The 115343-nt window shown below is 60.3% G+C and carries 106 protein-coding genes, 3 tRNA genes and 2 pseudogenes (2 of these 111 running past the window's edge); 73 read left to right on the plus strand and 38 right to left on the minus strand.

Annotation, left to right across the window (positions count from 1 at the left end; genetic code table 11):
• The 12 genes from pheA to ACG33_RS07150 all read left to right on the plus strand — a co-directional run.
• Window positions 1–674, plus strand: partial view of a prephenate dehydratase gene (pheA, locus tag ACG33_RS07095; protein ID WP_083536533.1) — the 3' portion only. 571 nt of this gene lie to the left of the window's left edge; 674 of the gene's 1245 nt are visible here — the last part of the coding sequence; the start codon falls outside the window, past its left edge; it ends in the stop codon at window positions 672–674.
• Window positions 671–1801, plus strand: a complete 1131-nt coding sequence (gene hisC / locus ACG33_RS07100) for a histidinol-phosphate transaminase (RefSeq protein ID WP_066919890.1) — start codon at window positions 671–673, stop codon at window positions 1799–1801. Before pheA ends, hisC (ACG33_RS07100) begins: the two co-directional genes overlap by 4 nt.
• Window positions 1802–1804: 3 nt before the next feature.
• On the plus strand, window positions 1805–3133 hold the full coding sequence (gene aroA / locus ACG33_RS07105; protein WP_066919891.1) for a 3-phosphoshikimate 1-carboxyvinyltransferase: 1329 nt from the start codon (window positions 1805–1807) through the stop codon (window positions 3131–3133).
• Between the two features lie 23 nt (window positions 3134–3156).
• On the plus strand, window positions 3157–3837 hold the full coding sequence (gene cmk, locus ACG33_RS07110; RefSeq protein ID WP_066919893.1) for a (d)CMP kinase: 681 nt from the start codon (window positions 3157–3159) through the stop codon (window positions 3835–3837).
• A 107-nt stretch (window positions 3838–3944) separates the two neighbouring features.
• The gene (rpsA, locus tag ACG33_RS07115; RefSeq protein WP_066919895.1) at window positions 3945–5669 is read left to right on the plus strand and encodes a 30S ribosomal protein S1; all 1725 of its coding nucleotides are present in this window, start codon (window positions 3945–3947) and stop codon (window positions 5667–5669) included.
• A 108-nt stretch (window positions 5670–5777) separates the two neighbouring features.
• Window positions 5778–6080 (plus strand): integration host factor subunit beta, encoded by a 303-nt coding sequence (locus ACG33_RS07120; protein ID WP_066919897.1) that lies wholly within the window; start codon window positions 5778–5780, stop codon window positions 6078–6080.
• Window positions 6081–6236: 156 nt separating this feature from the next.
• Window positions 6237–6524 carry a lipopolysaccharide assembly protein LapA domain-containing protein gene (locus ACG33_RS07125; protein WP_066919899.1) on the plus strand — a complete coding sequence of 96 codons (288 nt, stop codon included), beginning with the start codon at window positions 6237–6239 and terminating at the stop codon, window positions 6522–6524.
• Window positions 6511–7761 (plus strand): tetratricopeptide repeat protein, encoded by a 1251-nt coding sequence (locus ACG33_RS07130; RefSeq protein ID WP_066919901.1) that lies wholly within the window; start codon window positions 6511–6513, stop codon window positions 7759–7761. The genes ACG33_RS07125 and ACG33_RS07130 overlap by 14 nt, the downstream gene beginning before the upstream one ends.
• Window positions 7762–7925: 164 nt before the next feature.
• On the plus strand, window positions 7926–8114 hold the full coding sequence (locus ACG33_RS16485) for a hypothetical protein (protein WP_066919903.1): 189 nt from the start codon (window positions 7926–7928) through the stop codon (window positions 8112–8114).
• 54 nt (window positions 8115–8168) lie between these two features.
• Window positions 8169–9059 carry a UTP--glucose-1-phosphate uridylyltransferase GalU gene (gene galU / locus ACG33_RS07140; RefSeq protein WP_066922989.1) on the plus strand — a complete coding sequence of 297 codons (891 nt, stop codon included), beginning with the start codon at window positions 8169–8171 and terminating at the stop codon, window positions 9057–9059.
• Window positions 9060–9355: 296 nt separating this feature from the next.
• Window positions 9356–10789, plus strand: coding sequence for a cytochrome B6 (locus ACG33_RS07145; RefSeq protein WP_066919905.1), 1434 nt, complete (start codon window positions 9356–9358; stop codon window positions 10787–10789).
• Between the two features lie 143 nt (window positions 10790–10932).
• Complete coding sequence (locus ACG33_RS07150; RefSeq protein WP_066919907.1) at window positions 10933–11136, plus strand: dodecin family protein; 204 nt, start codon at window positions 10933–10935, stop codon at window positions 11134–11136.
• A 101-nt stretch (window positions 11137–11237) separates the two neighbouring features.
• Here ACG33_RS07150 and ACG33_RS07155 read toward each other — a convergent pair whose 3' ends face one another.
• A complete protein-coding gene (locus ACG33_RS07155; RefSeq protein ID WP_066919909.1) occupies window positions 11238–11954 on the minus strand; it encodes a dienelactone hydrolase family protein in 717 nt (238 codons plus the stop codon).
• Between the two features lie 73 nt (window positions 11955–12027).
• On the minus strand, window positions 12028–12156 hold the full coding sequence (locus ACG33_RS16895; protein ID WP_257721748.1) for a hypothetical protein: 129 nt from the start codon (window positions 12154–12156) through the stop codon (window positions 12028–12030).
• An 81-nt stretch (window positions 12157–12237) separates the two neighbouring features.
• Between ACG33_RS16895 and ACG33_RS07160 the strand changes: the two genes are divergently transcribed.
• From ACG33_RS07160 to ACG33_RS07180, 5 genes are all read left to right on the plus strand, one after another.
• Window positions 12238–13020, plus strand: a complete 783-nt coding sequence (locus ACG33_RS07160) for a ZIP family metal transporter (RefSeq protein WP_237392704.1) — start codon at window positions 12238–12240, stop codon at window positions 13018–13020.
• Window positions 13021–13154: 134 nt separating this feature from the next.
• Entirely contained in the window at window positions 13155–13610 is a 456-nt protein-coding gene (locus ACG33_RS07165; protein ID WP_066919914.1) for a MarR family winged helix-turn-helix transcriptional regulator, read from the plus strand.
• Between the two features lie 160 nt (window positions 13611–13770).
• Window positions 13771–14835 carry an HlyD family secretion protein gene (locus ACG33_RS07170; protein ID WP_066919915.1) on the plus strand — a complete coding sequence of 355 codons (1065 nt, stop codon included), beginning with the start codon at window positions 13771–13773 and terminating at the stop codon, window positions 14833–14835.
• On the plus strand, window positions 14822–16390 hold the full coding sequence (locus ACG33_RS07175) for a DHA2 family efflux MFS transporter permease subunit (protein WP_066919917.1): 1569 nt from the start codon (window positions 14822–14824) through the stop codon (window positions 16388–16390). Before ACG33_RS07170 ends, ACG33_RS07175 begins: the two co-directional genes overlap by 14 nt.
• 170 nt (window positions 16391–16560) lie before the next feature.
• Window positions 16561–16950: a hypothetical protein gene (locus ACG33_RS07180; RefSeq protein ID WP_157071694.1), complete on the plus strand. Its 390-nt coding sequence runs from the start codon at window positions 16561–16563 to the stop codon at window positions 16948–16950.
• Window positions 16951–17292: 342 nt separating this feature from the next.
• Here the strand turns inward: ACG33_RS07180 and ACG33_RS07190 are convergent, their stop codons facing one another.
• The 3 genes from ACG33_RS07190 to ACG33_RS07200 all read right to left on the minus strand — a co-directional run bounded on the left by ACG33_RS07190 (window position 17293) and on the right by ACG33_RS07200 (window position 19681).
• Window positions 17293–17763, minus strand: a complete 471-nt coding sequence (locus ACG33_RS07190) for a hypothetical protein (protein WP_168160038.1) — start codon at window positions 17761–17763, stop codon at window positions 17293–17295.
• Between the two features lie 429 nt (window positions 17764–18192).
• Window positions 18193–18267 (minus strand) — tRNA-Asn (locus ACG33_RS07195).
• Between the two features lie 220 nt (window positions 18268–18487).
• Window positions 18488–19681 (minus strand): pyridoxal phosphate-dependent aminotransferase, encoded by a 1194-nt coding sequence (locus tag ACG33_RS07200; protein WP_066919925.1) that lies wholly within the window; start codon window positions 19679–19681, stop codon window positions 18488–18490.
• Window positions 19682–19980: 299 nt separating this feature from the next.
• On the opposite strand from ACG33_RS07200, the gene uvrB reads away from it, so the two are divergent.
• From uvrB to ACG33_RS07255, 11 genes are all read left to right on the plus strand, one after another.
• Window positions 19981–22017, plus strand: a complete 2037-nt coding sequence (gene uvrB, locus ACG33_RS07205) for an excinuclease ABC subunit UvrB (RefSeq protein ID WP_066922992.1) — start codon at window positions 19981–19983, stop codon at window positions 22015–22017.
• A gap of 317 nt (window positions 22018–22334) precedes the next feature.
• Window positions 22335–23273: a class I SAM-dependent methyltransferase gene (locus ACG33_RS07210; RefSeq protein WP_066919927.1), complete on the plus strand. Its 939-nt coding sequence runs from the start codon at window positions 22335–22337 to the stop codon at window positions 23271–23273.
• A gap of 196 nt (window positions 23274–23469) precedes the next feature.
• Window positions 23470–23544: transfer RNA gene (locus tag ACG33_RS07215), tRNA-Val, on the plus strand.
• A gap of 142 nt (window positions 23545–23686) precedes the next feature.
• Window positions 23687–25615, plus strand: a complete 1929-nt coding sequence (gene thrS, locus ACG33_RS07220) for a threonine--tRNA ligase (protein WP_066919929.1) — start codon at window positions 23687–23689, stop codon at window positions 25613–25615.
• 3 nt (window positions 25616–25618) lie between these two features.
• On the plus strand, window positions 25619–26143 hold the full coding sequence (gene infC / locus ACG33_RS07225) for a translation initiation factor IF-3 (RefSeq protein ID WP_210399254.1): 525 nt from the start codon (window positions 25619–25621) through the stop codon (window positions 26141–26143).
• A 330-nt stretch (window positions 26144–26473) separates the two neighbouring features.
• Window positions 26474–26668, plus strand: a complete 195-nt coding sequence (gene rpmI / locus ACG33_RS07230; protein WP_066919933.1) for a 50S ribosomal protein L35 — start codon at window positions 26474–26476, stop codon at window positions 26666–26668.
• 11 nt (window positions 26669–26679) lie between these two features.
• Window positions 26680–27069, plus strand: coding sequence for a 50S ribosomal protein L20 (rplT, locus tag ACG33_RS07235; protein ID WP_066919935.1), 390 nt, complete (start codon window positions 26680–26682; stop codon window positions 27067–27069).
• A 151-nt stretch (window positions 27070–27220) separates the two neighbouring features.
• Window positions 27221–28246, plus strand: a complete 1026-nt coding sequence (pheS, locus tag ACG33_RS07240; RefSeq protein WP_066922995.1) for a phenylalanine--tRNA ligase subunit alpha — start codon at window positions 27221–27223, stop codon at window positions 28244–28246.
• Between the two features lie 13 nt (window positions 28247–28259).
• The gene (gene pheT, locus ACG33_RS07245) at window positions 28260–30689 is read left to right on the plus strand and encodes a phenylalanine--tRNA ligase subunit beta (RefSeq protein WP_066919937.1); all 2430 of its coding nucleotides are present in this window, start codon (window positions 28260–28262) and stop codon (window positions 30687–30689) included.
• 1 nt (window position 30690) lies between these two features.
• Window positions 30691–30990 carry an integration host factor subunit alpha gene (ihfA, locus tag ACG33_RS07250; RefSeq protein WP_066919939.1) on the plus strand — a complete coding sequence of 100 codons (300 nt, stop codon included), beginning with the start codon at window positions 30691–30693 and terminating at the stop codon, window positions 30988–30990.
• On the plus strand, window positions 30971–31327 hold the full coding sequence (locus ACG33_RS07255) for a MerR family transcriptional regulator (RefSeq protein ID WP_066919941.1): 357 nt from the start codon (window positions 30971–30973) through the stop codon (window positions 31325–31327). Before ihfA ends, ACG33_RS07255 begins: the two co-directional genes overlap by 20 nt.
• Window positions 31328–31361: 34 nt before the next feature.
• Here the strand turns inward: ACG33_RS07255 and ACG33_RS07260 are convergent, their stop codons facing one another.
• A complete protein-coding gene (locus ACG33_RS07260; protein ID WP_066919943.1) occupies window positions 31362–31859 on the minus strand; it encodes a nuclear transport factor 2 family protein in 498 nt (165 codons plus the stop codon).
• A 146-nt stretch (window positions 31860–32005) separates the two neighbouring features.
• Here ACG33_RS07260 and ACG33_RS07265 point away from each other — a divergent pair.
• The 3 genes from ACG33_RS07265 (at window position 32006) to ACG33_RS07275 (ending at window position 32800) form a co-directional block, all read left to right on the plus strand.
• A tRNA-Pro gene (locus tag ACG33_RS07265) sits at window positions 32006–32082 on the plus strand.
• A gap of 323 nt (window positions 32083–32405) precedes the next feature.
• Window positions 32406–32594 (plus strand): hypothetical protein, encoded by a 189-nt coding sequence (locus ACG33_RS07270; protein WP_066919945.1) that lies wholly within the window; start codon window positions 32406–32408, stop codon window positions 32592–32594.
• The gene (locus ACG33_RS07275; RefSeq protein ID WP_066919947.1) at window positions 32591–32800 is read left to right on the plus strand and encodes a hypothetical protein; all 210 of its coding nucleotides are present in this window, start codon (window positions 32591–32593) and stop codon (window positions 32798–32800) included. Before ACG33_RS07270 ends, ACG33_RS07275 begins: the two co-directional genes overlap by 4 nt.
• A 12-nt stretch (window positions 32801–32812) precedes the next feature.
• On the opposite strand, the pseudogene ACG33_RS07280 reads toward ACG33_RS07275, so the two are convergent.
• The 7 genes and pseudogenes from ACG33_RS07280 to ACG33_RS07310 form a co-directional block, all read right to left on the minus strand.
• Window positions 32813–33229: pseudogene (locus ACG33_RS07280) on the minus strand (phage integrase N-terminal domain-containing protein); the annotation flags it as partial.
• 865 nt (window positions 33230–34094) lie between these two features.
• The gene (locus tag ACG33_RS07285) at window positions 34095–34922 is read right to left on the minus strand and encodes a hypothetical protein (protein ID WP_066919949.1); all 828 of its coding nucleotides are present in this window, start codon (window positions 34920–34922) and stop codon (window positions 34095–34097) included.
• A 12-nt stretch (window positions 34923–34934) separates the two neighbouring features.
• The gene (locus ACG33_RS07290) at window positions 34935–35519 is read right to left on the minus strand and encodes a hypothetical protein (protein WP_157071695.1); all 585 of its coding nucleotides are present in this window, start codon (window positions 35517–35519) and stop codon (window positions 34935–34937) included.
• A 131-nt stretch (window positions 35520–35650) separates the two neighbouring features.
• The gene (locus ACG33_RS07295; protein ID WP_083536538.1) at window positions 35651–36427 is read right to left on the minus strand and encodes a TIGR04255 family protein; all 777 of its coding nucleotides are present in this window, start codon (window positions 36425–36427) and stop codon (window positions 35651–35653) included.
• A gap of 535 nt (window positions 36428–36962) precedes the next feature.
• Window positions 36963–37307: a tyrosine-type recombinase/integrase gene (locus ACG33_RS07300; RefSeq protein WP_066919955.1), complete on the minus strand. Its 345-nt coding sequence runs from the start codon at window positions 37305–37307 to the stop codon at window positions 36963–36965.
• Between the two features lie 203 nt (window positions 37308–37510).
• The gene (locus ACG33_RS07305; RefSeq protein WP_066919956.1) at window positions 37511–37825 is read right to left on the minus strand and encodes an addiction module antidote protein; all 315 of its coding nucleotides are present in this window, start codon (window positions 37823–37825) and stop codon (window positions 37511–37513) included.
• A gap of 3 nt (window positions 37826–37828) precedes the next feature.
• Window positions 37829–38125 (minus strand): type II toxin-antitoxin system RelE/ParE family toxin, encoded by a 297-nt coding sequence (locus ACG33_RS07310; protein WP_066922998.1) that lies wholly within the window; start codon window positions 38123–38125, stop codon window positions 37829–37831.
• Between the two features lie 337 nt (window positions 38126–38462).
• On the opposite strand from ACG33_RS07310, the gene ACG33_RS07315 reads away from it, so the two are divergent.
• Both ACG33_RS07315 and ACG33_RS07320 read left to right on the plus strand, forming a co-directional pair.
• Window positions 38463–38786 (plus strand): type II toxin-antitoxin system RelE/ParE family toxin, encoded by a 324-nt coding sequence (locus ACG33_RS07315; RefSeq protein WP_066919957.1) that lies wholly within the window; start codon window positions 38463–38465, stop codon window positions 38784–38786.
• On the plus strand, window positions 38767–39084 hold the full coding sequence (locus ACG33_RS07320; RefSeq protein ID WP_237392705.1) for a helix-turn-helix domain-containing protein: 318 nt from the start codon (window positions 38767–38769) through the stop codon (window positions 39082–39084). Before ACG33_RS07315 ends, ACG33_RS07320 begins: the two co-directional genes overlap by 20 nt.
• Window positions 39085–39153: 69 nt before the next feature.
• Here the strand turns inward: ACG33_RS07320 and ACG33_RS07325 are convergent, their stop codons facing one another.
• The gene (locus ACG33_RS07325) at window positions 39154–39660 is read right to left on the minus strand and encodes a hypothetical protein (protein ID WP_157071696.1); all 507 of its coding nucleotides are present in this window, start codon (window positions 39658–39660) and stop codon (window positions 39154–39156) included.
• Between the two features lie 563 nt (window positions 39661–40223).
• On the opposite strand from ACG33_RS07325, the gene ACG33_RS15680 reads away from it, so the two are divergent.
• Together ACG33_RS15680 and ACG33_RS15685 are read left to right on the plus strand one after the other, a co-directional pair.
• Window positions 40224–40487 (plus strand): type II toxin-antitoxin system ParD family antitoxin, encoded by a 264-nt coding sequence (locus ACG33_RS15680; RefSeq protein WP_083537206.1) that lies wholly within the window; start codon window positions 40224–40226, stop codon window positions 40485–40487.
• A 63-nt stretch (window positions 40488–40550) separates the two neighbouring features.
• Window positions 40551–40781, plus strand: a complete 231-nt coding sequence (locus tag ACG33_RS15685) for a type II toxin-antitoxin system RelE/ParE family toxin (RefSeq protein WP_407696494.1) — start codon at window positions 40551–40553, stop codon at window positions 40779–40781.
• 689 nt (window positions 40782–41470) lie between these two features.
• Here ACG33_RS15685 and ACG33_RS07340 read toward each other — a convergent pair.
• Window positions 41471–42559 carry an MraY family glycosyltransferase gene (locus ACG33_RS07340; protein ID WP_066919979.1) on the minus strand — a complete coding sequence of 363 codons (1089 nt, stop codon included), beginning with the start codon at window positions 42557–42559 and terminating at the stop codon, window positions 41471–41473.
• A 493-nt stretch (window positions 42560–43052) separates the two neighbouring features.
• On the opposite strand from ACG33_RS07340, the gene ACG33_RS07345 reads away from it, so the two are divergent.
• The 5 genes from ACG33_RS07345 to ACG33_RS07365 all read left to right on the plus strand — a co-directional run bounded on the left by ACG33_RS07345 (window position 43053) and on the right by ACG33_RS07365 (window position 49947).
• Complete coding sequence (locus ACG33_RS07345) at window positions 43053–43496, plus strand: arsenate reductase/protein-tyrosine-phosphatase family protein (RefSeq protein ID WP_066919981.1); 444 nt, start codon at window positions 43053–43055, stop codon at window positions 43494–43496.
• Between the two features lie 19 nt (window positions 43497–43515).
• Window positions 43516–45756, plus strand: a complete 2241-nt coding sequence (locus tag ACG33_RS07350) for a bi-domain-containing oxidoreductase (RefSeq protein ID WP_083537209.1) — start codon at window positions 43516–43518, stop codon at window positions 45754–45756.
• Window positions 45757–45925: 169 nt separating this feature from the next.
• On the plus strand, window positions 45926–47404 hold the full coding sequence (locus ACG33_RS07355) for a heparinase II/III family protein (protein WP_066919987.1): 1479 nt from the start codon (window positions 45926–45928) through the stop codon (window positions 47402–47404).
• 90 nt (window positions 47405–47494) lie between these two features.
• Window positions 47495–48838, plus strand: coding sequence for a glycosyltransferase family 4 protein (locus ACG33_RS07360; RefSeq protein WP_083537211.1), 1344 nt, complete (start codon window positions 47495–47497; stop codon window positions 48836–48838).
• Window positions 48838–49947 (plus strand): isomerizing glutamine--fructose-6-phosphate transaminase, encoded by a 1110-nt coding sequence (locus ACG33_RS07365; RefSeq protein ID WP_066919992.1) that lies wholly within the window; start codon window positions 48838–48840, stop codon window positions 49945–49947. Before ACG33_RS07360 ends, ACG33_RS07365 begins: the two co-directional genes overlap by 1 nt.
• Before the next feature lie 101 nt (window positions 49948–50048).
• Here the strand turns inward: ACG33_RS07365 and ACG33_RS07370 are convergent, their stop codons facing one another.
• The 3 genes from ACG33_RS07370 to ACG33_RS07380 all read right to left on the minus strand — a co-directional run bounded on the left by ACG33_RS07370 (window position 50049) and on the right by ACG33_RS07380 (window position 54095).
• Window positions 50049–50747 carry a fimbrial biogenesis chaperone gene (locus ACG33_RS07370; RefSeq protein WP_066919994.1) on the minus strand — a complete coding sequence of 233 codons (699 nt, stop codon included), beginning with the start codon at window positions 50745–50747 and terminating at the stop codon, window positions 50049–50051.
• Window positions 50748–50749: 2 nt separating this feature from the next.
• Window positions 50750–53239: a TcfC E-set like domain-containing protein gene (locus ACG33_RS07375; RefSeq protein ID WP_066919996.1), complete on the minus strand. Its 2490-nt coding sequence runs from the start codon at window positions 53237–53239 to the stop codon at window positions 50750–50752.
• 166 nt (window positions 53240–53405) lie between these two features.
• Window positions 53406–54095 (minus strand): hypothetical protein, encoded by a 690-nt coding sequence (locus ACG33_RS07380; RefSeq protein ID WP_210399212.1) that lies wholly within the window; start codon window positions 54093–54095, stop codon window positions 53406–53408.
• A gap of 561 nt (window positions 54096–54656) precedes the next feature.
• Between ACG33_RS07380 and ACG33_RS07385 the strand changes: the two genes are divergently transcribed.
• From ACG33_RS07385 to ACG33_RS07450, 13 genes are all read left to right on the plus strand, one after another.
• A complete protein-coding gene (locus ACG33_RS07385; RefSeq protein WP_237392706.1) occupies window positions 54657–55679 on the plus strand; it encodes a polysaccharide export protein in 1023 nt (340 codons plus the stop codon).
• A gap of 34 nt (window positions 55680–55713) precedes the next feature.
• Window positions 55714–57945 carry a polysaccharide biosynthesis tyrosine autokinase gene (locus ACG33_RS07390; RefSeq protein ID WP_066919999.1) on the plus strand — a complete coding sequence of 744 codons (2232 nt, stop codon included), beginning with the start codon at window positions 55714–55716 and terminating at the stop codon, window positions 57943–57945.
• A 19-nt stretch (window positions 57946–57964) separates the two neighbouring features.
• On the plus strand, window positions 57965–59101 hold the full coding sequence (wecB, locus tag ACG33_RS07395) for a non-hydrolyzing UDP-N-acetylglucosamine 2-epimerase (RefSeq protein ID WP_066923001.1): 1137 nt from the start codon (window positions 57965–57967) through the stop codon (window positions 59099–59101).
• An 18-nt stretch (window positions 59102–59119) separates the two neighbouring features.
• Entirely contained in the window at window positions 59120–60463 is a 1344-nt protein-coding gene (locus ACG33_RS07400; protein ID WP_066920001.1) for an oligosaccharide flippase family protein, read from the plus strand.
• A gap of 20 nt (window positions 60464–60483) precedes the next feature.
• Window positions 60484–61581, plus strand: coding sequence for a glycosyltransferase (locus tag ACG33_RS07405; RefSeq protein WP_237392719.1), 1098 nt, complete (start codon window positions 60484–60486; stop codon window positions 61579–61581).
• 71 nt (window positions 61582–61652) lie between these two features.
• On the plus strand, window positions 61653–62669 hold the full coding sequence (locus ACG33_RS07410) for a glycosyltransferase (RefSeq protein ID WP_237392720.1): 1017 nt from the start codon (window positions 61653–61655) through the stop codon (window positions 62667–62669).
• A 37-nt stretch (window positions 62670–62706) separates the two neighbouring features.
• The gene (locus ACG33_RS07415) at window positions 62707–63819 is read left to right on the plus strand and encodes a glycosyltransferase family 4 protein (RefSeq protein ID WP_066920009.1); all 1113 of its coding nucleotides are present in this window, start codon (window positions 62707–62709) and stop codon (window positions 63817–63819) included.
• On the plus strand, window positions 63816–65036 hold the full coding sequence (locus ACG33_RS07420) for a glycosyltransferase (protein WP_066920012.1): 1221 nt from the start codon (window positions 63816–63818) through the stop codon (window positions 65034–65036). The genes ACG33_RS07415 and ACG33_RS07420 overlap by 4 nt, the downstream gene beginning before the upstream one ends.
• Window positions 65033–66379 (plus strand): O-antigen ligase family protein, encoded by a 1347-nt coding sequence (locus ACG33_RS07425; protein WP_157071697.1) that lies wholly within the window; start codon window positions 65033–65035, stop codon window positions 66377–66379. Before ACG33_RS07420 ends, ACG33_RS07425 begins: the two co-directional genes overlap by 4 nt.
• Window positions 66380–66731: 352 nt before the next feature.
• Window positions 66732–66995 (plus strand): hypothetical protein, encoded by a 264-nt coding sequence (locus ACG33_RS07435; protein WP_210399213.1) that lies wholly within the window; start codon window positions 66732–66734, stop codon window positions 66993–66995.
• Window positions 66992–68131 (plus strand): glycosyltransferase, encoded by a 1140-nt coding sequence (locus ACG33_RS07440; RefSeq protein WP_083536549.1) that lies wholly within the window; start codon window positions 66992–66994, stop codon window positions 68129–68131. The genes ACG33_RS07435 and ACG33_RS07440 overlap by 4 nt, the downstream gene beginning before the upstream one ends.
• Complete coding sequence (locus ACG33_RS07445; RefSeq protein WP_066920018.1) at window positions 68128–69336, plus strand: glycosyltransferase family 4 protein; 1209 nt, start codon at window positions 68128–68130, stop codon at window positions 69334–69336. Before ACG33_RS07440 ends, ACG33_RS07445 begins: the two co-directional genes overlap by 4 nt.
• A gap of 410 nt (window positions 69337–69746) precedes the next feature.
• A complete protein-coding gene (locus ACG33_RS07450) occupies window positions 69747–71204 on the plus strand; it encodes a hypothetical protein (protein WP_157071698.1) in 1458 nt (485 codons plus the stop codon).
• Window positions 71205–71245: 41 nt separating this feature from the next.
• Here the strand turns inward: ACG33_RS07450 and ACG33_RS07455 are convergent, their stop codons facing one another.
• Both ACG33_RS07455 and ACG33_RS07460 read right to left on the minus strand, forming a co-directional pair.
• On the minus strand, window positions 71246–71710 hold the full coding sequence (locus ACG33_RS07455; protein WP_066920020.1) for a hypothetical protein: 465 nt from the start codon (window positions 71708–71710) through the stop codon (window positions 71246–71248).
• Window positions 71711–71721: 11 nt separating this feature from the next.
• The gene (locus ACG33_RS07460) at window positions 71722–72561 is read right to left on the minus strand and encodes a GMC oxidoreductase (protein WP_066920023.1); all 840 of its coding nucleotides are present in this window, start codon (window positions 72559–72561) and stop codon (window positions 71722–71724) included.
• A gap of 388 nt (window positions 72562–72949) precedes the next feature.
• Here ACG33_RS07460 and istA point away from each other — a divergent pair, with 388 nt between their 5' ends.
• Window positions 72950–74488 (plus strand): IS21 family transposase, encoded by a 1539-nt coding sequence (gene istA / locus ACG33_RS07465; RefSeq protein WP_066920024.1) that lies wholly within the window; start codon window positions 72950–72952, stop codon window positions 74486–74488.
• A complete protein-coding gene (istB, locus tag ACG33_RS07470; RefSeq protein WP_066920027.1) occupies window positions 74485–75243 on the plus strand; it encodes an IS21-like element helper ATPase IstB in 759 nt (252 codons plus the stop codon). The genes istA and istB overlap by 4 nt, the downstream gene beginning before the upstream one ends.
• Here the strand turns inward: istB and ACG33_RS07475 are convergent.
• The 6 genes from ACG33_RS07475 to ACG33_RS07500 all read right to left on the minus strand — a co-directional run bounded on the left by ACG33_RS07475 (window position 75203) and on the right by ACG33_RS07500 (window position 82923).
• A complete protein-coding gene (locus tag ACG33_RS07475) occupies window positions 75203–75919 on the minus strand; it encodes a GMC family oxidoreductase (RefSeq protein WP_066920029.1) in 717 nt (238 codons plus the stop codon). The two genes, istB and ACG33_RS07475, sit on opposite strands and share 41 nt — an antisense overlap.
• Before the next feature lie 27 nt (window positions 75920–75946).
• Entirely contained in the window at window positions 75947–76420 is a 474-nt protein-coding gene (locus ACG33_RS07480; RefSeq protein ID WP_066923004.1) for a GtrA family protein, read from the minus strand.
• A 5-nt stretch (window positions 76421–76425) separates the two neighbouring features.
• The gene (locus tag ACG33_RS07485) at window positions 76426–77166 is read right to left on the minus strand and encodes an SDR family oxidoreductase (protein WP_066920031.1); all 741 of its coding nucleotides are present in this window, start codon (window positions 77164–77166) and stop codon (window positions 76426–76428) included.
• Complete coding sequence (locus ACG33_RS07490; RefSeq protein WP_066920032.1) at window positions 77163–78482, minus strand: FAD-binding oxidoreductase; 1320 nt, start codon at window positions 78480–78482, stop codon at window positions 77163–77165. The genes ACG33_RS07485 and ACG33_RS07490 overlap by 4 nt, the downstream gene beginning before the upstream one ends.
• Window positions 78479–79939: a UbiA family prenyltransferase gene (locus ACG33_RS07495; protein ID WP_066920033.1), complete on the minus strand. Its 1461-nt coding sequence runs from the start codon at window positions 79937–79939 to the stop codon at window positions 78479–78481. Before ACG33_RS07495 ends, ACG33_RS07490 begins: the two co-directional genes overlap by 4 nt.
• Before the next feature lie 122 nt (window positions 79940–80061).
• Window positions 80062–82923 (minus strand): response regulator, encoded by a 2862-nt coding sequence (locus ACG33_RS07500; protein WP_083536552.1) that lies wholly within the window; start codon window positions 82921–82923, stop codon window positions 80062–80064.
• A gap of 288 nt (window positions 82924–83211) precedes the next feature.
• On the opposite strand from ACG33_RS07500, the gene ACG33_RS07505 reads away from it, so the two are divergent.
• The 10 genes from ACG33_RS07505 to ACG33_RS07550 all read left to right on the plus strand — a co-directional run bounded on the left by ACG33_RS07505 (window position 83212) and on the right by ACG33_RS07550 (window position 94472).
• Window positions 83212–84129 (plus strand): response regulator, encoded by a 918-nt coding sequence (locus ACG33_RS07505; RefSeq protein WP_066920050.1) that lies wholly within the window; start codon window positions 83212–83214, stop codon window positions 84127–84129.
• A 160-nt stretch (window positions 84130–84289) separates the two neighbouring features.
• The gene (locus ACG33_RS07510) at window positions 84290–84742 is read left to right on the plus strand and encodes a response regulator (protein WP_210399214.1); all 453 of its coding nucleotides are present in this window, start codon (window positions 84290–84292) and stop codon (window positions 84740–84742) included.
• A gap of 343 nt (window positions 84743–85085) precedes the next feature.
• Window positions 85086–85946: a hypothetical protein gene (locus ACG33_RS07515; protein ID WP_066920054.1), complete on the plus strand. Its 861-nt coding sequence runs from the start codon at window positions 85086–85088 to the stop codon at window positions 85944–85946.
• A 263-nt stretch (window positions 85947–86209) separates the two neighbouring features.
• Entirely contained in the window at window positions 86210–87172 is a 963-nt protein-coding gene (locus ACG33_RS07520) for a response regulator (RefSeq protein WP_066920061.1), read from the plus strand.
• Between the two features lie 120 nt (window positions 87173–87292).
• Window positions 87293–87556: a hypothetical protein gene (locus ACG33_RS07525; RefSeq protein WP_157071701.1), complete on the plus strand. Its 264-nt coding sequence runs from the start codon at window positions 87293–87295 to the stop codon at window positions 87554–87556.
• A gap of 383 nt (window positions 87557–87939) precedes the next feature.
• Window positions 87940–88644, plus strand: coding sequence for a tyrosine-type recombinase/integrase (locus ACG33_RS07530; RefSeq protein WP_066920066.1), 705 nt, complete (start codon window positions 87940–87942; stop codon window positions 88642–88644).
• A gap of 129 nt (window positions 88645–88773) precedes the next feature.
• Window positions 88774–89889 (plus strand): non-hydrolyzing UDP-N-acetylglucosamine 2-epimerase, encoded by a 1116-nt coding sequence (gene wecB, locus ACG33_RS07535; protein ID WP_066920068.1) that lies wholly within the window; start codon window positions 88774–88776, stop codon window positions 89887–89889.
• Window positions 89890–90159: 270 nt separating this feature from the next.
• On the plus strand, window positions 90160–90969 hold the full coding sequence (locus ACG33_RS07540) for an EAL domain-containing protein (RefSeq protein ID WP_210399215.1): 810 nt from the start codon (window positions 90160–90162) through the stop codon (window positions 90967–90969).
• 262 nt (window positions 90970–91231) lie between these two features.
• Window positions 91232–93211 carry a hypothetical protein gene (locus tag ACG33_RS07545; protein WP_066920071.1) on the plus strand — a complete coding sequence of 660 codons (1980 nt, stop codon included), beginning with the start codon at window positions 91232–91234 and terminating at the stop codon, window positions 93209–93211.
• Window positions 93212–93500: 289 nt separating this feature from the next.
• Window positions 93501–94472 carry a cytochrome-c peroxidase gene (locus ACG33_RS07550; RefSeq protein WP_066923008.1) on the plus strand — a complete coding sequence of 324 codons (972 nt, stop codon included), beginning with the start codon at window positions 93501–93503 and terminating at the stop codon, window positions 94470–94472.
• A 146-nt stretch (window positions 94473–94618) separates the two neighbouring features.
• Here the strand turns inward: ACG33_RS07550 and ACG33_RS16900 are convergent, their stop codons facing one another.
• Together ACG33_RS16900 and ACG33_RS07555 are read right to left on the minus strand one after the other, a co-directional pair.
• Window positions 94619–94741 carry a hypothetical protein gene (locus ACG33_RS16900; protein WP_257721749.1) on the minus strand — a complete coding sequence of 41 codons (123 nt, stop codon included), beginning with the start codon at window positions 94739–94741 and terminating at the stop codon, window positions 94619–94621.
• A gap of 31 nt (window positions 94742–94772) precedes the next feature.
• Complete coding sequence (locus tag ACG33_RS07555; RefSeq protein WP_066920072.1) at window positions 94773–96101, minus strand: nitrite reductase; 1329 nt, start codon at window positions 96099–96101, stop codon at window positions 94773–94775.
• 314 nt (window positions 96102–96415) lie between these two features.
• Between ACG33_RS07555 and groL the strand changes: the two are divergent.
• Window positions 96416–98030, plus strand: a pseudogene (gene groL / locus ACG33_RS07560) (chaperonin GroEL).
• Between the two features lie 69 nt (window positions 98031–98099).
• Here the strand turns inward: groL and ACG33_RS07565 are convergent.
• Entirely contained in the window at window positions 98100–98717 is a 618-nt protein-coding gene (locus ACG33_RS07565) for a GntR family transcriptional regulator (protein WP_210399216.1), read from the minus strand.
• Window positions 98718–98898: 181 nt separating this feature from the next.
• On the opposite strand from ACG33_RS07565, the gene ACG33_RS07570 reads away from it, so the two are divergent.
• From ACG33_RS07570 to ACG33_RS07580, 3 genes are read left to right on the plus strand one after another with little or no spacing between them, the layout of a single operon-like run.
• A complete protein-coding gene (locus ACG33_RS07570; RefSeq protein WP_066920074.1) occupies window positions 98899–99645 on the plus strand; it encodes an SDR family NAD(P)-dependent oxidoreductase in 747 nt (248 codons plus the stop codon).
• 53 nt (window positions 99646–99698) lie between these two features.
• Complete coding sequence (locus ACG33_RS07575) at window positions 99699–100883, plus strand: acyl-CoA dehydrogenase family protein (RefSeq protein ID WP_066920075.1); 1185 nt, start codon at window positions 99699–99701, stop codon at window positions 100881–100883.
• Between the two features lie 5 nt (window positions 100884–100888).
• Entirely contained in the window at window positions 100889–101947 is a 1059-nt protein-coding gene (locus ACG33_RS07580; protein WP_066920076.1) for a phosphotransferase, read from the plus strand.
• Window positions 101948–102059: 112 nt separating this feature from the next.
• Here ACG33_RS07580 and ACG33_RS07585 read toward each other — a convergent pair whose 3' ends face one another.
• Complete coding sequence (locus ACG33_RS07585) at window positions 102060–102443, minus strand: VOC family protein (RefSeq protein WP_066920078.1); 384 nt, start codon at window positions 102441–102443, stop codon at window positions 102060–102062.
• A 272-nt stretch (window positions 102444–102715) separates the two neighbouring features.
• Here ACG33_RS07585 and ACG33_RS07590 point away from each other — a divergent pair, with 272 nt between their 5' ends.
• From ACG33_RS07590 to ACG33_RS07605, 4 genes are all read left to right on the plus strand, one after another.
• A complete protein-coding gene (locus ACG33_RS07590) occupies window positions 102716–104746 on the plus strand; it encodes a diguanylate cyclase (protein WP_157071703.1) in 2031 nt (676 codons plus the stop codon).
• Window positions 104747–104805: 59 nt separating this feature from the next.
• Window positions 104806–105636, plus strand: a complete 831-nt coding sequence (locus ACG33_RS07595; protein ID WP_066920082.1) for an SAM hydrolase/SAM-dependent halogenase family protein — start codon at window positions 104806–104808, stop codon at window positions 105634–105636.
• A gap of 261 nt (window positions 105637–105897) precedes the next feature.
• Window positions 105898–106116, plus strand: a complete 219-nt coding sequence (locus ACG33_RS07600; protein WP_066920088.1) for a hypothetical protein — start codon at window positions 105898–105900, stop codon at window positions 106114–106116.
• A 243-nt stretch (window positions 106117–106359) separates the two neighbouring features.
• Window positions 106360–108918, plus strand: coding sequence for a bifunctional aspartate kinase/diaminopimelate decarboxylase (locus ACG33_RS07605; RefSeq protein WP_210399218.1), 2559 nt, complete (start codon window positions 106360–106362; stop codon window positions 108916–108918).
• Here ACG33_RS07605 and ACG33_RS07610 read toward each other — a convergent pair.
• The 8 genes from ACG33_RS07610 to hisD all read right to left on the minus strand — a co-directional run.
• Complete coding sequence (locus ACG33_RS07610; protein WP_066920089.1) at window positions 108915–109889, minus strand: PA2778 family cysteine peptidase; 975 nt, start codon at window positions 109887–109889, stop codon at window positions 108915–108917. The two genes, ACG33_RS07605 and ACG33_RS07610, sit on opposite strands and share 4 nt — an antisense overlap.
• Before the next feature lie 54 nt (window positions 109890–109943).
• Window positions 109944–110327 (minus strand): PA2779 family protein, encoded by a 384-nt coding sequence (locus ACG33_RS07615; RefSeq protein WP_066920090.1) that lies wholly within the window; start codon window positions 110325–110327, stop codon window positions 109944–109946.
• A gap of 193 nt (window positions 110328–110520) precedes the next feature.
• Entirely contained in the window at window positions 110521–111150 is a 630-nt protein-coding gene (gene hisIE, locus ACG33_RS07620; RefSeq protein WP_083536565.1) for a bifunctional phosphoribosyl-AMP cyclohydrolase/phosphoribosyl-ATP diphosphatase HisIE, read from the minus strand.
• Between the two features lie 41 nt (window positions 111151–111191).
• Window positions 111192–111959, minus strand: coding sequence for an imidazole glycerol phosphate synthase subunit HisF (gene hisF / locus ACG33_RS07625; RefSeq protein ID WP_066920092.1), 768 nt, complete (start codon window positions 111957–111959; stop codon window positions 111192–111194).
• Window positions 111923–112681: a 1-(5-phosphoribosyl)-5-[(5-phosphoribosylamino)methylideneamino]imidazole-4-carboxamide isomerase gene (gene hisA, locus ACG33_RS07630; protein ID WP_066920093.1), complete on the minus strand. Its 759-nt coding sequence runs from the start codon at window positions 112679–112681 to the stop codon at window positions 111923–111925. Before hisA ends, hisF begins: the two co-directional genes overlap by 37 nt.
• A gap of 137 nt (window positions 112682–112818) precedes the next feature.
• Complete coding sequence (hisH, locus tag ACG33_RS07635) at window positions 112819–113421, minus strand: imidazole glycerol phosphate synthase subunit HisH (protein WP_066920094.1); 603 nt, start codon at window positions 113419–113421, stop codon at window positions 112819–112821.
• A complete protein-coding gene (gene hisC, locus ACG33_RS16055; RefSeq protein ID WP_157071705.1) occupies window positions 113418–115145 on the minus strand; it encodes a histidinol-phosphate transaminase in 1728 nt (575 codons plus the stop codon). Before hisC (ACG33_RS16055) ends, hisH begins: the two co-directional genes overlap by 4 nt.
• A gap of 17 nt (window positions 115146–115162) precedes the next feature.
• A protein-coding gene (hisD, locus tag ACG33_RS07645) for a histidinol dehydrogenase (protein ID WP_210399219.1) crosses the window boundary here: on the minus strand, window positions 115163–115343 show its 3' end. Its footprint extends 1211 nt past the window's final position; the window shows 181 of its 1392 coding nt (coding positions 1212–1392); the start codon falls outside the window, past its right edge — the gene reads right to left on this strand; it ends in the stop codon at window positions 115163–115165.

The raw sequence follows: 115343 nt of genomic DNA on the forward strand, positions 1-115343 counted from the left end.
TGGTGCCGATCGAGAATTCGACTGAAGGCACGGTCAATCATACCCTGGACATGTTTCCTTCCTCGCCGCTGAAAATTTGCGGCGAAGTCGAATTACGCATCCAGCAGCACTTGATGGGACGCATGTCGGGCCTGGAGAACATCGCACGCGTCTGCTCGCATCAACAGTCCCTGGCGCAGTGTCGTCAATGGCTCGACGAATACTTGCCGAATGCCGAACGGATGCCGGTCGCCAGCAACGCGGAGGCCGCGCGGCGGGCGCGTGACGAGGACGGCACGGCGGCGATCGCGGGGCAGGCAGCCGCGGAAGTCTATGGGTTGAATATCCTCGTACCCGATATCGAAGATAGCCCGGACAATACCACGCGCTTTCTGGTCATCGGTCGTAAACTGTTCAGCGCCAGCGGCAACGACAAGACGACCTTGCTGGTATCGGCCGGCGATACCCAGGCACCCGGTGCTCTGCATCAGTTGCTCGGCCCGCTGGCGCGCCACGACATCACGATGACCCGGATCGAATCGCGTCCCTCGCGCCGCCGCAAATGGGATTACGTATTCTTCATCGACGTGGCGGGACACGCCGATGAACCGCCTCTGAAACAGGCCCTGGAGGAATTGCGCAAGCAGGCCTCCTTGTTTCGGATCCTGGGCTCCTATCCCTGCGCCGTGCTATGAGCAGGGTTCTGGCCGGCAATCCGGCCGAGTTCGCCGCACCCGCCGTTGTTACCCTGGCACCCTATGTACCAGGGAAGCCGATCGAGGAACTCGAACGCGAATACGGCATCCGCGGCAGTATCAAACTGGCCTCCAACGAAAATCCGCTGGGACCGGGGCTGCGCGCCCTGGAAGCGATCGCGGCGGCGGCCGGTGATATCGGCCTGTATCCGGACGGCAGCGGCTTTGCGCTGAAGCGGGCGCTGGCAGCCAAGCATGACTGGCCGATGGACGGCATCACGCTCGGCAACGGTTCGAACGATGTGTTGGTCATGATCGCCGAGGCCTTCCTGACGCAGCAGAGCGAGGCGGTATTTTCGCAGTACGGCTTCGCTGTCTATCCGATCGCCGTCCAGGCCAGCGGCGCGACGGCCCGCGTTGCGCCGGCCCGGCCGCCGGATGCCCCGATGGCGCTCGGCCATGACCTGGATGCCATGGCCGGGCTGGTCGGCGAACGCACCCGTGTCGTCTTTATCGCCAACCCGAACAATCCGACCGGTACCTGGCTGGAAGCTGCCGCACTCGAGCGATTCATTGGTTCCGTGCCCCCTTCGACGCTGGTGGTGATCGATGAGGCGTACATTGAATATGCACAGGATGAGGCCTTTCCGGACGCGAGCCGCTGGCTGGCCGCCTATCCCCACCTGGTGGTGACGCGAACCTTCTCGAAGGCCTATGGACTGGCCGGGCTGCGCATCGGCTATGCGCTGTCTCATCCGGCGGTGGCCGGTATGCTCAATCGAGTACGCCAGGCGTTCAATGTGAATTCGCTCGCCCTGGCCGCAGCCCGCGCGGCCCTGGAAGACGGTGAACATCTGGCGCGCTCGGTCGCCGTGAACCGCAGCGGCATGAAACAAGTATGTGCCGGTTTCAAAGCGCTGGGTGTGCGCCATATTCCCTCGGTTGGCAATTTTGTGTTGATCGACTGCGGCCGGCCGGCGCAGGCGGTGTATGAATCCATGTTGCGCCAGGGCGTCATCGTACGGCCTGTCGGCAACTATCAACTGCCGAATCATCTTCGGATCACGATCGGAACGCAGCCGCAGAACGAGCGTATGCTGGCTGCCTTGCAACAGGCTTTGCACTGACCGATGCCGCATTACATCACCCAGCCCGCCGGCCGCGCCGGCGGCGATTTTCGCATCCCGGGCGATAAATCCATCTCGCACCGGGCGCTCATGCTCGGCAGTATCGCCGAAGGTACGACCGAGGTGCGTGGCTTCCTGGAAAGCGAGGATTGTCTCGCCACGATGAAAGCCATGCGCACCATGGGAGTACGCATCGAGCAGTTCGCGCCCGGGGCGCTGCGGGTGTACGGGGTCGGCCTGCGGGGGCTGAGGCAGCCCGGCCGGGCATTGGATCTGGGGAACTCCGGCACCGCGATGCGGCTGATGACCGGTCTGCTGTCGGGGCAGACCTTCGACAGCGAGTTGATCGGCGATGCTTCGTTGATGAAGCGGCCGATGGAACGGGTTGCGGCGCCGCTGCGACTGATGGGAGCACGCATCGACACCGATCAAGGCCGGCCTCCCGTACGAATCGGCGGAGCTGCCGCATTGCAGGGCATCCGCTACACGCTGCCGGTCGCCAGTGCACAGGTCAAATCGGCAATACTGCTGGCGGGACTGTATGCCCAAGGGGCGACCATGCTCATCGAGCCGGGGATCACGCGCGATCATACCGAACGCATGCTGCAAAGTTTCGGCTGCCCGGTGCAGGCGGCGCATGGCGAGGTGCACATGACGCCGGTGGAGCGGCTGGTGGCGCGTTCTCTGGAAGTGCCGGGTGATTTTTCCTCCGCGGCTTTCTTCATGGTGGCCGGCTCGATCGCGGCCGGAAACGGATTGACGCTGCGCGGCGTCGGTGTGAATCCGACGCGTACCGGATTGCTGGATATTCTCGCGCTCATGGGCGCGGATCTGCGCCTCATCAATCATCGTTCCGCCGGGGCCGAGCCGGTGGCCGACATCGAGGTGCGGCCTTCGCGCCTCCAGGGCATCCATGTTCCCGAACACCTGGTGCCGCTGGCCATCGACGAATTTCCCGCCTTGTTCATCGCTGCCGCCTGTGCACAGGGCGAGACGCGGGTGACCGGCGCCGAGGAGTTGCGCGTCAAGGAAAGCGATCGGATCGCGGTGATGGCCGAGGGATTGACGGCGCTGGGAGTGAGCTGCGAAGTGTTGCCCGACGGCATCCGAATTCAGGGCCGGCCGGCCGAGGCCCCCGCCGGCGAGGCGGTATTCGCGGGTGGCACGATCGACAGTCACGGCGACCATCGCATCGCCATGGCATTCGCGGTGGCAAGCTTGCGGGCGAATGCTGCGATCCGTATCGACGATGTCGCCAATGTGGCCACTTCCTTTCCCGATTTTCCCGCTATCGCAACGGCCGCCGGATTGCATCTGCGGGCTGTGCCCTGAAGACGCCGCCCGGAAATTTTCAGGTGGCCGGCGCGCCGATCATCACCGTCGACGGTCCCAGCGGCTCCGGCAAGGGAACGATCTCCCGGCGACTCGCTCGGCAGTTGGGCTGGCGGTGGCTGGACAGCGGCGCATTGTATCGGCTGGTGGCCTACGCCGGACGACAGCGGGGTCTTGCGATCAGCGACGCTGCCGGGCATGCCTATCTGGCTCTGCACCTGGATGTGCGTTTCGACGAGGGGAGCGACGGGGTGGAGCGGATCTGGTTGGACGGCGTGGAGGTCAGTGTTGCCATCCGCGGCGAGGATATCGGTAAAGGCGCCTCCGTAGTGGCCGCCATGCCGGAAGTACGAGCCGCCTTGCTGGAGCGCCAGCGGGCATTCGCCGGCGCGCCGGGTCTGGTGGCCGATGGGCGGGACATGGGCAGCGTCGTTTTTCCCGCCGCCGAACTCAAGATCTATCTGACCGCCAGCGCCCGGGAGCGGGCGTTACGGCGTCATAAGCAGTTGAAACAAAAGGGGCTCAGTGCTAACCTCGCCGCCCTTTCACTGGAGATTGCCGAGCGTGATCGACGCGATATGGACCGGCCGATCGCTCCGCTGAAACCCGCCGACGACGCCGTTGTCGTCGACTCCACCTCGATGACGATCGACGCGGTCGTCGAACGGGTGCTGCAGCTGGCGGCTGCACGGCGTTTGTTTTAGACGAAGATTCTTTATGGTACCGCGCCGGATGTGCGGTTCGATTCATCAGACCCTTGCGGGACGGGACGATCGCAGGGGACAGCGGGCGACAGGCCCCGGAAACACCCATGACCGAAAGTGCAGCAACTGAAAGTGTAGCGACCGAGAGTTTTACGACTGAAAGCTTCGCACAGATGTTCGAAGAGAGCCCGGCTTCACAGAAAATAAAGCCGGGTGCGATCCTGATGGGCCGCATCGTGTCCATCGGGCCCGATGTGGTACTCGTCAATGCCGGCCTGAAAAGCGAGGCCGTGATCCCGGTCGAGCAGTTCAAGAACGAACATGGCGAAGTGGAAGTCGCTGTCGGCGATGATGTGGAAGTGGCGCTGGACAGCGTGGAGGATGGCTCGGGCGAGACCCGGCTATCGCGCGAGAAGGCGAAGCGGGCGCGCACCTGGTCACGCCTGGAAGAGGCGTTCGAGCAGCAGGAAGTCGTCAAAGGCATCATCAACGGCCGCGTCAAGGGCGGCTTCACGGTCGAGATCGACTTCGTCCGCGCATTCCTGCCGGGTTCGCTCGTCGACGTGCGTCCGGTGCGCGATCCTTCCTATCTGGAAGGCAAGACCTTGGAATTCAAGGTCATCAAGCTCGATCAGAAACGCAATAACGTCGTGGTGTCGCGCCGTGCCGTCGTCGAGCAGGAGTACAGCGTCGAGCGGACCGAACTGTTGGAAAAGCTCCAGGAAGGCGTGGTCATCAAGGGCACGGTCAAGAACCTCACGGATTACGGCGCATTCGTCGATCTGGGCGGTATCGACGGCCTGCTGCACATCACCGACATGGCCTGGAAGCGTGTCAAGCATCCTTCGGAAGTCGTCACGGTCGGCGATGAAATCGATGTGCGTATTCTCAAGTTCGATCGGGAGCGCCAGCGTGTCAGCCTGGGGATAAAGCAGTTGGGCAATGATCCGTGGCAGCAGATCGGCCGCCGCTACCCCACCGGTACGCGTCTGTTCGGCAAAGTGACGAATATCGCCGACTACGGCTGCTTCGTGGAGATCGAAGAGGGCGTGGAAGGCCTGGTACACGTATCGGAAATGGACTGGACCAACAAGAACGTCAATCCGTCCAAGGTCGTGCACATCGGTCAGGAAGTGGAAGTCATGGTGCTCGATATCGATGAGGAGCGCCGGCGTATTTCCCTGGGCATCAAGCAGTGCCAGTCGAATCCCTGGAAGGAGTTCTGCGACGACTTCAATCGCGGCGACAAGGTCAGCGGCCAGATCAAGTCCATCACCGATTTCGGCATCTTCATCGGCCTGTCCGGCGGCATCGACGGTCTGGTGCATCTGTCCGACATCTCCTGGGACGTTCCCGGCGAAGAGGCCGTGCGCAATTACCAGAAGGGCCAGCAGCTGGAAGCCATGGTGCTGTCGATCGATCCCGAGCGCGAACGCATTTCGCTCGGCATCAAGCAGCTGGCGAAAGATCCGTTCTCGACCTGGATCGCCGAACATCCCAAGAACACGATTGTCACCGGCACCGTGCGCGAAGTGGATGCGAAGGGTGCAATCATCGATCTAGGCGGCGGTGTGGAAGGACACCTGCGCGCCTCGGAACTGTCGCGCGATCGCGTCGAGGATGCGCGTGCCGTGCTTAAGATCGGCGAGGAAGTGGAGGCGAAATTCACCAACGTGGATCGCAAGAGCCGTACCATCGCCCTGTCGATCAAGGCCAAGGAAATGCACGAAGAGGCCGAGGCGGTGCAGAACTATCGCACCGGCGAGTCTTCTACGGGCACCAGCCTGGGTGATCTGCTGAAGGAGCAAATCGGAGGCCAGGACGCTTCCTGATCGCGGTACCGACGTGGCGGCGGAGTGATCTCCGCCGCCACGTTCACTATATGCCTGCGACAATACAGTCGGATTGGCGCCGGCGCTAGAACAACAACGGGCCCGAGCATGACCAAATCGGAACTCATCGAGCTCATCGCAGCCAAACAGAAGCATCTTCCCGCCAAGGATGTCGAACTGGCGGTGAAGCAGGTTCTGGAAATCATGAGCGATGCGCTGGCTCAGGGCGGACGCATCGAAATCCGCGGCTTCGGCAGCTTCTCGCTGCATTTCCGGCCGCCGCGCCAGGGGCGTAATCCCAAGACGGGTGAGACCGTGGCTCTATCGGGCAAATATGTGCCTCATTTCAAGCCGGGCAAGGATCTGCGCGAGCGCGTCAACGCCGGCGCGGACATGCCCATCCGCGACTGATCGTTCGCAACCCGGACGAGAGCCTGCTGCCTGGAAAATCGCGGCTGGAAACCTGCCGATCGGAACTCGCCGACCAACAGCCCGCAACCCAAGACTCGCTGGCCCAAAAACCGATTGGCCTGCCCTTCATGAATAATCTCGGCTAGAGTCATCATCATGAGCCGAGTCCTTTTTTTGTCCTTGGTCGTCGTCCTGGCCCTGGCGGCGCTGCTGATCACTGCCATGAATCCCGTGCATGTGGATCTGGAACTGGCCTTCATCCGTATTACGGCACCGCTGGGGCTGGTGCTGGTCGTCGCGCTGGCCGTCGGGTTGCTGGCCGGGTTGGCGTCGCGCGCCTATTGGATCGCCGCGTTGCTCCAGGAGCGCGGTCGCCTGCGTCGCGCGCTGCGCCGGGCCGAATCCAGTTCATCGTCCAACAAGACGGCCGATGATGCCGGCTGAATCCTGGCTGGTGGCGCCTCCGCTGGTATTGATCGGCGGCTCGTTCATCGCAGCAGCGGCCGGCTGGCTGCTGGGGCGGCGTTCGACACTGCGCAGTGCCTCGTTCCGCAATGCACACAATGCCATGGATGCCGGCGAGCCGCAGTCTCGCCCGGCAGCTCGCAGCCTATCGGAAGAGTATTTCCGGGGATTGAGATTTCTGCTCGACGAGGAGCCGGACAAGGCGCTGGCGGTGTTCCTGCACATGGTCGATGTGGATAACGATACCGTGGAGACTCACTTCGCGCTGGGCAGTCTGTACCGCCGCCGCGGGCAGATGGATCGCGCGATCCGTGTGCATGAGAACATCATGGCGAGACCGGCGCTGAGCGAGGAACATCGGTTGCATGCGATGTTCGCGCTTGCCGAAGATTATTTCAGCGCGGGACTATTCGATCGGGCGGAACAGCTGTTTCTACAGTTGTCCGACGGCGGCAGATGGCATATTTCAGCGTTGCGCTATCTATTGCGTATCTATGAACAGCAGCGTGACTGGGAACATGCCATCGAAGTGCATGGCCGGTTGACCAGGGTGGCGACCCCGGAGCATCCGACCGCCATTGCGCATTACTATTGCGAACTGGCGGAACAGACGCGTGAGGTAGGGGATTTCGATGCGGCGCGCGCCTACCTGCACCGGGCGCGCGAGGCGCAGCGCAATTTTCCGCGCAGCGCCCTGATACGCGCTGATATCGCCCTGGACATGCATGAACCGCTGCTTGCCGCCACCCTGTGCCAGCGGGTGGTGGAACTGCATCCCCGGCTGCTGGCGCTGGCGCTGCCGCGGGTTGTGCGTGCAATACGCGATGGCGGCGTGGACGGCCTGGAACAACAAGTGCAGCAGCGGATCCGTTCAGAGCCGGCGGCGCGCGCCGAACTGGCATATGCAGCGATCGTGGCGGGCCTGGAGGATGAGGCCGTGGTACGCGACTGCCTACCGGATCTGTTGCGCGAAGATCCCAGCCTGGGCGAAATCGTGCATGCGCTGGCGGGTGAACCTGGACTACTCGATTCTGCACAACGCGGCGCACTCGCCACGGCGCTGGGCCGCATTCTACGGCGCACCCAGCGGTATCGCTGCGTCGAATGCGGTTTCGCGAGCAGTTCGCATTTCTGGCAATGCCCCGGCTGCCGTAGCTGGGATGCATTCGCGCCGGTCGTGCTGCTGGATCTCATGCCTGGCATGCAGCGCCGCTAAACACCGGCAGACAACCTGCTCGCCGGACAGTCCGGAGAGAGGGGGATGCCGGCGCATTTTGATCCCGAATGCGTAGAAATACGTCCTTCTGCGGCGATCACCGATGCCACATACTTCGATCCGTTCATACGGATCAGGGATGCCGCATCGGGGAGGGAGCCTCCATGTCATTCAGCCGGCCGACGCCGCTCGTACGCCGCCGCATTCGCATGTTGATCGCCTGCTTGATCGCTCAGGCGGCCGACCCCGCCTTGCCACCGGCCCGTCGCGATACGCCCATATCTTCGCCACCGCCCGGACGCCGCGCACGCCGGCGCCTGGGCGGTAACGGACGTGGCACACGAAATACCTGACTTTCTTGCGATATCATCGCGGCTTGCTGATGGCGGAGGTGCATAGTGAGTCGGATAGGACGGATCAGAACGGCAGTATTTCCGGTGGCCGGCCGCGGCACGCGATTTTTGCCCGCCACCAAGGCGAGTCCCAAAGAAATGCTGCCGATCGTCGACAAGCCGTTGATCCAATATGCAGCGGAAGAGGCGCTCATGGCGGGTGCAACCAAGCTGGTGTTCATCACCGGCAGTTCGAAACGAGCGATCGAGGACCATTTCGACAGCGATCACGAATTGGAGGAGGCGCTGCAGGAGCAGGGCAAGTCTGATCTGCTTAAATCGCTCAAGGAGATCGTGCCTTCCTGGGCCAGTTGCATCTATATCCGGCAGCCCTCGCCGCTGGGACTGGGGCATGCCGTCTGGTGCGCCAAGCCGGTGGTGGGGGACGAGCCGTTTTTCGTGCATCTGGCGGACGATCTCATCGATGCCGGAACACCGTGCCTGCAGCAGATGGCCGCCGTGCACGGCGAGCGCGACGGCAGCGTGTTGGGCGTGGAAACCGTGCCTCATACCGAAACGAACAAATACGGCATCGTCGCGGCCCAGGAATGCGGCAGCCGGCTCAGCAGAGTGACCCAAATCGTCGAAAAACCCGCGCCTGAGCGCGCGCCATCGAATTTGGCGGTAGTCGGACGCTATGTGCTGTCGCCCTCCATTTTCCGGAAGCTCGAAACCATCGGTCGCGGCGCCGGGGGGGAGATTCAGTTGACGGATGCGATTGCCGCGCTGCTGGACGAGGAAGCCGTGTACGCCTATGAATTCGAAGGCAGGCGTTATGACTGCGGCAGCAAGCTGGGCTACCTGCAGGCCACCGTGGAGTACGGCTTGAAACATGAAAGCCTGGGCGGGGAATTCGGCGAATATCTCGTGGCCCTGGCTGACCGGTTGGATTCCCGCGCGCGCTGAGCATGCATCGATATTGAATATGGCGCGGCGCGTCCCCCGCGCGCCGGCCTGTTGATCCATCCAAAGGGCGATCCCCAACGGGCGATCCGCCAAACGACGCCGGCGCGTCCTGTTCCTGTACGCAAATGCACGAATGCGGCATGAACTCGTTGTGAGGCATGCTACCACCGCTCCGGCGTACTCTGAGGGGGCGGGGAGGTGCGTGTTTTTCGATAGTCTCGTTGACAACACATTTTGACAACACAGTCAATGCTGTCGGTGGACCTCGTTCACTGCATAACGAAGGGGGTACGGGAATGACACGCTCAATATGGGTAATAGGAGGCTTGTGCCTGCTCGCCATGCCGGCGATCCAGGCGCAGCAGTCCGATACGGCCGCCAGACTGAGTCAGGAACTGAAAACGGCGAATATCGCACAACGCGCCGACTCCAGTTACATGCCGGTGGCGAACGACGCCGAACTCGCGGAACTCGCCAAGAAGCTTCGAGCCGAGAAACCGGCTGCCGCTGCCCGCCACCAGGCGTTGCTGGAAAGCCGCTATGACCTTTCGAACCGACCCGCACAAGGTGTCACGATGACACGTGGCAAACCGGTACAGGCAGGTGTACGGGTCAAGCTTCCCCCGGGAATGACCTGGGAGAAATTATCCGAAATGACTCCAGAGGAGATTCATCAACAGGATCTCTTTCCGGCAGGCTTTTTACCCTTGCCGCATCCCATTCATGCCGAAGGCGGCATGGTGTTTCCTAAATTCATGATCGATGAGATCAAACGACAGGAAGCCCGCGATCTGAGCCGCTTCGATCTCGATTTCGATCTGCCCGATCACTTTCTACCGGAATTTCCTGCCGCAATATTTTTGACCACGCGCCCGGATCTCGGTGACGTTTCGCAAGGCCGGTTGGTCACGAATCGTAATTTCTATGAACTCTTCGGCGGTATTCTGAATCCGAAGCAGCTCGAGGGCTTGCGACTGCTGGTCATGCCGTTTCCGCAGCAACAGTTCAATCAAACCAGCGACCGGCGCAGCGAGCATGCCCATCAAGGTGTCGCCTGTTTCGATTGTCATGCCAATGGTCATACCAACGCCGCCACGCATCTGGTCGGTGATATCCGGCCACAGCAGTTCCGGCATCGTATCGCCACGCCGACCTTGCGCGGAGTGAACATCCAGCGCCTGTTCGGCTCCCAGCGGGCACTGAAGACGATCGAAGACTTTACGGAGTTCGAGCAGCGCGCTGCGTATTTCGATGGCGATACGGTGATAGCGGTCAAGAAGGGCGTCAACGTGTTGGAGCGCGGCAGCCAGGTGCACGATATGGCTGAGTTTCAGGAACTGCTGGATTTTCCGCCGGCACCAAAGCTGAATCTCCTCGGAAGGTTGGATCCGGCCAAGGCTTCTGCGCAGGAACGGCGCGGCGAGGAGGTTTTTTTCGGCAAGGGACAATGCTCCGCCTGTCACATGGCGCCGTTCTATACGGACAATCTGATGCATAACCTGCAGACGGAGCGCTTTTACCGGGCGCGCATGATCAACGGTAGAGCCGCTGCAGCCGATGGTCCAATCAAGACCTTTCCGTTGCGCGGCATCAAGGATTCGGCGCCCTATCTGCATGATGACCGGCTGCTTACGCTCGATGACACCGTGGAGTTTTTCAATCTCATCCTGGGTACGAGGCTGACCCAAAGCGAGAAACAGGACCTGGTCGCATTCCTTTATACGCTCTGACGATCGCTGTCATCGGAATCATCGAGGTCCTTCATTGATGATCGGGATGTCCGGGGTGATCAGCGCCCCGGACATCCATTCAGACCCGCCGGCCCATACCGCCCTGTGGAAACGATACGCCGCAGGAGCACGAGGAGAATGTAATGACCGTCGCACGCATCACCGAGATCAGCAGCATCAGTCCCAAGAGCTTCGAGGATGCCATCGTTCAGGGCATCGACCGCGCGAATAAGACCTTGAAAAGCTTGAAGGGCGCCTGGGTGAAGGATCAGGAGGTCACAATCGAGAACGGCAGGGTGAGCGGTTATAAGGTTGTGTTGAAGGTGACGTTCGTCCTGACAGATTGACGATATCCTGGTGGAGGAAAATCCCCGGGATACTCGCGACCGCCGGAGTTCGGACCGATCGATCCGAGAATAATCGTTCCGTGACGATCGGTCCGGCCGGCTTACCGGAGCACCTCCTCCAGGAATTGCAATAATGCTTTCCAGGAGCGGCGATCGGCGCGGTCGCTGTAGAGCATGCCCATCTCCCGGTTGTTCGCTGCCGGATTGGTGAAGGAATGAACGGTGTGGCCATAGGCGTGCAATTGCCAGTCGACGCCGGCCCGGGTGAATTCCTGAGCGATGGCCAGCACATCCTGCGGTGGCGCCAGCGGATCGTCATAGCCGTGCAGAATCAAGATCTTCGATAAGATCTTCGCAGCCGTTAGTCCGGTGGGCTTGAGCAGTCCATGAAAGCTCACCACACCGCGCAGTTCCGCACCGCTGCGCGCCAGATCCAGCACGCACAGCCCCCCGAAGCAGAAACCCATGGCGGCCACCCGGCGCGGATCCACTTGCGGCAACGCCTTGAGGGCTGCGAGTGCGGCATTGATACGCTGCGACAACAGCGCCCGATCCTGCATGAACGGTTCCATAAGCGACTGGTTTTCCTCGGGAGAACTGCCGCGTCGGCCGTTGCCGTACATGTCCAGCGCGAAGCTGGCGTAACCATGGTAGGCCAGCCGGCGTGCCTTGCGTTCGACGAATTCGTCCCGGCCTCCCCAGGCGTGACTGATCAGTACTGCCGGTAACGGTTGGTGGCGCGACTCGTCATAACAAAAGAAGCCTTCCAGGCCGGCGTCGCCGTCTCGATATTCGATGAGTCGTTCACGTATCGTCATGCCCTGATCCTCAGGATCTGAGAAGCCATGATGCGATCATGCCGGGAGCGGCCGGACAGTGCCAGTCCGGTCCTCACGCAAATGCCGTCGCCTTGCTTTGCATCCGCTGATGCCAGATAGCGCCGCCGATGAGATACTGAACGTTTGACTGAAGCCGATGCGGCTCAGGCTGCGCGGCATGAAAGACTTCATCCTGATTCATCGCACATGCTGCGAAAATCAGTATGGATCCGCAGTCCCGACTCATACGGCATGACGGGACGGTAAAGGAGAAAAATCGAACGTGCAGTCTTCCACGATCTTCTGGATGGGGTTTGGCGCGAGTCTGGCCGCGGGCATGGGCACGGCGCTGGGAGCGATCGGAGTGCTCTTGTTCAAGCGTCCCACGGCACGCATGAGTGACGGACTGCTCAGCGCCGCGGCGGGTGTCATGCTTGCGGCAACCTTCTTTTCCCTGCTGCAGCCAGCGATCGAGTATGGTGAAGCGCAGTACGACAGTCGTCTGATCGCGGTCGGCCTGGTGGTCGCCGGAGTGATCGGTGGTGCGCTGGGCCTGTTCCTGATTCATCGTTTCGTGCCGCACGAGCATTTCATCATCGGCAGACAGGGACCGGATAACAAGGCGATGGAACGGATCTGGTTGTTCGTACTGGCCATCACTTTACATAATTTTCCCGAAGGCATGGCGGTGGGCGTGGGCTTCGCCGGCGGAGACCTCGGCAAGGGTCTGTCTTTGGCCATCGGTATCGGCCTGCAGAACATTCCGGAAGGCCTTGCGGTTGCCGCAGCCCTGTCGGCGATCGGTTACGCCAGGTCACAGGCTTTCTGGGTTGCCTGCCTTACCGGACTGGTCGAACCGGTCGGCGGCGCATTCGGCGCATCGGCCACCTGGCTGGCCGCCGCGGCGATGCCCTGGATCCTAGGTATGGCGGCCGGTGCGATGTTGTTCGTCATCAGCGACGAGATCATTCCAGAGACGCATCGCGGCGGGCATCAGGAACTGGCGACCTTTTCGTTGCTGGGAGGCTTCTGCGTCATGATGGTGCTCGATACGGTCTTCGGCTGAGCGCCTGGGGAGGATCGATCGGTCAGGCGGCAAAGACAGTAATAAGCTATTTGTTAGCATGCTATCATTAATCCCTGCTATAGTCGGCGAACTACAAGCGTGACTTCAAATTATTGATTTTGCTGGAATTATAGATGGATTTACGAGAGTCCTTCGCACGTGAATTGGGTTGGGTGAGTCGCCGCTGGCGCACGCGTATCAATGAGCGTCTGGCCGGTTGCGGCCTGACCTTCGCACGCTGGAGCACGCTGCTGCAGTTGTCGCGATGCGAAGGACTGATCACGCAGACGGAGCTGGCCGCGCTCCTGGGTGTCGAGGGACCCACCCTGGTACGGCTGCTCGATGCCCTGGAAAAGAAGGGACTCATCGAGCGGCGCCTGACCATGGATGACCGTCGGGTCAAGCTGATCGCGTTGACGCCGGCGGCGCAGCCGGTACTGGAGCGAATCAATCAGATCGCCCGTGAAGTGCGTGAGGACATCCTGGGCGATCTGGATACATCGGATCTGGAAGCCTGCCTGACGGTGCTGAGACATATCGGCGCACGGCTCGAGGGTTCGTTGGGAAAATCCCGAAATGCTGGTCACTGAACCCCATATCCCTTCCGCCGGGGCCGACCCTGTACTCAAGATCGAAGCTGCCCGGTCATGTTCTCGCGAGTGCGACTCCAGCGCGCCACGCCGACGGCTCCAGGGTTTTTCATGGTTTCCCCCGGGCTGCACGGCGAACCTGCGGCTACGCCGGATCGCGATGGCGATCGCGCTGATGGCCGGCGTGATTTCGCTCGGCATATGGTTGCATCATCGGGCGACCCATATCCATGTGACCGATTCGCGTATCGCCTCGCATGTAGTGGTGCTCAGCAGCGAAGTAACCGGGCGGCTCCTCGCCATACCGGTGGTGGTCGGCCAGCATGTGTCCAAGGGTGACCTGCTGGCTGCGATCGACCGATCACAATCACGGCTGCAGTTGCGCGAGATCGAGGCGCGCATGGAGGCGGTGTCCGCACAGCAGGCGCAGTTGCGCGCCCAACAAGACATGGTACGCAGGCAGGTGAACGGCCGATTGCAGGCGGCACGTTCACAGCTTTTGGCTGCCGAGGCGGATCGCCATGGGAAAATGGCAGAGCGCGACAACGCACGCGATGAACTCGAGCGGCTGTCGGCGCTTTACAAGACCGGTGCGGTATCGGCGCAGCTCCTGGACACGACTCGTGCGCAATTCATCAGCACACAGCAACAGGAACTACGTGCTGCAGCCGGCATCGACACGGCGCGCGCCAATCTGACCTCGGTACAGGCCGAGGAAGCGCAGGCGGTGGTACTGGAGCGGCAGATCACGATGCTGGAGGCGCAGAAGGCGGCGTTGGCCGCCCAACGTCAGCAGCAACTGATCGATCTGGACAAACGCGCGATCCATGCCCAATTCGACGGGGTCATCGATCAAACGTTTGCAGAGGCTGGCGAGTATGTCTCTCCCGGCATGCGCGTGCTGATGTATCACGATCCCAAACGTGTGTGGGTGGACGCCAACATCAAGGAAACAGATTTCGATCGGCTCAAGATCGGGGCATCCGCGACAGTCACGGTGGATGCATATCCACACCGCCGCTTCACGGGCAAGGTGACGCACTTGGGGCAGGCAACGACCAGTGAGTTCGCTTTGCTGCCCAATCCCAACCCCAGCGGAAATTTCACTAAAGTCACGCAGCGTCTGCCGGTGCGTATCGCGGTGGCGCAACAGGATGATCTGCTGCGCCCGGGCATGATGGTCGAAGTTTCCATCGACGCCACTACCGGCAATGTCGTCCACTAAAGCACTGTTCGAGCGTTACGGCGATACATACCGAACACTGGCCACGGTGACGGCGCTGGTCGCCGCGACCGCCGTCATCCTGTCCGCAACGATCGTGAATGTCGCTATTCCCGATGTGATGGGGACATTCGGCATCGATCAGGTCCAGGCGCAGTGGCTTTCCACTGGATTCCTCGCCGCCATGACCGCGACCATGCTATTGGGCGCATGGGCGGAGCGGGCCTTCGGATTGCGCGCGACCTTCGTCGCCTCTCTATTGCTTTTCGGCGTCGGTTCGATACTCGGCGGTATGGCACCGAACAATAGCGTGCTGACGCTGGCGCGGGTGGTTCAGGGTGCTGCAGCGGGTATCGTGCAGCCGCTGGCCATGGTGGTACTGTTCCAGGTGTATCCGCTCCACCAGCGCGGCAGAGCGATGGGGGTCTTCGGAATCGGTGTCGTTCTCGCGCCAGCTCTAGGCCCGTGGGTAGGCGGCCTGCTCATCGACAATTTCAATTGGCGCTATGTATTTTATCTAGGCCTGCCGTTTGGTGCGCTGGGTGTGGTGCTGGCTGCATTCTTCCTGCCGACCCGCGAGCAGGAAAAGAGCAGGCCGCGCTTCGACTGGATCGGTTTCGCCCTGCTGTGTCTTTTTCTGCTGCTGCTGCTGAGCGCCTTGTCGAACGGGCAGCGTATGGGCTGGGATTCCGATGCCATCCTGCTGCAACTCGCCATCGCCGCCGGCGCCATCGTCGCCTTCGTCTTCTGGGAGCGACATACGGCAGAGCCGATGCTTGCTCTGAGTCTGTTCGAGCAAGTACCGTTCGCGGCAAGCGCGTTCGTGAGTTTCGTCATCGGCGCCGGTCTGTTTGGCTCCACCTATCTACTGCCTTTGGCAGTGCAGACGATACAGGGGTTGACCCCGACACAAGCGGGGCTGATGCTGATGCCGGCAGGGTTCATTCTGGCGGCGATCTTTCCCTTGTCGGGCCACTTGAGTGATCGAATGCCTCCGGCACTCATGATTGCCATCGGGCTGCTGATCTTTGCGCTCGCCAGTTATCTGACTGCGAAGTTCGACGTCAATAGCAGCTTCGTGTGGCTGACCTGGCTGACCGTGCTCACGCGGCTCGGCCTGGGTGTCATGTTTCCGTCTCTGAACGTGGCTTCCCTGCAGGTCTTGCCGCGCTCATTGATATCGCAGGGTTCCGGTGCAGTCAACTTCATGCGCCAGTTGGGAGGGGCGTTCGGCGTCAATCTGCTCGCGGTGCTGCTGGAGCGGCGCACGGTCTTTCATGGCGAGGCTCTGGCCGTGCTGCAGACATCTCACAATCCGGCTACTGCCGCATTCATCGGCGAAGCCGTAGACCTGATGAAGGAGATGTCTCTATCGGCGGGTGACCGTGTTCCGGCGGCACTCTGGTATCTGGGGCAGGCGCTCTATGTCCAGGCCCGTACCGAGGCGTTTCGCGATGCATTCCTGGTGACGACATTGGTGTTTTTGATCGCGCTTTGGCCGACCTGGCTGCTGTATCGAGCGTTGCAGAGTGAACCGCCGGGGACCGCGGAGGAATAGTTATTGTCCAATGCCGAGCGGGCGCGTGGCCGACATGGGAGGCCGACATGGGAGGTGATGATCCGCGGCCGGGAGCAGGGTTCGGATACAGGGGCTCGACATCTCGATCGAGAACCCGATCGACTCGATCCGCCGTTCCACCGGATGCTCCCGTGCAGTGGGAGCGAAAGATGAAGGACCACTACGGCTACATCCGCGGCACCGAGGACAACACCGGCGAGCACGTGGATGTATTCGTTGATCCGCAGCCGGAGGCTGGGCAGGTCTTCGTTATCGACCAGGTGATTGATGGCAAGTTCGATGAGCCGAAGGTGATGATCGGCTATGGCGGCGAGCAGGAAGGCATATTTGACCGCGAGGGCGACGCCATGAACGAGCAACTACTCACCGCCGGCCTGATGCTGATGAACACCCTGTTGCAGCGGGCGATGCAGGTCTCAGCCCAGATTCAGGCCGGGACGCTGGATCGGGCGTACCTGGACGCGCAGCTGATCGAGGATGTCGAGGCGCGGCAGATGCAGTTGGCCGCACTGGAAAGGGCGAGGGCGGAGGGGAGGTAGACCTACTTCGATCCTTGCTTGTTATACGCAGCGACCTTTGCGGCAAGCCGGCGGAGTTCGGCAATTGGGAGCTGCTCGTACTGCGCCTTCGCGTACACCGATATCAGGCATGGGCCTGAAACTCCGCTATGGTAGATCACTCGGAACCCGCCCCGCTTTCCTCGATTCTGGTCTGCTGAGGCGATCCTGATCTTAACAAGCCCAGGGAACAGCGGTATTGGATACGTAGGAGCTTTTCCTGCTAAGGCAAGCTTCAATGCCTCTCGGATGTCGTCTTCAACGTGCGGATATTTTTTTCTTAGTTGTTCTAGATCGCTGTCGAAGTCGGGCAGCGATCTGTAGTCATGCACACTGATCCAACTGGAGCATGCTGGCATCCAGCCGGGATCGGTTGCCGAGAACGTAGTCTATGGAGTCTAGATGCTCATCAAGGTCTTCGATTACGCGCGACGCCTTGCTCTTGAAAATACTGCCAGGACGGAGCACGTGCATGACCTGTCGTGTTAGGAGCATTACGTCTCGAACTCGCTCAAGAGACTCTTCGTCTTTGGCAGACGTCATCGCATCAACGAGATCGGGTAGCCGGCGTCTAGCGTAGAACGGGAAGAATTGCGCGTAGCCACCAAGAACCAAGCCCAGAAACCCAAGCATCGCATAAGCCGACCAGACTCTATATCGGGCTCGCTTCAAATTGCGGCGAAGATTTATTAATTCGGTGCCATGAGTGACGGCGTCGAATTCGCCATGGACCAATGCGGTCATCAGCACATCCTCAGGAGCTTGACCAACACGTATTTTAGTGTGCAGTCTCATTGGCATCGGTTCCCGTGCGTGGTTCGCAGTTCGACAACCGAGTCGGAATAGTTCCGACGCGTAATCATTGCCTATATACGGCAGGAATGTCTATAGGTGTACATTTAAGATGTAGGTTTAAACCAAGAATTTAAATGGCGTTGTTCCGCAACGTCTGTTATTTACGCCCAAAGTCTGGTAATTCATCCGGAATGGCGTCGGTGTTTTTTACACTGCGCATATCGTCCGAGGCGAGGCGCATGCCTTGGCGGTGATATCACACGCAGTGCGGGTGCCAGTAGCTGCGAGCGGAGGTATGAGGCGGGGCGAATTGACGTTGGCTGATCCGTCCAATATCAGCCGCGGTGAACCTTGATTTTCAGCAGAAAAATAGCATTGAACCGAGCGTAATATTGGACACTCGCTATTCGTGTAAGTTAATGATTTATATGGCTCCCCGGGCCTGATTCGAACAGGCGACCAACGGATTAACAGTCCGTCGCTCTACCACTGAGCTACCGGGGAACGCTGAAACTAGACACTGGAACTAGAGGGCGGCGAAGGCGCGCGATTTTGCGTAATGCGCTCCGGGGTGTCAAGGACGCCGGCCGGCAGGATGAGACGTAATTGCAATACACGGGATCCTGAGCGGGCAGGGTTACCCCCGGGGACGGTCATGAGCCCGGAAACTACCTGTCAGGGGGCGGCAGCTCGCCTTAATCGAGGACGCCGCCGGCTTTTTGTTCTATCCGATACCTGTCCCAAGCGTCTTGCCCATGCGCCGCAGCGCTTCCTCCAGGGTCTGCATGCTGCAGGCGAACGAAAGACGCACATGGCCGGGGGCGCCGAAACCGCTGCCGGGCACGACAGCGACGCCGCTGGTGGCGAGCAGATGTTCGGCAAATGCCGTGTCGTCCGCGACGCCGATCATCTCGATCGCCCGTTCCACATTGGCGAAGGCATAGAATGTTCCCGCACCTTCCAGGCAAGATACGCCTGGCAGGCGGTTCAATCCGGCCACGAGGAGATCGTGGCGCTCCCGGAAATGACGGTTCATTTCTCGTACACAGGCCTGGTCGCCGTTCAATGCGGCGGCGGCGGCTTTCTGCGCGATAGAGGAGGGATTGGAGGTGCTCTGGCCCTGGATCGTCGCCATGGCAGTGATCAGCGCCGCTGGTCCGCCGCAGTAGCCGATGCGCCAGCCGGTCATGGCATAGGCCTTGGAGACTCCATTGACGGTGACGATGCGCTCATAGAGTTCGGGGCATGCCTGGGCCAGACTGATGAAGGGCTCGCGCGCCCAGTAGATGTGCTCGTAGATGTCGTCCGTGCAGATGATGATGCGCGGGTGCCGGGCCAGCACGGCGCCCAGCGCGCGCAGCTCCGCAGCGGTGTAGGCTGCGCCGGTGGGGTTGTTCGGGCTGTTCAGGATGAATAGCCGCGTATGAGGCGTGATGGCGGCCTCGAGTTGTGCCGGAGTGATCTTGTAGCCCTGATCGCGGCCCGCCAAGGGTGTGACCGGCACCCCCTCGGCAAGCATCACCATGTCGGGATAGGACACCCAGTAAGGCGCGGGAATCACGGCTTCATCGCCCGGGTCGATCAGCGCCATGATCAGGTTGAACAGGATCTGCTTGGCGCCGCTCGATACCAGGATCTGTTGGCGCTGGTATTCGAGTCTATTGTCGCGCCTGAATTTCGCGATGACAGCATTCTTCATCTCCACCGTGCCATCCACCGGCGTATAACGGGTGTGACCTTCGCGAATGGCCTGGATGCCGGCTGCAGCGAGGTGTGCCGGGGTGTCGAAATCCGGTTCCCCGGCGCCCAGCGAGATGATGTCCCGGCCCTCCGCCTTGAGGCGTGCCACGCGGCCGGTGAGCGCAACGGTCGGGGACGGTCTGACGCGCTGAACACGCCGTGAAACAGTTGAACTCACTGGGAACCTCGAGCATCGCAGGGAATATCGGCGGAAACAGGCTGCATTCTAAACTGATCCGGCCAGATCGGCCCGAGCGCGGTATGGTCCGGCGCTTGAGGGCTGGATTTTCATCGATTTGGGTTTCATGAGCGGAACATCGAAGGAGTGTATCCTTGCCGATTCCACCTTGAGCCCCCATCGATCTCTCCGTGTCTAAAGCTGCCTCACGTCGTCCCAAAACCGGTCGCCGGCCATCGGCCGGCGCCAATGGCGGTCCGGCGGCGGCCAATGCCGCCGGCGGCTCTGAGACACGCACCTTGACGGCACCTCTTGCGGATACGGCTCCCCGCACGTCTGCATTTCAGCTCGATGGGCGCTATCAGCCCGCGGGCGATCAACCCCAGGCTATCGCGCAGCTGGTGGAGGGGCTGCGTTCGGGTCTGGCGCACCAGACCTTGCTGGGCGTGACCGGCAGCGGCAAGACCTTTTCGATCGCTAACGTCATCCAGGTACTGCAGCGTCCCACCCTGGTGTTGGCGCACAACAAGACCTTGGCGGCCCAGCTCTACGGCGAGTTCAAGGAGTTCTTCCCGCACAACGCGGTGGAGTACTTCGTGTCCTACTACGATTACTATCAGCCTGAGGCCTACGTGCCTTCCTCGGATACCTATATCGAGAAAGACTCCTCGGTGAACGAGCACATCGAGCAGATGCGCCTATCGGCAACCAAGGCGCTGCTGGAACGCTCTGACGCCATCATCGTCGCGACCGTCTCGGCAATCTATGGTCTGGGCGACCCACAATCCTACCTGTCGATGGTGCTGCATCTGTCGCGCGGGGATCGGCTGGATCAACGCAAGATCCTGCGTCGATTGGCGGACATGCAGTACACGCGCAACGAGCTGGATCTCAGTCAGGGCACCTACCGCGTACGCGGCGACGTGATCGACATCTTTCCGGCGGAATCCGAGCGCGAAGCCTTGCGTGTAGAGTTGTTCGACGATGAGGTCGAGGCGCTGCAACTGTTCGATCCGCTCACGGGCGAAATCCTGCGCAAGGTACCGCGCTATACCGTGTTCCCCTCGTCGCACTATGTCACTCCGCGCGAACGTCTGATCGCGGCGGTGGACGCAATCCGCGAGGAGCTGCATGAGCGCCTGCAGGTCCTGAAGAGCGGCGGCAAGCTGCTGGAGGCGCAGCGCCTGGAGCAGCGTACGCGCTTCGATATCGAAATGATTCGGGAAGTCGGTTATTGCAACGGGATCGAGAACTACTCGCGCTTCCTGTCCGGTCGCAGTCCAGGCGAGCCGCCGCCCTGCCTGTTCGACTATCTGCCTGCCGACGCACTGCTGGTCGTCGACGAGAGCCATCAGACGATTCCGCAGCTAGGCGCGATGTATCGCGGCGATCGCTCGCGCAAGGAAACCTTGGTCGAGTACGGCTTTCGGTTGCCTTCCGCGCTGGACAACCGGCCGCTACGCTTCGATGAGTGGGAGTCGCTGGCGCCGCAGACGATTTTCGTCTCGGCGACGCCAGGACCCTATGAACTGGAGCGTTCGGGGCAGATCGTGGAGCAGCTGGTGCGTCCGACCGGCCTGATCGATCCTTCGGTCGAAATACGTCCCGTGCGCACCCAGGTCGATGATGTGCTCTCGGAGATCCGAATTTGCGTTGCGCACAATGAACGAGTGCTCATCACGACCCTGACCAAACGGATGGCGGAGGACCTTACCGAATACCTGGACGAACATGGCGTCAAGGTGCGCTACCTGCATGCCGATATCGATACCGTAGAGCGCATGGAGATCATCCGGGATCTGCGCCTGGGAAGGTTCGATGTGCTGGTGGGCATCAACTTGTTGCGCGAAGGCCTGGACATGCCCGAGGTATCGCTGGTGGCGATCCTGGATGCCGACAAGGAGGGCTTTCTGCGATCGGAAAACTCGCTGATCCAGACGATCGGTCGAGCCGCACGGCATCTCAATGGACGGGCGATTCTGTATGCGGATCGCCGTACCGGTTCGATCGAGCGTGCGTTAGCCGAAACCAACCGGCGTCGCGCGCGTCAGATCGAGTTCAATGAGTTGCACGGTATCACTCCACGCGGCATCACCAAGGAGGTTACGGATATTCTGGAAGGTGCATACGCCGGTGCAGAGCGCGGACCCGTCCGTCGGGTCGCCGAGCCTGCTCATGATTATTCCACGCTGACGCCGGCGCAGGTACAGCGCAAGATCAAGAAGCTCGAGCAGGAGATGATGAAGCGTGCGCGCAATCTGGAATTCGAAGAAGCCGCCAGGCTTCGTGATGAAGTGCGCGAACTGCGCCAGTCGTCTCTTGGGTTGAATGCATAGACAGGTGCTGCTGCTTGCAGCGTCTCGATCGGGCCATATACAGGAATCAACGCTCATCGATATCCATATTGATGATAAATCAATAATAGTTGATTGCCGTAAAACGGCATATTGGCGGCTGTCATGCCGTATCGGCATGTAAATCGCTCCGCGCTTGCCGTAAAAGCTGTGTTACCATTTGCACCCGGAGCACGCCTTCTCGTCTATTGCCAACAATCGAAGAGGCGCTAAATCTAGCCGCTCCATGCCGTGCCATGGGTATCGAAGGACGTTCGTCTGTCCCGTGGGAGACACTTATCCGCATGAGGGACACGCTCATGAGAAGCAGCTTTGCTGCCATCAATTCATCGAAGGCGAATTTCGATGAAATCTACATCCGTGATGATCCACGTGCGTATTTCTCGGTCCTGGGTTCGTTGGACTATATGATTCCCGACCTGGCCGAGCCGGTGGTACGGCAACTGCTGAATGCCCGTATTCAGCGTCATGGCGGTGCGCAGCTGGTGCTGGATGTCGGCTGCTCCTACGGTATCAATGCGGCGGTGCATCGCTTTCCGCTCAGCTTCGGTGCCTTGCGCAGCCGTTATGCGCGTCACGAGATGACGGCATTGAGCTCGAAGCAACTGGCGGGACTGGACAAACATTTCTATGACAGCTGGCCGGAGATCGGCCTGGCGCGATTCATCGGATTGGATGTATCGGCGCCGGCCATTCAGTATGCGCGCAGCGTGGGGCTGATCGATCGCGGCATCATTGCGGATCTGGAGCATGGGTCACTTGCGCCGCAGGATGCACTCCACGTGCAACAAGCCAACGTCATCCTGTCCACCGGTTGCGTCGGCTATGTTACCGACAAGACCTACCGGCAGTTGCTGACAGCCATGAAGCAGCCGCCCTGGGTCGTTTCGTTCGTGCTGCGCATGTTCCCCTACGATGCGCTCGCTTCGACCCTGTCCGAATTCGGACTGGTTACAGAACGACTGGCCGGCGCGACATTCGTGCAGCGCCGCTTTCGTGACGTGGAGGAATTCATCTCGACACTGGATGCGCTCGGGACGAATGGAATCGATACCAACGGCTTCGAATCGGAAGGCACGTTCCAGGCCGATCTGTTCGTATCGCGTCCCGCGGCCGATGTACACGCAGCACCGCTGGATGAGATCATTACCATCAACAGTGGCCGCAACCGCCAGATCGGCACCCGGTATGTGCAGGTCGAAACGGACCATGGCGTGGAAATCGCCCTGGAGCCCTGAACGCTGTCGTTGCCTTTTGCAAGCTGCCACTCCCCGGACGGCAGGGGATGAACCTCTGGGTCGGGGGGCTGTTTCAACCTTCGGATGTCAGCCGACGAGCGCCGGCGAACCCCGGCCTGTAGAGCCGGCGCTAACACAATGTAGAGCCGGCGCTTGCCAGCCTCTGGGCGCACCGTTATCCTTGCCGGCCTTTTTAGGGCGGTTAGCTCAGTGGTAGAGCACTACCTTGACATGGTAGGGGTCACAGGTTCAATCCCTGTACCGCCCACCATTCTTCGGGTGTCCGGTACCGGGCTCGAGGATGGATGCCGACCTGTACGCTCGTCATGAGGGGTTCATGACGCGTCGTTTGGTTCGTCTAGATCCAATGCGGCGGTGCGAGCCGCTTTTGACCCAAGCCGACATCTTCACAAATGCCTGTCATCATCCTGCCCGACGGCAGCCAGCGTAGTTACCCGGAGCCGGTCTCGGTCGAGAAGGTCGCCGCGGATATCGGCCCCGGACTGGCGAAGGCGGCGCTGGCGGGCAAGGTCGACGGTGTGCTGGTCGACACCTCTTTCCTGATCGATCGCGACGCGACGCTTGCGATCGTGACCGAGCGCGATCCCGAAGGCTTGGAGGTGATCCGCCATTCCACCGCGCATCTGCTGGCACAGGCGGTCAAGCAGTTGTTTCCGGATGCCCAGGTGACGATCGGTCCGGTGATCGAGGACGGCTTCTACTACGATTTTTCCTATCAGCGCCCGTTCACGCCTCAGGATCTGGAAGCGATCGAGGCGCGCATGCGCGAACTGGCCCAGGCCGATCAGAAGGTTACCCGCCGGGTCATGGCGCGCGACGAGGCCGTGAAATTCTTCAAGGACCAGGGTGAGATCTACAAAGCCGAGATCATCCAGAGCATCCCGGCGAACGAGGACATCAGCCTGTACGGCCAGGGCGATTGGGTGGATCTGTGTCGCGGGCCGCATGTGCCCAGCACCGGCAAGCTGCGGGCGTTCAAGCTCATGAAGATTGCGGGCGCCTATTGGCGCGGCGATTCACGCAATGAAATGCTCCAGCGCATCTACGGCACGGCCTGGGCCGACGAGAAGGCGCTGAAGGCCTACTTGCATCGCCTGGAGGAGGCCGAGAAGCGCGATCATCGCAAGCTAGGCAAGGAGCAGGATCTATTCCATTTCCAGGAAGAAGCGCCGGGCGCGGTATTCTGGCATCCGAAGGGCTGGACCTTGTTCCAGGCGCTGATCGCCTATATGCGCGAACGCCAGACGCTGGCCGGTTTCGAGGAAGTCAATTCGCCGGAAGTGATGGACGTGAAGCTGTGGCAGGCTTCCGGCCACATCGAGAAGTTCGGCGAGAACATGTACTACACCGATCTGCCCGACGATCGAAAGTATTGCCTGAAACCGATGAACTGCCCCGGGCACATCCAGATCTTCAATCATGGCCTGAAGAGCTACCGCGACCTGCCGCTGCGCTATTGCGAGTTCGGCAAGGTACACCGCTACGAACCCTCCGGCGCGCTGCACGGGCTCATGCGGGTACGCGCATTCACCCAGGACGATGCACATATCTTCTGCACCTATGACCAGCTGGTCGAGGAATGCGTGGAAGTCACGCGGCTGATCCTGGATATCTACAAGGATTTCGGCTTCGAGGATGTAACCATCAAATTCGCCGATCGCCCCGAACGCCGGGTGGGTGGCGATGAGATCTGGGAGCGCTCCGAGACGGCGCTGAAAAAGGCGGTCGAGGCTACGGGCCTGCCCTATACCCTGAACCCGGGCGAGGGCGCCTTCTATGGTCCCAAGCTGGAATTCGTGCTGCGCGATGCCATCGGCCGGGATTGGCAATGCGGCACCTTGCAGGTGGATCTGAATCTGCCCGGCCGCCTCGGCGCCAGCTATATCGCCGAGGACAGCCAAAAACACGTCCCCGTACTACTGCACCGGGCCATGTTCGGCTCCCTGGAACGTTTCACGGGCATCTTGATCGAGCATCACGCCGGACGTCTGCCCACCTGGCTGGCGCCGGTGCAGGCCGTGGTGATGAACATTACCGACGGCCAGGCGGCTTATGTGCGCGAGGTCACTGAAACCCTGAAAAATCAGGGGCTTCGAGTCATCTCGGACTTGCGCAATGAAAAGGTCGGCTTTAAGATCCGCGAACACACGCTGCAACGCGTCCCGTACCTGCTGGTGGCCGGCGATCGCGAAGCAAATTCTCATTCTCTGGCCGTGCGCACACGCAATGGCAAGGACCTCGGGGCGATGCCGGTGAGTGGTATTGCCGCGAAACTTGCCGAGGAGATTGCCAGCCGCGGCCGGACTATTTTGGAGGTATGACGCATCGCTGCTCCTATCAATAAGCGTATTCGGCGCAATGACGAAATCACCGCGCCGCAACTGCGCATCATCGACGCCGAAGGCAATCAGGCCGGGGTGATCTCCCGGTTCGAAGCGCTGGAAATGGCGCAAAGCGCCGGGTTGGATCTGGTCGAGGTCTCACCGACGGCGGAACCGCCGGTATGCCGGATCATGGATTTCGGGAAGTACTTGTTCGAACAGAACAAGAAGGCGCATGCAGCGAAGCGCAAACAGAAACAGATCCAGATCAAGGAAGTCAAATTTCGTCCAGGAACCGAGGATGGTGATTATCAGGTGAAGCTGCGTAACCTGATTCGCTTTCTGGAAGAAGGCGACAAGGCCAAGGTCACCTTGAGGTTTCGGGGCCGGGAGATGGCCCACCAGGAAGTCGGCCGCGAACTCCTGCAGCGCGTTCAGCAGGACTTGTCGCCCTATGCGCAGGTCGAGCAGAATCCGCTGATGGAAGGGCGCCAGATGGTGATGATGTTCGGCCCCAAAAAGAAGTGAATCGAGGCGGCAGCCGGGGCATAAATCCGGCTGCCGCAGCGTGAAAGTCGTACCGCCCTGCAGCGAAAGCGCGAGGCAGTGCGCAACGGGTGGGTTCGGCGCGCAGGTGCCGGGCGAAGCCCGTACAAGAAGTGAACAACGTCCAGATCACCGGATGTAACCGTAAGGTTCGCCGCTGACGGGCGTTGTCCCGCCTTCCAGAGCGTGAGCGAAGCTGAATCCACCACGGCGCTCGGCACGAGCGTTTGCCGGGCCTTGCCGGCGGTGCGGGAACCAGCAAGCTGCGCCCTAAAAAGGCTAGTAAAAACAGAGCCAAGGAGCTCATTTCTAATGCCTAAGTTAAAGACGAATAGGGCAGCGGCGAAGCGATTTCGCAAGACTGCCAAAGGGTTCAAGCGGACCCAGTCCCATCGACGTCACATCCTCACCAAGAAGCCGAGCAAGCGCAAGCGTCAGCTTCGTTCGCCGAGCATGGTGGCTAAACAAGATTTGGTGCGGCTCGAGCAGCTGCTGCCGCACGCCTGAGGAGGTGACTTATGGCACGCGTTAAAAGGGGCGTCATTGCCGGCGCCCGTCACAAGAAGATTCTCAAGAAGGCCAAGGGCTACTACAACGCCCGCCGCAAGGTGTTCCGCGCCGCGAAGCAGGCCGTCATCAAGGCGGGCCAGTATGCCTATCGCGACCGCAAAACCAACAAGCGCAACTTCCGCTCGCTGTGGATCACGCGCATCAATGCCGAGGCGCGCGTCCATGGCTTGTCCTACAGCAAGCTTATTGATGGGCTGAATCTGGCTGGCCTGGCGATCGATCGCAAGGTGCTGGCGGATATCGCGATGCAGGATCCGGCCGCGTTTGCGGTGATCGCGCAGAAGGCCAAGGACAGCCTGGAAAAAGCCGGCAAGCTGACTCAGGCGGTCGCGGCCTGATCCCTGCTTGGATCCCCGGAGGGAGCCCTCCGGGGATTTTGGGGGAATTTTAGGGATCTTTTTCGCGCACAGGTCCTGTTTCCCGGCGCGTGAGAGCGTGTACGGGATCCACGCTCGGTAGATCAGTGAGCGCTTCATGTCCGATGCCGCCATGTCAGATCCATACGACTTGAACGCCCTGGTCGAGTCCGCTCGTGCGCAGATTGCAGCTTGCGAGCAGGGGGAGGTGCTGGAGCAGATCCGTGTGCGCCTATTGGGCAAGAAGGGTGCAATCACTGCACAACTGAAGTCGCTCGGTACTCTGCAGCCGGATGTCCGGCGTACGGCGGGCGCGAAAATCAACGAGGCGAAGGAAGTATTGATCGCCGCCCTCGAGGCGCGCCGTGCCGAACTCGAATCGCGACAGCTGGCGGCGCGCCTTGCCGATGAAACCATCGACGTCACCCTGCCAGGCCGTGGGCAGGGCGTGGGCGGACTGCATCCGGTCACGCGGGTGCGCCGGCGTATCGAGCAGATCTTTCGCGGCGCGGGGTTCGCCGTCGCGGATGGGCCGGAGATCGAAGACGACTGGCACAATTTCGAGGCATTGAACATTTCCGCGAATCATCCGGCGCGGGCGATGCACGATACCTTCTATTTTTCGGACGGGCGGCTGCTGCGCACCCACACCTCACCGGTCCAGGTGCGCTACATGGAGCAGCATCGGCCGCCGATCCGCATCATCGTGCCGGGACGCGTGTATCGTTGCGACTCCGACATGACTCATACCCCCATGTTTCACCAGCTCGAAGGTCTGGTGGTCGACGAAGGCATCACTTTCGCGAACTTGAAAGCGGTGTTGCACGAGTTCATGAATACATTGTTCGAGTGCGACGTGAAAATGCGCCTACGTCCCTCGTATTTTCCGTTTACCGAGCCGTCCGCGGAAGTGGATATTTCCTGTGTCGCCTGCGGCGGAGCGGGATGCAGGGTGTGCAAGCACACCGGCTGGTTGGAAGTTGCCGGCTGCGGCATGGTGCATCCGAATGTATTGCGTGCCGTGAACCTCGATCCGGAACGGTACACCGGCTATGCCTTCGGCATGGGCATCGATCGCTTAACCATGCTGCGCTACAACGTCAACGACATCCGCCTGTACTTCGAGAACGACCTGCGATTCCTGCGGCAGTTCGCCTGACTGAAATATCGCTATGAAGATCGGACTGCATTGGCTGAAGGATTGGGTCGACACCGGCGATGACGTGCCGGCGCTGGCGCATGCGCTGACGATGGCGGGCCTGGAGATCGAGGGCATCCATCCGGTGGCGCCATCGCTGAGCGGCGTCGTGGTGGGTGAGATCCTGGCGGTCGAAATGCATCCGAACGCCCGCAGATTGAGCGTGTGCCGTGTGGCCGGCGGCGGCGAGCCGTTGCAGATCGTGTGCGGTGCGCCGAATGTGCGTGCCGGCATGAAGGCTCCGCTGGCCCTTGTCGGCGCGGTCCTGCCGGGCGGCATGCGCATCGCAGCGGCGGCGCTGCGCGGCGTGGAGTCCGCCGGCATGCTGTGCTCGGCGCGTGAACTCGGTCTGAGCGAGGAGTCCTCCGGACTCATGGAACTGCCGATGGATCTCGTCACGGGTCAGGATCTGGTGAAGGCGCTGGCGCTGGATGACACGGTTCTCGAAATCAACCTGACGCCGAATCGGGGCGACTGCATGAGCATCGCCGGCGTGGCGCGGGAGGTGGCGGCATGCCGCCGTCAGAGTTGGCGCCCGCCCGCCATCGCGTCCGTGGAGGCGCGCATCCAGGATCGATTCGAGGTGCGGCTGGAAGCGCCGCAGGCCTGCCCGAAATTCGTGAGCCGAATCATCCGAGGCATCCGTTCCGAGGCGAAATCACCGCTGTGGATGCAGGAGCGGCTGCGCCGTGCCGGTCTGCGGCCGATCGGTGCGGTCGTGGACATCACGAACTACGTGATGCTGGAAATGGGTCAGCCCATGCACGCCTATGATTTGGCGCATCTGGAAGGTGCAATCGTGGTACGCCATGCACGGGCCGGCGAAGCACTGCGGCTGCTGGATGAGCGGATCGTCGAGCTGACCCCCGACGTGCTGGTGATTGCCGATGATCGCAAATTGCTAGGCATGGCCGGCGTGATGGGCGGCGCGGACTCCGGCATCGGCGCTGCCACGCAGGATGTATTCCTGGAGGTGGCGTTCTTCGAGCCGGACGCGATTGCCGGGCGCGGCCGGCGCCGTGGCTTGATCACGGATGCCTCCCAGCGCTTCGAGCGTGGCGTAGATCCGCAACTGCAGGAACGGGCGATCGAACGCGCCACCGCCTTGTTGCTGGAGCATGCCGGCGGGCTGGCGGGCCCGGTGTCGGTGACGCGCGGCAGCAGGCCTGCAGCCGCCGTGTCGTCGATCCCGCTGCGTCATGCGCGAGTAGAAAAGGTACTGGGCATGACGCTGGCACCGGCGACGGTGGCCGCACTGCTGGAATCGCTCGGCATGCAGCTCGAGGAGACGCCCGGACCGGATCGGGATTCGAGCGAGCGTTCTCTTGAATGCCGCGAGGATACCCTGCCTGCACCGTGTTGGCAGGTGAGGCCTCCAAGCTGGCGTTTCGATCTGCATATCGAAGAGGATCTGATCGAGGAGATCGCACGACTGGTAGGTTTCGATCGGATTCCGGAGCGTGCGGAACAAGCCGCGCAGCAGGTGCAGCCCTGGACCGAAACACGGTTGAGCAAGGAGCGCGCGGCAGATGCCCTGGTCGACCGGGGGTATCAGGAAGCCATCACCTATGCCTTCACGGATTCTGCATTTCAGGCGGCGCTGTTGCCCGGTGCAGCGCTGGCGTTGCGCAATCCGATTTCCGCGGAACTGGCCGTCATGCGCATATCGCTGTGGCCCGGGCTGATTCAAGCGGCGGCCGGCAATCAGCGTCGCCAACAGTCACGCCTTCGTCTGTTCGAGGTCGGCCGGTGCTATGCGGGCGATACCGGTGCGGAGACGGAGGTCATTGCCGGCATCGCCTCGGGTGCGGCACTGCCGGAGCAATGGGGTACGGAGACATCGAAGCTGGATTTTTTCGACGTGAAAGCCGACCTCGGAGCCGTGTTGGCCTTGACCGGCGCAAGTCATGAATTCCGCTTCGTGGCCCAGCCGAATCCAGCGCTGCATCCGGGGCAAAGCGCTCGCATCCTGCGCAGGGAACAGCCCGTGGGCTGGCTGGGCGCATTGCATCCGGCACATCTCGATCGGCTTGATTTGACATATCCCGTGTTCGTTTTCGAGTTGGAGACGCAAGCGGGGCTGGCAGCGGCGGTGCCGGAGTTTGTCGAAATTTCCAAATACCCTGCCATCCGCCGCGATATTGCCGTGATCATCGCGGAATCGCTTCCGGTAGAGGTGCTTCTGGCCAGTGTGCGCAGCCATGCGGGAAGCCTGCTCAAGACACTGACGATACTGTCCGTGTATCGTGGCAAACAGATCGAGAATGGCAAGAAAAGCATAGCCTTAGGCCTGCATTTACAGGATACTTCCCGAACCTTGACCGACGACGAAGCCGACACTGTCGTGACACAAGTCATTCAAGAACTAGGTCGGGAGCTCGATGCCACGATTCGAGACAAATAGCATGGCACTGACTAAAGCAGAGATTGCAGAAGCATTGTTCGATCAGCTCGGGCTGAACAAGCGTGAGGCGCGTGAGCTGGTGGATCTGTTTTTCGAGGAGTTGCGCGCCTCCCTGTCCACGGGAGAGCAAGTGAAACTTTCCGGGTTCGGCAACTTCGATCTTCGCGACAAGAACCAGCGCCCGGGGCGCAATCCGAAAACGGGTGAGGAAATTCCCATCAGCGCACGTCGCGTAGTGACCTTCCGGCCTGGACAGAAGCTCAAGGCACGAGTGGAAGCATATGCTGGAAGCAGGCAATAACAGCGAATTACCCCCCATCCCGGGGAAGCGCTATTTCACGATCGGTGAAGTCAGCGACCTGTGTGGCGTGAAACCGCATGTGCTGCGCTACTGGGAACAGGAATTCCCTCAGCTCAAGCCCGTGAAGCGCCGCGGCAACCGTCGCTACTATCAGCGCCAGGACGTGCTGGTCATCCGCCAGATCCGCAGCTTGTTGTATGAACAGGGCTTCACCATCGGCGGCGCGCGCAATCGCCTGCAGGGCGAGGAAGCCCGCGACGATCTCACCCAGGCGCAGCAGATCGTGCGCCAGCTGCGCACCGAACTGGAGGAAGTGCTGCGGATTCTGCGGCGCTAGCCGCCGCGGCGCAGACATAAATCCCGCATCGCGGTCAGGTGGCTACCGGAAGCTTGCGGCGCTCGGCGACGCGCTGGCGGGCCAGCTCGTACACATGCCGGTTGCCACGGTTCCATGTGACGTTCAGCGTGACGCCGTGGATCTTCCAGCCGTCCATGCCTAGCCTGATCCGGTGAGTGTAATAGCCGCCCAACGTGTGGCTCGAATCGCCCAGGCCGTTGGTCAGAAAGTGCTCAGCCTGCATGTAGACGGTGACCGTGGCCGTGTCGCCACGGATATCGAATACCATGTTGGCCAGCAGATGTTGAGTGACATCGAAGCCGGGCAGCAGCATTTGCACGGCGGCGACCCAGTCGTCGCCCCTCATGCGCGCGGCGGGCTGGCCGTCGTAGGACGAGAAATCGATGTCGACCTCGTCGGCGAAGATCGATCGGTACAGGGCCCAGTCGCGGGTGTCGATCCCCGTCGCGTATTTGTTGATCAGGTCGGTCAGATCGGCCCTGTCACGCAGATATTTCAAGTCATCGTTCATTCTCGTTTCCGTTCCCGGTGCTGAAGCGCCTGCTGCTCAGACGGCCTCGGCAGGCAGATGATCTTCGTAGCCGGCAGCTTGCGGGAAGCGGCCGCACAAGTATAGTTGCAAGTTGGCACGGGGCTGTTTAGCATCCGCCGCCGAGTCGGGACGTGGCGCAGTCTGGTAGCGCACTTGCATGGGGTGCAAGGGGTCGGAGGTTCGAATCCTCTCGTCCCGACCAATCTAAAAACCCCGTAAAAACAAGCCAATAAGCGCTTTTCTGGTGATTCCTCTTTAAGCCTGAAATCACCTGTTTTCTGTTTCCGGCTACAGTTCCGGCTACAGTCAGCTCTCAGCAAAGAGCGGACCGCCGCCGGTGGTGAGACACCGACGACGGCCCTGACCACAACTTGATCCCTTGGAGATCAGAGTCATGGCTGTGCCCATTATCCCGCGACTGGTTCGCGGGTGCCTGTTTTGGTTTGTCGGTGACATTGGTTCGATCCGCGCCCGGATTGCGACGGAGGCTCACCCCCTCGACCGTGTGGGCGCTGGGGGTGTCGCATGAGCGCCCTCGATCAATGGGACCTCGCCGTCCTTCACCTCGCCTTCGACTTCCTTGGTCATCACGCCGATTCGGAACTGCTCAAGGCTCGCGAGCGGGGCAGCCGCCGGAAGCAGCTCTCAATGCTGGTTCTGCGCGAACAAATCGGATCTGTCCGCACGAAGCTCCGCTCGATGGTGTCGCCATGAAGGCGGCGACCGTCGATCCTGGCCGCCTGAAAGCGGCGGTCGGAACAGAGCTTGGCCACCTCCACAAAACGCACGCGCTGTTGATCGCCGTCCAGTTCGCCGCGAACCACGACGCCGACTTCGATGTGAGCGACGCGCTGGCCGTGATTCGGGATCGAGTCGGGCAGTCGATCGCTCGACTCGATACGGCGGAGGTGCGACGATGATCAAGGAGGAAACCCGAACGCCCGCTGCAATTCCAAGCTGACGCGAACATACAGATCGCTGACCTTGCCCAGCTTGTCGGCAAGCTCGGCCGCCTTGTTCTCATTTGTGACAAACACTCGTTTCGGAACATCGAGCTGGACGTTGCTGGACGGTATCAGTCCTTCCTTGCCGACCTTCTCGGCCCACCAGCGCAGATGTGCAAGACGGTTCTTGAGCGTGCCCGCCGACAGTCCGTCGCTCCGCCAGCGTTCAAGCAGCGCTTCGACATGCTTCCCATTCAGCGAGGTCGCCTTCATCTGTCGGAAGCCTGCCTCCTTGAGCTGTCGAGCCATCAATTTCAGGCAGCTTTCTCGGTCGCCTTGCGTAGCATGACTGCCGTCTCGATTCCGGTCGCACAGCTGGCGCAGCGTATATGTCAGATTGTCCATTGTGTTCCTTCAAGGGCCATTACAAAATTTGCTGCTGAGTGACGAGCGGTCAGTGTTGATGCCAACTCGCGGCAAGCGAGATCCCCCGAAGGGGCAAGGGCCAGGCGCTCAGCGGAGCCTGTTGCCTCGTCTGAGGCTTCCGCCGTGCCTTCTGTTGAAAGCTCGGGCGGAGGTTTTGCATGGATGGAAAACGACGCGGGTTTGCTTCGATAAGTTGTCTCCTGTGGTGAAGTGGGGTGAAGAACGGCGCCCAGATCACAGCCATACGGCCATGATCGGTGCTGAGAGTGACGACGTACGATGACGTACCGGGTGGATGTTTGACGAAAGTGGCTCAGCCTCTTGGGAGGGCGACGCGCAAGTGAGCCTGGCGCGTCTAGGTGGGGCGGCCGATTGGGTACGGCGTCAGCGGCTTGGTGCTTGCATGATGTGGCGCTTGATGCCCCAGCGCCGGATTGCCGGTGATTGTCTCCGCCGGCAGATTGGTCGGGGACGAGTCTGCTTGGTGGTCATCATGTGAGCGACGTTTAATGCGAAACGTCGCCCGACCGGATTGTTGCTGCAGTTTCGTGGACCGTCACTGCGGTGGCAGTGACGGCCCAATGTAATAAAGACGATGCCGGCAGCAGTGAACTGCTGGTAGATTGAGCCGCCTCTGGGCAATGGGCGGTGGCATTATCCATATTAAGGTTCGTATTTGCCGTGTGACGCGCCGAGTCGTTTCGCGCTGGATGGTGGCGGTCAGTTCATCAGCGACATAAGCACCGACTGCGCTCAATTGCACGCGGTTGCACGCGGTCGATGCCGGCGAGGGCGGCGTTAGCAGTTGGGCTTTCCGGCCACGTCGTTCCTCCACGCTACCCCGTTATGGCTTAATGTCGGCTTCGAGACTTAAATCCTCGAAGCCCCAGTTCTTGTAACTGGCAGCAGTGGCAACTGACATGCGCGCACTACTCGCCAAGTCCACCACTTCGACTTCGACGCCGGGTTTGTCGGACAGAATCTCCTCGATCTTGTCACGGACCGTCTCTAACACTTCGAGCTTGGCGGTATTCGCCGCGGCTTCCGGCTTGGCCAGCAGGATCACCCGCATACGATAGGTCTCTTCCTCGCCCAACTCCTTCTCAGTGGAAAGTGAATACAGCAGTGCTTCGATATCGCTTTCCACCTTGCTAAGTGTCTTTCGGATACGCTTGTGGCTATCTGTGCCGATCCTTTGGTCTAGCGCGTTGGGAAACGAGCGTCTTCGTACGCGGGCCGACAGCCAGAAGGTGTAGTGGTCAAGGTCCTCCTCGGTTATCCAAGCATCGGGATCAGGCCTACGTTCCGCGAGAACTGCGCGTCCGACTACAAATCGCATGGGGGCGCACAACTCGTGAAGCACGGCCTGTCCCTCAATATTCACGGCTATTCGGAGCCGTCGCGGGTCGCGTGCGTAACCGAACTGTCCCAGCGTTTCTTGGGTCGGCAGTGGTGCCGCTGGGCACACTTCTATGTACCGCTCCATGGCGCTCGGGCTCACTACGTCGCAGCTATGGCTGGCAATTACAAGCCGAGTTCCAGCCGGTAGCTCGTGTCCCTCGGGCAAAGGATGCCAATGCGCAGATGCGATCAGTTCCGCTGAATCAGCAAGGGAAAAAATACTCCCTTGGAGCCATCCGAACTCATGGATTTGTTTATGATCGATCGCCATTCTGCAGCGAGATCACTCTTTGTCGGCATAGCTCGGTGCATATTTGTCCCGACGACGACGACGCTGCTCTAAAGCGTCTTCGGCAGGAAATCCGTCAATGCCCCTAAGCTCAGTTAATTCCAATGGACCTGCAGTGGCTGCCCGTATGAGCCGTCGAAGTGCTTCCATATCCAAGTGTTCTGCACTAAGCATCTCTCCGAGAGTTCGGGACATCACATCCCCTGGAGTACGCATGTGCCATGACGCACGTGCCGACCCCAATCCCGCAGACACCCATTCTCCTGCAAAGTGCTCAAGTGCCACAATGCGGTCCCGCGCCCGTGAACGTGGCTGCACACCCCGAAACCACTGGTAAAGCGTCGCGCGCTCGACCTGCAGCGCGGACGCCAATTGAGACTTAGTCAGCTGTAGCTGACTTTCCAAAGTTTCGAGCGATCGGGTTACAAGCGACGCCGATTGATCGTTCTCGCGATGCGGGTAATCCGGACCCGACCGGAACTGCATGCGCCACTGCTTGAACGGCGTCTCAACATCGGAGGCGTGATATCCCTGCATGACCAAACTCGAGAGGATTGCTGCCGCAATCACGACGGACATACCCTGATGCGGACCACTGGACGATGAGTTCGCAAACGGATCGAACGCGGACCCGTAGAGCATGCTCTGCTGTCCGCTCCCAGAGTGGATTCGATCCCATTCCTCGACATGCGCTGCGCTCGGGTGAGCCATCACTTCCACTCCTTGACCGCCTTGTCAGAAATCGCGCGCTTGAACGCCGATGCAATCGGCTTCTTCAGTTCACGAAGGAATTGCTCAAGCTGCTCAATCCGTGGCATTGATTCGGCACCTTCAATGAAATGATCCGTGTCCAAAAAAAGGCTGCGTTTGTTGGGGTCAGGCATGCGGACGGGCTTGAGTACTAAGGGCAGCAAGTCCGGCGGAAGGGCGGCATCAAGCACACCTTTGGTCGCACGAAAGAGGATCTGCCCCATCACCGTTGCGCCGCTCACGACGTATTGCGAGATTTTCTCTGTGACACCATCAAGTTCGAAACCCCTTAACTGAGCATCGATATAGTCTTCCAGAGGAGCATTCCCTTGATCTGCAATCAGGTCAACGTATCTGAGTCCGATTCGATGCATGCGGGAGATGCCCGCAATCTCGGCGACCGTCGAGAATCCTTTGACTATTTCAGGAACGAATTCCTCAAAGTCTGTGTACGCGGTCGTATGGTATGTCAGCGACGCGTTGTAGAGGATATACCCGCTACGAGCATCCGCCCGTTCGAACCGCCAGCGAGTCTCGTTCCTCAAGGCTATAGCCTTGCTTCTCGGCTGCATCGCTACGTCGGCGATCTGCTCCTCCTCAAATTCTTCGTACTGTGATCGGAGCCGTTCCTGAATGTCGGGAACGTATTGGGCCATTTTCAGGACCGGCGCGAACCGGATTTGGCACAGCGCATATACTAGGGGGGCATGCGAGAGACGCCCCGTAAAATCAGCCACTTGCGGTACTCCCTAGATCGGAACCTACTCTATGGACATGCGCCCGGAGCGAAAGTTTACACAAAACAATACACTCTGTCCCCTGAAGTAGGGATCGCGCGTGACGAAGTTGGCCCTGGGTGGGCGTCGTGTTCCCCGCGGTCCGCAACCCTGGTTAGCCTCCCTCGAGGGGCCTTGCTAGCTCATTAAATTGACGATCATTCCGAGATGGACTGGAGATAACGACGGATTGTAGATCTACGCCATCGATGTGCAGAGCCCAGCCGGCCTCGCACGTCCGGCGGCGGAAAGCGCCCGCGCGCGATCAGCTCTGATATCCATCGGCGAGTGTAACCGGTCGCGCGCTCTACGTCGCGCGTCTCTATCAGTCCATCCAATTCTTCGGCGATCTGCTCCGGGGTCGGTCGGCGGGAATGCGATGGCATGTCTACTGCACCACTATCTAGGGTGCGCAGACTGTGCCGGTCCACATCGGCTAAGCGCGAGCATCAATGGGGACAAGCGATCAGCCGCATTGCTGATGCCGCCGAGATCGTCATGATCCGCGTGCTTTCGCGATCGGGACGACCTTGCTTAGCTTGCCATCAATGATCGAGCGCAATTCCGTTTCCCATATGGCGAGAGCGCGTTGTTTCTCGTTCCAATAGCTGTGGCGATCGTAGACCGCCGTGATGTCGCCGCTGTCGCTGTGGTTCAAAATTTTGCCGACGTGTAGGCGCTCGATGCCGAGCGCGGTCATTTGCGTGGCGGCCGTCCGGCGCAGGTCATGCGGCGTGAACGGCTCACAGCCGAACAGCTGGGGATGCTTTTCGCCAACGCGATTGTTTCTCAACGCTCGCGACAGCGCTCGCTCGCTTATCGGTGCGTCGGGCTTAAGCATTGAATGCACTGATGGCTGCGCATGAGGCTGGCCAGCCGTGGCAGAGTGTTAAAGGCATCAGAAGCCGTGCCCGCTTCTTGCGCGTCCTAGCGCGTGCCAGGTGGCGTCTGGCGCGCTAGGCAGCCGTGCCAGTTGGCACACCTTCAAGCCCCGGCGCCCTTGGCCGGGGTTTTTTGTTTGACGCCCGGGGTGCAGCCATGCGCTCACGCCGCTTTCGACACGCTCAGCCGCATGCCGAGAGCCTTCATCACCTTGACCACGGTTGCAAGCGTGGGATTGCCGCCCGCGCCGAGCGCCTTGTAGAGCCCTTCGCGCGTAAGGCCGGTGTCGTTGGCGAGCTTGATCATGCCGTACGCGCGAGCCACGTTGCCGAGTGCCGCAGAAATGAGCGCTGGATCGTCCGCGGCGTCCTCCATGACAGCGTCCAGGTACGCAGCAATATCATCTTCGCTCTTGAGGTAGTCGGCAGTGTCGTAGCGGGAGAAGGTCTCCTTTGCAGTCTTTCGCTTGGTAGCCATGGTTTAACCCTTCCACTGTTTGGCGATTTTGATCGCCTGCTTGATGTCTTTGTCCTGCGTGCGCTTGTCGCCGCCGCACAAGATCACGGCAATCACCCGGCCGCGCTGTGTGTAGTACACCCGGTAGCCGGGGCCGTAGTCGATCCGCAACTCACTCACGCCCGAGCCCACTGGCTTCACATCACCGGGATTGCCCAACGCGAGACGATCCAGCCGAAGCTGAATGCGCGCCCGCGCCGCGAGGTCTCCCAGGCCTGAAAGCCAGGCATCGAAAGTGGCGGTTTTGATCAGCTCGACCATGAGCGAACTGTAAACCATAGTTCACATTGTGTCAACTGTAGTTCACCTGGGTGGGCTAAGCTGCAGGAGACGCTGCTGTCTCGCATAAACATGGGCCGCGAGAAAAAATCGGAACCGCCCCCTCAAGTAAGGTATCCGAACCGTACTCGGTTCCTGCGCGTCCTAGCGCGCGCGAGGTGGCGACTGGCGCACCAGTAACCCGCGTGGATGCAACCCTTACAGCCTCGGTGCCCGCGGCCGGGGTTTTTCTTTTCGGAGGCGCGGTTCACCTGCGCTTCCCCAATCCCACAAACTGCGGCATTGACGCATATGCGGCATTGACGCATACTGCGCTCACATGTACACCGTCATCGAAACTCCGACCTTTACGCGGCTTTGGCCGGACTACTGGGATGAGGACGAACGCGGTGAATTCGTGGCGTGGCTGGTCGAGAACTCCGAAGCCGGAGATGTGATCAAGGATTCCGGCGGCTGCCGCAAGGTGCGCTGGAAACGTTCAGGCATGGGCAAGCGTGGCGGTGTTCGTGTCATCCACTACAACCGCTTGGCAGATGGCGTGATCTATCTGCTGCTGATCTACGCGAAGAGTGTTCGTGATGACATCAACGCAAAGACGCTCGACAAAGTTCGGAGGACGATCGATGGCAAAAAAGATGAGTGAACGCGCGCTACGGGCGCGCGATGCAAAACGCGATATTGGCGCCGAACTACTCGCCTCGGTACGCGAGATGAAGGCCGGCCAGGCCGGGCATGTTCACCGTGTACCGGTATCGGCGATCGCAGAGGCGCGTGCGCGTTCCGGATTGTCGCGGCAGAAGTTTGCGGACCTGCTCGGCGTGTCTGCGCGCACGATGCAGGAATGGGAACAAGGCCGGCGTCAGCCTTCTGGGGCGGCGCGCTCACTGCTTGCTATTGCTGCTCGTCGGCCAGAGGTATTTCGCGAAGTGTTCAACGATTGAACCACGGGGTTGGCCTCACACGCGCCTCATGTAAGGTAGCGGCTGACGAAATCGTCATCGTCATCAACGTCATCGATGCGGTGCTGAACCTTCGTTTCGTCTACCGGCGTCGTGCCGAGCTTGCTCAAGAGCGAACTCAAAGCCTGCGAGCCGCGAATAGATGATCCACTCGCCAGCGCGGGTGAGGACCTTGCGCGAGCCATGATGGAAGTCTAGATGTAGCAGTTGCAAGACGTACCGGACCTCGTAGCTTCTGATCTCGCGTTCAACGAGGATCTCGGCGCCGGCGCAGATCTCGTCGTTGCCACGACGAGGTGCGCGCTTGCGAGTCAGGCCATGGGCCTTCAGATACCGCCGCACGCTCGCATAGGAGGGACATGGCACGGGTGGATCGGCGACGGCGAGGACGATGCGCAGGTTGTCATGCAGGAGCTGTACGTTCCACAAAGGATGCTCAGCGTACTGCGCCCGCAGGGCTTCGCCCGCCGCCGGCGGGGCCGCCAACAACACACCGATAATTTTAAAGCGTAATCGCGCCCAGAGATCTCGCTCACGTAGATCGTTCTTGCCCCTCACTGCTTGCCTCCCACACCGACAACATCGCCAGTATCACGATGGCGCGACAGGCTATGCACCCTCTTTCGCTGGAGGAAGCCGGCGACGATCCAGCATACATCGCCGCTGTCCTTGGCGACATTGCCAAGAACAGCGGCATTCTGAAATTGGCAGAGGACACCGGCATGACAGGCGCTCAGCGGAGCCTGCTGCCTCGTCTGAGGCTTCCGCCGTGCCTTCTGTTGAAAGCTCGGGCGGAGGTTTTGCATGGATGGAAAATGATGCGGATTTGCTTCGATAGGTTGTCTCCTGTGGTGAAGTGGGTGCAGGACGGGCACCGATCTTGGCATGGCGGCCGGGATCGGTGGCCAGAGTGACGACGCACGATGATGTGCTTGCTGAATGCTTGACGAAAATGGCTCAGCCTTCAGGGGGAGGGTGACGCGCAAGTGAGCCTGTCGCATTTAGGTGGGGCGGCCGATTGGGTACGCGATCGAGACCGATAGCGACATGCCGGTCAGATTACGCAACATTATCATATTATGATATATTAAGATACTCATCAGCTTTCAACGGTGACTACCGTGCCATCAAGTTACACCCTCGGTGAACACTTCGAGCAGTTCGTAAGGAGGCAGGTCGATGGAGGCCGCTACGTCAGCGCAAGCGAAGTCTTGCGGGATGCTCTGCGTCTGCTGGAGCAGGAGCAGCAGCGGCGACAGGCATCTCTCGACGCCCTGCGCGGTGAAATCGACAAAGGCCGACAGAGTGGGAAACCCCGGCCTGCTACTGACATTCTCGACCGTCTTGAGCGCAAATACGCCAAAGCCGCCCAAGAGCCGAAATAGCAAGTGCGCGCCTATTTCACGCCACTGGCCGAAGCCGACCTTGAAGAGATCGGCGACTACATCGTGCTCGACAATCCGCGACGTGCAGTCTCTTTCATCCGCGAAATCCGCGAACACTGCGAGAAGATCGCAGACGGGCCGCTCCACTACGTAGCTCGCCCCCAACTCGGCGCGAAGCTGCGCAGCTGTGCGCACGGCAACTACGTCATTTTCTTTGAGCCCTTCGAGGACGGCGCCCTGATCCTGCGGATTCTGCAAGGCGCCAGAAATCTCCCTGATATTTTTGCTCTATGAGTCGCGGGCGCTCAGCCTTCGCACGTCAAGAACATACACATGTACGAAGACCCGGACTGATATGGCCTGACGTGTCAACTGGCACAACGCCCTCTTTCTCGCGTTCTATACCACGATGTTGGATCTAACCTAGCAAACAAGCGCAGTAGCAACGCGACGCGCAGGCAGTCATGGCGAGGATGGATCATGCTGATATCCGCGGATTGGTTACTGCATTTCATCTGTCCATCGCGGGGCTGCCTACACTCTAGTGTCGGGAATCATCGCGATGGATACCAAATCCAAAAAGCCCATCAGCTCGCTTGGATGAGCAAAGCGGTGGAAGTCCCCGACCTCGGCGCTGCAAAGCCAATCATCTGGAACCCAGCATGAGCCGCCGAGGAAACTGCTGGGATAACGCGGTGGCGGAATCATTCTTCAGCAGTTCTTCAGTCGGCGAATGTCGCATGTGCCTTTATTGCGCGGCTATATTCCGTGCCTTGTCGAGACCGCCAGAGTGCCGACGTCGTACTCCCGGTATGCATGTCATGGCCGATCTGAAAACCGTGTAGATAAGCTGGTTTGAAGATCGAGTCTCCTTCATCCGTTTTTTCGGATGAACTTTATACAAATCATCCGCGGACGCCAGAAGTACTGTAGCAAGCCCCTGAGTGTCGCAGCACCGGCGGAGCTGCGTATGCCGGTGAGAATCATAGAAACCGTGTCCGGTGAATTTCGGTATCTCCATACCGTTCGCCACGCAGGCGCAGCAGCGCGCCCTTGCATGCTTCGGGGTTTCGTAATGCGATGCACGTTGCCGTAGAGCACGTGAGCAATAGGGCGAGGGAGATCAGGTCGTCAACCTTGAAGAGTTCGATCAAAAACCCGCATCCTGCGAACAGTACGGTAATACCCAGAAGGACCGCGCAGGTCGCGCGGCCGGAGAGGCCGGCGCGTTGCAACCTATGATGGAAGTGATCCGCATCCGCCGATAGCGGGGACCGTCCGTCTGCGAGACGGCGCGCGAAACTGACGATGAGTTCCATGATGGGCACCGCGGTCATCCAAAGTATGGTCGTGGGTTGTGCAAGCATCACTGGGCCCTGACTGATACGCATGCCGAACCACGCAACCCATAGCCCGATCATCGTGCTGCCGGCATCTCCCATGAAGCATCGAAACCGGCGGTTGAACGAAAATGGAGCATTGAACGCGAGAAAGGCCGCTAGTGGGGCCGCAGCGATCGCAATTGCAATAATCAACTCTTGGGGGCCGGCTGCAAGGCAGGATAGCACCAGAAAAAACACCAAGGACAGCAGGCCGAGTCCGGCGGCGAGCCCATCGAGGCCATCGACGAGATTGTAGGCATTGATGGCGGCCATCGCGGCCAGCAGGGTAAATGCCGGCGCCCATGCGTCAAGGCCGATGAAGGATCCATCTTCCCAGCTGAGAATCCGCTCGATGACTACCCCACCGGAGCCTATCAGGATCGCAGCTGCGGCCAGATGAACCGCAAGACGCAACCATGGGTGCACTTCGAAGCGATCGTCGGTTATCCCGACAGCAAACAGCATACTCATGCTCAGCAGAGCCGGTAGCGAGGCCTGAGTCTGATAGGGCGCCAACAATACGCCCACTGCATAACCGCCGAACATACCGATTCCACCGATCACAGCGACTTCACCTTCATGCCGCTTACGTCCACCGGGGCGGTCTATGAAGCCGAGCACCGGTGCAATCGGGAGCAGGATCAGGATGAGTACAACCGTGCTGATAAAGACGATAGCTGCGTGCAGCATGCAGAACTGTGGCTCTTTGCTGTGTGCGGCGGCGAATTACCGCTGTGCATCCGCCAATCCGTTGGGTTGATGAGACACGCATAGCCTAAACAAGCGCAGAGGTCCGCACCGGGTAGAACAGTTCGAGATGGAATGACTTTTCTGGAAGCGAAGGTTGCCACAAGCATTCCCATGCCTACCCGCAGGGAGACGTGCGGTACCGCCTCGATTCCGGGCAGGGCTCAGAAAGAACCAATTTGAATCAGACTTGTGCCGCGTCAGTCGGTATCGTCAATACACTTGCGAGGCAATACGGATATGGCATTGCGATCGCGTGCAGTGCGACTTCTCGCGCTGGATTTCACAGCCTTCGTCATATGAGCACACATGCGCTTGTGCAGATCGAACGTATCGGTTCGAGCTAACTGTAATGAAAGAGACGCTCTGCGATGCTTCCGATTCGATCGCGTTACGAATCTTGATGGTATGTACTGCAAATGTCTGCAGAAGCCCTATGGCCGAGGCGGTACTCAGCCGTCTGGCTACGCCAAACAGTATACAAGTACGCGTATTTTCGCGCGGACTGATTACCCCGCAACGTGCGACCGTGCATGAATGGGCGGTCAAGGCGTGCCGGAAGGCGGGCGTGCAGATAGATCAAAATCGTCAGGCGGTTCGACTGCGTTTCGCCGACGTGTATGCAGCGGATCTGATCCTGGTGATGGAGCAGGCGCATCGAAGCGTCCTGCGCAGGGACTTTCCGGCGCACACCGGGAAGGTGCACATGCTGGGGCACTGGCAGGGCGTGGAAATCGATGATCCGCTCGGCGGCGACGAGGAGCAGTTCACCCGGTGCCTGTGCGCGATCCGTACGGGCGTCGTGGCGTGGATGGAGCGTTTGCAAGGATTGCAGTGGTCTCGCTCAAGGAGCGCAGTAATGAACGGTCGAGCGACCTGAATCGAACTTGGATGATCGCGTGCAACAGATTCTTCAGAAACTCGATACGGGTGAAATAGGCACCTGCGAAGTACCCGCGCCGGCCATTTCGCCGGGAAAGGTTCTGATCCGCACACATGCCACGGTCGTGTCCGCCGGCACCGAACGTATGTTGGTCAAATTCGGACAGGCCAACTTGTTACAGAAGGCGCGTCAGCAGCCGGATAAGGTGCGCGAGGTGCTTGCAAAAATGCACACGGACGGAGTGCTGACTACGCTGGATACGGTCAGGGCCAAGCTGGACGAGCCGCTGGCGCTCGGATACTGCAACGTTGGATCGATTCAGCAGGTAGGCGCAGGAGTTGATGGACTATCGATCGGGGATCGTGTGGTCAGCAACGGAAAGCATGCGCAGATCGTCTGCGTACCGAAGAATCTGTGCACCCGGGTCCCGGATTCTGTAGCGGACGATCATGCGGCGTTCACGGTACCGGCGGCGATCGGCTTGCAGGGCATACGGCTCGCGGCGCCGACGATCGGGGAGTGCGTTGTAGTCACGGGGCTCGGGCTGATCGGACTGTTATGCGTGCAGTTGCTGCGTGCACATGGCTGCCGCGTGTTGGGCGTGGACTTCGATCCGCATCGTCTGGAGTTGGCCAGGAAGTTTGGCGCTGACGCCGTGGATCTCTCGCGCGGGGAAGATCCGGTCCGCACAGCAGTCGCGTTCTCCAGAGGTCGTGGTATCGACGCCGTCATCATCACGGCGTCCACTCGCAGCAGTGAGCCCGTCTCGCAGGCCGCGGCTATGTGTCGAAAACGCGGTCGAATCGTACTGGTCGGTGTGACCGGACTCGAGTTGTCGCGCGCGGATTTCTATGAGAAGGAACTCAGCTTTCAGGTGAGCTGCTCTTACGGTCCGGGTAGATACGATCCCGAGTACGAGGAGCATGGTCGGGATTATCCCGTTGGGTTTGTGCGCTGGACGCAGCAACGTAACTTCGAAGCCGTGCTGGATCTGATGGCGAGCGGCACCTTGAATCTCGAACCGATGATCTCGCATCGATTTGCGCTCGAACAGGCGAGCGAGGCGTATCGGAGTCTGGAGGATCCAAGGGCCCTTGGCATCGTGCTGCAGTACATTTCGGGCACTCCGCAGCCGGACACTTTGCCGCGCTCCATCGTATTGAGTGGCAGTCCGGATGGCCTGCATTCACGGGCTGGGCAGCCGGCGATCGCCTTTATCGGCGCGGGCGCCTATGCCGGACGGGTACTGATTCCCGCATTCAAAGCCGCCGGAGCGCAACTGCACACCATCGTGAGCGCCACCGGCGTAAGCGCCGCCCATTACGGCCGCAAGTACGGGTTCATGCAAGCCTCCACGGATGCTGCTCAGGTGATCGGGGATGCGGCGGCCGATGCGATTGCGGTCGTCACGCGTCACGACTCGCACGCGCGTTACGTCCTGAGCGCTCTGCGTGCCGGAAAGCATGTATTCGTCGAGAAGCCGCTGTGCCTCACGTTGCCGGAGCTGTCGGAGATCGAACGGGAGGCTGCGGCACGTCCGGCGCAGCTGCTGATGGTCGGCTTCAATCGCCGATTCTCTCCGCATGTCCGGCGAATGAAAGAGTTGCTCGAATCGATCGCTGAACCCAAGACCTTCGTGGTGACGGTGAACGCCGGACACATTCCTCCCGAGCACTGGACGCAAGACCGGCGCGTGGGCGGCGGCCGGATCATCGGCGAGGCCTGCCACTACGTGGATCTGCTGCGCTGCCTGTCCGGTCATCCAATAGCCGCCGTGGCGGCACTGGCCACAGGAAGATCCGGGAGCTGCGCGGTACCGGATACCGCGCTGTTGGCGCTCACGTTTGCGGACGGCTCGGTCGGTACCATTCACTACGTATCGAGTGGACATAAGAGCTTTCCGAAGGAACGTGTCGAAGTGTTCTGCGCCAGACGCGTACTGCAGCTGGACAACTTTCGCGTCCTGAAAGGCTGGGGATGGGGAAAAGGTGTCGGTATGCGTCTCTGGCGCCAGGACAAAGGCGCCCGGGCGGCGGTTTTTCAATTTATACGCGAATTGCGCTGCGGTGGTACCGCGCCTACGCCGCTCCATGAGCTCATCGAAGTGACTGCGGCTTCGATTCGTTTGACGGAAGCTCTGCACGCCGGATCGAAGAGCGCGATGCAGTCCGCAACCGGTAAGGATACCGCCACTGTTTCCTTGAATGACCTCCTACGGAGCAGCTGTACGTCTAGCGAACTGAGCAGCGATGCGTGAGAGCTTGCGAACATTTCGGCTCACGATCAACACCGTGAGATATCTTCGGCCGGTACAGATCTACGGGCGGGTCTGGTTTAAAATGCGCAAGCCGAAGCCGTTTCGCCGTCCTGCCTCTGCGCGTCGCCTCCACTCGCAGCGCTGGTGCCCCATGCCCCGTAAGCCCTCGATGACCGGGCCTTGCCGCTTCCAGTTTCTCAACGTGGAGCGCACGCTGCGTGAACCGGCGCAGTGGACTAATGGCGAGGTGCCGAAGCTGTGGCTCTATAACCTCCATTACTTCGACGACCTTCTCGCAGACGGCGCGGACGATCGACGGGCCTGGCATGAGGCGCTGATTCATCGCTGGATTGCGGAGAATCCGGCTGGCAGCGGCATCGGGTGGGATCCTTATCCGAGTTCGCTCAGGATCACGAACTGGATCCAGTGGGTGCTGGCCGGCGCCTCCTTGTCCGATGCAGCACTGGACAGCCTCGCAACGCAGGCGCGATGGCTGGCGCGACGGATGGAGTTCCATTTGCTCGGCAACCATCTTCTGGCAAACGCCAAGGCACTCATCTTTGCGGGCACATTTTTTACCGGACGGGAAGCGCGGCATTGGTTGCACAGGGGTGTGCGCGTATTGGACGAGCAGCTAACTGAGCAGATCCTACCCGACGGGGGACATGTCGAGCGCAGTCCGATGTATCACGCAATCGTGCTCGCCGATGTACTAGATCTGTTGCAGTTGGCCAATGTTTTTCCCGGTGTACTGGATACGGCACGTGTGCATAGATGGCGCGCCATCGCGTATGAAATGCTGCGCTGGATGCGGATCATGACCCATCCAGACGGTGACCTGGCTTTCTTCAACGATGCTGTCATGGGTATCGCCTCCCGCTATTGTGAATTGCAGGATTACGCCAGCACGGTCGTGACGCAGCTCGATGGAGTGAAGAACGAGGAGATCCGGCCCATTGAGGCGCTCGCGCATTCCGGGTACGTACGGTTGCAGCGCGGTGCCGCCGTGTTGATCGCCGATGTCGGTGACATCGGTCCGGACCATCAGCCCGGTCATGCACATGCCGATACGCTGAGTTTTGAGCTATCGCTGCTTGGACATCGAGTGTTCGTCAATGGGGGAGTGTCCACCTACGAGCCGGGTCCACTGCGTCTGCGCCAGCGTGGCACGGCGTCCCATAATACCGTCGTGATCGACGGTCACGACTCCTCGGAAGTATGGGGCAGTTTCCGCGTTGCCCGCCGGGCGCGTCCGCAGAACGTGAGGTGGAACGCTGACGAAGACGTCCTGTGCCTGCATGCCTCCCATGACGGCTATGAACGAATTTCCCGTGGACTTATGCATATGCGCCATTGGTCACTCACCGATACGTCTCTGCGGATCGAGGATTCGATCTGCGGCGATTTTAATATCGCGCAAGCCATGCTGATCGTACATCCGGATGTCGATGTCGTCATCGGACGCAACGGAGCCGTTCTTCGGGGAGCGGACTACCGCATACAGGTTTCCACGACAGGCGCTGCGATCGAGTCGACTTTAGGTACCTGGCATCCGCGCTTTGGTCTTGCGCTGCCTAACCGGCGCTTGGAGGTGCAATCGCGCGCACGACGATTTTCTACGCAGATCTCCTGGCGCTGCGCGCCGTAATGCTAGCACCACCGCCTCCCTCCTGGACGGCGGACCTCCATATGGCAGGGTTACCCGATGCGCCGCCACTCATGCCCGAGGATGAATATCATGCGGATCCTGTTTCTCTCGGATAACTTTCCGCCGGAGTCCAACGCTCCGGCCGCCCGGATACACGAACATGCCAAGTACTGGGTGGCGGCCGGTCACGAGGTGACCGTGATCACATGTGCGCCGAATTTTCCGGAAGGCCGCGTCTATAAAGGGTATCGAAATGCCTGGCATACGACAGAAACGGTCGATGGTATTCGAGTCATTCGCGTGAAGACGTTCATCAGCGCAAACGAAGGTTTTGTAAGACGCACGTTGGACTATCTCAGCTTCGCAGCCGCAGCGGTGTTTGCCGGGTTGTTCGAACGTCGTCCGGATGTCGTCGTGGCCACGACTCCGCAGTTCTTCTGCGCTGTTGGTGGGTGGATGCTCGCCGCGCTCAGGCGTCTTCCCTTCGTGTTGGAACTGCGCGACTTGTGGCCCGCCTCGATCGCCGCGGTCGGCGCCATGCGTCCTGGATTTGCCATGCGCATGTTGGAGAGGCTGGAACTGTTTCTGTATCGGCGTGCTGCTGTCATCGTATCCGTGACGCAGGCGTTTCGGGAGGATCTGGTCGGGCGTGGGATCGATAATGGAAAGATCCACGTGGTCCTTAACGGGGCGGATCTCTCCTGGTGCTGGCCACGGCCACGTGCAGCCGATATCGTGCAGCAGTATGGTCTGCAAGAAAAGTTCGTGGTCGGCTACCTGGGAACACATGGCATGGCCCATGCGTTGCCGCGCGTCCTGGAGGCAGCGGCAAGGTTGGCGCCCCGCAAGGACATCGTATTGGTCTTTGCAGGGAGTGGGGCCGCCCGTGCTGAAGTGGAGCGTATCGTTCAGCAGCGTGGGCTTGCCAATGTGCACCTGATACCTAGGCAACCCAAGGAGGCGATGGGTGCTCTTTGGAGCATCTGCGATGCATCGCTCATGCCGCTGCGAGACGATCCACTATTCGCCACGGTGATCCCTTCGAAGTTGTTCGAAGCGATGGGTAACGGTGTGCCCACCATCGCCAGTCTTCCGGAAGGCGAGGCGACGCAGCTTGTCCGTTGGACCGGATGCGGATTGATCGTACAGCCGGAGCAACCCGATGATCTCGCAGCTGCCATCGAAACGCTGGCGGACGATCGCGATCTGTGGCTGCGCCTGCGTCAGGCAGCGCTTGATGCGGCGCCCGATTTTTCCAGGGCGCACATGGCCAGTTGCATGGTCGAGATCCTGCAGAAGGCCGTTCATGGCAAGGTAGAATCGGCTGGCGGCCTGAAAGGCGAACCGATGGACAAGGCTGGAGACGAGCCGCTTCATCACGGCGCATCCAGTGGTGTCGATGCGCCACCGCGCGGCACTGCCGGAGTGGCGTAATGGAGCGGGACAACGCAGGCTATCGCTATTTCATGCGCAAGGAGATCCTTGAGCAGCCTGGCGCTGTAAGCCGCACGCTGGCCGGTTGCGTGACGAACGGGCGAGTGATCGAGGCTGCCTTCGGTTCAGCTGCCGGCACAGTGTTCGATCGTACCGAACATGTGCACATCGTGGCGTGCGGTACAAGCTATCACGCCGGAGTCGTAGCGCGGTATTTCATCGAACAGATCTGCAGGTTGCCGTGCAGTATCGAAGTAGCGAGTGAATACCGCTACCGAAAACCGGTAACGCCAAGAGGATCGTTGCTCGTGGCACTGTCGCAGTCGGGAGAGACGCCCGACACGCTCGCGGCGGCAAGACTTGCTAGACCAGGCGGCTTTATCGCATCGCTCGCGATCTGCAATGCGCCGAAAAGTACGTTGGTGCGGGAGTCTGACCTGGTTCTGTTGACACATGCAGGCGCAAAGCTGGCACTACCCGCAACCAAGACGTTCACCGCCCAACTGGTGGCGCTCGGCGTACTCATCGGCGCCCTTGTGCGCCGATATGAGGATGATTCATGTCGGGAGCGTGAACTGGTGGCGCAGTTGCTGACGTTACCGGCGGTGATCGAAGCAACGCTTGCGCTCGAGCCGGCGATACGTTCACTGGCCCGGCGCTTGGCGGAAGAACGCCATATGCTTTTACTGGGACGCGGCATCATGTATCCCGTCGCGATGGAAGGAGCGCTAAAGCTGAAGGAAGTGTCGTATATCCAGGCGGAAGCGTACGCAGCCGGCGAACTGAAGCACGGACCGCTAGCACTGGTGGATGCCGCAATGCCGGTGATTGCCATGGCACCGTGCGATACGGTCCTGGAGAAACTCAAATCCAATCTGATGGAGGTCCGCGCCCGAAGGGGTCAGGTCGTTGTGTTCGCCGACCCCGACTCAGGCCTGATCTCGAAGGAGGAAGTTGCCTCGATTGCGATGCCGGGGAGGCTGGCAGAAATCCAGTGTCCCGTTGTCTACAGCGTTGCGCTGCAGTTGTTAGCATTTCACGTGGCGTTGTTCAAGGGCATCGATCCGGATCATCCCAGAGGCATTACTATGAACTCTGGCCGCGAGTAGACGATGCCGTTTCAGTGGGCAACCCGTTCGTCGAAGGAACGGTCCGTCACCGGATCGCAGGGTAAACAGGTGCGATATTACTTTGCTCACCGGCATTCTCGCTAGAATGTCCGTGTCTTCATATCGCCGCGAAAGCGCACCGTGTACGTCGCAGGGGTATCGAACGGTAGTTCCACGCGAAACTTGCCGCCCGCATAAAGGCGTTGAGCCGGTAGCGTGCGGCAGTCCTGCTGTGATGCGTCGCATTGACGGCCATCGTGCAGCACTGCGCACGAGTTGCCCAGGTTCTCGATCATCAGTACATGGCCGGTGCGCCGGCTTTGGATATCCGCATTGGCGTCGGCAGGGCGCACCAGTACTAGCACGTCGTAAGCTACGACCACCTTGACCGCCGCTGTCTGATCGGACTCGATGCTGCCAACCACGGGTTTGATCGCGACGCGAAAAACCTCGTCGAGGACCGGTTGTGGATTGAGCGCAACGATGCGCACCCGATGGCGTTCCCTAGGTTGCACGATCAGGCGCATCGGCGTGACGAGCAGGCCCAGCGACTCCGGATCGCGTGGCGAGATGCGTTTCTCGTCGGGGCGCCCGGGATGTTGTATCCGGCTGGGGGCGATCTGTATATAGAGAGGCTCGGTTCCTAAATTGGTAATTTCGATGTCGTCGTAGCGCCGTTCTGCACCTAATTCGACCTCTATCTTGTCGAGCACCATCTGTGCGTGCGCGGGTGAACTTGAGAGCAGGGCATAGAGCGCCGGCGGCAAGGCGGTCAGCAGCGATATGACACGAACGAACATCGTCACGGCCTTGTAATACGATTTGAATGATCGAGAGTCGTCTTTTGCGGAGCAAGGCCGGCACCGGAGCAGCGCAGTATGCCCAGGCGGACGAACAAGGCGCTGGGATCATCAATGGTTACCGGTATTTCGCATCCAGCACGCGGATGCAGGAACCGCAGCGTAGCCGTGACTGGAAGTTCGGCCGTAAAGTAGCCTCGCTCATCCGTGAAGACCGTGATAGCAGCGCCCTTGATCTGCACATTGCGCAATGGCTCACCATCTGATCCGATAATTCTTCCGAAGGCTGGAATGACGACGGCCGCACGCCAGGTGTAGTGCGCCACATTGCCCGGAAACAGCGTCACATGTCGGGCGCCCTGGTCGTAGGTCACGGCGCGTGTGCCGGTCGCTGAGATCCGTATGTCATAGGTGTGATAGGCTGGAACAGTGACCGTGAGCTGCTCCTGCGCGCGTAGCGCGCCGCGTTCGACCCCGTCGATATAGACATGAAAGATGTTATCGGGCGCAGAACCTTCGATCCCTACGAGGATTGCGGCATTTCCCGAGCTGCCGCCCATACCGAAGGCCCGGTCGGTGCTCAATAATCGTGTGGCGTAGAGTCCGGTTTGAAAGTTGACGTCATACGAAGCGGTGGAGATATTGCCCAGACGCCCGACGTTCGAAGCGGCGGACAGCTGGCCCAGCCCGCCCTGGTAGTCGCCCTGCACTTGGAGATTATGCCCATCAGGAGTGCGATCGGCGGCCATCATTGCCTGGATGCGGTGCGCGCCGGAGGGTTCGAAGTATCCGGAGAGCGACGCGGTTTGGAAATCGCCGGAGTGATCCGTGGGGCCGGCGCTCCGGCGGCCATCGATTATCCGATAGCCTGATGTAACATCGAGCGTGCGTGAGGGCCGTCCGAAGCGGCCGGTGAGCCCCAGCGAAGCGACAACCGTTCCGTCAGCGTACCCGATATCGAAAAGGATATCCGAGTTCAGCGCGCCGTTCAGCGAACATGGATAGCGTAGATGCATGCTTGCGCTGTGCGAGCGGCCGAACTGGCTGTCGCTGAGCGAAAAACTAGAGGAGAGGATCGCCTCGCCGATGGGACCCGCAAGCGAGATACTCGCTCGTGTCTGGCTGCGCGCTAGTTCATAAATGAAGCTGTCGGCGCTAGCGCCATCGCCTGACCAGACTTTACGCAACATCAATGAGGGGTGCCACTGCCCGGTGTGCGCGGTGAGCCTCGAATCGATGCCGAAATTCCCAAAGTTCGACGCGAAAGACGCCCAGCGAGCCGACCAGTGTTCGCCGAGACGCGAGGCGCTGAACTCGGCCAGCTGCGCTTGTGTGCCGCCGAGCAAATCCCCACCCAGTGCCAAATTATTTGCCACTCGCCAACGCGCTCCGACGCGCAATGCATACATGGGATCGTCGGCATCGAGCCGTGATCGCGTAAAGTTCACGATGCGGCCAGCGTCAAAGAAGTAGAACGGCGTTCGAGCGCTGGGTACGTCGTATTCCTTGACAAAAAATCGAACCTCTTCACGAGGCGCGGAACCTTCTTCGAGAATCTGTAGCGTCACCTGGTACGAACCGTCCGGCAAGCGCTGCTGATCGACCGTCTGGTGTCCGGGAGCCAACGTCTGACTCAACAGGACCCGCCCCTCACGCAGAACCCTGACCTGCGCGCGTCGATTCAGAAAGACCGCGAGCTGGTCGGGATCCGTCAGTTTCTTGTCCACCAGCCCGTCGGTGTGCGTACGAATGGAGATGCCCAGCATATTGAGATCAGAGATAGCGGCAAGCGATGGTGCGAAGAAGCGTCCCAGGGTATAGCGCCACAGCTTGCGATCATGCTCCAGGCGCAATGCATCGATCAGCAGCGCCTCCTCGTTGGAGAGGAACGTGCTTGCCACCAGACGAGTCGCGCCTGCGCCCACCTGCAGTTCCTGATGAAGCGAAATCCGGGTGGTACCGTCCATCGACCCGGAAGCCGAGCCGAACAGTTGCGAGAATGCGAACTCTTCCGTTGGCGGCGAGGGAAGAAAGATATCGACACCGACCTCCGATCTGACGAAGGCTGCATTGATGAAGAGTTCGGCGCGAAAACGTTCGCGATCATAGATGATGCCGGCGACGCGCGGCTCCAGCCGTCCGCAATTTTCCTGGTCGGCGGCATGCGCGTGGCACACGAGCTGTTCATTGGTCGGCAACGGCCCGCTCAGCGTTTGCAGAAGCTGTTGAGAATCATCGATCTCCTTGATTTCCGCCAGCAGTCGTAGCGGCTCTTCGAAGCGTAGCGTGGCGCCTTGCAGGGCGACAGCGACCCCTTGAATCGTGCGCCCGAGTATGACGAGATCGATCAGCGTTCTTTGCGGGTCGTCGAGATCATCGAAGCCCGGCGGCGGAATCGTACGAAGCGACTGTGCCCAGCAGGGTACACATAGCAATACCGCGGCGCAGACGACAGCGCAATGCAGGCTCGGAGCGAGAAGCAATAGCCGCATGGGTCGCCGATGTAGTTATGAGACGGTGATGATCAGGGTGCCGGCACTGGCGCCGTCATTGCAAACTGCGTCAGTGCCGGCACCGGAATCAACCGCCATGCGTGGTAATGATAGCCTCGGCTGACAGCCGGAACGGTTTTATTACTTTCACCCGCCGGAGATGCCCTTAAAGCGGCGTAATCACTAGCGTCAACGTGTCGGAATAGGCCCCTTCGCCGGCAGCGCTGAGAGCGTTTTCGGCAATATTGACGAACAGGCCTGCCGTGGCGTTGGGCCCCTGCGAACAGTCGATGGATTGGGCATTGGTATTCTGACCGGTGAGCGGCGAGTTTGGATTGAGTGCTTGGCCGCTGGTTTGATTACCACTCTGCGCCCATTGCACCTTGTAGGGAACCAGCTTGCCGCTGTTCGACCGCAGGTTGAAGTCATTACCCTGCACATTCTGCGATTGAGCGGTGATGCTGTACACGCCGCTGTTGGTCCAGACGCAGATTGCATTTGAGCTGCCGGTCAGATCTCCGGCGCCTGTCCAGGACCCGAGTTGAATGTCCTCCAGCTTGGAGACACGCGCGAGGGTGGGAACGGTAAGAGATACACCGAGCGAACCGGTCGAGGTCGCTCCCCGCTGACCTTGGGTCGCCGCTGAGGCGCTGCCTGCCGTCAGGCAGCCGATGACGACCGTTGCGGCGACACCTGTCAACAGGCCGCGCAGCGATGTGGAGCGAAGACGAAAAAGGAGCGAGGATAAAAGAATCTGTCCATTGTCTGGATAAAATCTGTCAAGGTGAAGCGACTGCATGTTATCGAGCCTTCCTATTTCGGGAGTGGGTAAGAAATGGCGAGGTTTCAGTCCCATCGCCAGCCCTCAATGATGAACGAGATCCCTCGTCTTGCGCCGAAGGGAAAGATGCATTGCGGATATATTTGCTCTGGATGAAGCGCGTGGACGCATATGCCGACAATAAAATTTGCCGTTGTTATAGGAATTTCATGGTGTAGTTTTCTAAATCCAATTCGGATTCAAACCATCTGGAATGATGTATCGACAGATGCCAATCCAATAACATGATTCCAGGCCAGATCGGTACCCTCGAAATGAACTCTTCGACGAATCACTTTCAGAATGGATGAATCACCAGGCTGGACGAATCTCATCGATGCTAGCTTGGTGCTCTCGTAGCAATCACATGAATCGAGGGCAGGGGATAGCCTCGATATTGTGTCCTCCGGCAGTGAACTTAATTCAGCGCTTGCCCGCAAGCGTCGGGACGCGTAGAGCCCTGGATGACGTGGCCGCGAAGCATGTCCTGTATGGCGGCGGCCGCCATTGATATTGGATGGAAAGATAGTGGGAAGGCTTGTTTTGGTTCTCTGCGCTCTGCTGCAGGCCGGGTGCGTCATGGCGCCAGGAATGAAGATGACCGGAAGCTTCCGGGAAGCAGCGGCGCGGCTGATGCCGAGTGACAGTGAACTCGGTCTGCAGGTGGAATATGTGCCGATCACGCCGACGCTGATCTCGAAGCTCGAGGAGGCGAGCGATGTAGATGCGCCGAAGGCGTTGACCGGTAAAGAACGCGGACCTTATCGCATCGGTCCGCGTGACGTTCTTTCCGTCGTTGTTTGGGAGCATCCGGAACTGACCATTCCGGCCGGCGAGTACCGCGCCGCTGATGCGGCGGGGCAAATCGTCGATGAAGAGGGATGCCTTTATTACCCATACATTGGCCGATTGCATGTTTCCGGCATGACCACGAACGAGCTAAGGGAGCTACTGGCGAAGCGTCTGTCCAAGTACATCGAGAACCCGCAGCTCGACGTGCGAGTCGCCGCATATCGTAGCCAGCGCGTTCACGTGATCGGGGCAATCGGCCAGCCGGGGATCCAGCCGATCAACGACGTGCCGCTCACGATCGCCGAGGCGATCAGCCGCAGCGGTGGACTCACCGACAAGGCGGATATGCGCCGCGTGTCGCTCACCCGTGACGGCCGCACGGTGATTCTGGATTTGCTGTCGATGTACAAGCACGGCGATGCGGCACAGAACGTGCTGCTGCAAGATGAGGATGTGTTGTACATCCCGGGCATCGAGGAAAGCAAAGTGTTCGTGATGGGCGAGGTTTGGAATCCACAGGCGGCGCCGATGATCCGCGGTCGCATGAGCCTAGCGGAAGCGTTGAGCGTGGCGGGCGGCGTCAATCAGAACACGGCCGATTCCGGACAAGTGTATGTCATCCGCCGCGACGAAACCTCGTCCGCCCGCGTCTTTCATCTCAATGCGGATTCGGCGGATGCCTTGTTGCTCGCCGATGCTTTCGAACTTAAGCCGCACGACATCGTGTTCGTGGGAACCGCCAGCATTACACGCTGGAACCGCGTAATCAGTCAGATCCTGCCCTCGGCAGTCCTCCTGAAAACCTATCGTGACGCCAATGAGCGTTAATCCCTATCCGCCAGACCATCAGACGAACGGAGCCATGCCGAAAGGAACGGAGCCCGCCGCGGCAGCGGTCTATACGGATGTAAACGCTGCGGGAGATGACGTCGATCTGCACCGGCTGCTCGCGACTCTCATCGAAGGTAGGTGGATCATTGTCGCCGCGGCGATTGCGAGCCTGTTGATCGCATCGGTATATCTTGGCCTCGCGCGCCCGGTCTACCGCGCGAACGCGCTGGTTCAGGTCGAGCGTGGCAAGAGTGCGTTCAGCGCGGAATTCGATAACGTCGCGGCACTTTTCGGCCAACAGGCGCCAGAAGCGGCAGGGGAGATGGAGCTACTGCGTTCGCGCATGGTGCTCGGCCGGGCCGTGGATAGCCTGCAAATGACGGTATACGCCGAACCGCAATACTTTCCCGTCATAGGTCGTGCAATGGCGCGCCGGCACGCCGGCGAGGAGCTCGCGCCGCCGCCTTTCGGACTCGCGGAGTTCGCCTGGGGCGGTGAGGTGATCGAGGTCGTGCACTTCGAGATCCCGCAACGCTACATCGGCCGCGTGTTCACGCTGATCGCCGGGGAAGACGGCCGCTACGAACTCATAGACCCGGAGGGATCGCGGCTTCTGCACGCTCCTGTAGGGAAGCTCGCGCGCGTGGCGCTGGATGACGAAGAACTGGTGCTGCAAATCGATGTACTGCATGCGCGGCCCGGGACACAGTTCACACTCGTGAGTCGATCGCGCCAGGCGGTGATCGGGGAACTTCAGGGTAGAGTACGGGTGATCGAACGAGGCGTGCGCTCCGGCATCATCGAGATCACCCTCGAGGATACCGATCGGCAGCAAGCCGCCGATGTGGTCAACGAGATCGCGAAGCAATATCTGCGGCAGAATGTCGATCGGAAATCGGCCGAGGCGGCGCAGCGGCTGGCGTTTCTCGATGAGCAGCTTCCAGCAGTACGGCGCGACCTGCAGGCCGCCGAAGATGCGTTGAACCGCTACCGTAATCGTGAAGGTTCCGTCGACCTGGAGCGGGAGGCAGCCAGTCTGCTGCAGCAGATCGTGAATGTCGATCAGGAGATCACGAAGCTGCGACAGGAGCGTGAAGCGCTGATCCGCCGCTTCACTCCTGCACATCCCTCGATCGTCACCGTGGATGCGCAGATTCATGATCTGCAGGTGCTTGCCGAACGGCTGGAGCAGCGGGTACGCGGCCTGCCGCAGACGCAGCAGTTGATCCTCCGGCGCAAGCGCGACGTCGAAGTAGGCACCCGGTTATACACCGGTATGCTGGACAGCTATCAGCAACTGCAGGTCATCAAGGCAGGCACACTCGGCGACGTGAGGATCGTCGATCGAGCGGTAGCCCCACTGGGTATCGTCGAGCCCAACCGGCCCCGCACGCTGATGGTTGCCCTGGTGCTCGGTCTGGCAGGTGGCGTGGGTTTTGTCTTTCTCGCCCGCATGCTCAGGGGCGGCATCTCCGATCCCGAATTGATCGAGCGATACCTGGGATTGCCTGTGTACGCGACGGTGCTGCACAGCCAGATACAGCAGAAACTCAGAACCCGAATGCGTCGCAGATCGGAGCGAGAAAACTATGTGCTCGCGGACGCCGATCCGCAGGATCCAGCCGTGGAATCGCTGCGCAATCTGCGCACGGCACTGCATTTCGCGACGTTGGGGGCCGACAGCAACGTGCTGATGATCACCGGTCCGATGTCGGGTGTAGGCAAGACATTCATTACGATGAATCTCGCCTCCGTACTGGCCATGTCCGGCAAGCGCGTACTGATGATCGACGGCGACATGCGACGTGGATGCCTGCACGAATACGTCAGGCGGCCTCGCGATCCAGGTCTGAGCGAACTGCTCGGCGGAGCGCAGGCGCTGGAGCAGGTGATCCAGACAACCAACGTCGATCAGCTGGAAATAATAGCCTCGGGAGTCATTCCACCGGCGCCGGCCGAGTTGCTGTTGCATCGGCGCTTTGCGGAAATGCTCGCGGACGTCAGCCGAAACTACGACCACGTGCTGATCGACACGCCGCCCGTTCTGGCCGTGGCCGACGCCGGGATCATCGGGCGCTTTACCGGTGCCGCGCTGCTGGTGCTGCAGGCGGAACGCCATCCGCTGCGGCAGATCGAGCATGCCGCCAGGCGCCTGCAACTGGCGGGTGTGAACCTTCGCGGCGTGGTGCTGAACGATCTCAGATCCGCTACTACCGCATATGGGTATGGCTATGGCTACGGCTATCGGTACGACGCCAAGTGAGCCCGTCCGCGAACAAGTCATGAACCAAAAACGCGTTCTTTCGATCTTCGGCACGCGTCCGGAGGCCATCAAAATGGCACCGGTGGTGCGAGCCCTAGCGGCTCACCCGGGATTCGACTCGAGGATCTGCGTCACTGCTCAGCATCGCGGCATGCTCGACCAGGTGCTCGGGCTGTTCGAGATCAAACCAGATTACGATCTGAACATCATGTCGCCGGGGCAGGACCTCTTCGACGTCACTTCGCGCGTGCTGCTCGGCTTGCGAGCGGTCATTCGCAAGGAATCCCCGGACATCGTTCTCGTGCAGGGCGACACGACGACCTGCTTCGCAGGGGCGCTGGCCGCTTTCTATGAAGGCGTCGCCGTGGCGCATGTCGAGGCAGGTCTGCGCACCGGGAACCTGCGTGCGCCATTCCCGGAAGAGGTCAATCGCACACTGGTCAGCCGGATCGCCGAGCTTCACTTCGCGCCGACCGATCGCTCCAGGCGCAATCTGCTGGCGGAGAATATCCCCCAGCCGCAGATCATCGTCACCGGCAATACGGTCATCGACGCGCTACTGTGGATGCGTGAGCGCGTGGGCGCCTATCCGCGCAGCGTCTGGAAGACGCTGTTCGGCGAGACTCTATTCACGCGCATTCACGACAACGGTCGCCGGCGCGTGCTGATCACGGGGCACCGCCGGGAAAATTTCGGACAGGGGTTCAAGGATCTGTGCCAGGCGATTCGCGAGCTGGCAATGAATCACGCCGATTGGGATTTCATCTATCCAGTGCACTTGAATCCCAACGTACGCCAGCCCGTCAACGATATTCTCCTGCGGCTGCCCAATGTGCATCTGATCGAGCCGCTGGACTATGCGCCGTTCGTCTGGCTGATGAACGAATGCGATCTCATCCTTACCGACTCTGGCGGCGTGCAGGAAGAGGCGCCTTCGCTCGGCAAGCCGGTACTGGTCATGCGGGAGGTGACCGAGCGTCCGGAAGCGGTCGAGGCTGGCACCGTACGATTGGTCGGTACGGACAAGACCACGATCATCGCAGCGGTGGAGGATCTGCTAGGCGATCCCAGTCTGTACGAGCGCATGTCGCGGACCCATAACCCGTACGGCAACGGTCATGCCGCGGAACGGATCGTTCAAGAGCTGGCGCGATAGAGGTTCGCTGCGGAGCATATGAACACACTCATCGCATCGGTTCGCTCCAGAGTTCGCGCCTCGCCCGTCGCGTATCGGCTGGCCATTGGTGCCACCTGGAGCATGGCAGGCGCGGTAGCAGAGCGGGTAGTGACGTTCGCCAGTTCTGTCGTGATCGTACGGCTGCTCGGCAAGGAATCTTTCGGAAGCCTGGCGATTCTGCAGAGCACGCTCTCCATGGTAGGAGTATGCGCGGGTCTCGGCCTGGGTGTCACGGCCACGAAATACGTTGCCGAATTGAAGGAACGCGATCCACAGCGGCTGGGGCGCATTCTGACGCTCACTCATCGAGTGGCGCTGGCCAGCGGCCTGTCGATCGCCGGAATACTCGCGGCCGGCTCCGGCTTCATCGGCACTCACATCTTGAACATGCCGGGCGAAGCCGACTTGCTTGCGTTGAGCGCACTGGCCGTTCTGTTCAATACACTGCAGAGCTATCAAAGCGGCGCCCTGATCGGCTTCGAGGCCATGCGCAAGAACACGCTGGCCGGCGTTTATACAGCGCTGTTGTCCGTTCCGATGAGCGTGTCGCTGACGTACTCCTACGGTCTCGCAGGTGCCGTGTGGGGATTGGTGTTGAGTTCTTTGGTGCGCTGGGTCATCAGCGGTGTCATGTTGGCCGATTGCCTCGGTAGTTGGCGCATACCCAGAATCTGTCGCGGATGGGCGAGCGAATGGCGCTCGATTCGTGACTTCGCGGCACCGGCACTACTGTCGACAATGATGGTCATGCCGGTGCATTGGATCTGTCATGCAATGCTGATCAATACGCCGCAAGGCAAGGAGCAGATGGCGGTGCTTGGCGTCGTGAACCAATGGTACTACGCCTTGCTGCTGTTGCCCATGGCGGCCGGGCGAATCGTGCTACCGGTGCTCACTCAAACTCTCGCCGTCCAAACTCCGGCCAATAAGGGATCGAAGGCCGGTGCGAACGTGCTGCGCCTCGGCATGCTCGCCAACGCCGCGATCGTGGCGCCCTTCGCTGTCGCGCTGGGTGTGGGCGCTCCGTTCATCATGAAGCTCTACGGCGATTCATTCGCCGCCGAGTGGCCGGTGCTGGCGGTGACCGTCGTAACCGCCAGCCTGGTGGCGATACAGATGCCGGTGGGCTCCATCCTCGCGGCGAGCGGCCGCATGTGGTTGGGAGCCGTCATGAACCTTGGTTGGGCAGCGGTGTACGTGACGGGCAGCTGGCTGCTGCTAGACAACGGCGCCATGGGGATCGCGGCGGCTCTGTTGGGCGCTTATATTATCCACGCTCTGTGGACGTTTGCGTTCGCCGCGCGGCAGCTCCGGTTTGGCGGCGGAGATTCCGGAGGATGAAGCTCATGCAATCCAAATCCATGCGCGGCAGCCTCTACGGATTCTGGAATGTCATCGCTCAGCGGCCGCATCATCTGGCGGGCGCTTTGTTGCGTGCCGGGTGGCAAGTGGACACATTCTCTCAGCGAGGAATGCGAGATAGGGCACCGCCCTTGGACCATCGGCCTGCCGTGCATTATCGGACATTGCCGCCTGGCCGGTTGTACCGGTCGTCGCTCACAGCGAGCCTGGCTCGACGGTACCAACGCCACGTCGAGCACGGAGTCTTCTCCGACTTCACCTCCTCGCAAGCGGACCTGTTCATTTACTATCATCGTCCGCATGAATATGCTGCACGGATCGGCGCGTTGCCTGGCCCTCTCGTCTATGACTGCATGGACGACTGGGCAGCCTTCGGGTATGTGGGAGCCGGAGCAGTACAAGAATGGGAGCAGCGCCTGTGCGAGCGGGCGGATCGCATTTGGGTGGTCAGCCGGCATTTGCAGGAGAAGCTCTCTGACTGGAAGGACAAGGTCCGCTATGTCCCCAATGGCGTCGATTACGCTCATTTCGCCCGTGCGCGGGATATGCGTGCGCAACTCGAGGCCGATCCTCAGACAAGAACTCGCGCGCCGCGGTTGATCTACATCGGCTCGCTGGAGCATTGGTTCGATGCACGCCTGGTGGGCGAAGTTGCGGGCCGACTTCCCGACTGGCTGATACAGGTCGTCGGACCCTCGAAGCTCGCCGAGCGCCAGAGGGCATGGCTGGACCGGGACAATATTCATTTTCTCGGCAAGAAGGATTATCACGAGCTGCCGTCGCTACTGGCAGCAGCGAGTGTCGCGATGATCCCGTTTCTTCTGAGCGACCTGATTCGCGGCACCAGTCCCATCAAGCTCTACGAGTACCTGGCCGCGGGCGTCCCGGTCGTTTCTTCCTCGATGCCTGAGGTATTGGCGCACGTCGAACCGGGCGCGGTCGTGTGCGCCGACGATCCGACGGAGTTTGCCCGGTTGGTGGAAGAGTGCGCCGCCTCCGGTAATCCGGATCGCTGCCAGGCGATTGCGCACAAATGTAGCTGGGACAGCCGCTTCCTGCCGGCGGTCCATGACATCGGGAGGGCGACTTCGCGATGAAGTGCAGCTTGTACGGCTTGTGGTATTGCTACGCCCAGCGGCCACACCATCTGGCGGCGCTCATGCTGAGGATGGGCTGGGAAGTAGACGTGTTCTGCCAGCGGAACATGCGGGATACGGCGCCCACACTGAACTACCGACCGCGTGTGCATTCCCGTAGCTCGCCACCCAGTCGCCTGCATCATTGGCCGCCCACCAGCGCCTTCGCTAGGCGATATCAGCGCGGGATCGAGCACCGCATACTCTCAGATTTCATTTCGTCACGTGCCGATCTGTACGTTCACTATCGCCGGCCGCTCGAATACCCCGCACGAATGGGTGCGCTTCCTGGCTCATTCGTTTACGACTGCGTGGACGATTGGGAGGGATTTGGGAGTGGCGATGCCGCACAGGTGCGCGCCTGGGAGCAGGCGCTGTGCGAGCGGGCCGATCGCATCTGGGTGGTCAGCCGGCGTCTGCAGGAGAAGTTCGCCATCTGGAAAGACAAGATCAGTTACGTTCCCAATGGCGTCGACTATTCGCACTTTGCTCGTGCGCGCGACATGCGCATCGAGTCGGATGCTCGGATGCCCGACAAGGGTCGTCCGCGGCGGCTGATCTACATCGGCGCGCTCCAGCACTGGTTTGACGCGCGGCTCGTCGGCGCCACCGCCGCTCGCCTGGGGGGCTGGGAAGTGCAACTCGTCGGTTCTTGTCAGCTCGATCAGCAACAAAGAGCGTATCTGGCGCGGGGCAACATTCGACTGCTCGGGCGTCGAGACTACCAAGAGTTGCCGTCGCTGCTGGCGAAGGCGGACGTAGCGATGATCCCGTTCGTGATGAACGACCTTATCCGCGGCACCAACCCCATCAAGCTCTATGAATATCTCGCCGCCGGTGTACCGGTGGTCGCTTCTCCAATGCCAGAAGTGCTGCCGTACGTGAAGCCGGGTGTGGTGGGGTGCGCCGACGATCCGGCGCATTTCGCGCGGCTTGTAGAGGAATTCGCCACCGCCCCCAATCCGGATCGATGCCAGGCGATTGCGCGCAAATGCAGTTGGGAGGCGCGCTTCCTGCCGGTGCTCGAGGAGGTCCAGAGCACCCTATGAATGCGATGAGTCGCAAATACTGCGTGAGGTTCCCCGCATGAAGGTGGTTGCGATCGTCGCGAAATACGCTCGCCCGGACGGGACACGGGAGATCGGCGGCGTCGAAACGTATATGTCCCAACTCGCCGGTGCCCTGCGTGGCAACTGCGAATTTTTTGTGTATCAAGCTGCCGCTAAGGCGTTCGAGCACCAGTTCGAGAACCTCACGGCAGTCGGACACCCGGTCGCTAGCTGCCAAGCACTCGTCAATCACGTCGAACGTCATGTGCTTGGCGCAGCAGATGTACTCCTGTTCTCCAACGAGCAGCACGAAGCCGTGAGCGAGCGACAACGATCTGTCGCAATCCAGCACGGGATCTACTGGGATCTACCGGTGGCGTATTATTCCACGAACGCGCTCGCTCGCCGTTTTGGCGGTGCCTACAAGGCGTTCGACAACTGGCGCAACCTGCGGCGCTTACGCCGTCATCGCAATATTGTATGCGTGGATTACGCATACCAGACGTGGCTGCATTCCGTTACCGATTTTCATAGTCGAGAGCGGCGGTTGTGGGTCATTCCGAACCACGCCAGCGCGGAATTCTTCGAACTCGACAGTCCACCGCAAGACGGTTCGGTGTCGATTTTGTTCGCGCGTCGCTTCATGAGCTTTCGCGGCACGAGGCTGTTCGTCAGCGTCGCCGCGAGACTGTTGGCGGCGCATCCTCTTGTGCGTGTCACGCTGAGCGGCGATGGTCCGGATTGCGCCGCAATGCAGAGGATTCTTCCACCATCCGAGCGAGCCAAGTACTGTAGGGTCGATCACGGCGAAATGCCGGCGCTTATGCGGGAACACCATATCGTAGTCGTTCCTTCGTTGGGATCGGAAGGCACGTCATTAAGCGCCATCGAAGGACTTGCGGCGGGCAGAGCGGTGGTCGCCAGCGCCGTAGGCGGCCTTCCAAATATCATTCTGGATGGATTCAACGGGCTTCTAGTGCAGCCCGGCGATCAGCAGGAACTGTACCTCGCCTTGCAATCGTTGGTGAATTCTGCAGAGTTGCGCAACCGTCTTGGGCAGGCCGGTCGCGCGACCTGCGGTGCGCAGCTCGGATTTCGTGCGTGGGCGGGGCGTTGGCGCGCAGTGATCGCCCAGGTGGCCGCTACATGAGCAGGCGGCTTCTGATCATTGCGCACCACTTTCCGCCGAGCGGTATCACGGCAAGCCGACGTCCCGGCGGCATGGCAAAGTATCTGCCGTTGTTCGGCTGGGAGCCCGTGGTGCTTACACGTGCGTGGCGCCGGGACAACTGCAATTACGATCCGACGATCGTTCCTAATCTACCGTTCGATCTGGTGCGCCATGAGCTGGACTATCCCATTCCGCGCGGATTGTCGGCCGCGATAGAGCAGACCGTGCGAGTGGCGCGACCGTACCTCCACCCCTACAGCTTCCTACGGACAGGTCGGGATGCGGTCAACAAACTATTGCACACGGAACGCTTTGATGCGATCTGGACAACCGTGCCGCGGGACAACCTTCTCGATCTTGCGTGCTATGCGTCTGATGTCAGCGGCCGACCCTGGATCGCCGATTTTCGCGATGTGTGGCAGTGGATACCGAATCTGTTTGTAAAGGCCACCCTGCCCATGCGGCTGCATCACGAGCGTCGAGTGCTCAGGAGCGCAGCGGCCATCACTACGGTATCAGCGGGCTTCGCGGAGACATTGCAGGAGCGGCACGGGCGCGTCGTGCGTACGATCTCGCACGGTTTCGATCCTGATCTGTTGCCGGCGACGCCGCCTTCGATATTCCCTCGATTCAACATCGTGTTTACCGGCGGCGTGGTTCTCGGCCGTCCGAATCTCAGGCCGCTGCTGGACGCGCTCGGCCGACTGATCGCCCGGCGCGCAGTGGACGCGCGGCACGTGGTGCTCGAATTCTACGGTGCTGGCAATGCCACTAGGCTGGCGGAGATGTTCGCCGGGCATCCGTACGCGTACCTGGTGGTGGATCACGGAGCAGTGCCGCGCGCGCAGGTCATCAAATATCAGCGCACTGCCACCCTTCTCCTGTCGGCCAGTCATCCCGGCATGCGTGGCTGGAACACCAGCAAACTGTACGAATACATTGCTGCGGGGCGACCGATCCTGTCGATCCCGCATGATCACGACTGCATCGACGAGTTGTTGCAGCGAACGAACGCCGGGACGAGCTGTACATCGGTGGAAGAGATCGAAGGCGTTCTCCTCGGCTTCTACCGCGAGTGGAAGAGGACTGGCGCCGTCGCGTTTCGCGGGCACCGGGAGCTGATATCACGCTATTCGAACCGTAGCCAGGCCGGCGAGCTGGCCGCGCTGTTGAACGAGGTCGTGGAGCGTCGATGAGGGGTGAGCTCACATGGCCGTACCGGCTCGCGTTGCTCGGATGTGCGATGGTGGTGGGATTGAACCTGCTGCCGGGCGCCCTGGCGGTGCTTCTGACCGGGACGATCGTCGCTGCGACGAGCTTGAGGGTCGGGTCCGGGCCGGTGCTGGTCGCGGTCGCGCTGCTCGGACTGCCGTTTCTGCAAGCGGCGGCCGAGATGATCAGCCTGACACCTACAGTGCTCGTGATGGGGCTGGACGTCGTACTCCTCTTCCTGGCGGTGAAGGCATCGCCGGCGCTGTTGGCCCGGCCAGCATACCGTGGCGTGCGGCGTTTTCTGGCCTGGTGGCTGGCATTCCTGCTGATCTACTCGCTGTTCTCGTTTACGACGGATCTCTCCAGTTACAGCGTCTTCTCATGGCAGTACCTGGCAGTGTACGGCAGCTATTATGCGCTGGCGGGTGTGCTAGCCATCAGAAACGAGGTATCGCCGCCGGAGGCGATGGCGATCGGCTTGCCGCTATTCGCGTTCAATTATTGGCTGCTTGAAAGTTCGGTGGACTCCATCGCGATGATCGTTGATGCGACGATCGGGCTGCGAGGCGCCGAGACTTTTAACGCCATCGATAGCGCCAGGATGGCCGGGCTGTTACTGCTGATGTCCTTGGCGGTCATTTTTACCGACCGGCACAAGCAACGCCGGGTGCCCGAGATTGCTGCAGCGATAGTGCTTGCTGCGCCTCTGGCGTGGTACGCCTATACGCGCCAGGTCTATGTCACGGTCGTAGTTGTCGCAGCTTGTATGGCTGTCGTGATGGTCTTCAGGTCGAGAGTCCGGGGAGAATCGATCGGAGGTCGATTGATTCTAGTGTCTGTGGTGTGCGTTCTCGGCGCCACGGCGGCGTGGCAGATCTTTGATTTGTTCACGAGCAATGTCGAGAGTCGTATTGCACTGTACGGTGTCCAGTCCAACAGCAGAATCGAGCTCTGGACGACGAGTCTGCAATTGATCTCGAATAATCCGGTTTCGGGTATCGGCATCGGGGAGTTTCAGAGAAGAGGGTTCGGCTCGTGGCCGCACAACTGGATCATCGAAGCTTGGCTCGGGCTTGGTCTGCCCGGACTGATCCTGGTTTTGATCGGAGCGGGCGTTGTGGTGCTTGCGTTGCTTCGTAGGAGCGAGGCGTGGCTGGGCGGATGGCTCTACATGGGTCTGTACTATCTGTTCGTCGCTCAAGTCAGTGCTGACATCGCGCGCAACGCGCCGCTGCTTTTCTTCATCGTGCTCGCATTTCACGCGATGGCTGCATCCGGCGGCTGCACTGAGCTCGCCCAGCAACGAGCGGGGCTGCCGCGGAGGTGATCCGTACAGTGCCTGGAGGGAAGGTGATGAATGATCGTCGTGGGTGATGCCGTAATCGCAGCGGGAGGCCGATTCGAATTCGTGAGTTTTTCGGATGCATTCGCCAGCAAGCCGTTATGCGTCAATATCGAGGGAGCCGTGGCGCGGTCGGGATTCGAATCGCCTTGGAACTTACATAATGCCTCGGAGTGGATCAAGCTGCTGTCGGGATTCACGCAGGGGCCGGTATTCGCGGGCCAACAATCACGTCCTAGACGTCCCGGACGGAGTCGCCACGACACGAAGTTTCCTCGGCGAGCGGGGTATCGGATTCCTGTCCTGTCGCGTCAGCGATGTGAGAGTGGGTGATTTCGTGGTCGATCGTCGCTGTAATCGCCATGCGCTCACGGCGATGGTATTCGGTCGCCATCACGACGCTTTCGAGCTGTTGCAGCATGTTCAGGTGCGTGATGAGGGCGGCGGTCGCGTGACGCTGCTCGTGACGCTACGTACGACGAACGCAGCTACAGACGTGATCTGGCAGCGCTTCGACCTACGGGATTTGGGTATCGATTGGCGCGCGCAGGCGGGAAAGAATCGATTGAAGGTGGTGGGCGACTGCCAGGCCTCGTCATGATTCCGGATGTGCCAGTGACTGCTCCAGAGCGTGGCGAAATCTGGTTCTGGCAGAGAATCGTTAGCCCGCACATGGCGGCGTTGGCCACAGCGTTGCTGGCCCGGGGCTGGGCTGTGACGTACGTTGCGGAACGCTGGATGAGCGAGGAGCGGGAGAGACAGGGCTGGACCGTTCCGTTTCTCGGTAATCTTCGCGTTGTGCTCGCGCCCGACAAGAGCGCGGCCGAAGCGTTGGTGGCAGGCGCCTCGCTGCAAAGTATCCATCTATGCCAGGGTATGCGAGGCAACGGTGTCGTGCAAACCGTACAGCGCGCGTTACGTAAGCGCCGGTTGCGACAGTGGATCGTGATGGAGACGGTAGATGATCAGAACTGGAAAGGAATTATCAAACGTCTTGCGTACCGATTACTGTTTGCTTGGTCCGGTCGATGCATCGAAGGTGTCCTGGCGATTGGATACCGTACCCGCTCATGGGTCATCGCGCGAGGCATGCCGGAATCGCGGGTATACCCATTCGCGTACTTTCTGCCGAACACCTCCTCGCCAGGACTGGCCTCCAGTTCCCGTCGCTCCAAATTTCGTTTCCTCTACGTTGGACAGATCGTCCAGCACAAGGGACTCGACCTCCTGATATCCGCATTATCGCGGCTCTGTCGGGACGACATCGAGCTGGCGGTCGTGGGATCCGGGCCAATCGAATCGTCGCTATGTGCACGGGCCGAGTCCGTGCTGCCCGGGCGAGTGCGTTGGATCGGCCGATTGCCGATGCCGAAGGTTGTGAACGAAATGGCAAGAGCTGACTGTCTCGTTCTTCCCAGTCGACATGACGGCTGGGGTGCTGTCGTCTCCGAAGCCCTCATCACCGGTACGCCCGTGATATGCAGCGATGCTTGTGGAAGTGCCGAAGTTGCGCGCGCAAGTGGAGAGGGTGTCGTATTTCGTGCGCACGATGATCAGGACTTGTGTGTATCGCTCATGACGATGCTTGAAAGATGGCGACCGGATGAAAGACGGCGGTCCGCTCTGATGGACTGGGCACGCTGTCTGGATGCTGATGCAGGCGCGGCCTATCTTTCCAAAATACTCGAACACGACGCCAGAATCGGGCCGCCGATACTGCCCTGGAGGCAACGATGAAGAGTACGCCTGCACGGCCTGTCGTGCTTGTCTTCAATCGCTACTACCTACCTGGATACCGTGCTGGCGGTCCCGTGCGAACGCTCGCCAACATGGTGGCGCGGTTGGGGCAGGAATTCGACTTCCGAATCGTGACGCTCGACCGAGACGTCGGCGATGCGGTGCCCTACGCAAACGTGACGCATGAAGACTGGACGGCTGTGGGCGATTCACTGGTGCGATACATGTCTATTGCTCAAGTCTCCGTGGCACGACTCTGCCGTCTTGTGAATGATCTCGATCCTGACGTTATCTATCTGAATAGCTTCTTCGATCCTTTGTTCACACAACGTATCCTCTTGGCAAGACGTCTCGGCAGATTGGGGAGGACGCCTGTCGTGCTTGCGCCGCGGGGAGAATTGTCGGAGGGTGCGCTTGCCCTGAAGAGTGTCAAAAAACGTGCGTATCTTCACGTGGGACGAGCGGCGCGGCTCTACCGGAGACTGATTTGGCAGGCATCGAGTGAGCTGGAGAGGCGGGACATCCTGCGGGCTGGCCCTTACGTTATTGAGAGGGACATTCGAATCGCCCAGGACATTGCTGCGCACGATGTGGATCTCGGCCTGGTACGCACACCTCGTGAAGTAGGCTCTCCGTTACGAGTGTGCTTCCTTTCCAGGATCAGCCGGATGAAGAATCTCGATTTCGCGATTCGAGTGCTGGCGCAGGTGCAAACGCCGGTGACATTCACGGTCTATGGACCTAAAGAGGACGCGTCGTACTGGGCTGAATGCAAAACGACAATCGCATCGCTACCGGAACACATTCAATGCATTTACGGCGGCACAGTCCAGCCGTCAAACGTGAGACAGACGCTCTCGTGTCACGACTTATTCTTGCTGCCGACGCGCGGCGAGAACTATGGGCACGTCATTCACGAAGCACTCTCGGCGGGGCTGCCGGTGTTGATCAGCGATACCACTCCGTGGGCAGAAGTAGGGTCAAAGGGCGTCGGTTGGACATTGTCCTTGGATGCCGAAGAGCGTTATGCGGAGAAGATCGAAGAGGTGTTTCTCTGGAGTGAAAGGGTGCATGCAGAAGTCGCGCAAGCATGCCGCAGATTTGCCGCGAGGAAATCAAACGACGCTCTGGTAATACACGCCAACCGTGCATTGTTCATGGACGTGATCTGTCAGGAGCAGGCAAATGCCTGCAGTCGCATGTGAAGATTCCTGGTAGATGAAAATTCTGTCAAAGCTGGATACCAGAATTATGTCTTGGCATCGGGAACGCTTTCAGGCGCGTGCGTGCCACTTTTGTGAAGATTGCGGTCCCGAGAATTTTTCGAAGCGAATGACATAAAGTTGGGGACATCATTCTGGGCTACAGACTGATCAAGCACATGCAGGTTAGACAGCGAAGGACAGACGCTTTTACGTTGGTCGTCACGTCGCGAAGAGTAGATGAAGATGTATTCGATGTCGTGTGCGCGGGTATCAGATGTTGGTGAATCATGAGGAAGCCGAAAACAATCTCTACCTATGCCGCGTTCGCGGCCGCGGTCCTCTCGATCTACGTCTTCTCCAGGTTCACGGTCGACGATGCGTTCATCTCCTGGCGCTATGGCAAGAACCTGGTGGACTTCGGCGTCTGGAACTATAACCCCGGCGCATTGGATCCAACCCAAGCGTATACCAATCCGCTATATGCCGTCCTCAGCATTATTCCCAACCGCCTGGGCTGGGATGTCGTGTTGTTCTTCAAAGTTCTCTCGTCGATGTTACTGCTTAGCTTCATCTACTGGTTCCGCAGGGTTGCACGCGGTTCGGGGCTGCTCGCAGCTGCGTTCGTGGCGCTGCCGGCGACAGTGATTCATGTCTACAGCGGCCTGGAAACCTTCCTGTTCGTGTTCTTGACCGCGGTGCTGCTTGTCGCGCTGTACGAGCACAGGATCCGTACGGCGATCCTGACGACCTTGGTTCTGTTCATTGTCAGGCCGGAAACATGGTTACTCGCCGCGCTGCTGCCGATCTATTTTCTGATCGATGAGCCGGAAGTCGATCTCAAGGAAGTTTTGCGCAAGCCCTTCGCGTATCTGCGCGGCCTGCGATTTCATCCGGGTCGGGCTTTGGGTGTCCTAGCAGCGATCGCTCTGCCGCTGCTCGGCTACCTCATCTTCCATCGGCTGCATTTCGGTGGCGCCCTTCCCAATACGTTCTACGCGAAACATGGCGTCAGTTTCAGCGTCGCGCGCTTTGTCGAATTTGGTTTGTACCTGGCGCCGCTCGTCGGGCTGCTGTGCCTCGGCCGTCTCAAGTTGGCGGCTTTCATGGCGGTATTCTTCGGTACCATAGTGCTGGCGTATTCCACATCGAATCTGCAAATGAACTACGCCGGACGATTCGCGTACCACCTGTTCGCGCCGATGTATGTCTTTCTCGTGTATCTCGGCTCGAGAGCGCCGGGGAGCGTCTATCTTTCCACGAGCGCGGATTTTATAGCGTCATACAGAATCGAGCGGGGAACCTTATACAAGGCGGCGGCCTGCGTCCTGCTTGCGATGTTCGCCGGCACGGCCAATGGCAGCCGCACTCAGCTTGCATGGGCCGCGACCTATTATCCGCGAGCGCTGGCCTCTCATGCCGACCTCGGCAAAGCGCTGCAGAAGGTCGCCGCGAAATACAACCTGCGCGCGTTCTCGTTCGGCGATGCGGGGATGGCCGCTTATCACTCGAAGCTCAACGCATTGGACAATGTGGGCGTCGCCAGCGCCCAGGTTACCCGGCACGGTGTGAATGCATCGGTGCTGGATCTCTACCGGCCCGACCTGGTGGCGCTCTATGCCACACCGGCAGGCGTGCGGTTGTCCGAGTTCGGCCAGCAGGCCATCCACGATTGGACCCTCTCTCAGGGCTTTCGGGAGCTCTGCGATATCTACTGGCGAAAAGATTATCTCTTGAAGCTCTATGCCAGAACGGATATCGACGAGCTGCTATCGGTGTGCGCGGACAGCAAGAGGGCCAACGACAAAAGTGATCGTCTCATGCTGAGGAACGCGATCCTGTCGCCTCCATGGAAGTACTGGACGGAGTGAACAGGGCCGTCCTAGAAATCCATTCCGCTATTGGGTAATGGTCAATCGGTATGAAACATCGCGAACGGATTGCCGCAGGCCAGGACCGGACCGCCGTACACGATCTGGATGCGGCAAGGATCGGACACGCGAAAGAAGTTGCTGCCCATCAGGAACTCGGAGAGCGCAAGCCGCTCCATGAGCGAGACGCGGCGCTGTGTTGTCGAGAGGCTGTGCGCGATACGCGGCGCGATGTAGTCCAGGCGCAGCGCGACGCCGCTGCGCCAGTTGTCGAAGATGTAGTGGTGCGCGAATTCGCGGCCGAAGCGCGTCAGGGATGCCGCATCCAGATCGATATTCGGCAGATGCTTGCGCACGACGAATTCGATCCATGCCTGCCGATCGATGCTTCGCCAAGCCAGCCAGGTCGTACCCGAACTCGCCGTGGCGACCAATGCGGCGGTCGTTGCCAGAAATCTACGGCGTCCGATACGCTGTTGAGCGTGCGGGCGGGTTCGATCGTTCATGGCATGCTCACTCAAGCGATTAGATCAGCACTGCGCAGCGATAATGCCGCGACCGTCAAGCTCGGATTCGCCGGCGGGCAGGTAGGGAACACCGCCGAGCCGACCACGACCAGGTTGCGCAGCCGATGATGAATCTGCCGGGCGTCGACGACCGAGCTCGACGGATCGCGACCCATGCGTAAGCTGCCCTGGATGTGCGATTCAGTCGGGTGCATCCGCACGAAATTCAGGCTTTCCACGGGGAGCGGCGCCAGTATTCGCTCCAAACCGGCGAACGAACGTTCCACCCCGCGCTGCGCATATTCCGACACGGATGCGTACAGGACGCGCGGCATGCCATCGGCGTCCACGGTGATGCGATTGGCGTCTTTCGGCATGTCTTCCACGGCGACGGTCAATGGCACGAGTTGACGCCAGCGTCCATACTCGGTGCGCAGTCCGTACAGCCAGCGATTTTCGAAGTACACCAGCGCGCCGCCGCCGGTCTTGCGGAACTCGCCGTCGTATTGCATGTAATTGAGCGACGTCGTGAGCGTGCCGCCGTCGAAGTTGTCGATGCCGTCGATGAATGCTTCGGCGGAATAGCCTACTTGTTCGTTGATGCCGAGGCCAGTGAACGGATGATCCAGCCCTGAGCGCAACAGAATGGCCGGGCTGTGGATGGCATTGGCGCCCAATACGATGAGCTCACCTCGTACGGATCGCTCCTGGCCGCCCTGCCTGTAGCGTACCGCACGGACCGTATCACCAGTTGCGTCCAGGTGGGTCACTTCCGCCTCGGTGAGAATTTCCACCGTCGGCTGCGCCGCAAGTCGCCGAAAACCGTTCTCAAAGGTGAATTTAGCATCCACCGGACACCGGGTGCAGGATTTCCTGTGATTGGACCCCCCTGATTTCCTAGGAATGGGACCACCTGATTTCCTGGGAATGGACCCACCCAATTTCCTCGGAATGGGACCACCGGCCGGAGCCGCTTTTGGAGCCCGGCGGCACGCGTTGTTGCGTGCCGCCGCGGCCTCAGGAGCGAAACGGCGATGTCAACCCAGACGATATCCTTTTCGGGGGTAGCCCCGAGCCCCACCCCGGCGCTCGATCGTGGCGCCAGCGCCTTCTACGGCGAGCGTCGTTCCGCAATTCACACCCCAGACGCGGGCTTCGGCCCGCTCACACAGCCCAGTCCGCTTATCGTCGTGCATTTGTTCGCACGGGGAGAGTTGGGTGGCGCGGAGGGAATTGACGGTGCAGAGATATGAAGAAATCAAACGACGGCTCGCCGAGGGTCGCAGCGTGCGCGAGATCGCGAGCGCATTGCGTTGTTCACGCCGCCTGGTGCGCGAGATCCGCGATGGCGTGCGCGTGACGCATGCTATCGCAGCGAGTCCGGATCCGTTGTGGATGTCGCAGCTGGACTGGCCGGTGATCATTCACGATCTGGGACTCGGTCATCCGCTGAAGTTCATCTGGGAGGAAAAAGCGCAGACGCTGACGACGTACTCGAACTTCTGGAAGCAGTTCTATCGCAAGTTCCCGCAGTGTCGTGACGCCAGCGTCACCGCACGGACGTTCGAGCCCGCCGAGCGGGTTGAAGTCGATTACGCTGGCGAGCCGATCGAGTGGTACGAGATCAAGACCGGCGAGATCCACAAAGCCTACGTGTTCGTGTCCGGCTTGGGCTTCAGCCAATTGCTGTTCGCCTGGGCGGCGCAGGACATGAAGAGTCGCAACTGGATCGCCAGCCATCGACGCATGTACGCCTATTACGGCGGCGTACCTCACGTCACGGTGCCCGATTGTTTGCGGCAAGGCGTCGTCAAGTGTCACTTGTACGATCCCGATCTGAATGAAGATTACGCGCACATGGCCGCGCACTTCTCAACCGCGATTGTTCCAGCGCGCGTCAGAAAGCCGAAGGACAAGGCGATCGTCGAGGGACTCGTAAAAATCCTCGGTCGCTACTTTCGCTTCCGCTTTCGTCACTCGCGATTTACCTCCATTGCCGAGATCAATCGAGCACTCATGGTATGCCTCGAGCGGATCAATGACCAGCAGCACCGTCGTTTTGGCGTCTCACGTCGCGAGCGCTTCGAGACCATCGAGAAGGCCGCACTGAAGGCATTGCCGACCACCGAGTACGATGATGGCGAGTGGAAGGAGGCGAAACTCCATCCCGATTGCTTTCTTGCCGTGGAAGGCGATTACTACAGCGCGCCGCACATCCATCGTCATAAAACGCTACGAATCAAGCTTACCGACAATCAGGTCGAGATCTTCCTGAACTTGGAACGTCTGGCGGTCCATCCACGCTGCCGCATGAAAACCGGCCAACGCATCAAGATCAAGGAACACTTCCCGCCGAACTCCGATGCCTATTACGAGGCGACACCGCAGCGGTTGCTATCACAGTCGCGTTTTATCCACGCCGATCTCAACGCGCTCTTCGTCGAATTGTTCAACGAAGACGTCTTTGCGCATATCCGTCGCGCCATGGGCTTGGTCTCGGCTTGTACCAAAGAGATCAACCTCGTCGGTCACGAACTCGCCAGCGTACGCATCGCCGCGGCGATTGCCGCCATGCGCCGCTATAACCGGATCCGCGTTCCTTACTTCAAGGACTTGCTCGCTCAGGCGCGTAAACAATCGATGAATCCTCAGGCCGAGCGCGACATCGTGCGCAAGCCCGGCAATCCCATGCTCCGGTACGTCAGTGGTGCGGCGCTGCAGACCGCCGACGAACCTTCCCTCTCTTGTACTGCGGCCCAGGAGAATCTACCCCTATGAGTATTGCTATCGTGAAGAATCAGCTGGCTGAAATGAAACTGCTCGGCATGCTCGGCGTGTTGGAGAATGCGCTCGCCCAAGCCGCCCGCGATCAGCTCAGTGGCGGCGAACTGCTCAATCAGTTGGTGCAAGCGGAAGTTGATTACCGCCGGAAGCGAAAAACCGCCAATCGCATCAAAGCCGCCAGGTTCCGTGATCGTCCGGCCTTCGAAGACTTCGACTTCACCGCGAAACGTTCGATCACCCGCACCCAGATCAAAGAGATCTACAGCCTCGACTGGCTCGAGGACGCGCGGCCACTGATGCTCATTGGGCCGACCGGCGTCGGGAAGACCTTCATCGCACAGGCTGTCGGACTGCACGCCTGCGCCAACGGAAAATCCGTCATGTTCACCAGCATCACCAAGTGGCTCGAGAATCTCAATCTCGCACGCTCCAGCGGCACGTATCTTCGCTATCGTGACAAGCTCGCCAAGTTCGATCTAATCATCTTCGATGAGATGGGCAGTCGCAAACTGACCGCCACTGAGGCTCAGGACCTATGCGAGATCCTGGAAGAGCGATCGATCAGCAAGTCCGTCGTGTTCACCTCCCAGTTGCCGCTGGCTCACTGGAGCGAGGTGATCGCCGATACCGTGATCGCCGATGCTATCCTCGATCGACTGCAGCACTGCGCGCTCACCATCGGGCTCACCGGCGAGAGCTATCGCGGTGTCAAAGCCAAGAAACTTGCTTCGCGCAAAAAGGACGCGTAAAAGTCCTCGCCAGCGGCTCCGCCGGCAACCCATCCAAGGTGGGTCCAATCAGAGGAAATCGGCCGGGTCCAATGCACGAAATCCTGCACCGGGAGCAGCGCGCGCTCGAGCAACAGCGACCGCGTTCGCCGTTTGCCTTACTGGCACGCGCCGTGGCGATGGGAAAATGAAACTGCGGCTGCGCAGCGCGCATGATGCGATCGATCGACGTAGTCACATGCGGCGGCAATGGAAACAGTCCGGAACGCGGCAGGATCGCGCCCATCTCTTCGCTGCCCGAGATCGACATGTGACGCTCGGCAGCCAGGTAATAAGGTTCCAGACTCACGTAGTCGACCGGCCAGTCCTGCAAGACGCCGTAAATGCTGCGCAGCCGGAAATCGTTCGGATGGAACCGAGGCGTATGCCCGAACCAGCAATTCGTGCCGCCGCCCAGGCCAATCGTGAAGTTCCAGCGCTTGTGCGCCGGGTCGCGACGATAGGTGGACTCAGGATCGATATCGGAGTTCTTGTCGTGCATAAGCTGCCACGCATGCGAGTTTGCACGTCCGCGCTCCAGGATCAGGACGCGCACCCGCGGGCGCTTGCGCAGCAGACCCTCGACAAAAAACAACGTGCCAAATCCCGAACCGATAGCGACGACGTCGTAGGTTCCCTGGCGGCCGAATTCAGGCATGAGTCAAAGATCCAGTTCCTGTGCGGACTACTGTTGAATGGTGCGGCGCGTGGGCGACGGCGCGGCGAATACGAAACGCACATCGAGGCGATACTTGATGGTGTAGCCGGCCGCCAGCCCGAGCATCGCGCCGAGATACTTGGACCACTGTGTGCCGATGAGTCGATCGAACAACAGTTCCGTGCCCCAGAACAGGAGCGTCGTCGCGATGCCCGTGAGGGTGTAAAGCACGAACTGCGCGCCGGTCTTCCGGATGTCTGCCGCTGCCTCGGAGTAGATCCAGCGCTTGTCGAGCCAGAACTTGACGATGAGGCCGACGGCCGTGCCGGTGAGGATGGCCGGATACAGGCCGTGGGCTCCGTCATAGATGCCCAGGCAGGTCCACTGGCTGGCGAGGTTCGCCAAGGTCGCGAGCAACGCAAACAGCATGTACCGGACGATCAGCGAGGCCGAGCTCGCTAGTCGAGTCGTTACAGAGGCGGCGGCGTATTGCGCACTCATTCGCATCAGAGCTTCAGCCGCTTGAAGATCGGTTGCGGGATGCTTTTGATGATCAGTATGATCAATGCCCAGTAGCCCGGCGTGTACTGGGTGCAAACCCGGCGCTCGATAGCGGATACGATGCGCCGGGCCACCTGATCGGGCGTTGCGACCAGTAATCTGGGTAATTTCAGACCCGCGGTCATGGGACTGTCGACAAAACCGGGTTTGATGGTGATGACGTGTGCACCCACTCTGAACAGGCGCCCCCGCAGTCCTTCACAGAAGGCCGACACCGCCGCCTTCGCCGCGCCATAAAGATAATTGGAGGGGCGGCCGCGATCGCCGGCGACGGAGGAGATCACTGCGAGCGTGCCATGGGCCTGCGCTTCGAACCGATTGGCCAGCAGGCTCAGCAACGCGATGACCGAGACGCCGTTGTTGTTGAACTCCTGCACGGCGGTACTCACATCGCGCTCGCAGGCGTACTGATCCGGCAACGTTCCGTATGCAACCAGCGCGACATCGATACGCTGCATCGTATCGATGCAGCGTTTCAACATTGTCGGGTGAGCCTTCAGGTCCGTGGCGTCCATCGTGTGCAGCGTCACTTCACCTACGCCGCGCACCCTGAGATCGTGCGCGATTCGTTCGAGCTTCTCGGCGTTACGCGCCACCAGAAAAAATTCGCAGCCCTGGGCCGCCCAGCGGCGGGCACACGCAGCGGCGATCGCGGAGGTCGCGCCGACAATCATCACGCGTTTCATACCGCGGTCACTCGTTTCCAGAATCGGGACATCAACGCCGGATCACGCAAAGCTTCCAACTGCTCCCATCGCGGATAACTGCATCGAAAATCCTTGCCGCTCATATGCGCATCCTTCGCGGGATACAGACGCCCACCCCCCGCGCGGACGATTGCGTCGAGCCGCGGAAACAGCTCCAGCTCGAGCCTGGCGTTGTGCGGAAAATCCAATGCCAGGGAGACCCCGGGCAGCGGGAACGACAGCAAGCCGGGTGAAACGATCTCGCCACAGCGCTTGAGCACGCTCAAAAAGGAACCCTGGCCTGAATCGGCGATCACACGCAGCAGCTCGCCCAATGCATCCTTGGCGGCGCCCTCGGGAATCACACATTGGTATTGCTGAAACCCCCGGCGCCCATAAATGCGGTTCCAGTGCAGGATGCGATCGAGCGGGTAGAAAAAGGGTTGCATTCCGATCCGGTCTCGAGTGCGCCGCGCCGGGTGAGCGCGCCAGTAACCTTCATTGAACACTCGCAGCGAGAGCTCATTGACCATGGAGAAGGGAGGGGTGGCCGGCATGTACCATCGCGATGGCACCGCGGCGGTCAACTCGCCCTCTTGAGCGTGATCGCCGACGATGAACACACCGCGGCCTCGCCGCCGGCCCTTCGCCAGGCAGTCGATCCAGGCCACGCTGTATTCGTGATGAGCATCCCGTTCCGCGGACAGCGCAAAGAACTCGGCCAGCTCCCCGAAACGCATCACCGTGCGTTCGATCTGGCTCGAGCGGACCGGAATCAGGCGGATTTCCGCCCAGACGATCACGCCGGTCAGGCCGAGACCGCCGATCGTCGCCGCAAACAGATCGGGATGCTCGTCGCGTGAGCAGATCACTGTCTCGACGCCATGGCGCATCAAGCCAAAGCGCAGTACATGCGCTCCGAAGGTCCCGCGCCGGTGATGATTCTTGCCATGCACGTCGTTGGCGATGGCGCCGCCACAGGTCACGAACTGGGTACCGGGCGTCACCGGTAGAAACCAGCCGCGAGGCAGGGTGATAGCGAAGATCTCGGCCAGTGTGATGCCCGCTTCGACGCACACCAGGCCGTTGACCCAGTCCGCTTGAATGAAACGATCGAGCCCGCGCATGTGCAGCACTTGACTGGTGAATGCCAGGCAGCTGTCTCCATAGCTGCGACCGTTGCCATAGGGTAGCGTGCTGCCGCGCAAGCGAACGATGTTGCCGGCGTGCGCTGCCACATCGCTTTGCCAATGACACACATGGCCGGTCTGGGGCGCGTATGGATAGCACCCCCAGGAGTGGAGGGCGCGGCTCATGCAGCAAGCCAGAAGACCAGCGAAAACAGCGCACCGATCACCAAGCTGACCCGGTCACGAACCGCAAATATCACTGGATCGTCGTGCATCTGCCCCCGATAGGTGATCAGCCACGTCCGGGTGATCCACTGCAACAGCAATGGACAGGACAGCCAGATAAGCTGAGGGCGCTCGTACAGAAGGGCGGTTTCCGGCTCGTGGATGTATAGCGCCAGCACGATGACGGCCATGTAGCCCGAGGCGGCACCCAGCGAGGCGATCATGTAAAGATCACTGGGGAAATAGGCCCGTCCGCGTGTTTTCTCGAGCAAGCCTTTGCGGTGTGCTTCGTGTAGTTCCGTATAGCGTTTGACCAGGGCGAGGCTGAGAAACATGAAGGTCGAAAACGCGAGCGTCCAGAACGACAGCGGCAGCGTGAACGCCGCGCCACCGGCGATGATACGCATGGTATAGAGGGCAGCGAGCACGATGACGTCCACCGCCATGCGCCGCTTCAACGATAGCGAATAAGCCTGCGTCAGCAGGTAATACGCCGCCATCACACCTGTGAACTGCCAGGGAAGAAAAATCCATGCTACGGAAAAAGCCGCGGCGAGCAGCAGCGGGAATACGAGCAAACCGTTCTTGATCGACAGGCGGCCGGCCGCGAAGGGCCGCAAACGCTTCGTGCGGTGGTGTCGGTCGTCGGCCAGATCGAGCAGATCGTTGAGTATGTAGACGCTGGACGCACACATCCCGAAGCACAGAAAGGCCAGAGCACCTTGTAGAAGCTGTGCGGGATCAGTCAGTTCGTGTGCGGCCATCAGGGGTACGAAGATCAGCAGGTTTTTCAACCATTGGTGCAGGCGGCATGCTCTCATCCAATCGCCGGCGCAGGCGGAATTCGAGCGAACCACTTGGCTGATATTCCCTTGGATGCGGGCGCGCCGTTCGGCGCCGATCTGGGGATTTACGAGACACGCCTGCCGCGCCGCCGCCCATACGGGAACGTCGTCATGCGAGTTGCCGATGTAATCGAAGCCGCCGACGCCGTACTCCTCCACCAGTGCGCGCCGCTTGCGCTCGCCCGACAAATTGATGGTGCCTTCGGTAGCAAGAATCTGGTCGAAAAGATTTAAATGTGCAGCGATCCGCTCGGCAAGCATACGATGGCTTGCGGTCGCTAGGACGATGCGACGTCCCTGCGCCCGGCCGGTTTCAATCAAATCGATGACGGCGGAGTCATACGGCAGCGCGCTCACATCGATATCGGTTTCGCGAACCAGATTGGCCTTCAGAATCGCCTTGCCCTTGAGCATCCAGGGCACCACATGAACCCAGCGCCGGGGCCGGCGACGGACGAACGCGACACCCATCTCGAAAAGCAGATCCGTACGCAACAAGGTACCGTCGAGATCCACGACGAGCGGCGGCGCGCACGTTGCCAATACCTCGCGTGGATAGGCGGCCGCATTCATGGATCCCTTCGCTCGCTATTCGACGCTGCTGTGACTCCATGCCTTTATATTGGATACAAGGCGCGGCTGGCGGTGGAAAGGATTCAGGACGGATCTATTGACGATCCCTCAGGTGTGTACCATCAGTCGGAAGCCTGCCGCGCAACGAATTCACCTTCAAATTCCGCCGCTGAGGCTTCGAGCAGCCGCTGCAACGCCTGAGCCTCCTCTCGACGGCCAGCGTGTATGTGCATCTGCAACTCACCGGCCAATCGTTCGATGCGGCGCGCTCCGATCATTCCGGAGGAGCCGAGCAGCGTGTGCAGCTCACGCCGTAACATGGCCTGATCGAATCGCTCGAGGCTTGCGCAAACCGCTCGGATGGTCTGGATAAAGGAGTCGCTGATTCGACGCATGTGAGCACTCTGCCATTGCAGATTCTTCCACAGCTCGTCGAAAATACTTGCATCGACGGCGGGCAGCGTCGCCAGCGTCGCCTCCAGCGCCAGCGCCTGCAGCTTGGAGTGCGGCTCCAACCACTTGCATAACATATCGTTCAGGGCACGCCGCCCGAAGGGCTTGGGAAGAAAATCGTCCATCCCCGCTTCCAGGCAGCGCTGCCGATCCTCCTCCGAGGCGTTTGCGGTCATCGCTATGATCGGAATGCGAGTCGGCAGGATCTGCCTGAGGCGCCTCGTAGTTTCATAGCCGTCCATTTCCGGCATGCAGCAGTCCATGAGGATGATATCGAATGATTGTGCCCGCACGAGTTCCAACGCCTGCGCACCGGATGAGGCGATCGTGGCGGGACACTTCATGGTTTCCAGCATCGCCTGCACGACATACCGGTTCGCGGCGTGATCGTCCACGGTCAGAATTCGTCCGGTCGGATTCCGGAATATCCGCTGGCTCTGTTCATCGGGAACGGGTTCATCGGAAATCTCCAAAGGCAACGCTACGCGAAAAGTCGAACCGGCGGGTCCGCTGGAGAGCAGCGATATCTTGCCTCCCATCATCTTGCAGAGCCCACGGCAGATGGCGAGACCAAGTCCTGCGCCGGCGATTCTATCCCTGCTGGAAGGATTGTCCTGCACGAATGGCTCGAAAACCGTATCGTACTTATCCTGGGGCACCCCGCGGCCGGTATCGATGACATCGATCGTGCAACGATATCCATCGTACGACGCCTTGATTCGAACCGAGCCGGACGACGTGAATTTCAAGGCGTTGCTGACCAGGTTTGTGAGGATCTGCTTGATGCGTTCCGGATCGCCGATGAAAGCCGATGGGATATTCTCCTGTATGTCGGCCGATAACAACAGGCCGAGCCGCCTTGCCCAATCCTGCGATTCCTGGACGACTTGATAGATGGTGTGGCGCAGATCGAATGGCCGGTTATCGAGCGAGAACGATCCGCCGTCGATGCGCGTCAGATCGAGGACATCGTTGGCGATTTTCAGCAGCGAGCGTCCCGCGGAACGGGCGATCTGCAGGCGCTTCTTGCCTTCCACCGACAGCGCTTCCTCCCGCAGCATATCGAGTGTGGCGATCAAGCCATGCAGCGGAGTGCGAAGATCGTGGCTCAAGGCGCTGATGAACGCATCTCGCTGCTGTCGTGCGGCATCCATGGATGTCTCGGCACGCTTCAGGGCCAGTATGCCGCGGCGGGTGGTGCCGCCGTGGCGCAGTTGAATTGCATAGCCGAGCATTCCCTCGGCGGTAAGCTCACGGACGGTGATGGAGAATTCGCGGTTCTTGCCGTCCGCGCATTGCACGGGCGCTTCGGTGGACTGGACGGCGAGAATACGCGGTCCGGCTGACGGATCGGTCGTATCGCCGGCGATGCTCAGCGGGTGGGATAGCATCTGAAAGGACGGTGCCAGCAGGTCGACCGATTGTCCTATCAGTCCATCTAGATCATATCCAAGGCAGTTCGAGGCTGCGCGGCTGACGTATTCGATTCGACCGCGACGATCCGCAATGATCGTGACTTCCGGTGCCCGGTCGATAATGGCGTTCCAACGCGCCAGCACGAGGTCATGCTCGCGGCGAAGCCGCTCCAGAGTAACGGTTTGCTGCTGTGCAATGACGTTTTGTCGTCGCAGCGCATGCACGCCGGCGGCTAGCTTGCTGCGACATTGTTCGAGGCTGTTGTGATAGTGCGTTGTCGTCGTGCGCAGCGACCGCTCGGCCCGCGCTGCTCGCCTTGCACGCCGTGCAAGGGTGCCGAGCGCCAGCGAAATTTCACTTGGCAAGCAGGCTTTAGCTCTTCCACGCCGGCCCTGTTCGTTCGAGACGATGCTGCCGATTGCGCGCGATAGTTGCAGCGCGGCAATGGCGCTAAGAATGTGCGCCGTCAATAGTATCGCACCCATGGCAAGGGCTTCATTGCCGGCGTGCAAGGGGAATTCACGGCCGGCTATCAGTAATGCCGCCGTCGCGACACTGCTGCCGACCACTGCCATGAAAGTCATCTGGCGCCAACCCGGTCGTAGTCGGCGTTTCAGGCGCATCCAGCGGCGCGGCACCAGAAATAGCGCCAGGGTTGCGACGCAAACGGCGCCGCTGCCAACCAAGAGGCTGGAAGATAGATTGAATCCAGATGGATTCCACAAGGCCGCCAGCATGTACGGTGTCAGCAGAATTGCCGTCGCGATCTGCGGGTAACTGCCGCGTCTCAGGATTTCAGCCGCGGCTGGACATGCAAGCAGAATGGTGAACGTCGGCCAGATGGCGGGCGGACTGAGCGCCGCGGCGGTGAGCCCCGCGACCAAGGCGCTCCAAGGGCCAGCGATGACGCCGATGAGCATGACAAGAACCACACAGGCGGCCAGTGGAGCGTCGAGCACCAATGACGCGTCTTCCGCCGTCCATATTTCAAGGAGGTACAGGATAAGGCCTGCAAATACGCCTAACGCGGTACGAATCAGAACGACTTTGGCGAAACTGGCGGCTGTACCGCTTACCGTGCGCGCAAGCAAGTTTGGATCTGTTAAACGGTTCATATTCCAAGGCGCGTGATCGCGGAACAATTCCGCGCCGTCAACATGAGAGGTCTTCCATTGTTTGACCAGAGATGCCCAACAGCGGACGAACCGTGCTGAGGTGATTTCCTGATCTTTGAGTATAAGTAGAGGATATGCAATGAGAAAAAAGGAAACACTGCAATATTGAAGAGCACTGCAACATGGAGATGAAAGAACAAGGAAATCCGATCCGGATTCCAGTGCCGGCAGCACCTGCTGCCTGGATGGCGTAACGGGTCGTATTCTCAGTCTAAGGGGAGTTACTACATGAAAAATATACTCATTCTTGATGATGATGCCACAGTTCTGAGGATTCTGAGCGGAGTCCTTTCGTCAGCCGGGCATGTCTGTCATGAGAGCACCAATCCGGATACGGCACTCGCAACTCTGACCCGGAAGCCGCAGATCACGGTGGTTCTCAGTGATTACTACATGCCGGAAATGAACGGGCTGGAGTTCGTCCAGCACGTCATGGCGCTCGATCGACCTACACCCTACGTGCTGCTGGTAACCGCGCAGCCATCCATACAGATGGTTGTCGAGGCGATGCGCCTGGGCGTATGCGACTTCTTGAGCAAACCGACGACTCCGGCGGAGATCGTGGAAGCGATCGGGCGTGTCAAACAGCGCGCGACGACTGATCGGCTGCAGGATCGCGGCGCACCTGACCTGGGGGAGTTGATCCGCCGTACCCAGAATCTGGCTGCACATCTGCAGAGGCTCGCATCGGCCGAGAACATGCTTTCGTCAACGGGCTCCAGTCCGATCGGGCCTGTGCCATTGCTGCAGACGATGGACACTTTTCGCGAATTAAGAACGCAATGTATTGTGCGCGAGAGGCTCGACGAGGCGGCCTGGGATATGCTTATGGAACTGGCCAGCGCTCAGCGCCGCGGTCAGCGGCTCTCGGTATCCGGATTGATGGTATCCGGATCGAATGTATCAGCAACAACCTTATTGCGGAGAGTAAACAATCTCGTCGAGCGCGAATTCATTGCTCGTACTCCGGATTCTGAGGATGCGAGGCGTCATTTCGTCGATCTGACGCCAAAGGGGCACGCTCTCGTGAGCGGATTTCTCGCCAAACTCGGCGAGCAGCTCTATCCGCGCACCGTCCGTTCCGGCGACCCGTCATGCGTATTCTCGAAGGCATCGACGCGATCCGCCGCCGTCTCCGGCCGATAGAGTCGAAATGGATGCGAATCGCCGGCACCTTGTCGAGACCGGCGTACGGATCCCATTATAGTTAGGCTTTCATCGACCCGGGCTTGCAAGCATTCATTTCGCGCAGAGGCATTCCATGGATCACATCGAATCGAATGTTCGGTTTTCAGGTAATCATGCCGTGGCATTTTCGCGCAGTGTGCCGCCGCAAGAAATTCCGATCGTTCTGATCATCGACGATGATTCGACCGCCCGGCTGACGCTCGCGGCAATGTTGCATCGGGAGGATCGCCGAATAGTCTTTTCCGCCAACGCTGCCGAAGTCCGCGGTCGCTTGGAGAGTATCGATCCGGACGTCATCGTCTGTGATCTTATCATGGAGGGTATGCGCGGAGATGAGCTGTTTCGTTGGCTCAAATCGAACGAGCGATGGCGCCTGACACCCATCATCGCAATCACTCAGATCGATAACCCCGTAGTACGGGCCGATCTGCTGGATGCCGGCGCGGATGCCGTACTATCGAAGAAAGCCACGACCCAGGAGGTACGAGCATACGTCGAAGCAGCGTTGCGTACCCGCAATATGTACAAGACACTGTGCGGACGGACGCTTCAGCTGCCTGAAATGCCTTGAGATTGTGCTGTAAACCCTCGTACTCTCTATTCTGAGAAGACGGCGATGTCATCGCTGCCGCAACGCCGCGCCCTTACAACGTAGGCAATGCATTCAACTCGAATCCGATCGCCCGGCACCAAGATCACCGTCATGTAAAAGTAGCACTCGGCCTCGCCCGAGGTCTCTATCATGGACCTGGGATCCGCCGTTGAAACTTGTCCAGCCAAGTTCTCCCGTCCGACCGCTTGGGAGCAATGAACTCGACGTGATGGGGGAGGTGAACGTTACGTGCCCTGCCGCGGTCCGAAACTATATCGGAACATTGTGCAGATCCGTATGGCCGAACTTCGATCACTCGCGATTGGCGGCCGCCTTCGCACTGTTCGAGCGTTACATTTCCGGTCTGGATCCACGCTATCTGCCACTGGATACGCCTTACCACGATCTACAGCACTCGCTCGACGTGTGTTTGTGCATGACCCGGTTGCTGATCGGACATGATCTTCATGTGACGGCGAATAAAAGACTCGGTGCCGGCGGTGCGCTATTCGGTATCCTGTGCGCCTTGTTCCACGATGCAGGCTATTTGCGCCGGACCGACGAATCTCATGTGGATCATGGGGCGGAGCTGACCCGGATCCACGTTTCCCGCAGCGTACGAGTTCTCGACGGCGTGCTTCAAGAAATCGATCTGGCGCCGCGGTTTCCGGCAGCGCTCGAACTGGTTCATTACACAGGCAACGAGCGAGCGAGCCATGAGATCGATACAGCGGATGCCACCGAGCGTACCTTGGGTCATTTACTGGGAACTGCGGACCTGCTCGCGCAAATGGCCGACCGCTGCTACCTGGAAAAAATTCGCGACAGGCTCTATCCGGAGCTTGTCATTGCAGGGCTCGCAGGCAGGGATAGCAGCGCCTGTCGATCGGCGGAAGAACTCCTGAAGGCGACACCGGCGTTCGTCGATACCGCTTTTAGCGCGCGCCTGGACAGCGTCTTCGGCGGTTCATATCGCTGGATCGAAGGAGTCTGCAATGGAACGAATCCCTACCTCATCTCGATCCACCGCCAGATGAATCATCTGCGGGCGGCTTTTGAGGCGGGCATCTGTCCGAAGTTGCGCCGCGTCCCTCCAGGCAGCGGTCCCGCACATCGGTTCAAGCTCGAAAGCCACTCGATCCATGATGGATCGACCATCGCCGGCATTGCCACCTGCGCTTGAGAGGCGGCGAACCGCCGACGCCGTGGTTGGCGAACCTGCCCCTGACAGCTGCCGGCCATGGCAGCGCTGCTCCAGCCGCCGTATTGCATCCAGATTGAAACAGAAGTTTCACGAAAGTGGAAATGGAATGGATAGATTCCTAAGACGAACGCGCAGGATGAGTCAAGACTCCGTCTAACCCAGGATTGTGTGCCGGTGCCACGTCGTTTCGGAAAATCATGACCGATTTGTACTCAAGCAGAGGGGATGCTCTCCGGCCGGCAATGATCGGCCGAGTTCATCAGCCTGCTCCGGCCGCTCCACGGCTGCTCCTGGTCGATGATGAGCCGCGTTCGCTGCGTCTTCTGCGTAGAATACTTATACCGGCCGATCGGCATTGCCTCGCATTTCAGAATGCGAATGCCGCGCTCGCCGCCCTGCGTGAGCATGAGCAGATCGAGGTGATCATCACGGATCTGCGCATGCCGGAGATCGACGGGCTGGATTTCATCCAACGGGTGCGCAAGCAATTCGTCGAACGGCGATGGCTGCAGTTCATCATCGTGACGGGGCAGGCGTCGGTCGATACCGCGGTATCGGCGCTGCGTCTGGAGGCGATCGACTATATCTTCAAGCCGGTATTGCCGCAGAACCTGCTGGCAGCTGTTCGCCTGGCAACACAGAAGAGTCACTCGTCGAGCTTGCATTCCGAGTATGCCGGTGCGCTCCGCGGTGAACAGTTACTCTCTCTTGCTCAAGCCGCCCGCTCGCTGGCAATGGAGCTAGGCAAGATCACTCAGGGAGCATCTTCCGGTTCGATGACGAAGGACACGGTGCCTGCGGCAATCGGCGCCGAACGAGCGAGTGCCGACATGAAGTCCTACATGCAGAATCGCACCCAGCACCAAGAGTCGCTGCGTTACCTGGTGGCCTTGCAGGAAGCACGGAGCAGTATCTTTGGAGAGGCGTTACTGCCCGACGCGGCCTGGGAGATGCTGGTGGAGCTGATGCTGGCAAAACTGACGGGCCAGCGAATTGCGGTGACCAGTCTTTGCCTGGCATCCAAAGTTCCGGTGACCACTGCACTAAGGAGGATCGATGATCTGCTTGCTGCCGGTCTGGTAGAGCGCTTTCCCGACCTATCCGATCGCCGTCGATCATACATAGCACTGAGCGATACGGGACAGCAGAAAATGCGGGATTTCCTCGCCCGGGTCGCCGCGCGGATGGATCTCATACCGCCCTGAGAAACCTGTACTCGGTGAAGGACGGAGATGAGCGGTCTGATCTCAAGGCGAAGCCAGGACGAAAGCTCAGTGTAAGTGGTTGGCAGATGTGCCGGCGTCAATAAACAAGGAGGACGCAAAGTGATTTCGAGCGGACAGATGGACGTCGAGATGATGTGCGGTTTGATGCACGACATCAACGACGCACTCAACGTGGCGGTAGGAAACCTGGATCTCGCGCTGGAGGCATCGACATTGGGGCGCTGCAACCGGCTGTGCCTGGAGGAAGCGCTGCACAGCTGCCTCGAGATAGCAGAGTACATGGTGCGCTTGCGGTGTGAGCTGCGAACATATTCGCCTGCGGTACAGGCCTCCCGGCCAACCTCGAGCACCATTGAGAACTAGGCGGCGGATTTCATCCACATTGAATGCGGTTGTTCGTTACAAGGGGCGCCTCGAGAATCAATTTCGAGAGTCAATTGTGGCAGGAATTCTTTATTGTGCACTATGGGTAATACCGTCAAATCGAACCCTTATCAGAAGCAAAAAATCGCTGCCGATCAGATAATGGCTATTAACGGAAGCTGACCAACTCTTCAGATGAATTCTTCGGAGGCGGTAATGACATCTGACATCATGGTATCGAAACGATCGATATCGACATTACCCAAGCATTTGGCGAAACCAGGTGCTCTGTGGTCATGAACGTCCCTATGGTTGCCGCAGCGAAGGAGCCGCGGACGATGGTGAGGAGGCCGTACTCAACGGCTGCGGATGATTGGCGTGAGTTGACAGATACGCTGATCGAGAGATATCTCGATGTGCTTGTCGTCGAGTACCACATCGGCGCCGCGACACGTGCCGCGCATCGTCTGGATCTACTAAATCTGGAACGATGGCTCGGTCGTCACTCCAAATCATCTTTGGTCGATGTTACGGACACAGCTCTTGTACGCTATCTGAGCAAGGAACTCGCTCGTTCGCCGACACTTGCTGTACGCCGGCGGCGTACGATGCGTCGTTTTTACGCCTGGCTCAAAGATGTTGGATGTCGCGACGACGATCCCATGCAAGGACGGCGCATGCGCAATTGGTGGACCACGCGAGCGAAGATCCATATACCGCCGCGTCAAGCTCGCCGTCTGGAACTCGCGCTGACATCGCGCAATCAGATGATAGTTGCCTTGATGCTGAGCTGCGGTCTGGAGGCTCGCGACATAGCGGCCCTGAAACTACGCGATCTCGTATTGAACGAGAGGGTGCTGTTGTCACAAAACCGGCGTATCGAACTGCGTCCGGTGTTGTTGAAAATGCTACAGCAATATCTGGATAACGCCCGGCCGCGTCTCTTAAGGGTCCATGATAGCGAGTACGTCTTTCTATCGCCGGTGGGTAGCCCGCTATACCCGGCCATGTTGCGCGACACCGTCGCGAGTCTGACCGGCAAATTCTGGCGCTCTCGGAAGCGGGAGGAACGCAGTGCGATTCATTAAACCGCCGCTGGAGTGCATTATTGCTCTGCATCGCCTGCCGTAGACGAAATCCAACGGCTTCCTTCCGGTCCTCCTTCGCTGTTCAATCATGGCGCGCAATCGGAGTTTTTTCACCTTGGCAAACTACCGATGAATTGTCGTGTTCATCTGATCGCTGCGGCGCGACCGAATTTCATGAAGATCGCGCCTCTGTACCATGTGTTGGCGGAACAGCCATGGATCGACGCGCGGATCGTCCATACGGGACAGCACTACGACCGCAATATGTCGGAAAATTTTTTTTTGGATCTAAGATTGCCGGATCCACACTTTCATCTCGAAGTCGGCAGTGGCACACATGCGGAACAGACGGCGAAGGTGATGGTCGCTTATGAGAAAATTTGCAGTAGACGGTCAAGACCCGACTGGACCATCGTCGTTGGTGACGTCAACTCGACTATAGCTTGCGCATTGGCAGCAACAAAGCTATGGATTCCGGTGATACACCTCGAAGCAGGACTGCGCAGCAGCGACCGACGTATGCCGGAGGAAATCAATCGGCTGGTCACAGATGCGATCTCGGATGTATTGTGGACACCCTCGCCGGATGCTGACGAGAACTTGCTTCGCGAGGGCGTGGCACCGGAACGTATCGATCGTGTCGGTAATATCATGATCGACTCGTACGAGATGATGAGGCCGCAGATCGAAGCGGCGCCAGGTCCACGGAAATTCGGCCTGCGGCGAGGAGAATATGCCGTCGTAACGCTGCATCGACCGTCGAATGTCGATCAGCGCGAAACGCTGGTAAGCCTCGTGACACAGCTGCATTCGACCTCGGCATATCTACCTCTGCTATTTGCGGTGCATCCGCGGACTCGCAAGAAACTCGTAGAGTTCGGGTTATGGGCTTCGCTCGAATCCAATCCCAGCCTGCGACTCACCGAGCCCCTCGGCTACGTGGAGTTCATGGCGCTGGTGAGCGCGGCGCGTTTGGTGATTACCGATTCTGGAGGGGTCCAGGAGGAATCGACCTATTTGGGGATTCCTTGTTTGACGCTGCGAGAGAATACGGAGCGTCCGATCACTGTAATGCAGGGAACCAATCGCCTGGTGCCATCGCATTTACTCACCGCTAATGTGCAGGGCGTACTACGAGGTGAATGGGCCAAAGGCATGTGCCCACAGAGTTGGGATGGACGTACGGCGCTTCGTTGTCTAGCCGCCTTGAAGCGCCGACACGAAGCGATGGTGGCAACTCACTGACAGGGCGATCCACGCCGATGTCGGCAGCGTCAGCGGCATCGTGCGAACCGCGTCTTGATCGACGGGAGATGGCTTTGAAAGTACAGTTCTTCGACCAAGAGGAGGCATCGGCAGCTTGTGCAGTGTGGCGGCGCAGGCGCTGTGGCTGGTGGGTGCCATGCAGGATCCCGGATGCCCTGCAAAGCGATCCGCCGAGATTCGTTTCACGAGCGGCCGCACGAGCTTACTGAGATGGGCTACTCGCGCCACTGGCGGCGAGGGACGGCCGGGATGAAGCGGGAATTACTTGAGGCCGTAGCCGAACGGCGCTTGAATTTGCATTACCAGCCCAAGTTTCGATTGGATAGCGGCGAACTCCAAGGGGTGGAGGCGCTGCTGCGTTGGCGCAGCGAGAGTGGCGCATGGATCGCCCCGGCAGTGTTCACGCCGATCTTGGAGAGAAGTGGCGCGATCCACGAAGTCTGCCACTGGGTATTCGAACGCGCAGCAACCGATAGCGCCTATTGGCTGCAATGCGGTCATGACGTGCGGCGAATTGCGATCAATATCTCTCCGGTGCAGCTGCGCGGTAGAGATGGGCCGCTCTCCATCCTGGATCTATGCACGGACTGGCCTGCCGGAAAAGTACAGCTCGATGTCGAGCTGACGGAATCGGCATTGATAGCGAATAACCGTGAGGTTGTGGATCTGTTCAAGCGCCTTTCGGAGCGGAACGTCATCGTCGCGTTGGATGACTTCGGCTGCGGCTATTCGTCGTTGAGCCTGCTCGCCGATCTGCCGGTCGATCATCTCAAGATCGATCGAACCTTCACATCGCTTTTATTGTGCAACCGGCGCGTCGAGAAGGTCGTACAGGCGATAGTCGGCCTGGCGCACGAACTGGGGATGAAAATCGTCGCCGAGGGGATTGAGACTATCGATCAGTTAAACCGGGTGCGGGCGCTGGGTATCGAGATCGGACAAGGATTTCTGTTCAGCCGGGCGCTCGACCGGGAGTCATTGCTGGATTTTCTTGCGCTGGCGACGCCTGCGCTGCAACGATCTCGCGGCGCGCATGGCTCCAGCATTTCACGTGTGTGATCCCGACAGCTGCAGATGGTAGAGGTACTTGTCCGCCATCAGCCCGGTGATGAAACCGGCATCCGCGCGGCTGCCTTCGCTGGTTCGGAGATGAGGCCGAATCCGGCACAAATCTTGCGGCGTGAACGGATCGCAACCGGGTAGCTGGAGGTTTGATCCATTTCGAATTGCACACGCGGATCCCAGTCGTAAATAGATCAAGTTTCCACAGGCGGTGCCGATACCCGGAGTTTGTATTCCACCTCATCACGGCGGATTGCTCATGAGCGCCTTTCCTCGCCTCTCGACGGCGGCAGCGACGTTGCTTTTGACCCTCGGCGCATTGGCGGCGAATGCACAGACCGCGAGTTGCGATTCATCGGCGCTGCTCTACTCGGCCAAGGACTATGCCGCCTTGCAGGATCGCATGCAACGCCGTGATTTCATCCGCGCCGAACTGGCGACGATCTGGAGCGAAATCAATCAGAACGTGTCGTGGTACGCCAATCTCTACGGTGTCGCCGACTACGGCAATGCCTTGGGCGTCCCGAAGGCCGAGGCGATCGAACGCGCCTTGGCCTTGTCGGCGACACAACGACTGCAAGCGCTGCAGGGTCGGCCGTTCAACGCCCAGCGTGTCAATCGCGTATTGAGCGACATGAAGACGGGAAGAAATTTCGGCGCCCGCATGGCGCAAGCGCTGAATGCAGCGAGCGTCGGCGTCGATACGGTCAACCTCTTCTACAACATGTCGAATGCGCTGCAGAGCGGCGATCGCGCCGCCAAGGTTGCGACGTTGAGTTCATCGATGTCGTTGGGCCGCGCCTGGCTTGCTGCGAATTGGGAAGCCGCCATGGGCCCGATGATGGGCATGGTCGGAGTGCTCGACTATTCGCTCAACGCCTTCGGCGAGAGCGCGTGGGCGCGGTATGAAGACTATTTCTGGAACGGCTATCGCAACTATACGCGGCGTCGCTGGAAGCTCGATCCCAAGGACTGGCTCGATGTCTGGGTCAATGAGGGTCAGGCGGGTATCGATCGCCGCTTGGCGGACTTTTGGAACGACCCGGATGGTCTGGGTGTCGACTATCTCGTATACGAATACCGTCAGCCTGGAACCGCCGAGAACTTCATTCCGATTGCGCGTTCCGGCTATGCCGTCGCTGAATATCGGAAGGCATTCGCTGCGCGCTACATGATCGAGCTGATCGAACCGTTGCTCGCACAGGCGCTGCATGAACAGGCGCAGGAAGCCATGTTTGCGGCGATGGACGAATTCGCGAAGCATTGCAGCTACGGCCTCGCCGAGGCCGAGGCGATCGAGGCGGCCTACCTGCTGCTCGAAGCGAATCCCGGCCCGACGTTCAAGACGGCGTCCTGTCCGGCGCCGATGCCGTTTCAACCCGGCGTCGACGGCCAGATCGCAAAGGACGTGGACGATAAAAGGCTGCGGGCGTTGCGCAGCGATTTGAATGTACTCGCGGCGTCCGAAGGCTACGATCTGTCGAGGCTTGAACACACGTTCAAGGCCAATTTAAACAAACGTGGTCTACTGACCGACGTCGCGAGCGAATTCTCCACTCGGGAACTCGCACCGCGCACGGTCGTATCCGCACACGCCTCGGGTATCGACGTGCTGATCCCCCCCGCGTTGCTGATGAGCGTCTGGTCCGGCGAACCCACGTCTTTGACGGGAAGTTTCCGCACCGCCTACATCGCCTTCGGCAAGGCACTGGCACAATTGGCGCCGGAAATTCTCGGTGATCATTTCGGATCGGTACGCGTCATTACGCGGTTCGAAGACGCCGACAGTCCGCTGATTTTGAACCTTACCGGCTTTGATCTTTCCTATCGTCACCGGCTGGGCGTCTGGCGCGGCGGCGTTTCAGGCGTCGGCAAACTTGGCATTGCAGTATGTTTTGAAGGCAAGAACATCCATCAAGGCGAACTTCAAACCGAGGAAAGCGAGATCTATCGCACGATCAAGAGCGTGACGCTGCACTTCAGCGACGTCGTCGCGCTCATGGCCTCTGACGTGGTGCGTCAGGCGCTCGATCTTGCCGCAGAGCAAGTCAATGTACAAAGCGATGAACGCCTGCACGAATTTCTCGCCACCACCGCGGGTGAGCGTGGCTCATCCATCGGCGCCATCGAAGTCACAGGATTACCGAACAAGGATACTTCGATGCGCGAAGACAGTGTGCGTCAGTTCATTTTCGCCATTGAGGAAACAATCGATGATGTAGCTCAGCCGCACGACTGAATGAACGAGCCGCGGCATGTTATCGAGCATGCAGGCGAAACACCTGTTCCGTAAACGCATCGTGCTTTCTCAGGCCGGGCTCGTCGAACGGGTGTTGTGGCAGGTGCCGCGGTCCGTGAAAGGCCGCCCGAAAGAGGGATCATACGGTGTCCACTTTATTCGACAGAGCTGATATCTTTCGGTCTGCGGGCGCATGCCGGTTACTTCGGAGCGCTGCGGAAAGGAACAGAACGGGGACCTCGAAATGAATATCTCTGCAATAGGCCGCGGCAGCGCGTGGCTGCTGGCCATGACCGTCGCGCTGGCATCTACGCACTCGCCGGCATCCACGCGGACCGCCGAACCGGTCTCGCCGATCCAGGCGACGGAGATTCGCCATCCGGCGCGAGTGGAGCTGGGTAAAAAACTCTTTTTCGATCCGCGGCTGTCGCGTTCGGGCTTCATATCCTGCAATTCCTGTCACAACCTGAGCATGGGCGGTTCGGACAACCTGAAGACCTCCATCGGCCACAAATGGCAGATGGGCCCGATCAATTCGCCCACTGTGCTCAATTCCAGCTTGAACGTCGCCCAATTCTGGGACGGCCGGGCAAAGAGTCTTGCGGAACAGGCGGGTGGACCGATCGCCAATCCCAAGGAGATGGCGTTCACACATGATCTAGCCATCGATATGCTGCGTTCTATTCCACAATACATCGAAGAGTTTCGCGCGGTGTTCGGCACCGAGCAATTTACCATCACTGAAGTGACGGAGGCGATTGCCGCGTTCGAAGAAACCTTGGTGACGCCGAACGCCCGTTTCGACAAGTGGCTCGAGGGCGATGATGATGCGATCAGCGCGCAGGAGCTGAACGGCTATCAGCTCTTCAGGAACAGCGGTTGCGTGGCCTGTCACCATGGGCCGAATCTCGGCGGCACCTCGTTCCAGAAAATGGGTATCGTCGAGCCCTATACGACCGATAATCCGGAAGAAGGCCGCATCGCGGTCACCGGCGAGGATGCCGATCGCTTCAATTTCAAGGTGCCGACGCTTCGTAACGTGGAGCTTACTTATCCGTATTTCCACGATGGGGCAGCCGACACCCTGAGCCAGGCGGTAGATATCATGGGCCGTATCCAACTGGGCCGGAAGTTCACGCCGCAAGAAAATACCGACATCGTCGCGTTCCTGAAAACACTCACCGGCGATCAGCCGCAGGTCATCCTGCCGATCCTGCCGCCCTCGAGCGATATGACGCCGCGGCCCGCGCCTTTTGAGTGAGACGCGTATCAAGTACGGCTACACGAGATTGCCAGAGGACGGGCCTCCGCCCAGGAGGACGGCACCGCTCAGGGAGGAAGGGCCTGCGCCGGCTTGAAAGTACCGTCTATCCTACGTGCCGCGTAATGCGGCACGCGGCACGAGCGCTACGGTACCGGCGGCTGTAGCCCGACCACGACCGTACGTGCCCGGACGCGCGAGAAAACACCCGCCGATACATCCACCGGAATCGATTTCACGCGCTTCAGCGTGTGCGAATCGAAGATCACCAGCTGTCCACCAGGTGCTCCGAGGCTCCGGTCACCGCGATACCGACTGCAACTTGTTTGCGTTCGGACCGGTGCCGACGATATCGACGATCACGAAGGGGGCGTTCGGATGCGCTGCCGGTGATTCGGTCGGGCCGATGACGGGAATACGCTTTACCACCTCGAAGCTGTTCATATCGAAAACCGTCACTTCGTAGCTTCGACAGTCTGCCTCGCCGATATTGGTGCCGATGCCGAGCAGACGTTCATTCCAGCGGATCACCGCGCCTGAGCCCAGATGCGGCTGACAGCCGGCGGGTATCTTGCGAACGATGCGTGCTTCGGCCAGATCGATCACCGCATTCAGATGATCCTCATACGAGGAAACGACGAAATGGCGTCCGTCAGGCGAAAGGAAACCGTCGTGCAAGTGGCGACCGACATCGCTTACCGTCTTTATCGGCAGATCCGGCTCGTCAAGATCGATGATCCATACCTGTCCCGCCTGCTCGAGCGCCACCACGAACCAGTTGGCAAACGGCGTCGCCGTGATGATGCCGGCATCGGCCTCGACCATTCGGCCCTCGGGATCGACTCCGCGAAGCTCGATCAGGCGTCGCGGCTCCAGCGTCGCCGCATCCAGGATCACCATCGTGTGCGGGACATAGGATCCCGCAGCTACGTAGCGCCCGTCGCGCGAAACGGCCAAAGACGTACCATTGAGTCCCGCGCGCACCTTGCGCACCGTCCGCATCGAATAAAGATCGATCTTGTGCACCCAGCCGGCATCATCGCGCACATAGGCCCAGCGCGGTTCGGTCGGATGAAAGTCCAGCAAATGCGGCGCGAAACCGGTGGGAACCTCGCCGACCTTGCGATGCCTGCGCCCGTCATAAAAAAGAACTTTGGATTCCGGGCCGGCCGAATGCCGGCCACGTGAAACCACACCCATCAGATCATCGATATGGTCGATCCGGTAGCGAGGGGCGGATGGCAGCATGGATTCATCAGCGACGAGCACCTGCAGCGATGCGCGCACCTCGGCGAGGCTCCAGTTCAGCCTGCGCTTCGGCTGGGTGGCGATGAGTTCGGCAAGGATCTTGTTGTCCGCCGAACTCAGTGAACCGCGCCAGGAGGGATGTTGCGGCATCAGCGTGGGCGGTGCGCCGGCAAGGATCTTTCCGGCGATCTGCGCCCGCGTGAGCGTGGTCTCGTCACGATTGAGCGCCGGACCGATGTAACCGCCACGATCGGCGCCATGACAGACGGCGCAGTGCTGCTCGAAGAGGTGCTCGGCCTGCGCAAGGTCGAAAGCCTGGGACGCCAGCGGAGCCGCCCACAGCGCAAAAAAAATCCCCATCAAACACATCTTGAAACGCATCTTTCTCTACATCCCTCTACCCGTAAAATCCGCTCAGAGGTGATCGTACCGGCGATTGGTGCTGATCCCGAGTATGCGCATGCCGGCGCGGTCATGTCCACGGAGGAATCCCGCGACTCGATGCCGGATGCGCACCATCAAACGATTCCCGCATGGGCGCCGGAGCATACCGGCGACAAGCGGTTGCCTGCTCGGCGCGCTCTGCGGCAGTAGCCTGGGCCGCAGGGAGGAATACGCAGACTCATGCATATTTTCCCTAAGGCCGTCGGTAGCACCGGCCGGCATAATTCGCCGGGGGCTTCGGGAGTACGCATATGGCGCACAAACAAATCCGTTTCCAGTCGGCCGCTCGTGACAAGATCCTGCGTGGCGCCACACAGCTGGCCGATGCAGTGCGCATCACCCTGGGTCCGAAGTCAAAATCCGTACTTATCCAAAGATCCTGGGGAGCGCCGCTGGTGTGCAACGACGGCGTGACCATTGCCAAGGAAACGGAATTGAGCGACCCCGAGGAAAATCTCGGTGCGCAGATGCTGCGTCAGGCGGCAGAAAAAACCGGTGAGGTGGTCGGTGATGGTACCAGTACCGCGACCATTCTGGCGCATGCCATCCTCGCCGACGGCGTGCGTAACGTCACTGCGGGAGCAAGTGCCATCGATCTGAAACGTGGGCTGGATCGTGCGCTCAGGACGGCGGTGGAGGCGCTCAAGGAACAGTCACGTCCGGTCGCGAGCCGCGGAGAAGGAGCAGGTCGCGACCATCTCTGCCCATAATGACCAAGCGATCGGTGAGCTGGTTGCCGAGGCAATGGAGAAGGTCGGCGAGGAGGGCGTAATCACGGTCGAAGAGTCGCGCACCACCGAAACCACGCTCGAAGTCGTCGAAGGCATGCAATTCGATCGCGGCTACATGTCGCCGTATTTCGTTACGGATACGGACAAGATGGAAGCCGTGCTCGAGGACGCTTTCGTGTTGCTGACCGATCGCAAAATCAACATCATGAAGGATCTCATCGCGCTGCTGGAGCAGGTTGCCAAGAGTGCACGGCCGATCCTGCTCGTCGCCGAGGAAATCGAAGGCGAAGCGCTTGCGACCCTCATCGTCAACCAGATCCGCGGCGTGCTGAAGAGCACCGCCGTGAAGGCGCCCGGCTTTGGCGACCGGCGCAAGGCCATGCTGCAGGACATGGCGGTGTTGACCGGCGGCCAACTCATTTCCGAGGAATTGGGCTTCAAACTGGAAGATGTGACCCTCCAGCAGCTTGGGCGTGCCAAGCGCGTCGTGGTGGACAAGGACAGTACCACCCTCATCGGCGGTGCCGGCGATCACAAGGCAATCCAAGCGCGCCTGGCGCAGCTCCGCCGCGAGATCGACAAGGCGGCCAGCGACTACGACAAGGAAAAACTGGAAGAACGGCTCGCAAAACTATCCGGCGGCGTAGCCGTGATCCGCGTGGGCGCTCCGGCGGAGTCGGAAATGAAGGCAAAGAAAGATGCACTGGATGATGCGATCAGCGCCACCAAGGCGGCCGTTGCCGAGGGCGTGGTTGCCGGTGGCGGGCTGGCGCTGCTCAAATGCATTGCCGGTGTCGGCGCTCTGGAAGCGCAATGCGAGGGCGACGAACGCACCGGCGTGCAGATCCTGAAGCGTGCACTGGATGCGCCGGCACGTCAGATCGCCGTGAACTCCGCCGTTGACGGCGGCGTCGTCGTGAACAAGATGCTCGAAGCACCCGCAAATATCGGCTTCGATGCTGCGCGCAACTGCTACGTCGATCTGTTCGAGGCTGGCATCATCGATCCGACCAAGGTCGTACGCATCGCACTGGAGAACGCCGTATCGGTCGCCGGTGTGCTTTTGCTGACGGAGGCGACCATGACGGAGATTCCGGTCGAGAAGCCGACCGCACCGACCGCGCCGGAAATATAAAGATCGCGAAGATCGTGCCGGGCAAAGTCCACCCCAAGGCCTGTCCGAACGGCCTTCAATGTCCGGGCATTACTCGAGCGATGCCGCGGCGTTGGCGGCGGCCGAAAGTTCCTGGATCAGGTGTCGCACACGCCTGACGTGTTGCCGGGCGGCGGCTTCGGCGCTACGGGCATCTCCAGTAATGACCGCCTGGCAGATCCTCCGGTAATCCTCGAAGCGGGCATCCTGGAGGAGCGAGGAGCGATACTGTAAATAGACGATGTGCATATTCATCGCGCCGAAATGCCGATCAAGCTCGCCATTGGCGGCGATGTCCAGCAAGGCCCGATAGAAACGCCGCCTCATGCGGCTGAACGCGTCGGGATCGCGACTGAGTGCACAATCCGACATTTCGGACAGCACAGCCTGCATTCGCGGCAGATGCACGAGGCCGTCGAAGTTTCGCGCGGCGAGACGGGCCAGCAAGGCCGTCATCGCCTCGGCAACTTCCAGCACGTCCAGCGTTTCCTCGAGCGTCAGCCGCCGGATCGACGGTGAGCGATTGCGGCTGAGATCCACGATCCCCATAGCTGCGAGCCGCTGGATGGCCTCCCGTGCCGCGTTGCGGCCAACGCCGAAACGCTGCGCAATTTCAGTTTCGATCAGCCGCTGGCCGGGAACCAGCCGCTGCTGCTCCAAGTCTCGCATGATGCCGGACGATACGCGTTCCGATGCACTGACCGGCACCGATCCCCGGGAAGTGACGGATAAGCGGGTGTCATGCACGGGCGAAGATGTAGCTCGATTAACCATAGGCTTGATTGTATCATTAAATTGTTCCACAATCTAATCCTGCTAGATTAGGACACTCAGATTAGGACAGTCTGTAATGATTAACCTGTCGGGTAAGGCGGCACTGGTCACCGGCGCATCCAGTGGCTTGGGAGCGCATTTTGCACAAGTGCTCGCGCGCGCCGGCGCACACCTCGTTCTGGCTGCGCGCCGCGAAGACACGCTGAAGCGTGTGGCGGAGCAAATCAATGCCGCCGGCGGCATTGCCACCTGCGTCAAGCTCGACGTCACTGATTCCGCCGGCGTAAGGGCGCTGGAGCCCGTGCTGAGCGACGTTGATATCGTCGTGAACAATGCCGGCGTAGTGCATTCCGCCGCCGCGCTGGAGCAGCGCGAGGAAGATTGGGATGCCGTAATGGATACCAATCTCAAGGGCATGTTCCTGGTGGCGCAGGCGGCAGGCCGAGCCATGCGCTCTGCGGGGAGGGCGGGTTCGATCATCAATATTGCTTCGATCGCCGGACTGCGGCAGGCGGGCAATATCCTGCCCTACGCGGTCTCCAAGGCTGGAGTCATCCAGATGACCAAGGTTCTGGCGTTGGAATTCGCGCGTTTCGGCATTCGTGTCAACGCGCTTGCGCCGGGCTATCTGGAAACCGATCTCAACCGTGATTTTTGGAGCACTGCACAAGGCAAGGCGATGCTCCGGCGGATTCCACAGCGGCGGCTGGGCCGACTCGAGGAACTCGACGGACCGTTGCGGCTGCTGGCGTCCGATGAATCCAGCTTCATGACCGGTTCCGTGCTGGTCATCGACGGCGGCCACCTGGTGAGCAGTCTTTGATCCTTTGAGCCGCCCAACGATCCCGACAATCCGAGCCCGACCGGAGTGAAACCATGACAGAAGATATCCGCGAATTTGCCCACAAGGTGGAGACCTTCATCCGGGAGGTGGTCATCCCGTACGAAAAGGATCCGCGCCGCGACAGCCATGGCCCGAGCGACGAACTGGTCATGGAGCTTCGAGAGAAGGCTCGAGCGGCAGGGGTACTGACGCCGCATATTCGTCCGGACGGCACTCATTTGAGCCAGCGGGACACGGCCACGGTGCTCAGGAAGACCGGCTTGTCGTTGCTGGGGCCGGTGGCCTGCAACACCATGGCGCCCGATGAGGGCAATATGTTCCTGCTGGGAAAGACCGCCAGCGCGGCGCAAAAGCAGCGCTTTCTTGAGCCTCTGGTGGCGGGTCGCGCCCGATCCGCCTTCTTCATGACCGAGCCCGCCGAGGAGGATGGCGCCGGCTCCGATCCATCCATGCTCAAGACCCGTGCCGAGTTGCAAGGCGATCACTGGGTCATCAACGGCCGCAAGGCGTTCATCACCGGCGTCAAAGGCGCGAAGATCGGCATCGTGATGGCCAATACCGGCACGCCGGAGAAGCTTGCGGCAACCATGTTCCTGGTGGATTTGCCCAATCCTGCGCTGAAGATCGATTGTGTTCTCGACACCATCGATAATTCGATGCCCGGGGGACATGCGGTGATTACCATCGAGAATCTGCGTATTCCCCACGACCAGGTGCTGGGCTCGCCGGGCGAGGGCTTCAAACTGGCTCAGGTCCGGCTTTCTCCGGCGCGGCTGTCGCATTGCATGCGCTGGCTCGGAGCATGCATCCGCGCCCAGGAGATCGCCACCGCCTATGCCTGCAGGCGCCGGGCTTTCAGCCAGCTGCTGATCGATCATGAGGGCGTGGGATTTCAGCTGGCCGACAACCTTATCGATCTGCAGCAGGCTGAGCTGATGATCGATTGGTGCGCCGGTGTGCTCGATGGCGGTTCCCTGGGTACGGCCGAGAGCTCCATGACCAAGGTGGCGGTTGCGGATGCCCTGTTTCGCGTGGCCGACCGTTGCGTCCAGGTCATGGGCGGCACCGGTGTCATCCGCGATGCGATCGTCGAACAGGTCTTTCGCGAGGTACGTGCATTCCGTATTTACGACGGACCGACGGAAGTGCACAAGTGGTCGCTGGCAAAAAAGATCAAGCGCGAACATCTCAAGGCTGTGGCGCGAGGTTCGGCGTGACGGCGATGGAGGAGGCCAATCTCGGCACCTCGGCGGTCCGGAACGCCTACCGGTTCGACGAGGTGCGGCTGGACGGATGGCTGAGCGAGCATATCGCCGACTATCAGGGACCGCTGTCGGTGGAGCAGTTCAAGGGCGGACAGTCCAATCCCACCTATAAGCTAGTGACGCCGGCTCGTTCCTACGTGCTGCGCCGCAAGCCGCCCGGAGCATTGCTGAAGGGCGCTCATGCAATCGAGCGTGAAGCGCAAGTACAGGGTGCGCTGCGCTCCACCGGCTTTCCGGTACCGCAGGTCTACGGCGTATGTCTCGACGATGCCGTGATCGGGACATGGTTCTACGTGATGGAACTCATCGAGGGACGCATTTTCTGGGATGCGAGTTTTTCGCAGGTGGCACGCGAGGCAAGGCCGGCATATTTCGCCGCCATGAACGAAACGATGGCGCGCCTGCACAGCGTGGATTACGCAGCCATCGGTTTGTCCGACTATGGACGTACCGGCGAGTATTTTTCCCGGCAGATCTCCCGTTGGTCCAGGCAGTACATCGAGGATACGGCAGCCGGGCGAAACGCCGACATGGAGCGGCTGATCGAGTGGCTGCCGGCGCATATTCCTCCCGGTGATGAAACCAGCCTCGTGCATGGCGATTATCGCTGCGACAATCTGATCTTCGATCCGCTCGAGCCGCGCGTCGTCGCGGTGCTGGACTGGGAGCTGTCGACGCTGGGCCATCCGCTGGCTGATTTCGCCTACCATGCCATGATGTATCGTATGCCGCCGAATATCGTGGCGGGACTGGCAGGCGTCGATCTGGCGGCACTCAATATTCCCTCCGAGCAAGACTATATCGCGAGCTATTGCCGCCACACCGGGCGGATATCGATTCCCGCATACGATTTCTACCTGACATTCAGCTTCTTTCGTCTAGCCGCAATATTCCACGGCATCAAGGGACGGGTAGCTCGCGGTACGGCCGTTTCCGCCAATGCACGCGAACGCGCCCAATCGTTTTCGACGCTTGCCGCCCTGGCCTGGGAACAGGCGCGGCGCGCCCGGGTGTAGTTGATATCCACCGGTTTCGCCGCGGCTGTCCTTAGCGCGGCGAGGCATGCGGATTCGAGGATTCGTTGATCGGCTGTCGAGCGCCCGCGCTGACAGCGATCCCGGCCAGCCGTCAGATGCGAAGGCGGTGCAGCGCGCAAATCTTGTTGCCTGCAGGATCGCGCAAATAGGCAAGATATAACTGGCCGAAGCTGCCTTCACGTATCCCCGGTGGACTTTCGCAGGCGATCCCGCCATTGGCCAGGCCTGCGGCATGCCAGGCATCGACTGCCTCAGGGGAGCCCGCCTTGAAGCCGATCGTACCGCCGTTCGCCGCGGTTGCAGGTTGGCCATCGATGGGGCGGGTGATCATAAACATGCCCGTCGAGGTCGCATAGATGGTCCGGCCCTGATCATCGACCGCACCGGGCGCTATCCCCAGGGTACCGAGCGCTGCATCATAGAATCTGCGTGAAACTGCAACGTCATGGGCTCCAATCATGATGTGGCTGAACAAAGTAATCTCCTCCTCTGGCTGTGTTGCGGTTAAGAACTTCCAACCAGAAGCATACCGCCATCGGGACGCAGGCGCTCGAGCGGGCTGTGTACGGCGGCGGCGGCGCCATGCGCGTGGCGCTGCGACAGTGACGCTGGCTAATAGTGGACGGATCCCTATACCATTCGGCTTCCTCCTCGCTACGATCGACATCCTGTGCCTTGAAACTCCATCTGTCGCATCTGCAGGCAATCCTGCGCCGTTTGCCGGTCCTTATCCGGCCTCGAGCACCGATGCGCACAGCGATAGCGTTGATCTGCGCATCGGCCGGCGCGTTCATCGCCCCGCCGCCCGGCGGCTCTACGCCGATCGTATCCATGAACATGCTCGGACTTGCGGCAGCAAGCGGCACGCATCCTGCCAAGGCATTGATCGAACGTGCTGCCGCTGCCGTACGCTCCGACCCACAGCGCAGTCGTCGTGACGCCCAGGCGGCGCTGGCGCTGTTGGCACAAAGACCCGATGCTGAACTCGAAATACGTGCCCAACTGTTGTTGTGTGATTATTTCTCCGAGCGCGATCGTGGCGTTGCCGAGGCACATGCCGGCCGGGCCCGTGAACTGCTGCCGCTGGTGCAGCGGCAGGGTTTGCAGGCCGGTGTGCTCAACTGCGCGGGCGCCATCCTCGAGACCGTGGGCGACAACGAGCGGGCAGGAGAGCTGTATGATCAGGCGGTCGCGGTAGCGGAACAGACCGGCGATCGGGAAATGCTTGCTGCGGCCTTGTATTCGCGGGGGTACTTGCAGGGTTTGCGGGCACGCTATGCCGCCGCCTTGATGGATCTCAAGCGGGCGCAGGCGATCTATGAACAGATTGGATTGCCGCATCATGCCCTGACCTCGCTCAACGGCATTGCGATCATGTACAACCGTATGGGGGACTATGCCCAGGCACGTGATATCTATGCGGAGGCACTGAAGGAGCAGCGCGCGGCGGGCATGTATCGCGAAGTCAGCGTGACGCTCCATAATCTGGGCCGTGCTCATGAGAATCTTTTGCAGTGGAATAATGCACAGGAAGCGTTTCAGCAGGCATTGAAGATATCACGCGGCTTGAAGTATGAGCGCGGCGAAGCCTATGCGCTGCGCGGTCTTGCCTCCGTGGCTATCGGTCAGGGAGATCCCAAGGGCGCCTTGACAATCCTGGATCGAGCCGCAGAACTGCAGCGCCGGACGCCCGATGCCCGGCTCGACGCCCAGATCCAGCTCGCGCGCGGCATTGCACTGCACCACTTGAACGAATTGCCGGAAAGTGCAGCGGCGCTGATCCATGCGCTGGATATTTTCGAGCAGGCCGAATCGCACCAGGAACTGCTCGCAACCTATTCGGAGCTGGCTGCGGTGCAGGCGGCCATGGGTCAGTGGCAGCAAGGCTATCTGCAGCTGTTGAGTGCGCAAAAAACCGCGGAACGCTTGTTTCGCAACCAGATCGACCAGCGTTTCGCCACCTTGAAAGTCGAGTTCGATACCGCCGGCAAAGACAAGGAGAACGCATTGCTGCTGCGCGAAAACCTGGCGAATCAGAACGCCTTGGCACAGGCGCGCCGCGCACGTCATCTACAAGCAGCCGTCATCGTTCTGACCGCGATGCTGACGGTTCTGCTGGCGACCTTGGCGATCCACCAATGGCGCACGACGCGGCGCATGCGTGTTCTGGCGATGACCGACGAACTCACCGGCGTACCCAATCGTCGTGCGGTACTGTCGCGTCTGCCGGCCTTGCTGAAGCAATCCGCCTCCCGCTGTTCACTGCTCATCATCGATATCGATTATTTCAAACGCATCAACGATGAGCACGGCCATTCCGAAGGCGATGAAGCGTTGAAGCTCGTGGCCGCGAGGCTGCGGGAAGGCATCCGCGAACCGGCCTCCATCGGACGGCTGGGCGGCGAGGAATTCGTGGTTCTGCTGCCGGATACCCGCATCGATGAGGCATGTGCGCTTGCAGAACGATTCCGTCAGCAGATCATGGCGATCGACACGCGGCGCTGGGCGGCGGATCGGCGCATCACCGTCAGCATCGGAGTCACCATGTCGCTGGCGCTTGGAGACACTCCCAGCGCCATGCTGCAGCGTGCGGATGCAGCCTTGTATGATGCCAAGCGCACCGGACGCAACTGTGTACGGGTGCGGCTATCGGCGCATGAGTGCAAGGCCGAAAATGCGCCTGCCGATGGTCCTGTCGACGACAGGGCGGAAGGATCGGGCGGCAACGAGGAGCGGTATGCACAACAGGGGGATGCGCCGGCGGCAGGATTCACCTGAGACGGCGATCAAGGCGGGTCGAGGCTGAATTGCAGCGCACCAACAGGAATACAGGCACAATGAAGCATCGCGGGCGCCAGGCCGAAGTCATGTTTACTCCGGCTGGCATCATCACGATCACCACCGATTTCGGCCATGAGGGACCATTCGTGGCGACCGTCAAGGGCCGCATCCTCGAGCGTCTGCCCGAGGCCCGGATCATCGATGTTACACATGAGGTCCCGGTCTATTGGCCAGCCGAGGCCGGATTCTGGCTGGCACGAGCCTATTCTTACTTCCCGCAAGGAACAGTGCACCTGGCGGTCGTCGATCCCGGGGTCGGCACGAAACGCGACATTATCGCGGTGCTGGCCGACGGCCACCTGTTTCTGGCCCCGGATAACGGCCTGCTGGCACCGGTCGTAACGCGAGTCGGTGCCGCGGTGATTCATCGCCTGGATCTGCCGCGGGTCACTTCGCGCTTCAATCTACCGCCAACCAGCGCCACGTTTCATGGCCGGGATATTTTTGCGCCGCTCGCCGCCGAAATCGCCGCCGGCCGCGCGGCGCCTGTGGATCTAGGTCCGGAAATCACCGAGATCGTGCCTTCCTGGGTCGACGAACCCGTGGTCAGCGAAGGACAGGTGGCCGGGGTGGTGATCACCATCGATCATTTCGGCAATCTCATCACCAATATCGATGCCCGGCTGCTCGAGGGGTTCCAGACGCCCCTTGTGCGCACCGGTGGCCATCGATTCGCTCTGCGGCGCACTTATGGGGACGTCCGGCCCGGGGATTACCTGGGACTGATCAACTCTTTCGGGGTCGTGGAAATCGCCCGCGCCGAGCAAAGCGCCGCCGAGGCGTTAGGCCTGGGAAGGGGGGCGCCCGTGACGATCGTAGAGGGCTGATGCTCCGGACGGGCTGGGGCGTCCGGTTGTCCTTGGGACCGGACAGCGCCGTTGTCAGCGCTCCACGCCGCTGAATGGATCATCCTGCGGGAGCATCGGAGCGAACCTTGACGCCTGACCGTTGTCCACATCCCCGGAGCGACAGGCTGCCCGACCCTGGCCATTGAAAACCGCCGTGCTTCGTATATAGTCCGCAGGCTTTCCAGTCCCACCGATCATTGATGTCATTGATTTCGCAGGAAATTTCTCAGGAACCTCACAATGGAGAGAGACAGCGGGCACTTTGATCTCGATGATGACTTCATCGCCGACAACGACGAAGTGCAAACTTATGACAAATTCATAGATACCGTGAGTCGGCGCAGCCGGCCCAATACGGCCGCAGCCGTCAAGAAAGGTAAGGCGGCCTGGAGCAAACTCGAGGACGTTCTGGCCGACCGACGCCTGAAGAAAGAGCTGAACGACTTCGAGGAAGAATAGACTCGAGAAAGAATAGAATAGGAGGCTCCGTGCAGGCCGCTCGGTCTGTGCACCTCCGATCCATGAGTCGCGCGCCGCGAGGGCGGGGCATTTCCGGGTGGGTGCCGCAGAGTGCTGTCAGGCGGGCACCGCCTTATCAGGTTCGTTCAGGTTCATTCGCTAATGGGGTCACAAATGAGGTTGGCTGATTCTTCGCCAGGGGCGGTTTCTGGCGCTGCACCCGCTACCGAGTCAAACTGGGTCGTGCTCAAGTTCGGCGGCACCAGCGTGTCGTCTGCGGCCAACTGGAAAAACATTGCCGACGTACTGCGTGAGCGCCTGGCCGAAGGCCTGCGTCCGCTCGTGGTTCACTCGGCCCTGTCCGGCATCACCGACCGCCTGGAACAGTTGCTCAGCCTCGCCATCAGCAACGATTGGGCGCCGGTCATGGATCAGATCGAACAGCGTCACCGCGATCTCGCTCGCGATCTGGGTGTCATTCCCAGTCCCGACCTGGAAGAACAGTTCAAGCGGCTGCGCCAGATCGCTTCGGGCGTCGCACTGGTAGGAGAAGTCAGCGAACGCCTGCGTGCCCGGGTTCTGGCTCAGGGCGAGTTGATGGCCACTCGACTCGGCGCGGCGTTCCTGGCTACACAGGGGCTGGATGTACAGTGGATCGATGCGCGCACGGTGCTCAAGTCCGAGCCGCGCGCACACGCCAGCTTGCGCGCCAGCTATCTATCGGCCACTTGCGCCTATGAACCCGATCACCTGCTTCAGCAACGCTGGTCTTCCTCGGGTAGCGTGTGGATTTCACAAGGCTTCATCGCCAGCGACGAGAAGGGCGAGACGGTGCTGCTCGGCCGCGGCGGCTCGGATACCTCGGCCAGCTATTTCGCCGCCAAGCTGCAAGCCTGTCGCCTGGAGATCTGGACCGATGTGCCTGGCATGTTCAGCGCCAATCCGCGCGCCGTGCCCGCGGCCCGTCTGCTGCGCTCCCTGGAATATGACGAGGCACAGGAGATCGCCAGCAGCGGCGCGAAGGTATTGCATCCGCGCTGCGTCATGCCGGTCAAGCAGTACGGCATACCCCTGCATGTGTTCGCGACCCAGACACCAAAGCTCGAGGGCACCGTCATCACTGCCCACGGCGGCAATGTCGCGGCGCAGGTGAAGGCGGTAACCATGAAAAGGAACATCACGCTCGTAACGATGGAAACCGTCGGTATGTGGCATTCGGTCGGTTTTCTGGCTGATGCCTTCAAGGTGTTCAAGGATCACGGGCTGTCGATCGACCTGGTATCGACCTCCGAGACCAACGTCACCGTTTCGCTGGATCCGGCGGCCAATTCAATGGACAAGGCAACCATGGACGGCCTGATCCTGGATCTCGGGCGGATCTGCCGGGTCGAGCTGATCGGGCCATGCGCGGCCGTCAGCCTGGTAGGCCGCAACATCCGTGCGATTCTGCACCGTCTCGGCGAGGCGCTCGAACTGTTCGAGGAACAGAAGATCTACCTGGTCACCCAGGCTGCCAACGATCTCAATATCACTTTCGTGATCGACGAGGATCAAGGCGATCGCTTGGTGGCCAGGCTGCATGAGATTGCGATTCGCAAGATGACCGCGGATCGCGTGTTGGGTCCCACCTGGGAGGAACTGTACAGCCCGATCGGCAAGGTCCGGGGTACGGAAGGGCAATGGTGGCATCAGCGCCGGGAGGAGCTGTTGGCATTGGGGCGCGAGCATGGCGCGGCTTTCGTATACGATCGCAGCACGCTGCAGTCACGGGCCGAGGCGCTCCAAGCCTTACCGGGAATCGATGCGGTATTCTACGCTCTGAAGGCGAACTGGCATCCCGATATACTGCGGCTGTTCCATGATCAGGGCCTGGGATTCGAGTGCGTTTCACAACGGGAAGTGGAACATGTCCTGAATATTCTACCGGACATCGATCGCCGCCGGATTTTGTTCACTCCGAACTTTGCTCCGCGCTCGGAGTACGCCTGGGCCTTGCAACAGGGTATCGTGCTGACGCTCGATAATCTGTATCCGCTCAAAGCCTGGCCGAATTTGTTCACCGGCCGAGAAATTTTCATACGCATCGATACGGGTCATGGCCGCGGTCATCACGACAAGGTGCGTACCGCCGGGGTACATTCCAAGTTCGGCGTGCCGATGTTCGAACTCGACGAACTGGAGTCGCTGGTGGAGTCCTCGGGCGTCACTGTCATCGGCCTGCATGCGCATGCGGGCAGCGGCGTGTTCAACGTCGACAACTGGGCTTCGATCGGCACGACCTTGGCGACGCTGGCTCGACGCTTGAAGAGCGTACGAATCGTGGATCTGGGCGGCGGTCTGGGAGTACCGGAACGGCTGGGGCAACCGGGCATCGTGCTGGCGGATTTCGCCGCCATGATCGAGGCGCTTCGGGCCGCATACCCCGGCCTGGCGCTGTGGATCGAGCCAGGCCGCTATCTGGTGGCGGAGGCCGGCGTACTGCTGGCGCAGGTCACACAGTTGAAGGGCAAGGGCGAGGTGCATTACATCGGCGTAGCGACCGGCATGAATTCCTTGATTCGCCCCGCCTTATACGGCGCGCATCATGAAATCCTGAATCTGAGCCGCCTGGAGGAAGCGCCCACGGAAATCGTCAACGTGGTCGGGCCGATCTGCGAGTCCGGCGACGTACTCGGCGCCGAACGACTGCTGCCGCCGAGCGAGGAAGGCGATGTGCTGCTGATCGCCACGGCGGGTGCCTATGGTCGGGCCATGAGCTCATGCTACAACCTGCGTGAACCGGCGCGGGAGTTCATGATCTAGGGCTGCGGGCATGCGGCATCGTCGACAAACGATGCCGCGGTATCCACCTTCTGCGCAGTCGCCGCCACGGCGGATTCCAGCGTAGTGCCTGTCGCCAAGGCTGCAGCCCTAGCGATGTGCACGCGTGCGGCTGCGAAGCATCCGCGGCCGGCAAGAATCTCGGCGAGATTGTTGTGGGCGACGATGTTGTCGGCATCCAGTGCGAGTGCCCCGACATAGCCGTCCTCGGCAGAGCGCAGATCACCCTTTCTGTAGCTGATATTGGCAAGCCCGACGGCCGGCCAGACGGAATGCGGCCACTGCGCACGAGCACTCGCATAGGCCTGAGCTGCGGCATCCAGCCGACCGACGGCTTCGAGGCCCGCAGCCGCAGTCAGATAACGTTCGAGGTCCGGATTCTTCGGTAATTGATCCGGAGCCAGGACGATCAGACCCCACGATTGTGCCCGCGCCCAGGTCTTGATGAATCGATCCATGCCGATCACCAAGCGCCGCGTCGTGCCGGATCGCAGAATGAGCGTTCGTGCTTGCAGGTCATAACCGACGAGCACCGCAAAGTGCCATGCAGGCGCAACCTTCAGCCCGAGATTCTGCATGACCAGTACGGGCCTGCCGACCGCAACCTGCTCGAGCACAGCCGGCAGGCTCTCGGCAAGCAGATACGGTACGTGATCGCGCCGGCGTGTGGCAGCCAGAAGTTCCAGCTGCAAACTTCCCTTTCTGCCCGGAAGATAGACATCCTCCACCAGATCCCCAGGCAAGACGGATACGCCTGCAGCTTGCAGTACCGTTGCCAGTGCCGCAGGTCCGCACTGGTACTGCTGCTGAGCAAAGAAGGGTACCTGCGCCAGCTCCACTTGCGCCGGCAAATCGGAGGTGTTCGCCGTCGTAAGCTTGGTCGGCTGCAAGGCGCAGCCGCACAGGACTGCAATGACCAGCCACGCGCTCGCTGCGTGGCGCAACAGCCTCATGAGCGATGTCTCATGAGCGAGGTCTCATGAGCGAGCGAAATCTCCAGCAAAGATTTATGGGATTTTTTTGAAGATATCGATTACGCCAACGAGTTCTAGAATCAACAGCACGACAAATACGACCCCGATCAGTTCGAAAAGACCCGCACCGGCCGGCATATTGTCCATCCGCTCGGCAAGTGTCCTGAGCTCCGCATCGGTGAGTCCGGCAAGACGCGTCTCGATCTGTGCTTGGTTTACGCCCAGTGCCTGCATCTGCTCGCGGACCTGTTCTCGCGCCAGAACATTACCGATGCGTTCCAGGTCTGCGCCGCGCCGCGTCGACTCCAAGCCGGCAAGCGTGCCGAGGATCTCGGCCTGCACCGTCATCGGCGAACCCAGTCCAAGCAGCGATACGATCAACGCATAGACTACTGTCTTCCGCAGAAGCTCGGCCATGGATTTACCTCGAAAGATGAAGTGAGGACTATATTGTTCCTGCATTGTAGTTGTTCCCGACAACGCTGCAATGTTTCCAGCTGGCGACAGTGTGCCGCAGTCCCGCTCGGGCGGCAGATTCGCACACCGGTTAGCTGGAAGCGATGACTGCAGAAAGATTCATGCCGTACCGCTGCGAGTGACGCGGCGGGTATCAGGGTTTGGCGACATGGCGTCCTTCCAGTTCCTGTACGATATTCGTCAACGACAACCCGCGGCTGCGCAACAGCAGAGCCAGATGAAACACCAGGTCGGCGGATTCGCTCACCAGCGCGCCATCCGCCTGCGTCACCGCTGCGAGCGCAACCTCCACGCCTTCCTCGCCAACCTTTTGGGCCATGCGACTCAGTCCCTGGGACCACAGCCGCGCCGTGTAGCTGCCTTCCGGACGGTCACCGATGCGTTGCGCAATGACGGCTTCCAGCTGCGCCAGAAAAGACAGTCGGGTGGCCTCGCTGGCCACTGCATCCGCGAAGCAGCTGCGCGTGCCCTGATGGCAGGTCGGACCCACCGGTATGGCCATCACCAGCAGGGCGTCCTGGTCACAGTCCGCGGCGACATCGACCACCTTCAGGAAGTTCCCGGAGGTTTCCCCCTTGGTCCAGAGGCGCTGTTTGCTACGGCTGTAAAACGTTACCCGGCGATCGGTCAAAGTCGCGCGCAAAGCCTGCTTGTTCATATAGCCCAGCATCAACACCTGGCCGCTGCCTGCATCCTGCACGATGGCGGGCAATAGTCCATCGCCCTTGTTCCAGGCCAGCTGGCTCACTCGTTCGAGCGTCATGCTCTGCGTCGTCGTGGAGGAAGGCGTCGTGGATGGGGGCGTCATGGGCGAACCTCGATGTTTCGTGCGGCCAGCGCGCGCTTGAGATCGGGGATGGCGATCGTGCCGGAATGAAAAACACTGGCAGCCAATGCGCCGTCCACGCCGGCCTGCTCGAAGACCGCGGCGAAATGTTCCGGTGCGCCGGCGCCGCCCGAGGCAATCAGAGGCACCGAACAAAGCTGCCGCACCGCGGTCAACTGCTCGATGTCATAGCCCGTGCGCACACCGTCGCTGGCCATGCAGTTCAGTACGATCTCGCCCGCGCCGCGCGCCTGGACCTCGCGCACCCAGTCCAGGGTGCGACGTGCGGTATTGCGGGTGCGCTCGGGATCGCCGGTGAACTGATACACGTAGTACTCGCCGTCCAGCGTCTGGCTGTCGATGCCGATCACCACGCACTGCGCTCCGAAGCGTGCGCTGAGCGCGCCGATGAGGTCGGGATTCTGCAGCGCAGGAGAGTTGATCGAAATCTTTTCCGCACCCTCGCCCAGAACCTGCTCCGCGTCCGCCACGCTGCGAATGCCGCCGGCGACGCAAAAGGGGATGTCCAGGATGCGTGCGACCCTGCGCACCCAGCTGCGATCCACCGAACGGTCCTGCGGACTGGCGGTGATGTCGTAGAACACCAGCTCGTCCGCGCCTTCGTCGCGGTACCGTTGCGCCAGCTCCAGAATGCCGCCGACGACCACGTGATCGCGGAAGCGCACGCCCTTGACGACCTGGCCGTCTCTTACATCGAGGCAGGGGATGATGCGTTTGGCAAGAATGGCCGCAGCTCCTCAGGTGAAATCTTGTTTTCCAGCAGCGCCTTGCCACTGATGACGGCGGCGACGCCGCACTCGCGCAGTGCCGACAGATCGCTCCCCGCGGCCACGCCGCCCGAAGCCTGCCATTGCAGCTCGGGGAAGCGTTTCACGGCCTGCGCATACAGCGCCAGGTTCGGACCATTGAGCGCGCCGTCGCGTGCAATATCGGTGCACAGTACATGACGCAGCCCCGCCTGCAGATAGGATTCCAGGACGTCCCATAGTACGACTTCGCTGGTGTGCTGCCAGCCGTGTGTGGTCAACAGCGGCCGGCCCGCTCCGTCCAGACGCACATCCAGCGCCAGTACGATGCGCTGCGGGCCGAGTTCGCGCATCCATTCGCTGACCTGCCCGGGTGCGGTGACGGCAAGGCTGCCGATCACGGCACGCTCGACACCCTGTTCCAGCAGGTCGCGTACCCGCGCCAGCGAGCGCAGGCCGCCGCCGACCTGGAGCTTCACCCGGACATCCGCCGCCATCGCGATGATGGCATCCCGGTTGGCCTGGGTGCCGTCGCGCGCACCGTCCAGATCCACCACATGGACATGCCGGGCACCGAGCGCCAGGTAACGCTCGAGCACACTCGAGGGATCATCGGAGTAGACGGTCTCGGCCGCGAAATCCCCCTTGAACAGGCGTACACAGCGGCCTTGACGCAGATCGATGGCGGGAATCAGTTCCATGATGGATGAGTTTTCAAAAAGAGCAGATGCATTTGGTAGTGCTGATGGGTACTGCCGGTAGTGCCGATCGGTGCCGCGGGTTCAGGAGTCGATGCAGCAGCCCGATCGGCAAAATGAAGATCCAAGCATCCGCAGACTCACAACCGCAGGAAGTTGCCCAGCAAGCATGCACCGTTGCGCGCCGAGCGTTCCGGATGAAACTGCGCCCCTTGAACGTTGCCTTGCTGTACCAACGCCGAGAAGGGTTCGCCGTAGGTCGTTCGGGCAAGCGTCACGGGACCCGGCGGCGCAGCGTAGCTATGCACGAAGTACATATGGTCTCCGCTGTTCAGCCCCGCCAGCAAAGGATTGCCAGCATTCGCCGCATCGAACTCGAGCTGGTTCCAGCCTATATGAGGAACCGGGAACCCCGCCCGCCCGGCGAACCGCCGCACCCGCCCCGGCAGCAGTCCCAGACAGACCGTATCGCCCTCCTCGGAGGATTCGAACAGCAGCTGCATGCCCACGCAGATGCCGAGCAGAGGCTGGGTAAGGGTACGGATCGTTTCCACCAGACCAGCCTGGCGCAACCGGCTCATGCAGTCCGCGGCTGCACCGACGCCGGGCAGGATGACATGCGTGGCCGCGCGCAGCACCTGCGCATCAGTGGTGAGCGTGGAAGACACACCCAGGCGGTCGATCGCGAACTGCAAGGAGGCGATGTTCGCGCCGCCGCTGTCGATGATGGCCAGGCGCGTCACAGCATCCCCTTGGTGCTGGGCAACTGGGTATCCGTGATGCGGATTGCCTGGCGCAGCGTGCGGCCCAGGCCCTTGAAGCAGGCTTCGATCATATGATGTGTATTGTCGCCTTCGACCTTGATGTTGATGGCGGCTCCCAGAGCCTCCGACAGGGAGCGAAAGAAATGCGGCACCAGCTCTGTAGGCAACTGGCCGACCTGGTCGCGGCCGAAGTGTCCCTCGAAAACACAGTACGGCCGTCCCGACAAATCGATCGCGACTTGCGCCAATGCCTCATCCATGGGTAGCACGAACCCATAGCGATGAATTCCGCGCTTGTCGCCCAATGCCGTCTTGAGTGCCTGGCCCAGCGCCAGCGCACAGTCCTCGATCGTATGATGCTCGTCGATATGCAGATCGCCCTTGCAGCGCAGTTGCATGGAGAAGCCGCCGTGGCGCGCGATCTGCTCCAGCATGTGATCGAAAAAACCCAGACCGGTGTTTATCTCGGTGGCGCCTTCGCGATCCAAGTCCACTTCGATCGTGATATCGGTTTCCCGGGTGGTACGCTGCACGCGGGCGCGGCGCGCGGCCGGCTCTGCCGAGCGTTCGAAAAGCCTGGTATCGATACCGCCGGCACGGGCCAGCGCGCGCAGCAGCCGATCGTTTTGTTGCGGGGTGCCCACCGAGATGCGCAGGCTGCCGTCCAGGCCGGGCTGTGAGCGGGTATCACGGATGATCAGACCCGCACCCGCGGCGATGTCCAATACCGCGGCGGCATCCTCGCAGTCCACCAGCAGGAAGTTCGCCTCGCTGGGCCAGACCTTGCGGATCTGCGGCAAGCGGGCAAGCTGTTCGCTCAGGCGGGCGCGTTCACTCAGCACGACATCGATACGTTGTGCCGCTTCGTCGCGATGTCTGCCGTCCGTGTAGCTCAACACGGTATCGACGGTTTGAGTCGGCAACGCATAGGGCGTGATCACCCGGGCCAGCAGCGCGATGATGGCGGGATGAGCGAGCAGCGCGCCGCAACGTGCGCCAGCCAGGGCATAGGCCTTGGACAGGGTGCGCAGCACAACAAGGTTGGTATGGCGTTCGAGCAGCGTGGTGACGCTGGCGGCATGGGGGGAGGTGACCATACCGTCGGCGGCGGTGATCGGGGTTGCCCGGGCAAACTCCACATAGGCTTCGTCGACCACGACCAAGGATTTCCCGTCCAGGCGTTCGCACAGGATTTCGATGCTCCGACGATCCACCGCGTTGCCGGTCGGGTTGTTGGGGCTGCATACGAACACCAGCTTGACGCTTTCCCGCCAGGCTGCCAGCACCGCTGCGGTTTCCAGCATGAAGTTGCGCTCGCGCCGTAATGGCGCTTCGATCACGCCGGCACCTTGGATGCACGCAGATACCTTGTACATGCCGAAGGTCGGCGGGCAGATCAGGATGCTGTCCTGGCCGGCACGGCAGAAAGCACGCACCAGCAAGTCGATACCTTCGTCGCTGCCGCGTCCGGCAAGTACCTGCTCTGCTGCCACGCCGTACAAATTCGCAAGATGCGCGATCAAAGCCTTGGGTTGCGGCTCGGGATAGCGGTTCAGTCCCGGGCACGAGCTGTCGCCGCCGGCGCGCCAGGGCATTTCATTTGCATGCATGCGCTCCAGCTGCGGCGCCCAGTCGGCATGCTGATAGGGCTGCAACGCGCGGATCTCGGGACGCGCCAGGGCGAGATTCTTGTTTATGGACATGTCGGTATCAGTGGACGTCATGCGCCTTCGGAGCCGCGCAGCGGGGTGTCGGGACGCGCGGCCGCCCTTACGCCATCCGGGAGGACGGTTGCCAGATAGGCCAGACGTACCTGGACCGCGTTCGCGTGCGCACCGAGACCTTCCATGTGCGCGATGGTCAGCGCCGTGGGCCCCAGATCCCGCAGACCGTCCGCCGTG

Origin of the sequence: Steroidobacter denitrificans (assembly GCF_001579945.1) — a bacterium.
Lineage (GTDB): Bacteria > Pseudomonadota > Gammaproteobacteria > Steroidobacterales > Steroidobacteraceae > Steroidobacter > Steroidobacter denitrificans.

Excerpts from the sequence above, each read along its gene's own strand:
- ACG33_RS07370 (WP_066919994.1), bottom strand. The coding sequence starts at position 50,747 with ATGTTCGTTCGTGTCATATCGCTGCTGACCGCCTTGCCGCCGGCGCTC.
- ACG33_RS07405 (WP_237392719.1), top strand. The coding sequence starts at position 60,484 with ATGCGCGGCAGCCTCTACGGATTCTGGAATGTCATCGCTCAGCGGCCG.
- pheS (WP_066922995.1), top strand. The coding sequence starts at position 27,221 with ATGTCAGATCCATACGACTTGAACGCCCTGGTCGAGTCCGCTCGTGCG.
- ACG33_RS07475 (WP_066920029.1), bottom strand. The coding sequence starts at position 75,919 with ATGCCTGAATTCGGCCGCCAGGGAACCTACGACGTCGTCGCTATCGGT.
- ACG33_RS07570 (WP_066920074.1), top strand. The coding sequence starts at position 98,899 with ATGATTAACCTGTCGGGTAAGGCGGCACTGGTCACCGGCGCATCCAGT.
- ACG33_RS07360 (WP_083537211.1), top strand. The coding sequence starts at position 47,495 with ATGCGGATCCTGTTTCTCTCGGATAACTTTCCGCCGGAGTCCAACGCT.
- istB (WP_066920027.1), top strand. The coding sequence starts at position 74,485 with ATGAGTATTGCTATCGTGAAGAATCAGCTGGCTGAAATGAAACTGCTC.
- ACG33_RS07485 (WP_066920031.1), bottom strand. The coding sequence starts at position 77,166 with ATGAAACGCGTGATGATTGTCGGCGCGACCTCCGCGATCGCCGCTGCG.
- ACG33_RS07390 (WP_066919999.1), top strand. The coding sequence starts at position 55,714 with ATGCCGAAAGGAACGGAGCCCGCCGCGGCAGCGGTCTATACGGATGTA.
- ACG33_RS07385 (WP_237392706.1), top strand. The coding sequence starts at position 54,657 with ATGACCGGAAGCTTCCGGGAAGCAGCGGCGCGGCTGATGCCGAGTGAC.
- ACG33_RS07540 (WP_210399215.1), top strand. The coding sequence starts at position 90,160 with ATGAAGCGGGAATTACTTGAGGCCGTAGCCGAACGGCGCTTGAATTTG.
- ACG33_RS07340 (WP_066919979.1), bottom strand. The coding sequence starts at position 42,559 with ATGCTGCACGCAGCTATCGTCTTTATCAGCACGGTTGTACTCATCCTG.
- ACG33_RS07260 (WP_066919943.1), bottom strand. The coding sequence starts at position 31,859 with ATGAACGATGACTTGAAATATCTGCGTGACAGGGCCGATCTGACCGAC.
- hisC (WP_066919890.1), top strand. The coding sequence starts at position 671 with ATGAGCAGGGTTCTGGCCGGCAATCCGGCCGAGTTCGCCGCACCCGCC.
- ACG33_RS07190 (WP_168160038.1), bottom strand. The coding sequence starts at position 17,763 with ATGAGACTGCACACTAAAATACGTGTTGGTCAAGCTCCTGAGGATGTG.
- ACG33_RS07600 (WP_066920088.1), top strand. The coding sequence starts at position 105,898 with ATGGAGAGAGACAGCGGGCACTTTGATCTCGATGATGACTTCATCGCC.
- ACG33_RS07275 (WP_066919947.1), top strand. The coding sequence starts at position 32,591 with ATGAAGGCGGCGACCGTCGATCCTGGCCGCCTGAAAGCGGCGGTCGGA.
- ACG33_RS07500 (WP_083536552.1), bottom strand. The coding sequence starts at position 82,923 with ATGAACCGTTTAACAGATCCAAACTTGCTTGCGCGCACGGTAAGCGGT.
- ACG33_RS07305 (WP_066919956.1), bottom strand. The coding sequence starts at position 37,825 with ATGGCTACCAAGCGAAAGACTGCAAAGGAGACCTTCTCCCGCTACGAC.
- ACG33_RS16485 (WP_066919903.1), top strand. The coding sequence starts at position 7,926 with ATGTCATTCAGCCGGCCGACGCCGCTCGTACGCCGCCGCATTCGCATG.
- ACG33_RS07285 (WP_066919949.1), bottom strand. The coding sequence starts at position 34,922 with ATGGCGATCGATCATAAACAAATCCATGAGTTCGGATGGCTCCAAGGG.
- ACG33_RS07595 (WP_066920082.1), top strand. The coding sequence starts at position 104,806 with ATGAAGCATCGCGGGCGCCAGGCCGAAGTCATGTTTACTCCGGCTGGC.
- wecB (WP_066920068.1), top strand. The coding sequence starts at position 88,774 with ATGAATTGTCGTGTTCATCTGATCGCTGCGGCGCGACCGAATTTCATG.
- ACG33_RS07520 (WP_066920061.1), top strand. The coding sequence starts at position 86,210 with ATGATCGGCCGAGTTCATCAGCCTGCTCCGGCCGCTCCACGGCTGCTC.
- ACG33_RS07545 (WP_066920071.1), top strand. The coding sequence starts at position 91,232 with ATGAGCGCCTTTCCTCGCCTCTCGACGGCGGCAGCGACGTTGCTTTTG.
- ACG33_RS07550 (WP_066923008.1), top strand. The coding sequence starts at position 93,501 with ATGACCGTCGCGCTGGCATCTACGCACTCGCCGGCATCCACGCGGACC.
- ACG33_RS07490 (WP_066920032.1), bottom strand. The coding sequence starts at position 78,482 with ATGAGCCGCGCCCTCCACTCCTGGGGGTGCTATCCATACGCGCCCCAG.
- rplT (WP_066919935.1), top strand. The coding sequence starts at position 26,680 with ATGGCACGCGTTAAAAGGGGCGTCATTGCCGGCGCCCGTCACAAGAAG.
- ACG33_RS07580 (WP_066920076.1), top strand. The coding sequence starts at position 100,889 with ATGGAGGAGGCCAATCTCGGCACCTCGGCGGTCCGGAACGCCTACCGG.
- ACG33_RS07410 (WP_237392720.1), top strand. The coding sequence starts at position 61,653 with ATGGGCTGGGAAGTAGACGTGTTCTGCCAGCGGAACATGCGGGATACG.
- ACG33_RS07375 (WP_066919996.1), bottom strand. The coding sequence starts at position 53,239 with ATGCGGCTATTGCTTCTCGCTCCGAGCCTGCATTGCGCTGTCGTCTGC.
- ACG33_RS07315 (WP_066919957.1), top strand. The coding sequence starts at position 38,463 with ATGTACACCGTCATCGAAACTCCGACCTTTACGCGGCTTTGGCCGGAC.
- ACG33_RS07270 (WP_066919945.1), top strand. The coding sequence starts at position 32,406 with ATGAGCGCCCTCGATCAATGGGACCTCGCCGTCCTTCACCTCGCCTTC.
- ACG33_RS07425 (WP_157071697.1), top strand. The coding sequence starts at position 65,033 with ATGAGGGGTGAGCTCACATGGCCGTACCGGCTCGCGTTGCTCGGATGT.
- ACG33_RS07615 (WP_066920090.1), bottom strand. The coding sequence starts at position 110,327 with ATGGCCGAGCTTCTGCGGAAGACAGTAGTCTATGCGTTGATCGTATCG.
- ACG33_RS07155 (WP_066919909.1), bottom strand. The coding sequence starts at position 11,954 with ATGACGATACGTGAACGACTCATCGAATATCGAGACGGCGACGCCGGC.
- ACG33_RS07255 (WP_066919941.1), top strand. The coding sequence starts at position 30,971 with ATGCTGGAAGCAGGCAATAACAGCGAATTACCCCCCATCCCGGGGAAG.
- ihfA (WP_066919939.1), top strand. The coding sequence starts at position 30,691 with ATGGCACTGACTAAAGCAGAGATTGCAGAAGCATTGTTCGATCAGCTC.
- ACG33_RS07320 (WP_237392705.1), top strand. The coding sequence starts at position 38,767 with ATGGCAAAAAAGATGAGTGAACGCGCGCTACGGGCGCGCGATGCAAAA.
- ACG33_RS07130 (WP_066919901.1), top strand. The coding sequence starts at position 6,511 with ATGATGCCGGCTGAATCCTGGCTGGTGGCGCCTCCGCTGGTATTGATC.
- hisIE (WP_083536565.1), bottom strand. The coding sequence starts at position 111,150 with ATGACGCTCGAACGAGTGAGCCAGCTGGCCTGGAACAAGGGCGATGGA.
- ACG33_RS07210 (WP_066919927.1), top strand. The coding sequence starts at position 22,335 with ATGAGAAGCAGCTTTGCTGCCATCAATTCATCGAAGGCGAATTTCGAT.
- hisA (WP_066920093.1), bottom strand. The coding sequence starts at position 112,681 with ATGGAACTGATTCCCGCCATCGATCTGCGTCAAGGCCGCTGTGTACGC.
- ACG33_RS07310 (WP_066922998.1), bottom strand. The coding sequence starts at position 38,125 with ATGGTCGAGCTGATCAAAACCGCCACTTTCGATGCCTGGCTTTCAGGC.
- ACG33_RS07380 (WP_210399212.1), bottom strand. The coding sequence starts at position 54,095 with ATGGGACTGAAACCTCGCCATTTCTTACCCACTCCCGAAATAGGAAGG.
- ACG33_RS07175 (WP_066919917.1), top strand. The coding sequence starts at position 14,822 with ATGTCGTCCACTAAAGCACTGTTCGAGCGTTACGGCGATACATACCGA.
- ACG33_RS07555 (WP_066920072.1), bottom strand. The coding sequence starts at position 96,101 with ATGCGTTTCAAGATGTGTTTGATGGGGATTTTTTTTGCGCTGTGGGCG.
- wecB (WP_066923001.1), top strand. The coding sequence starts at position 57,965 with ATGAACCAAAAACGCGTTCTTTCGATCTTCGGCACGCGTCCGGAGGCC.
- ACG33_RS07480 (WP_066923004.1), bottom strand. The coding sequence starts at position 76,420 with ATGAGTGCGCAATACGCCGCCGCCTCTGTAACGACTCGACTAGCGAGC.
- aroA (WP_066919891.1), top strand. The coding sequence starts at position 1,805 with ATGCCGCATTACATCACCCAGCCCGCCGGCCGCGCCGGCGGCGATTTT.
- ACG33_RS16895 (WP_257721748.1), bottom strand. The coding sequence starts at position 12,156 with ATGAATCAGGATGAAGTCTTTCATGCCGCGCAGCCTGAGCCGCATCGG.
- hisC (WP_157071705.1), bottom strand. The coding sequence starts at position 115,145 with ATGTCCATAAACAAGAATCTCGCCCTGGCGCGTCCCGAGATCCGCGCG.
- ACG33_RS07120 (WP_066919897.1), top strand. The coding sequence starts at position 5,778 with ATGACCAAATCGGAACTCATCGAGCTCATCGCAGCCAAACAGAAGCAT.
- ACG33_RS07590 (WP_157071703.1), top strand. The coding sequence starts at position 102,716 with ATGCGCACAGCGATAGCGTTGATCTGCGCATCGGCCGGCGCGTTCATC.
- ACG33_RS07455 (WP_066920020.1), bottom strand. The coding sequence starts at position 71,710 with ATGAACGATCGAACCCGCCCGCACGCTCAACAGCGTATCGGACGCCGT.
- ACG33_RS07170 (WP_066919915.1), top strand. The coding sequence starts at position 13,771 with ATGGCGATCGCGCTGATGGCCGGCGTGATTTCGCTCGGCATATGGTTG.
- ACG33_RS07505 (WP_066920050.1), top strand. The coding sequence starts at position 83,212 with ATGAAAAATATACTCATTCTTGATGATGATGCCACAGTTCTGAGGATT.
- ACG33_RS07575 (WP_066920075.1), top strand. The coding sequence starts at position 99,699 with ATGACAGAAGATATCCGCGAATTTGCCCACAAGGTGGAGACCTTCATC.
- ACG33_RS07145 (WP_066919905.1), top strand. The coding sequence starts at position 9,356 with ATGACACGCTCAATATGGGTAATAGGAGGCTTGTGCCTGCTCGCCATG.
- ACG33_RS07495 (WP_066920033.1), bottom strand. The coding sequence starts at position 79,939 with ATGAATGCGGCCGCCTATCCACGCGAGGTATTGGCAACGTGCGCGCCG.
- ACG33_RS07415 (WP_066920009.1), top strand. The coding sequence starts at position 62,707 with ATGAAGGTGGTTGCGATCGTCGCGAAATACGCTCGCCCGGACGGGACA.
- ACG33_RS07290 (WP_157071695.1), bottom strand. The coding sequence starts at position 35,519 with ATGTCCGTCGTGATTGCGGCAGCAATCCTCTCGAGTTTGGTCATGCAG.
- ACG33_RS07610 (WP_066920089.1), bottom strand. The coding sequence starts at position 109,889 with ATGAGGCTGTTGCGCCACGCAGCGAGCGCGTGGCTGGTCATTGCAGTC.
- ACG33_RS07150 (WP_066919907.1), top strand. The coding sequence starts at position 10,933 with ATGACCGTCGCACGCATCACCGAGATCAGCAGCATCAGTCCCAAGAGC.
- ACG33_RS07565 (WP_210399216.1), bottom strand. The coding sequence starts at position 98,717 with ATGCGAGACTTGGAGCAGCAGCGGCTGGTTCCCGGCCAGCGGCTGATC.
- ACG33_RS07365 (WP_066919992.1), top strand. The coding sequence starts at position 48,838 with ATGGAGCGGGACAACGCAGGCTATCGCTATTTCATGCGCAAGGAGATC.
- pheT (WP_066919937.1), top strand. The coding sequence starts at position 28,260 with ATGAAGATCGGACTGCATTGGCTGAAGGATTGGGTCGACACCGGCGAT.
- ACG33_RS07440 (WP_083536549.1), top strand. The coding sequence starts at position 66,992 with ATGATTCCGGATGTGCCAGTGACTGCTCCAGAGCGTGGCGAAATCTGG.
- ACG33_RS07165 (WP_066919914.1), top strand. The coding sequence starts at position 13,155 with ATGGATTTACGAGAGTCCTTCGCACGTGAATTGGGTTGGGTGAGTCGC.
- ACG33_RS07345 (WP_066919981.1), top strand. The coding sequence starts at position 43,053 with ATGGCCGAGGCGGTACTCAGCCGTCTGGCTACGCCAAACAGTATACAA.
- rpsA (WP_066919895.1), top strand. The coding sequence starts at position 3,945 with ATGACCGAAAGTGCAGCAACTGAAAGTGTAGCGACCGAGAGTTTTACG.
- ACG33_RS07420 (WP_066920012.1), top strand. The coding sequence starts at position 63,816 with ATGAGCAGGCGGCTTCTGATCATTGCGCACCACTTTCCGCCGAGCGGT.
- rpmI (WP_066919933.1), top strand. The coding sequence starts at position 26,474 with ATGCCTAAGTTAAAGACGAATAGGGCAGCGGCGAAGCGATTTCGCAAG.
- thrS (WP_066919929.1), top strand. The coding sequence starts at position 23,687 with ATGCCTGTCATCATCCTGCCCGACGGCAGCCAGCGTAGTTACCCGGAG.
- ACG33_RS07400 (WP_066920001.1), top strand. The coding sequence starts at position 59,120 with ATGAACACACTCATCGCATCGGTTCGCTCCAGAGTTCGCGCCTCGCCC.
- ACG33_RS07125 (WP_066919899.1), top strand. The coding sequence starts at position 6,237 with ATGAGCCGAGTCCTTTTTTTGTCCTTGGTCGTCGTCCTGGCCCTGGCG.
- ACG33_RS07355 (WP_066919987.1), top strand. The coding sequence starts at position 45,926 with ATGACCGGGCCTTGCCGCTTCCAGTTTCTCAACGTGGAGCGCACGCTG.
- ACG33_RS07300 (WP_066919955.1), bottom strand. The coding sequence starts at position 37,307 with ATGCTTAAGCCCGACGCACCGATAAGCGAGCGAGCGCTGTCGCGAGCG.
- ACG33_RS07445 (WP_066920018.1), top strand. The coding sequence starts at position 68,128 with ATGAAGAGTACGCCTGCACGGCCTGTCGTGCTTGTCTTCAATCGCTAC.
- ACG33_RS07180 (WP_157071694.1), top strand. The coding sequence starts at position 16,561 with ATGAAGGACCACTACGGCTACATCCGCGGCACCGAGGACAACACCGGC.